The organism is Agrobacterium sp. 22-214-1 (assembly GCF_053522465.1).
Window position 1 is genome coordinate 509,095 of record NZ_JBNWCK010000003.1, and the last position, 112,364, is coordinate 621,458.

Annotated in this window: 105 protein-coding genes, 1 tRNA gene and 3 pseudogenes (2 of these 109 only partly in view); 51 read left to right on the forward strand and 58 right to left on the reverse strand. The window is 60.0% G+C overall.

What is annotated here, in order from left to right:
- A protein-coding gene (gene dps / locus ACQZ5G_RS15450) for a DNA starvation/stationary phase protection protein Dps (protein WP_003522611.1) crosses the window boundary here: on the forward strand, positions 1-30 show its final stretch. It extends 459 nt beyond the left edge of the window; only the last 30 of its 489 coding nucleotides appear in the window; its start codon lies beyond the left edge, outside the window; it ends in the stop codon at positions 28-30.
- Between the two features lie 78 nt (positions 31-108).
- Here the strand turns inward: dps and ACQZ5G_RS15455 are convergent, their stop codons facing one another.
- Entirely contained in the window at positions 109-330 is a 222-nt protein-coding gene (locus ACQZ5G_RS15455) for a hypothetical protein (protein WP_003522612.1), read from the reverse strand.
- Positions 331-716: 386 nt separating this feature from the next.
- On the opposite strand from ACQZ5G_RS15455, the gene ACQZ5G_RS15460 reads away from it, so the two are divergent.
- Positions 717-791, forward strand: a tRNA-Gly gene (locus ACQZ5G_RS15460).
- 141 nt (positions 792-932) lie between these two features.
- On the opposite strand, the gene ACQZ5G_RS15465 is transcribed toward ACQZ5G_RS15460, so the two are convergent.
- Positions 933-1,766 (reverse strand): aldo/keto reductase, encoded by an 834-nt coding sequence (locus tag ACQZ5G_RS15465; protein ID WP_003522613.1) that lies wholly within the window; start codon positions 1,764-1,766, stop codon positions 933-935.
- A 61-nt stretch (positions 1,767-1,827) separates the two neighbouring features.
- Positions 1,828-3,009, reverse strand: a complete 1,182-nt coding sequence (locus tag ACQZ5G_RS15470) for an MFS transporter (RefSeq protein ID WP_003522614.1) — start codon at positions 3,007-3,009, stop codon at positions 1,828-1,830.
- A 191-nt stretch (positions 3,010-3,200) separates the two neighbouring features.
- Here ACQZ5G_RS15470 and ACQZ5G_RS15475 point away from each other — a divergent pair, with 191 nt between their 5' ends.
- Positions 3,201-4,100 carry a LysR family transcriptional regulator gene (locus tag ACQZ5G_RS15475; RefSeq protein WP_448736438.1) on the forward strand — a complete coding sequence of 300 codons (900 nt, stop codon included), beginning with the start codon at positions 3,201-3,203 and terminating at the stop codon, positions 4,098-4,100.
- Positions 4,101-4,109: 9 nt separating this feature from the next.
- On the opposite strand, the gene ACQZ5G_RS15480 is transcribed toward ACQZ5G_RS15475, so the two are convergent.
- Positions 4,110-5,009, reverse strand: a complete 900-nt coding sequence (locus ACQZ5G_RS15480) for a LysR family transcriptional regulator (protein WP_003522616.1) — start codon at positions 5,007-5,009, stop codon at positions 4,110-4,112.
- 147 nt (positions 5,010-5,156) lie between these two features.
- On the opposite strand from ACQZ5G_RS15480, the gene ACQZ5G_RS15485 reads away from it, so the two are divergent.
- The 4 genes from ACQZ5G_RS15485 to ACQZ5G_RS15500 all read left to right on the forward strand — a co-directional run bounded on the left by ACQZ5G_RS15485 (position 5,157) and on the right by ACQZ5G_RS15500 (position 11,025).
- Positions 5,157-5,963 carry an alpha/beta hydrolase fold domain-containing protein gene (locus ACQZ5G_RS15485; protein WP_003522617.1) on the forward strand — a complete coding sequence of 269 codons (807 nt, stop codon included), beginning with the start codon at positions 5,157-5,159 and terminating at the stop codon, positions 5,961-5,963.
- Between the two features lie 57 nt (positions 5,964-6,020).
- Complete coding sequence (locus tag ACQZ5G_RS15490) at positions 6,021-7,211, forward strand: efflux RND transporter periplasmic adaptor subunit (RefSeq protein WP_003522618.1); 1,191 nt, start codon at positions 6,021-6,023, stop codon at positions 7,209-7,211.
- 133 nt (positions 7,212-7,344) lie between these two features.
- The gene (locus ACQZ5G_RS15495; protein ID WP_448736437.1) at positions 7,345-10,539 is read left to right on the forward strand and encodes an efflux RND transporter permease subunit; all 3,195 of its coding nucleotides are present in this window, start codon (positions 7,345-7,347) and stop codon (positions 10,537-10,539) included.
- Between the two features lie 291 nt (positions 10,540-10,830).
- Entirely contained in the window at positions 10,831-11,025 is a 195-nt protein-coding gene (locus ACQZ5G_RS15500) for a hypothetical protein (RefSeq protein WP_003522620.1), read from the forward strand.
- Positions 11,026-11,083: 58 nt separating this feature from the next.
- Here ACQZ5G_RS15500 and ACQZ5G_RS15505 read toward each other — a convergent pair whose 3' ends face one another.
- Together ACQZ5G_RS15505 and ACQZ5G_RS15510 are read right to left on the reverse strand one after the other, a co-directional pair.
- Entirely contained in the window at positions 11,084-11,929 is an 846-nt protein-coding gene (locus ACQZ5G_RS15505; protein WP_080850931.1) for an endonuclease/exonuclease/phosphatase family protein, read from the reverse strand.
- A 49-nt stretch (positions 11,930-11,978) separates the two neighbouring features.
- The gene (locus ACQZ5G_RS15510) at positions 11,979-13,439 is read right to left on the reverse strand and encodes a phospholipase D-like domain-containing protein (RefSeq protein ID WP_448736436.1); all 1,461 of its coding nucleotides are present in this window, start codon (positions 13,437-13,439) and stop codon (positions 11,979-11,981) included.
- Between the two features lie 225 nt (positions 13,440-13,664).
- On the opposite strand from ACQZ5G_RS15510, the gene pdxY reads away from it, so the two are divergent.
- Positions 13,665-14,540 (forward strand): pyridoxal kinase PdxY, encoded by an 876-nt coding sequence (gene pdxY / locus ACQZ5G_RS15515; protein ID WP_003522623.1) that lies wholly within the window; start codon positions 13,665-13,667, stop codon positions 14,538-14,540.
- A 175-nt stretch (positions 14,541-14,715) separates the two neighbouring features.
- Positions 14,716-15,357, forward strand: coding sequence for a carbonic anhydrase (locus ACQZ5G_RS15520; RefSeq protein ID WP_003522624.1), 642 nt, complete (start codon positions 14,716-14,718; stop codon positions 15,355-15,357).
- Between the two features lie 192 nt (positions 15,358-15,549).
- Here ACQZ5G_RS15520 and ACQZ5G_RS15525 read toward each other — a convergent pair whose 3' ends face one another.
- The gene (locus tag ACQZ5G_RS15525) at positions 15,550-16,365 is read right to left on the reverse strand and encodes a lytic murein transglycosylase (protein WP_003522625.1); all 816 of its coding nucleotides are present in this window, start codon (positions 16,363-16,365) and stop codon (positions 15,550-15,552) included.
- 215 nt (positions 16,366-16,580) lie between these two features.
- Positions 16,581-17,615, reverse strand: a complete 1,035-nt coding sequence (locus ACQZ5G_RS15530; protein ID WP_003522626.1) for an aspartate-semialdehyde dehydrogenase — start codon at positions 17,613-17,615, stop codon at positions 16,581-16,583.
- 508 nt (positions 17,616-18,123) lie between these two features.
- On the opposite strand from ACQZ5G_RS15530, the gene ACQZ5G_RS15535 reads away from it, so the two are divergent.
- The 3 genes from ACQZ5G_RS15535 (at position 18,124) to ACQZ5G_RS15545 (ending at position 23,244) form a co-directional block, all read left to right on the forward strand.
- On the forward strand, positions 18,124-20,007 hold the full coding sequence (locus ACQZ5G_RS15535) for an MFS transporter (RefSeq protein WP_003522627.1): 1,884 nt from the start codon (positions 18,124-18,126) through the stop codon (positions 20,005-20,007).
- 197 nt (positions 20,008-20,204) lie between these two features.
- Positions 20,205-21,779, forward strand: a complete 1,575-nt coding sequence (locus ACQZ5G_RS15540) for a Re/Si-specific NAD(P)(+) transhydrogenase subunit alpha (protein ID WP_448736435.1) — start codon at positions 20,205-20,207, stop codon at positions 21,777-21,779.
- A gap of 19 nt (positions 21,780-21,798) precedes the next feature.
- On the forward strand, positions 21,799-23,244 hold the full coding sequence (locus ACQZ5G_RS15545; protein WP_003522629.1) for an NAD(P)(+) transhydrogenase (Re/Si-specific) subunit beta: 1,446 nt from the start codon (positions 21,799-21,801) through the stop codon (positions 23,242-23,244).
- A 69-nt stretch (positions 23,245-23,313) separates the two neighbouring features.
- Here ACQZ5G_RS15545 and rutF read toward each other — a convergent pair whose 3' ends face one another.
- The 7 genes from rutF to ACQZ5G_RS15580 form a co-directional block, all read right to left on the reverse strand.
- Complete coding sequence (gene rutF / locus ACQZ5G_RS15550) at positions 23,314-23,838, reverse strand: NADH-dependent FMN reductase RutF (protein ID WP_448736434.1); 525 nt, start codon at positions 23,836-23,838, stop codon at positions 23,314-23,316.
- Positions 23,839-23,864: 26 nt separating this feature from the next.
- Complete coding sequence (locus tag ACQZ5G_RS15555) at positions 23,865-24,455, reverse strand: malonic semialdehyde reductase (RefSeq protein WP_020810327.1); 591 nt, start codon at positions 24,453-24,455, stop codon at positions 23,865-23,867.
- A 16-nt stretch (positions 24,456-24,471) separates the two neighbouring features.
- On the reverse strand, positions 24,472-25,263 hold the full coding sequence (rutD, locus tag ACQZ5G_RS15560) for a pyrimidine utilization protein D (RefSeq protein WP_448736433.1): 792 nt from the start codon (positions 25,261-25,263) through the stop codon (positions 24,472-24,474).
- 13 nt (positions 25,264-25,276) lie between these two features.
- Positions 25,277-25,663, reverse strand: coding sequence for a pyrimidine utilization protein C (gene rutC / locus ACQZ5G_RS15565; protein WP_003492069.1), 387 nt, complete (start codon positions 25,661-25,663; stop codon positions 25,277-25,279).
- A gap of 25 nt (positions 25,664-25,688) precedes the next feature.
- A complete protein-coding gene (gene rutB, locus ACQZ5G_RS15570; protein ID WP_003492071.1) occupies positions 25,689-26,429 on the reverse strand; it encodes a pyrimidine utilization protein B in 741 nt (246 codons plus the stop codon).
- A complete protein-coding gene (gene rutA, locus ACQZ5G_RS15575; RefSeq protein WP_448736432.1) occupies positions 26,426-27,517 on the reverse strand; it encodes a pyrimidine utilization protein A in 1,092 nt (363 codons plus the stop codon). Before rutA ends, rutB begins: the two co-directional genes overlap by 4 nt.
- 462 nt (positions 27,518-27,979) lie before the next feature.
- Positions 27,980-28,591: a biliverdin-producing heme oxygenase gene (locus ACQZ5G_RS15580; RefSeq protein ID WP_269829914.1), complete on the reverse strand. Its 612-nt coding sequence runs from the start codon at positions 28,589-28,591 to the stop codon at positions 27,980-27,982.
- A 307-nt stretch (positions 28,592-28,898) separates the two neighbouring features.
- On the opposite strand from ACQZ5G_RS15580, the gene ACQZ5G_RS15585 reads away from it, so the two are divergent.
- The 9 genes from ACQZ5G_RS15585 to ACQZ5G_RS15625 all read left to right on the forward strand — a co-directional run bounded on the left by ACQZ5G_RS15585 (position 28,899) and on the right by ACQZ5G_RS15625 (position 37,898).
- Positions 28,899-29,783, forward strand: a complete 885-nt coding sequence (locus tag ACQZ5G_RS15585; RefSeq protein WP_448736431.1) for a dihydrodipicolinate synthase family protein — start codon at positions 28,899-28,901, stop codon at positions 29,781-29,783.
- Between the two features lie 21 nt (positions 29,784-29,804).
- A complete protein-coding gene (locus ACQZ5G_RS15590) occupies positions 29,805-30,461 on the forward strand; it encodes a GntR family transcriptional regulator (RefSeq protein ID WP_448736430.1) in 657 nt (218 codons plus the stop codon).
- Between the two features lie 105 nt (positions 30,462-30,566).
- Positions 30,567-31,895 (forward strand): ABC transporter substrate-binding protein, encoded by a 1,329-nt coding sequence (locus ACQZ5G_RS15595; RefSeq protein ID WP_448736429.1) that lies wholly within the window; start codon positions 30,567-30,569, stop codon positions 31,893-31,895.
- Positions 31,895-32,833 (forward strand): carbohydrate ABC transporter permease, encoded by a 939-nt coding sequence (locus tag ACQZ5G_RS15600; protein WP_448736428.1) that lies wholly within the window; start codon positions 31,895-31,897, stop codon positions 32,831-32,833. Before ACQZ5G_RS15595 ends, ACQZ5G_RS15600 begins: the two co-directional genes overlap by 1 nt.
- Before the next feature lie 14 nt (positions 32,834-32,847).
- The gene (locus ACQZ5G_RS15605) at positions 32,848-33,669 is read left to right on the forward strand and encodes a carbohydrate ABC transporter permease (protein WP_031233854.1); all 822 of its coding nucleotides are present in this window, start codon (positions 32,848-32,850) and stop codon (positions 33,667-33,669) included.
- A gap of 101 nt (positions 33,670-33,770) precedes the next feature.
- The gene (locus ACQZ5G_RS15610) at positions 33,771-34,829 is read left to right on the forward strand and encodes an ABC transporter ATP-binding protein (protein ID WP_003524203.1); all 1,059 of its coding nucleotides are present in this window, start codon (positions 33,771-33,773) and stop codon (positions 34,827-34,829) included.
- 21 nt (positions 34,830-34,850) lie between these two features.
- Complete coding sequence (locus ACQZ5G_RS15615) at positions 34,851-35,810, forward strand: sugar kinase (RefSeq protein WP_448736427.1); 960 nt, start codon at positions 34,851-34,853, stop codon at positions 35,808-35,810.
- A gap of 142 nt (positions 35,811-35,952) precedes the next feature.
- The gene (locus ACQZ5G_RS15620; RefSeq protein ID WP_003524205.1) at positions 35,953-37,011 is read left to right on the forward strand and encodes a P1 family peptidase; all 1,059 of its coding nucleotides are present in this window, start codon (positions 35,953-35,955) and stop codon (positions 37,009-37,011) included.
- 20 nt (positions 37,012-37,031) lie between these two features.
- Positions 37,032-37,898, forward strand: coding sequence for a D-amino-acid transaminase (locus ACQZ5G_RS15625; protein ID WP_003524206.1), 867 nt, complete (start codon positions 37,032-37,034; stop codon positions 37,896-37,898).
- A 7-nt stretch (positions 37,899-37,905) separates the two neighbouring features.
- Here ACQZ5G_RS15625 and ACQZ5G_RS15630 read toward each other — a convergent pair whose 3' ends face one another.
- The 7 genes from ACQZ5G_RS15630 to ACQZ5G_RS15660 all read right to left on the reverse strand — a co-directional run bounded on the left by ACQZ5G_RS15630 (position 37,906) and on the right by ACQZ5G_RS15660 (position 45,722).
- Complete coding sequence (locus ACQZ5G_RS15630) at positions 37,906-38,802, reverse strand: LysR substrate-binding domain-containing protein (RefSeq protein ID WP_003524208.1); 897 nt, start codon at positions 38,800-38,802, stop codon at positions 37,906-37,908.
- Positions 38,803-38,886: 84 nt separating this feature from the next.
- Complete coding sequence (locus tag ACQZ5G_RS15635) at positions 38,887-40,398, reverse strand: serine hydrolase domain-containing protein (RefSeq protein WP_003524209.1); 1,512 nt, start codon at positions 40,396-40,398, stop codon at positions 38,887-38,889.
- A gap of 242 nt (positions 40,399-40,640) precedes the next feature.
- Positions 40,641-41,381: an ABC transporter ATP-binding protein gene (locus ACQZ5G_RS15640; RefSeq protein ID WP_004433198.1), complete on the reverse strand. Its 741-nt coding sequence runs from the start codon at positions 41,379-41,381 to the stop codon at positions 40,641-40,643.
- Positions 41,378-42,208 (reverse strand): ABC transporter ATP-binding protein, encoded by an 831-nt coding sequence (locus ACQZ5G_RS15645; protein WP_004433197.1) that lies wholly within the window; start codon positions 42,206-42,208, stop codon positions 41,378-41,380. Before ACQZ5G_RS15645 ends, ACQZ5G_RS15640 begins: the two co-directional genes overlap by 4 nt.
- A gap of 3 nt (positions 42,209-42,211) precedes the next feature.
- Positions 42,212-43,114: a nickel transporter permease gene (gene nikC, locus ACQZ5G_RS15650; RefSeq protein WP_004433196.1), complete on the reverse strand. Its 903-nt coding sequence runs from the start codon at positions 43,112-43,114 to the stop codon at positions 42,212-42,214.
- Positions 43,111-44,124, reverse strand: coding sequence for an ABC transporter permease (locus tag ACQZ5G_RS15655; protein ID WP_448737049.1), 1,014 nt, complete (start codon positions 44,122-44,124; stop codon positions 43,111-43,113). The genes nikC and ACQZ5G_RS15655 overlap by 4 nt, the downstream gene beginning before the upstream one ends.
- A gap of 2 nt (positions 44,125-44,126) precedes the next feature.
- Positions 44,127-45,722, reverse strand: coding sequence for an ABC transporter substrate-binding protein (locus ACQZ5G_RS15660; RefSeq protein ID WP_448736426.1), 1,596 nt, complete (start codon positions 45,720-45,722; stop codon positions 44,127-44,129).
- Between the two features lie 235 nt (positions 45,723-45,957).
- On the opposite strand from ACQZ5G_RS15660, the gene ACQZ5G_RS15665 reads away from it, so the two are divergent.
- Positions 45,958-46,998: a dipeptidase gene (locus ACQZ5G_RS15665; protein WP_448736425.1), complete on the forward strand. Its 1,041-nt coding sequence runs from the start codon at positions 45,958-45,960 to the stop codon at positions 46,996-46,998.
- Positions 46,999-47,053: 55 nt separating this feature from the next.
- Here the strand turns inward: ACQZ5G_RS15665 and ACQZ5G_RS15670 are convergent, their stop codons facing one another.
- On the reverse strand, positions 47,054-47,347 hold the full coding sequence (locus ACQZ5G_RS15670) for a hypothetical protein (RefSeq protein ID WP_448736424.1): 294 nt from the start codon (positions 47,345-47,347) through the stop codon (positions 47,054-47,056).
- Positions 47,348-47,621: 274 nt separating this feature from the next.
- On the opposite strand from ACQZ5G_RS15670, the gene mprF reads away from it, so the two are divergent.
- From mprF to telA, 3 genes are all read left to right on the forward strand, one after another.
- On the forward strand, positions 47,622-50,222 hold the full coding sequence (gene mprF / locus ACQZ5G_RS15675) for a bifunctional lysylphosphatidylglycerol flippase/synthetase MprF (RefSeq protein ID WP_448736423.1): 2,601 nt from the start codon (positions 47,622-47,624) through the stop codon (positions 50,220-50,222).
- Positions 50,219-51,604, forward strand: a complete 1,386-nt coding sequence (locus tag ACQZ5G_RS15680) for a virulence factor (protein WP_448736422.1) — start codon at positions 50,219-50,221, stop codon at positions 51,602-51,604. The genes mprF and ACQZ5G_RS15680 overlap by 4 nt, the downstream gene beginning before the upstream one ends.
- A gap of 221 nt (positions 51,605-51,825) precedes the next feature.
- Positions 51,826-53,154, forward strand: a complete 1,329-nt coding sequence (telA, locus tag ACQZ5G_RS15685; RefSeq protein WP_448736421.1) for a telomere resolvase TelA — start codon at positions 51,826-51,828, stop codon at positions 53,152-53,154.
- A 99-nt stretch (positions 53,155-53,253) separates the two neighbouring features.
- On the opposite strand, the gene ACQZ5G_RS15690 is transcribed toward telA, so the two are convergent.
- The 7 genes from ACQZ5G_RS15690 to graD form a co-directional block, all read right to left on the reverse strand.
- On the reverse strand, positions 53,254-54,540 hold the full coding sequence (locus tag ACQZ5G_RS15690) for an MFS transporter (protein WP_448736420.1): 1,287 nt from the start codon (positions 54,538-54,540) through the stop codon (positions 53,254-53,256).
- A gap of 218 nt (positions 54,541-54,758) precedes the next feature.
- On the reverse strand, positions 54,759-55,097 hold the full coding sequence (locus ACQZ5G_RS15695; protein ID WP_020011713.1) for a YciI family protein: 339 nt from the start codon (positions 55,095-55,097) through the stop codon (positions 54,759-54,761).
- On the reverse strand, positions 55,094-55,981 hold the full coding sequence (graB, locus tag ACQZ5G_RS15700) for a hydroxyquinol 1,2-dioxygenase (protein ID WP_448736419.1): 888 nt from the start codon (positions 55,979-55,981) through the stop codon (positions 55,094-55,096). The genes ACQZ5G_RS15695 and graB overlap by 4 nt, the downstream gene beginning before the upstream one ends.
- 15 nt (positions 55,982-55,996) lie before the next feature.
- Positions 55,997-57,052: a maleylacetate reductase gene (gene graC / locus ACQZ5G_RS15705; protein WP_448736418.1), complete on the reverse strand. Its 1,056-nt coding sequence runs from the start codon at positions 57,050-57,052 to the stop codon at positions 55,997-55,999.
- Positions 57,053-57,055: 3 nt separating this feature from the next.
- A complete protein-coding gene (gene tsdA / locus ACQZ5G_RS15710) occupies positions 57,056-58,039 on the reverse strand; it encodes a gamma-resorcylate decarboxylase (protein ID WP_448736417.1) in 984 nt (327 codons plus the stop codon).
- 46 nt (positions 58,040-58,085) lie between these two features.
- Positions 58,086-59,315 (reverse strand): FADH(2)-dependent resorcinol hydroxylase oxygenase component, encoded by a 1,230-nt coding sequence (graA, locus tag ACQZ5G_RS15715; RefSeq protein ID WP_004433172.1) that lies wholly within the window; start codon positions 59,313-59,315, stop codon positions 58,086-58,088.
- Between the two features lie 79 nt (positions 59,316-59,394).
- A complete protein-coding gene (graD, locus tag ACQZ5G_RS15720; protein ID WP_020810141.1) occupies positions 59,395-59,934 on the reverse strand; it encodes an FADH(2)-dependent resorcinol hydroxylase reductase component in 540 nt (179 codons plus the stop codon).
- A gap of 206 nt (positions 59,935-60,140) precedes the next feature.
- Between graD and ACQZ5G_RS15725 the strand changes: the two genes are divergently transcribed.
- A complete protein-coding gene (locus tag ACQZ5G_RS15725) occupies positions 60,141-60,572 on the forward strand; it encodes a MarR family winged helix-turn-helix transcriptional regulator (RefSeq protein WP_004433168.1) in 432 nt (143 codons plus the stop codon).
- 51 nt (positions 60,573-60,623) lie between these two features.
- Here the strand turns inward: ACQZ5G_RS15725 and ACQZ5G_RS15730 are convergent, their stop codons facing one another.
- The 4 genes and pseudogenes from ACQZ5G_RS15730 to irrA form a co-directional block, all read right to left on the reverse strand.
- A complete protein-coding gene (locus tag ACQZ5G_RS15730; protein ID WP_448736416.1) occupies positions 60,624-61,031 on the reverse strand; it encodes a pyridoxamine 5'-phosphate oxidase family protein in 408 nt (135 codons plus the stop codon).
- A gap of 40 nt (positions 61,032-61,071) precedes the next feature.
- Positions 61,072-61,644 carry a hypothetical protein gene (locus ACQZ5G_RS15735; RefSeq protein ID WP_448736415.1) on the reverse strand — a complete coding sequence of 191 codons (573 nt, stop codon included), beginning with the start codon at positions 61,642-61,644 and terminating at the stop codon, positions 61,072-61,074.
- Between the two features lie 13 nt (positions 61,645-61,657).
- A pseudogene (locus ACQZ5G_RS15740) lies at positions 61,658-62,192 on the reverse strand (peroxiredoxin).
- Positions 62,193-62,389: 197 nt separating this feature from the next.
- Entirely contained in the window at positions 62,390-62,875 is a 486-nt protein-coding gene (gene irrA / locus ACQZ5G_RS15745) for an iron response transcriptional regulator IrrA (protein ID WP_269829935.1), read from the reverse strand.
- Positions 62,876-63,365: 490 nt separating this feature from the next.
- On the opposite strand from irrA, the gene ACQZ5G_RS15750 reads away from it, so the two are divergent.
- The gene (locus tag ACQZ5G_RS15750; RefSeq protein WP_020810134.1) at positions 63,366-63,755 is read left to right on the forward strand and encodes a hypothetical protein; all 390 of its coding nucleotides are present in this window, start codon (positions 63,366-63,368) and stop codon (positions 63,753-63,755) included.
- Positions 63,756-63,887: 132 nt separating this feature from the next.
- Here ACQZ5G_RS15750 and ACQZ5G_RS15755 read toward each other — a convergent pair whose 3' ends face one another.
- From ACQZ5G_RS15755 to ACQZ5G_RS15770, 4 genes are all read right to left on the reverse strand, one after another.
- Positions 63,888-64,517: an outer membrane protein gene (locus ACQZ5G_RS15755; protein WP_004433164.1), complete on the reverse strand. Its 630-nt coding sequence runs from the start codon at positions 64,515-64,517 to the stop codon at positions 63,888-63,890.
- Between the two features lie 250 nt (positions 64,518-64,767).
- The gene (locus ACQZ5G_RS15760; protein ID WP_448736414.1) at positions 64,768-66,165 is read right to left on the reverse strand and encodes a sensor histidine kinase; all 1,398 of its coding nucleotides are present in this window, start codon (positions 66,163-66,165) and stop codon (positions 64,768-64,770) included.
- A gap of 35 nt (positions 66,166-66,200) precedes the next feature.
- Entirely contained in the window at positions 66,201-66,875 is a 675-nt protein-coding gene (locus ACQZ5G_RS15765; RefSeq protein WP_448736413.1) for a response regulator transcription factor, read from the reverse strand.
- 160 nt (positions 66,876-67,035) lie between these two features.
- Positions 67,036-67,677, reverse strand: a complete 642-nt coding sequence (locus tag ACQZ5G_RS15770) for a TetR/AcrR family transcriptional regulator (protein WP_448736412.1) — start codon at positions 67,675-67,677, stop codon at positions 67,036-67,038.
- Between the two features lie 141 nt (positions 67,678-67,818).
- On the opposite strand from ACQZ5G_RS15770, the gene ACQZ5G_RS15775 reads away from it, so the two are divergent.
- Positions 67,819-69,855: an oxidoreductase gene (locus ACQZ5G_RS15775; RefSeq protein WP_448736411.1), complete on the forward strand. Its 2,037-nt coding sequence runs from the start codon at positions 67,819-67,821 to the stop codon at positions 69,853-69,855.
- Between the two features lie 75 nt (positions 69,856-69,930).
- On the opposite strand, the gene ACQZ5G_RS15780 is transcribed toward ACQZ5G_RS15775, so the two are convergent.
- The 4 genes from ACQZ5G_RS15780 to ACQZ5G_RS15795 form a co-directional block, all read right to left on the reverse strand.
- Positions 69,931-70,992 (reverse strand): ABC transporter ATP-binding protein, encoded by a 1,062-nt coding sequence (locus ACQZ5G_RS15780; RefSeq protein ID WP_125145427.1) that lies wholly within the window; start codon positions 70,990-70,992, stop codon positions 69,931-69,933.
- On the reverse strand, positions 70,989-73,220 hold the full coding sequence (locus ACQZ5G_RS15785; protein ID WP_448736410.1) for an ABC transporter permease: 2,232 nt from the start codon (positions 73,218-73,220) through the stop codon (positions 70,989-70,991). Before ACQZ5G_RS15785 ends, ACQZ5G_RS15780 begins: the two co-directional genes overlap by 4 nt.
- 98 nt (positions 73,221-73,318) lie before the next feature.
- Positions 73,319-74,344, reverse strand: coding sequence for an ABC transporter substrate-binding protein (locus ACQZ5G_RS15790; RefSeq protein WP_448736409.1), 1,026 nt, complete (start codon positions 74,342-74,344; stop codon positions 73,319-73,321).
- Between the two features lie 114 nt (positions 74,345-74,458).
- Entirely contained in the window at positions 74,459-75,457 is a 999-nt protein-coding gene (locus ACQZ5G_RS15795) for an ABC transporter substrate-binding protein (protein ID WP_448737048.1), read from the reverse strand.
- Positions 75,458-75,695: 238 nt separating this feature from the next.
- Between ACQZ5G_RS15795 and ACQZ5G_RS15800 the strand changes: the two genes are divergently transcribed.
- Positions 75,696-76,436, forward strand: coding sequence for a response regulator transcription factor (locus tag ACQZ5G_RS15800; RefSeq protein ID WP_003503937.1), 741 nt, complete (start codon positions 75,696-75,698; stop codon positions 76,434-76,436).
- A gap of 1,346 nt (positions 76,437-77,782) precedes the next feature.
- Here ACQZ5G_RS15800 and ACQZ5G_RS15805 read toward each other — a convergent pair.
- Positions 77,783-78,082: a roadblock/LC7 domain-containing protein gene (locus ACQZ5G_RS15805; RefSeq protein ID WP_448737047.1), complete on the reverse strand. Its 300-nt coding sequence runs from the start codon at positions 78,080-78,082 to the stop codon at positions 77,783-77,785.
- 36 nt (positions 78,083-78,118) lie between these two features.
- Between ACQZ5G_RS15805 and ACQZ5G_RS15810 the strand changes: the two genes are divergently transcribed.
- Positions 78,119-78,538, forward strand: a complete 420-nt coding sequence (locus ACQZ5G_RS15810; protein ID WP_448742672.1) for a sensor histidine kinase — start codon at positions 78,119-78,121, stop codon at positions 78,536-78,538.
- On the opposite strand, the gene ACQZ5G_RS15815 is transcribed toward ACQZ5G_RS15810, so the two are convergent.
- On the reverse strand, positions 78,535-79,869 hold the full coding sequence (locus ACQZ5G_RS15815) for an aspartate aminotransferase family protein (protein WP_448736408.1): 1,335 nt from the start codon (positions 79,867-79,869) through the stop codon (positions 78,535-78,537). The genes ACQZ5G_RS15810 and ACQZ5G_RS15815 overlap by 4 nt on opposite strands.
- 103 nt (positions 79,870-79,972) lie before the next feature.
- Here ACQZ5G_RS15815 and ACQZ5G_RS15820 point away from each other — a divergent pair, with 103 nt between their 5' ends.
- The gene (locus ACQZ5G_RS15820; RefSeq protein WP_448736407.1) at positions 79,973-80,821 is read left to right on the forward strand and encodes a LysR family transcriptional regulator; all 849 of its coding nucleotides are present in this window, start codon (positions 79,973-79,975) and stop codon (positions 80,819-80,821) included.
- 143 nt (positions 80,822-80,964) lie between these two features.
- Here the strand turns inward: ACQZ5G_RS15820 and ACQZ5G_RS15825 are convergent.
- From ACQZ5G_RS15825 to ACQZ5G_RS15835, 3 genes and pseudogenes are all read right to left on the reverse strand, one after another.
- Positions 80,965-81,066, reverse strand: a pseudogene (locus tag ACQZ5G_RS15825) (L,D-transpeptidase); the annotation flags it as partial.
- 521 nt (positions 81,067-81,587) lie between these two features.
- Positions 81,588-82,613: an SAM-dependent methyltransferase gene (locus ACQZ5G_RS15830; protein WP_448736406.1), complete on the reverse strand. Its 1,026-nt coding sequence runs from the start codon at positions 82,611-82,613 to the stop codon at positions 81,588-81,590.
- Positions 82,610-83,398: a DUF1295 domain-containing protein gene (locus ACQZ5G_RS15835; RefSeq protein ID WP_448736405.1), complete on the reverse strand. Its 789-nt coding sequence runs from the start codon at positions 83,396-83,398 to the stop codon at positions 82,610-82,612. Before ACQZ5G_RS15835 ends, ACQZ5G_RS15830 begins: the two co-directional genes overlap by 4 nt.
- Positions 83,399-83,590: 192 nt before the next feature.
- On the opposite strand from ACQZ5G_RS15835, the gene ACQZ5G_RS15840 reads away from it, so the two are divergent.
- The 7 genes from ACQZ5G_RS15840 to ACQZ5G_RS15870 all read left to right on the forward strand — a co-directional run bounded on the left by ACQZ5G_RS15840 (position 83,591) and on the right by ACQZ5G_RS15870 (position 89,290).
- Positions 83,591-84,964: an NAD(P)/FAD-dependent oxidoreductase gene (locus tag ACQZ5G_RS15840; protein ID WP_448736404.1), complete on the forward strand. Its 1,374-nt coding sequence runs from the start codon at positions 83,591-83,593 to the stop codon at positions 84,962-84,964.
- Positions 84,961-85,779, forward strand: coding sequence for a DUF1365 domain-containing protein (locus ACQZ5G_RS15845; RefSeq protein ID WP_448736403.1), 819 nt, complete (start codon positions 84,961-84,963; stop codon positions 85,777-85,779). Before ACQZ5G_RS15840 ends, ACQZ5G_RS15845 begins: the two co-directional genes overlap by 4 nt.
- On the forward strand, positions 85,766-86,998 hold the full coding sequence (locus ACQZ5G_RS15850) for a class I SAM-dependent methyltransferase (RefSeq protein ID WP_448736402.1): 1,233 nt from the start codon (positions 85,766-85,768) through the stop codon (positions 86,996-86,998). Before ACQZ5G_RS15845 ends, ACQZ5G_RS15850 begins: the two co-directional genes overlap by 14 nt.
- 27 nt (positions 86,999-87,025) lie before the next feature.
- Complete coding sequence (locus ACQZ5G_RS15855; RefSeq protein ID WP_035237020.1) at positions 87,026-87,403, forward strand: DUF2147 domain-containing protein; 378 nt, start codon at positions 87,026-87,028, stop codon at positions 87,401-87,403.
- A gap of 68 nt (positions 87,404-87,471) precedes the next feature.
- Positions 87,472-87,900: a DUF2177 family protein gene (locus tag ACQZ5G_RS15860; RefSeq protein ID WP_448736401.1), complete on the forward strand. Its 429-nt coding sequence runs from the start codon at positions 87,472-87,474 to the stop codon at positions 87,898-87,900.
- 140 nt (positions 87,901-88,040) lie between these two features.
- Positions 88,041-88,583 carry a sigma-70 family RNA polymerase sigma factor gene (locus ACQZ5G_RS15865; protein ID WP_448736400.1) on the forward strand — a complete coding sequence of 181 codons (543 nt, stop codon included), beginning with the start codon at positions 88,041-88,043 and terminating at the stop codon, positions 88,581-88,583.
- Positions 88,580-89,290, forward strand: coding sequence for an anti-sigma factor (locus ACQZ5G_RS15870; protein WP_448736399.1), 711 nt, complete (start codon positions 88,580-88,582; stop codon positions 89,288-89,290). The genes ACQZ5G_RS15865 and ACQZ5G_RS15870 overlap by 4 nt, the downstream gene beginning before the upstream one ends.
- Positions 89,291-89,360: 70 nt before the next feature.
- On the opposite strand, the gene ACQZ5G_RS15875 is transcribed toward ACQZ5G_RS15870, so the two are convergent.
- From ACQZ5G_RS15875 to ACQZ5G_RS15910, 8 genes are all read right to left on the reverse strand, one after another.
- On the reverse strand, positions 89,361-90,785 hold the full coding sequence (locus tag ACQZ5G_RS15875; RefSeq protein WP_448736398.1) for an aldehyde dehydrogenase family protein: 1,425 nt from the start codon (positions 90,783-90,785) through the stop codon (positions 89,361-89,363).
- Between the two features lie 17 nt (positions 90,786-90,802).
- On the reverse strand, positions 90,803-92,497 hold the full coding sequence (locus ACQZ5G_RS15880; RefSeq protein WP_448736397.1) for a GMC family oxidoreductase: 1,695 nt from the start codon (positions 92,495-92,497) through the stop codon (positions 90,803-90,805).
- Positions 92,494-93,291 carry an ABC transporter permease gene (locus ACQZ5G_RS15885; RefSeq protein WP_196378818.1) on the reverse strand — a complete coding sequence of 266 codons (798 nt, stop codon included), beginning with the start codon at positions 93,289-93,291 and terminating at the stop codon, positions 92,494-92,496. The genes ACQZ5G_RS15880 and ACQZ5G_RS15885 overlap by 4 nt, the downstream gene beginning before the upstream one ends.
- Positions 93,292-93,294: 3 nt before the next feature.
- Positions 93,295-94,167 (reverse strand): ABC transporter permease, encoded by an 873-nt coding sequence (locus ACQZ5G_RS15890; RefSeq protein WP_035237017.1) that lies wholly within the window; start codon positions 94,165-94,167, stop codon positions 93,295-93,297.
- Positions 94,168-94,191: 24 nt separating this feature from the next.
- Complete coding sequence (locus ACQZ5G_RS15895; RefSeq protein ID WP_448736396.1) at positions 94,192-95,232, reverse strand: ABC transporter substrate-binding protein; 1,041 nt, start codon at positions 95,230-95,232, stop codon at positions 94,192-94,194.
- Between the two features lie 61 nt (positions 95,233-95,293).
- On the reverse strand, positions 95,294-96,598 hold the full coding sequence (locus tag ACQZ5G_RS15900) for an NAD(P)/FAD-dependent oxidoreductase (protein WP_448736395.1): 1,305 nt from the start codon (positions 96,596-96,598) through the stop codon (positions 95,294-95,296).
- 19 nt (positions 96,599-96,617) lie between these two features.
- Positions 96,618-97,349 carry an HAD-IA family hydrolase gene (locus ACQZ5G_RS15905; RefSeq protein WP_059755226.1) on the reverse strand — a complete coding sequence of 244 codons (732 nt, stop codon included), beginning with the start codon at positions 97,347-97,349 and terminating at the stop codon, positions 96,618-96,620.
- A gap of 37 nt (positions 97,350-97,386) precedes the next feature.
- Positions 97,387-98,478 (reverse strand): ABC transporter ATP-binding protein, encoded by a 1,092-nt coding sequence (locus ACQZ5G_RS15910; protein WP_448736394.1) that lies wholly within the window; start codon positions 98,476-98,478, stop codon positions 97,387-97,389.
- Positions 98,479-98,710: 232 nt separating this feature from the next.
- Between ACQZ5G_RS15910 and ACQZ5G_RS15915 the strand changes: the two genes are divergently transcribed.
- The 10 genes from ACQZ5G_RS15915 (at position 98,711) to ACQZ5G_RS15960 (ending at position 109,704) form a co-directional block, all read left to right on the forward strand.
- Positions 98,711-99,673: a LysR family transcriptional regulator gene (locus ACQZ5G_RS15915; protein ID WP_004433115.1), complete on the forward strand. Its 963-nt coding sequence runs from the start codon at positions 98,711-98,713 to the stop codon at positions 99,671-99,673.
- Positions 99,674-99,854: 181 nt separating this feature from the next.
- Positions 99,855-101,006: a transporter substrate-binding domain-containing protein gene (locus ACQZ5G_RS15920; RefSeq protein ID WP_020812770.1), complete on the forward strand. Its 1,152-nt coding sequence runs from the start codon at positions 99,855-99,857 to the stop codon at positions 101,004-101,006.
- 12 nt (positions 101,007-101,018) lie between these two features.
- Positions 101,019-101,627, forward strand: coding sequence for an ANTAR domain-containing response regulator (locus ACQZ5G_RS15925; protein WP_004433113.1), 609 nt, complete (start codon positions 101,019-101,021; stop codon positions 101,625-101,627).
- A 248-nt stretch (positions 101,628-101,875) separates the two neighbouring features.
- On the forward strand, positions 101,876-103,126 hold the full coding sequence (locus tag ACQZ5G_RS15930) for a transporter substrate-binding domain-containing protein (RefSeq protein WP_448736393.1): 1,251 nt from the start codon (positions 101,876-101,878) through the stop codon (positions 103,124-103,126).
- A gap of 152 nt (positions 103,127-103,278) precedes the next feature.
- Complete coding sequence (gene urtB, locus ACQZ5G_RS15935; RefSeq protein WP_448736392.1) at positions 103,279-104,172, forward strand: urea ABC transporter permease subunit UrtB; 894 nt, start codon at positions 103,279-103,281, stop codon at positions 104,170-104,172.
- A gap of 1 nt (position 104,173) precedes the next feature.
- On the forward strand, positions 104,174-105,313 hold the full coding sequence (gene urtC, locus ACQZ5G_RS15940) for an urea ABC transporter permease subunit UrtC (RefSeq protein ID WP_448736391.1): 1,140 nt from the start codon (positions 104,174-104,176) through the stop codon (positions 105,311-105,313).
- 1 nt (position 105,314) lies between these two features.
- Positions 105,315-106,064 carry an urea ABC transporter ATP-binding protein UrtD gene (gene urtD, locus ACQZ5G_RS15945; protein WP_448736390.1) on the forward strand — a complete coding sequence of 250 codons (750 nt, stop codon included), beginning with the start codon at positions 105,315-105,317 and terminating at the stop codon, positions 106,062-106,064.
- Entirely contained in the window at positions 106,064-106,759 is a 696-nt protein-coding gene (urtE, locus tag ACQZ5G_RS15950; RefSeq protein WP_004433108.1) for an urea ABC transporter ATP-binding subunit UrtE, read from the forward strand. Before urtD ends, urtE begins: the two co-directional genes overlap by 1 nt.
- 26 nt (positions 106,760-106,785) lie before the next feature.
- A complete protein-coding gene (locus ACQZ5G_RS15955) occupies positions 106,786-108,537 on the forward strand; it encodes a nitrilase-related carbon-nitrogen hydrolase (RefSeq protein WP_448736389.1) in 1,752 nt (583 codons plus the stop codon).
- A 12-nt stretch (positions 108,538-108,549) separates the two neighbouring features.
- The gene (locus ACQZ5G_RS15960) at positions 108,550-109,704 is read left to right on the forward strand and encodes an iron-containing alcohol dehydrogenase (protein WP_448736388.1); all 1,155 of its coding nucleotides are present in this window, start codon (positions 108,550-108,552) and stop codon (positions 109,702-109,704) included.
- 109 nt (positions 109,705-109,813) lie between these two features.
- Here ACQZ5G_RS15960 and ACQZ5G_RS15965 read toward each other — a convergent pair.
- Positions 109,814-110,042 (reverse strand): annotated as a pseudogene (locus ACQZ5G_RS15965) (anti-sigma factor domain-containing protein); the annotation flags it as partial.
- 235 nt (positions 110,043-110,277) lie between these two features.
- On the opposite strand from ACQZ5G_RS15965, the gene ACQZ5G_RS15970 reads away from it, so the two are divergent.
- The 3 genes from ACQZ5G_RS15970 (at position 110,278) to ACQZ5G_RS15980 (ending at position 111,706) form a co-directional block, all read left to right on the forward strand.
- Positions 110,278-110,592, forward strand: coding sequence for a plasmid stabilization protein (locus ACQZ5G_RS15970; RefSeq protein ID WP_448736387.1), 315 nt, complete (start codon positions 110,278-110,280; stop codon positions 110,590-110,592).
- Positions 110,593-110,635: 43 nt separating this feature from the next.
- On the forward strand, positions 110,636-111,082 hold the full coding sequence (locus ACQZ5G_RS15975; RefSeq protein WP_004433100.1) for a CBS domain-containing protein: 447 nt from the start codon (positions 110,636-110,638) through the stop codon (positions 111,080-111,082).
- A gap of 108 nt (positions 111,083-111,190) precedes the next feature.
- Positions 111,191-111,706, forward strand: a complete 516-nt coding sequence (locus tag ACQZ5G_RS15980; RefSeq protein WP_448736386.1) for a DUF305 domain-containing protein — start codon at positions 111,191-111,193, stop codon at positions 111,704-111,706.
- 182 nt (positions 111,707-111,888) lie between these two features.
- On the opposite strand, the gene ACQZ5G_RS15985 is transcribed toward ACQZ5G_RS15980, so the two are convergent.
- Both ACQZ5G_RS15985 and ACQZ5G_RS15990 read right to left on the reverse strand, forming a co-directional pair.
- Positions 111,889-112,179 carry a DUF3175 domain-containing protein gene (locus ACQZ5G_RS15985; protein WP_004433095.1) on the reverse strand — a complete coding sequence of 97 codons (291 nt, stop codon included), beginning with the start codon at positions 112,177-112,179 and terminating at the stop codon, positions 111,889-111,891.
- A 21-nt stretch (positions 112,180-112,200) separates the two neighbouring features.
- On the reverse strand, positions 112,201-112,364 hold the 3' portion of the coding sequence (locus tag ACQZ5G_RS15990) for a hypothetical protein (protein ID WP_080629469.1). It continues 25 nt past the right edge of the window; the window shows 164 of its 189 coding nt (coding positions 26-189); its start codon lies off the right edge, out of view; it ends in the stop codon at positions 112,201-112,203.

Consider the following 112,364-nt stretch of genomic DNA (forward strand, 5'->3'; position numbering starts at 1 on the left):
CTCGAAGCTCATGTTCAGGAAAAGAGCTGAGGCGGAAGCGGCTGCCGCCAGAACACACACGAAAGCGCCCGAGATGCTCGGGCGCTTTTTTATTGTCATATGGCGCAATCAGTGCCGACGTAAAACCGCAAGACCGATATCGCGCAACATCTCATGGTCGAGAATGCCGCGCTGGGCGCTACGGATCAAAACTGCCGCGCACTCATTGGCAACATGGCTGCTGCGGTCTTGAAAGCATTCGAAACATACGCCATCGAAAATAGTCTGCAGATCGGTGATCTGCTCCGGCGACAATTGTGCGCCAACCCGTTCAAAAGCTGCGTACGACAAGGCTCATCCTCCCGATGATGATATGCCAAGTATCGTTCCCAATATCGTTTCGATTTTTCTTGTGGACAGGGAATTTGTACACCCGAACGAATCACTTGTCGAATCAGATTTTAACCAAATGTAAATAGGTTATTTTCTGGCATTCCCGCCGACCGCCACCCCCATGGCAGGGGGATAAAAACCAGCTGAAACAATATCTTCAACGGAAATTCCCTAGTCGTCAGCCCGTGATGGCCGCCAGATTTCGGATAAATCCGCACACAGGCGGATTTCCACCGAAACCGCAAAAGAAACTGTTGCATTCCAAAAACGATTGAGCGATATAGCACCCGTCGCCGCTTCGGCGGCCCACGGTTCAGCGAACTACCCCGGACCGGTGGATTTGAGCGGGTGTAGCTCAGGGGTAGAGCACAACCTTGCCAAGGTTGGGGTCGAGGGTTCAAATCCCTTCGCCCGCTCCAAATTTCCAGAACAGGCAGATAAATCTTCACTGCACCCGATGTGAAACGCGTCGTTTCCATAGGCTGTGAGGAGCATTGCCGCGCGAGGATTTTTCACGCATGGGCAAACCGGGAAGGGCGCTCCCTCCCCGGCTCTTATTATCAGGCGGCCTTGTCCCAGACGGGTGCAAGCCCTTCCGGTGAAACGATGCGGCCATCCGGTCTGGCAAGCGCGCGGATCGCCGCCATTTCATCGGCGGAAAGCTCGAAATCGAAGATGGCGAGATTTTCATCGACGCGGGCTTCGCTGACCGTCTTCGACAGTGCGATGACACCCTGCTGCTGCACGAGCCAGCGCAGCACCACCTGCGCCACCGACTTGCCACGGCCTGCGGCGATTTCCTTCAGCACCGGATCGGTGAAGACCTTGCCATCGGCCATGCCGTAATAACCCGTCACCGACATTCCGGCAGCCTTTGCCGCGGCGATAACCACGTCCTGATCGATATAGGGGTGGTATTCGATCTGGTTGGTCACGATCGGGGCCTTGGACAGCTTCACCGCCTCGGCCATCAGCGCCGTGCTGAAATTGGAAACGCCGATATGACGCACCTTGCCCGCTTCCTTCACCGCGTTCAGCGCGCCGATCTGTTCGGCAAGCGAAACCGCGTCATTCGGCCAATGCAGCAGCAGCAGGTCGACATAATCGGTCTTCAGCTTTTTCAGGCTCTCATCCACGGAGGCGAGGAAGGCATCGTGCCTGTAGTTTTCGACCCAGACCTTGGTGGTGAGAAACACGTCGCCCCGCGCCACGCCCGAAGCAGCGATGGCTTCCCCGACCTCGGCCTCGTTACCGTAAATCTGGGCGGTATCGATATGGCGGAAACCGGCCTTCAGCGCATGGGGAACGATGCGCAGCACATCGGCACCGGGAATACGAAACGTGCCGAAACCCAGCGCCGGGATCGACGCGCCATTTGCGGTGACATCAAACATATATTTTCTCCTTCGAAGTAGCCCGGCCGACTTGGGAGCGGCCGGGAATTTTATGAAAAGTTCAGGCGGTTTTCAGCGTCAGCGCGGCGCGGCGGTCGAGCGTGCTGCTCCAGAGGGTCAGGAGCAGGGCCACGGCGACGAGGATGGCGCCGACCCACGGGGTTGCGGCAAGACCCATCGGCGATTCCACCACCAGACCGCCGAGCCATGCGCCAATGGCGATGCCGAGGTTGAAGGCGGCGATGTTGAGCGCCGAGGCGACATCGACGGCGCCGGGGCGATGTTCCTTGGCAAGCTGCACCACATAAAGCTGCAGGCCGGGAACATTGGCGAAGGACAGGAAACCGAGCGCGGCAAGCGTGATGAGCGTCAGCACCGGCGAGAAGGCGGTGAAGGAAAAGACGAGCAGCACGATGGCCTGCGCCAGGAAGAGGCCGATCAGCGCCCTAGCCGGGTTATGGTTGGCGATCCTGCCGCCGCCGATATTGCCGGCTGCAATGGCGATGCCATAAAGCACGAGGATCAGACTGACGCTCCTTTCGGAAAAGCCGGTGACATCCTGCAGGATCGGCGCAAGGAAGGTGAAGGCGACGAAGGTGCCGCCGTAACCGAGCGCGGTCATGGCGAAAACGATGAGCAGGCGACCGGAGCCGAGAACACGGACCTGATCGAAGAGGCTCGCCGGCGGAGCCTTCTTCAGCGTGTTCGGCAGAAGCGTGGCAATGCCGAAGAAGGCGATGACGCCAAGGGCGGCAACGACCCACAAGGTCGCACGCCAGCCGAAGACCTGCCCGATATAGGTGCCGAGCGGAACGCCGGTGACGATGGCGACCGTCAGCCCCATGAACATCATGGCAATGGCCGAGGCGCGACGATTTTCCGGCACGAGATCGGCGGCGATGGTAGAGCCGACCGAGAAGAAGACTCCATGGGCGAAGGCGGCGATGACGCGGGCGACAAGCAGCATCTCATAGCTGGGCGACAGGGCCGCAGCGCTGTTGCCGATGATGAACAGGGCCATCAGGCCGAGCAGCAGCGGCTTTCGTTCGATCCTGCCGGTCAGCGCCGTCAGGATCGGCGCACCGAAGGTGACGCCCAGCGCATAAACGCTGACGATGAGGCCGGCAAGCGGCAGGGTAATGTTGAGATCGGTCGCGACCGTCGGCAGAAGACCGACAATCACGAACTCCGTGGTGCCGATCGCATAGGCCGCGATCGTCAGGGCAAATATGGCCAATGGCATGACAAATACCTCTTCGCCCGGAGCGGGGTCGCGGGCGTTCTGGACAGCAACGCCGTCCGGTTGGATCATTTGGACAGCGATGCTGTCCGGTTGGATCAAATCTATGGATGCAATATGGGCGAAGGGGACTTGCATGATAATCGGCAAGGTCGGATAAATACCTTTGAATTGATTTCACAGGTGGTGCGACGATGGACAATCGGGCCGGAGAAATGGAAGTCTTCGTGGCGGCGGCGGAACTCGGCAGCTTTTCCGCCGCCGGGCGCAGGCTGAAGCTTTCACCCTCGGCGGTGAGCAAGCTCGTCACCCGTATCGAAGACCGCCTTGGCACCCGGCTGCTTGCCCGCTCCACCCGGCTTGTCACGCTCACACCGGAGGGCGAAGTCTATCTTGCGCGGGCAAGGCGCATTCTCGCCGATATAGCCGAGACCGAGCAGATCGTGGCGAGCGGCGGCAAGGTGGTGCCGCGTGGCCTTTTGCGCGTCAACGCCACGCTGGGCTTCGGCGAACGTTATCTGCTGCCGCTTGCGCCGGAATTTTTGTCGCTTTATCCGGAAATCGAGCTGGATATCTCACTGACCGACGGCGTCATCAGCCTGATAGAGGAACGCACCGATATCGCCATCCGCTCGGGCGCGATGGGAGATTCATCCCTGAAGGCGAGAAAGCTGAAGGAAGTCCGCCGCGTCATCGTCGCCTCCCCCGCCTATATCGAACGACACGGCATGCCGGAAACACCGCAGGATCTGGTGCGGCACAATTGCTTCAGCTTCAATTTCAGCCGCAGCCTCAACGAATGGCCGTTTCGCAACCCCGGCTCTGCGGAAGTCTACCGACTGCCCGTAACGGGCAATGTCTCAGTCAACAGCGGCATGGCCATGCGAAGGCTCTGCCTGACGGGCCTGGGGCTGGGAAGGGTCGGCGAATTTCATATCGAGCCGGATATCGAGGCGGGCCTGCTCGTGCCGGTTCTGGAAGACTACAATGCCGAGGAGATGGAAGTGATCCACGCGGTTTATGCCGGTCACGAACACCTGGCCGCCCGCGTGCGCGCCTTCATCGATTTTGTCGCAGCAAGGGTCGGGCGGTGACTGGCCGCCTCACACCAGGCCGTGCACCAGCTTGGCCAGCCAGTCGACAAAAACGCGGACCTTGTTGGTTACATGCCGGGTCTGGGGATAGACCACATAGATCGGCATGGCCTCGCGCCGCCATTCGGAAAGCACCGGCACCAGCTCGCCCCGCGAAAGCGCATCTTTCACCATGAAGACGGGAAGCTGCACGATGCCCATGCCGGCCAGCGCCGCATTGAGATAGGTGCGGCTGTCATTGACCGAGACGACATAATTCGGGGTCAGCTCGACGCTGCGCACGCCGTTGTCGAAGGAGGCCGGCATGATCTGGCCGGTGGTGGCATTGAGGTAGCCCACCGAATAATGCTCTTTCTCCAGATCCTCCGGTTCTTGCGGCATACCGAAATTTTCGATGTAGGATGGCGAGGCGAATGTCTCGAACCGGAGTTCGCCCACTTTACGGGCAATCAACGACTGATCGCGCAGCACGCCGACCCGCAGCGCACAGTCGACATTCTCCGCGATATAATCGACGAGACGGTCGCCTACACCGAGGTCGAGACGGATTTGCGGATAACGCTGGTAAAATTCGCAAAGATGTGGGATAACAACCAGGTCCGCGAAGACACCGGCCATTTCCACCCGCAACCGGCCGGAGGGCTGCACCTGCGCGCTGGACATGCTACCGTCAAGTTCTTCGATTTCCGATAAAATCTGTGAGGCCCGCTCATAATAGAGAGCGCCGTCCGTTGTCAGCATCACCCGGCGCGTGGTGCGGTTAAGAAGTGTGGTGTGCAAATGCGCCTCCAGCGCCTGCACCATGTTGGTAACAGTGGTTTTCGGCATGTTCAGCGCGGTGGCGGCGCGGCTGAAATTGCCGGTTTCCACGACCCGCGTAAAAACCCGCATGGCGGAGAGCTGATCCATTCACTGCCTCGGAGATATGATTATCCGTTATTTCGGAATAGTGTTTTCAAATTTGCATGCTTGATCGTTTCGATCCGAACAATAATATGGATTTCAGATTTTGCAATATGATCCGCTTATTGGTGGCGGCGCAAAGGATCTGGGTTCATGAACGCGCATTGGGAAAATATGGGTAGCGAGACGTCCGCGTCGAAGCTCTCCGTGCGCCGTTATGAAGGTTCCTGCCTCTGCAGCCATCCGCCTGTCGTGCTTTATCTGCGCGGCGGATCGTTTCTGGAACCCGGCCTTGAGCCGGGCGGCAATTGCCCGGAGCTTCCGGTGGCCCGCGCGCTTGCGGAAAGCGGCGCGGTGGTCGTGGAAGCCGACTACAGCAAGCCGTCCGGCAACGAGTTTCCGATGGTCATCGATTGCGCCTATGAGGCGCTCGATCATCTGAGCCGGGACCGCAAGCATTATGGCGGCGCGAAATCGCTGCTGTTCGTGGCCGGCGAAGAGGCTGGCGGCAATGTGGCGGCGGGGCTTGCCTTGAAGGCCCGTGACCGCATGCCGGGCAAACTCGCAGGCCAGATTCTTCTGTCGCCCATGATCGACCCGATGATGACGACGGAATCCTTCCGCGATGCGGACAGGATCGGCATGCGTCAGCGCTGGGCCGATGGCTGGAGCCATTACCTTGCCAAGGCGTGCGGGTTTTTCCACCCCTATGCCGCGCCCTGCCAGTGCACGCGGCTGAACCGGGTGGCGCCGGCGCTGATCTTTACCGCCGAGGACGACCCTCTGCGCGACGAAACGGTCGGTTATGCCGACCGCCTCATCGCCTCCGGTGTCAGCGTCCGGCAGCATGTTTTCCCCGCCGGCGTCGGCTGGACGGGGCTTTATCAAGGAGAGGGCGGCGGATGGGTCTCATCCGTCTGTTCGGAGTTCAAGACTTTCGTCGACCAGTTAAAACACTGAAAATTCGCATTTATTTATGAACGACCTGCTCCCGATCGGGGGGCCAAGGAGATACCCATGACGCTGAACACAAAGCGCCGGGCCCTGACGGGTGCCGGCATCGGACTTGCCATGTCCGTTGCAGCAGCAGCACTGTTTTTCGACCTCCCCACCAGCCGCGATGCAACGGCAGCCTCCACGCCTGCCGAAACACCGGCAATCCCGGTTACCGTCGCCAAGGTGGAAAGCCGCGACGTGATGCGCTGGGAAGAATTTTCCGGCCGTCTCGAAGCCGTTGACCGGGTGCAGATCCGCTCCCGCGTCGCCGGCCAGATCAAGGCCGTGCATTTCCGCGAAGGCGCGCTGGTGAAGGAAGGCGATCCTCTCTTCACCATCGATCCGGCCCCTTATCAGGCCGCCGTTGCGGGTGCTGAAGGCCAGGTTGCTTCCGCCGAAGCCAAGGTCAGCCTTGCCAAAACGGAACTCGACCGTGGCCGCAGGCTTTCCGACAATCGCACCATCTCCCAGAGCGATCTCGACCAGCGTCAAAGCTCGTTTGCGGATGCCGAAGCCCAGCTTCGCGCCGCCCGCGCAGCCCTGACCACGGCTCAGCTCGATCTCGGTTATACCGAAATCCTCGCCCCGGTTTCCGGCCGCGTCGGCCGCATCGAAATCACCGCCGGCAACCTCGTCGCCGCCGGCTCCACATCGCCGGCGCTGACGACACTGGTATCGGTCAACCCGATCTATGCCAGCTTCAACGCCAGCGAAGGCGTGGTGGCCAAGGCGCTTGCCGAACTGCCGCAGACGGACGGCGCCCTGCCCGCCCTCGAACAGATCCCGGTGGAAATCGGCACCCTTTCGGATGAAGGCACGCCGATCAAGGGCACGCTGCACCTGATCGACAATCAGGTGGATTCGGCAAGCGGTACCATCGGTGTCCGCGCCGTCTTCGAAAATCCGGACGGCAGGCTCATTCCGGGCCAGTTCGTGCGGGTGCGCATGGGTGAACCGAAGCCGGAAAACCGCATCGTCATCAGCGACCGGGCCATCGGCACGGATCAGGACAAGCGTTTCGTCTTCGTGGTCGATGCCGAAAACAAGGTGAGCTACCGCCAGATCAAGCCGGGCGCACCGGCCGATGGCCAGCGCATCATCGAAAGCGGCCTTGCCGCCGGTGATACGATCGTCGTCAACGGCCTGCAGCGCATTCGCCCCGGTGCGACCATTGCACCGCAGGCGGAAGACAAGGTTGCTGCCTCGCAGTAACCCACCTCTTTGATCAGCAAGCGTCCCGCACTTTCGCGAGACGCGCATTCAGACAGAACCGGCCTTCACCGGCGGCAGGATTGCCGCCGGAGCGGCCTTTGCATTCCAAAATATACCCGGAGAGGGACTGGATATGAATATTTCCAGATTTTTTGTCGACCGGCCGGTATTCGCCGGCGTCTTGTCGATCCTGATTGTGGTGGCAGGCCTTCTTGGCATGCGCGCCCTGCCGATTTCGGAATATCCCGAAGTCGTTCCGCCATCCGTCGTCGTGCGCGCCACCTATCCCGGTGCGAACCCGACCGTTATCGCCGAAACCGTTGCAACGCCGCTCGAAGAACAGATCAACGGCGTCGAGGACATGCTCTACATGGGCAGCCAGGCGACATCCGACGGCGTGCTGACGCTGACCGTCACCTTCAAGCTCGGCACCGATCCGGACAAGGCCCAGCAGCTGGTGCAGAACCGTGTGTCCCAGGCGGAACCACGCCTGCCGGCGGAAGTGCGCGCGCTCGGCATCACCACGGTCAAGAGCTCGCCCGACTTCATCATGGTCGTCAACCTCGTCTCGAAGACAGATGCCTATGACATCACCTATCTGCGCAACTATGCGACGCTGAACGTCAAGGATCGTCTCGCCCGCATCGAAGGTGTCGGCCAGGTTCAGGTCTTCGGCGCAGGTGACTACTCCATGCGCGTCTGGCTCGATCCGCAGAAGGTGGCCGAGCATGATCTCGCCGCCGCCGACGTCTCCGACGCCATCCGCCAGCAGAACGTGCAGGCCGCAGCCGGCGTCATCGGCGCTTCACCAAGCCCTAACGGTGTCGACCTGCAGCTCAACGTCAATGCCCAGGGCCGTCTGACGACGCCGGAGGAATTCGGCAACATCATCGTCAAGAGCGGTGCGAACGGCGAAATCACCCGCCTGCGCGATGTCGCCCGCATCGAACTCGGTGCAGCAGACTACACGCTGCGTTCGCTGCTTGATGGCGAGCCGGCCGTGGCTGTTGCGGTCCTTCAGGCCCCCGGCTCCAACGCCATCGAAATCGCCGATAATGTCCGCGCCACCATGGACAATCTGCAATTGGCGATGCCCGATGGCGTGAAATACGAGATCGTCTACGATACGACGAAATTCGTGCGCTCCTCCATCGAGAAGGTTGTCGATACACTCCTCGAGGCCGTTGGCCTCGTGGTGCTTGTGGTCATTCTCTTCCTTCAGACATGGCGCGCCTCGATCATTCCGCTGATCGCCGTTCCGGTCTCGATCATCGGCACCTTCGCCGTCATGTATGCCTTCGGCTTCTCCATCAACGCGTTGACCCTGTTCGGTCTCGTGCTCGCCATCGGCATCGTGGTGGATGACGCGATCGTTGTCGTCGAAAACGTCGAGCGAAACATCGAAAACGGGCTCTCACCGCGTGACGCCACCTATAAGGCGATGCGCGAAGTCTCCGGCCCGATCATCGCGATTGCGCTGGTTCTGGTTGCCGTCTTCGTGCCGCTCGCCTTCATCTCCGGCCTGTCCGGCCAGTTCTACCGGCAGTTCGCGCTGACGATTGCGATCTCCACCGTCATTTCGGCCATCAACTCGCTGACGCTGTCGCCCGCTCTTGCAGCCCTGCTGCTGAAGGAGCACGGCGCACCGAAAGACTGGTTGACCCGCTTCATGGACAAGATCTTCGGCTGGTTCTTCCGTGGCTTCAACCGTGCCTTCGGCGCGGCCTCGAACGGCTACGGCAAGACTGTGGGCGGACTGGTGACGCGCAAGAGCCTCGTCATGATCGTCTACATGGCGCTGGTGGCTGCCACCTACGGCATGTTCACGACTGTCCCAAGCGGCTTCGTCCCCGCGCAGGACAAGCAGTATCTGATCGGTTTCGCCCAGCTTCCCGATGGCGCAACGCTCGACCGCACCGAAAACGTCATCAAGCGGATGAGCGCGATCGCCATGGAAACGCCCGGCGTCAGCCACGCCATCGCTTTCCCGGGCCTGTCGATCAACGGCTTTACCATCGGCTCCAATTCCGGCATCGTCTTTGCGGTTCTCGATGACTTCGAAAAGCGCAAGACACCGGAACTCTCCGGCGGCGCCATCGCCATGCAGCTGAACCAGAAGTTCGCCGGCATTCAGGACGCCTTCATCGCCATGTTCCCGCCGCCGCCGGTCAACGGTCTCGGCCAGACAGGCGGCTTCAAGCTGCAGATCGAAGACCGCGCCGGTTACGGCTACCAAACGCTGGACGAAGCGGCGAAAGCCGTGATCGGCAAGGCCTATCAGACACCGGAGCTGGCAGGCATCTTTTCCAGCTACCAGATCAACGTGCCGCAGCTCTTTGCCGATCTCGACCGCGCCAAGGCGGAACAGCTGGGCGTCTCCGTCAGCGACGTTTTCCAGACTCTGCAGATTTATCTCGGCTCGCTCTACGTCAATGACTTCAATGCCTTTGGTCGCACATACAGCGTCCGTGTGCAGGCGGATTCGCAATTCCGCGCCCATGCGGAAGATATCGGCCGCCTGAAGGTTCGCTCCGCAACGGGTCAGATGATACCGCTGTCGACGCTGCTGAAGGTGGATGCAACGACGGGACCGGAGCGCACCAACCGTTATAACGGCTTCCTCGCAGCCGATATCAACGGTGGACCGGCACCGGGCTTCTCTTCGGGTCAGGCGCAGGCCGCGATCGAAAAGATCCTTGCCGAAACCCTGCCCGCCGGCATCGATTACGAATGGACCGATCTGACCTACCAGCAGATTCTCGCCGGCAATTCCAGCATCGTGGTCTTCCCGCTAGCACTGCTGCTCGTCTATCTCGTGCTTGCCGCGCAATATGAAAGCCTGACCCTGCCGATTGCGATCATCCTGATCGTACCGCTGGGCGTGCTTGCAGCTCTCACGGGCGTCTGGCTGACAGGAGGGGACAACAACATCTTTACGCAGATCGGCCTTGTCGTCCTTGTGGGTCTCTCGGCGAAAAACGCCATCCTGATCGTGGAATTCGCCCGGGAACTGGAATTCGAGGGACGAACGCCGGTTCAGGCCGCCATCGAGGCAAGCCGTCTTCGCCTTCGCCCGATCCTGATGACCTCACTCGCCTTCATCATGGGCGTGGTGCCGCTGGTCGTCTCGACAGGTGCCGGCGCGGAAATGCGCGCCGCCATGGGTGTCGCGGTGTTCTCCGGCATGATCGGCGTGACGTTCTTCGGCATCTTCATGACACCGGTTTTCTATGTGCTGGTGCGCAGGCTGGCGGGCAACCGCCCGCTCATCCAGCACAAGCAGGAAGAACCGGCCAATTCGGACTACAAGCTCGAAAAGGCCGGCTGAAACCTAACCTCCCATCCACCGCCACCTTCGAAGCAAGCCCGCCGCGCATCATCAGATGCGCGGCGTTTTTATGGCTGGAAATGTCTATGCGGCTCTACTGAAATAGAATCAGTTTCAAATGCTTAAGCGGGAAAATCGCCTATATTGTTCCGCATTGAACCTGTCAAAAATCAATATATCCGCACCAACTCGACGGAGCGGCAAGAAACGATGCTATTTTATGCTTTGTATTTTGTGGTAAATTCTCAAGAACAGGGTGATTCGGACTAAATGATTTAGTTCAGGGGCTGCATGATGGAGCAGGAATACGAAAACTGGGCAACGACCGTTGCCTATTCGATAGTGATGCATGAAGGTCTGGATCTGGCGCTTTCCGCGCAGAACCTGGACAGAAGCAAGACCAGAAACAACCGTGAGCGGCTGATGGAAGCCATTCGCACATCGTTGCTGGAAGCCCGTTCGCGCAGCCATCTGACGGCAGCGTAACGACTTCCCACTTGCCTGGGTCCGCTCTCCTGCTTGCGGCATCTCATCCGCAGCGGGATCAGGCCGGAAGCAGGTCGGTCCGCACCGCGGCCTTCAACGGCAGGTGATCCGAGGCGATGCGCGCCAGCGCGCTGTCATGCGCCTCCACCTGCTCGATCAGCCCTTCACGATTGGCGATGATCCTGTCGAGCGCCAGCACCGGCAGGTTGGAGGGAAAACTCGGCACCGCCGGCGGCAAAGCGCCAAAAGCATCCCGGAACGTATTGAGCGACGACCCGTTACCGAGACGCCATTCGTTCAGGTCTCCCATCAGGATGGTCGCGCATTCGTTGCGTGCTTCCAGAAGGCCGATCAATGCTTTCGCCTGCTGGGCGCGGGAATGTCTGAGAAGCCCGAAATGGGCGGCGATGACCCGCAGCGTGCCGCCGCGTTTCAGATCCAGCTCCACGACGAGCGCGCCGCGCGGCTCCAGCCCCGGCAATTTCAGCGTATGCACATCCCTGACCGCCCCTTCCTTGAACAGCACGACATTGCCGTGCCAGCCATGCGCCTTCACGCCGGCCTGCACGGGCACGGGGATAAGGCCGCTTTCCCGCTCCAGCCGCGCGAGATCGAGCAGGCCGGTACGCTCTCCGAAACGGCTGTCCGCTTCCTGAAGGGCGATGATGTCAGCGCCGATTTCCTGAATGACGCGGCTGGTGCGATCGGGATCGAACTTGCGGTCACGGCCGACGCATTTATGCACATTGTAGGAGGCGATGACGGGGAAGGAATGATCTTTCGTCGCTGGCGCGGCATTCTGGCGCTGGCGACGGTCGCGCAACGACTGCATGACGAAGGCGGACAGGCTGGTGTTTTTCGTCAAAGCCGTTTTTTCATCATCCAGCAAACCGTTCTTTTTCACGCGTCGATGCCTCCGGTCTCGCGCAGCGCCCTGTCGGACGCACCGCACTCTAAAGATAAGGCGAAGCGAGCCACAGGACACGCTCCACAAAACGGACAACGAATGGCCGCGCATTCAGTTCGCTGAGCCGGACGGGCAAGGCGGTTGCCCGTGCATCCCGGATGCGCTCGCCGATTGTCGCGGCGAATTCCTCATCCATAACTTCGAGATCGATCTCAAAGTTCAATCGCAGCGAACGCGGATCGAGATTGGAAGAGCCAATGTAGCTCCAGCGCTCGTCGATCACCAGAAGCTTGGAATGATTGAAAGCCCCCGTCGCCCGCCAGATGCGGCAGTAATTCTTCAGCATCTGGTCGAACTGCGCCGTCATCGCCCTGTCCACAAGCACCAGATTGTTGCTTTTAGGCACGATGATATCCACCACGACTCCCCGCCTTGCTGCGGTTATGAGCGCCGAAATAAGCTCCCGATCGGGGAGAAAATAGGGCGACATGATGAGAATGGAGGAACGCGCGACGGAAAACGCGCCCATCAGCATCTTGTGACTGGTCTCGATGCTCTTGTCCGGCCCGGAGGAGCAGACGCGGGCAACGATCTGCGAGCCCGGCACGCCATCGGGAATGGCGATATCCCAGACCGGCGCATCCAGAAGCTCCCTTGTCGTGAAGCGCCAATCCTCCGCCGCGATGGAGAAAAAATCCGATACAACCGGCCCGGTGATCTTGAAATGCGTGTCGTGCGACTGGCTTTCGCCGCCGAATTCCTGGGTGAAACCCTCGCGGATATTCATGCCGCCGCTGAACGCAATGCGCCCGTCCACCACGAGGATCTTGCGGTGGGTGCGCAGATTGGCATAGGGCAGCCGCAGCCCCATGATGACATTGCCGTTGAAGACATCGCAGACGATGCCCTTTTCCCTGAGCGTCGGCAGGATGCTCGGCACCGAATAACGCGCACCCACCGCATCCACCAGCACCCGCACCTCCACGCCGCGAAACTTCGCCCTTTCGAGCGCCGCGACAAAGCGGGCACCGATCCTGTCATTGTCGAAAATATATGTTTCGAGAATGATCGACCGCTTCGCCTCGTCGATGGCCTCCAGCATGGCGGCATAGGCGGCATCCCCCGTCACCAGCGGCTCTATGCCGTTGCCTGTCGTCAGCGCATGGCGCGTCACCCGGTCGCCCAGCGTCTTCATCGCCTCGAACCGGCGTCCGAAACGCATGGCTATCGTCTCGCCGCTGGCATCCAGACGCGCCACACGATCCATGATCTCGTCCTGCATGAAGGACCGCTGCTGCGTGATGTTGGACCGGCGAATGCGGTTGATGCCGGCAATGGCATAGATGAGCGCGCCGACGATGGGCGACAGCACGATGACGCCGACCCAGCCGAGCGCGGAACGAACCTCCTCCTTCGTCATCGTGGCATGCACGGCGGCCACGGTTCCCATCAAAATCGAGAGAACGGCAAGGATATGCGGCCAATAGGCAATGACGAGATCGAGCATGGTACAACTATAGAGTACTTCGGCAATCTCGCAATGACAGGCAGGTAGCGCTGGCAGAGACAACGAACCTGACCGCGCCATGCTTTTGCGGGACAGACCCTTGCGGGATTAACGGTGGAAACCGGCCTTGCGATATGTCATGAGAGCGCATCTTGATCTTTGGGCAGTGGCAAGGCGGGGTGCACTTGCGGGCTTTCTGCCTCTTTTGAAAGCAAGAAGGCCGTGATGCAGGAAAATACACAGGGCGCCGTCATCGTCATTTCCAGCCATGTCATGCGTGGCTCCGTCGGCAATCGCGCCGCAGTCTTTGCGCTGGAGACACTCGGTTATCCCGTCTGGGCGGTGCCCACCATCGTCATGCCCTGGCATCCCGGCCATGGCCCGTCCACCCGGATGCGCTTTCAGGACGACGATTTCGACAAGGCCATGACCGACCTCGAAAACGCCAAATGGATCGGCGAGGTCAAGGCTGTCCTGACCGGTTATTTCGGTAGCGCCGCGCAGGTGCGCTCTGTCGCACGGCTGATCCGCAATCTGAAGGAAAAGAACCCGGCGCTGATCTACGCCTGCGACCCCGTCATGGGCGATCTGGGCGGGCTTTACATTCCGCTCGAGACCGCAGAAGCCATCCGCGATCACCTCATCCCGCTTGCCACCGTCGCCACGCCGAACCGTTATGAACTCGCCTGGATGAGCGGAGCCGAGCTCGAGACCAACAATGCCATCATGGATGCCGCGCTTGCGCTGGGCCCGCCGAAAATGCTGGTCACCTCGGCCGTGCCGATGATGACAGGCGGCACCGGCAATCTTTATCTCAGCGGCCGCCACGCGCTGCTTGCCGAACATCGCGCCATTGAGAATGCGCCGAACGGCCTCGGCGATCTGATGTCGGCGCTGTTCCTCGCCCGCCTGCTGGAAGGCATGGATGACGAAAAGGCGCTGCAGCTCGCAACCGCCAGCGTGTTCGAAATTCTGGCCCGCACCAAAAAACGCGACATGAACGAACTGACGCTGGAGACGGACTCTTCCAGCCTCTCCACACCCATGGCCATGGTGCAGATGCGTCATCTCTTGCATCCTTCGCGCAGCAAGCGCAAATAGCGGCTAGAGCATTTCCAGGAAAAGTGGCCCTCGGTTTTCCGTCCGGAAATGCGGCAAACAAGGAGTTGGAGCGGTTTCGCGGTTCGAAGAAAAACGAAAATGCTCCAAAGGATTGGTCTTCAACGCACCGAGTTCTTCTCTTAATCTCGGTCCAACCACAACGGTACTGCGATAGATGAAAGATTTTCCGGAAACCCTTCTCAACGGCTACAAGAACTTCATGAGCGGCCGCTATGTCGACGAGCGCGAAAGATACCGCGTTCTGGCCGACACCGGACAGAAGCCGCAGACCCTGTTCATTGCCTGTTGTGACTCCCGCTCCGCGCCGGAAACCATTTTCGACTGCGGACCGGGAGAGCTTTTCGTCGTCCGCAACGTCGCCAACATGGTACCGCCCTTCGAGCCGGACGGGCAGTACCACGCCACCTCGGCGGCCATCGAATACGCCGTTCAGGTTCTGAAGGTGAAGGATATCGTCGTCATGGGCCACGGCCGCTGCGGCGGCATTCAGGCTGCACTCGACCCCAATCTCGAGCCGCTGTCTCCCGGCGATTTCATCGGCAAATGGATGAACATGGTCAAATCCGCGGCCGAGCAGATCCAGAGCAACGACGTGATGACCGCATCGGAGCGCCAGACTGCACTGGAACGGGTTTCCATCCGCACCTCCATCGCCAATCTGCGCGGCTTCCCCTTCGTCAAGGCGCAGGAAACCGCCGGCAAGGTGAAGCTGCACGGCGCATGGTTCGATATTTCGACCGGCGAATTGTGGGTGATGGACGGCAAGACGGGCGATTTTCGTCGTCCGGATCTGTGAATGAAGCGGGCTTGCACTATTGGGCACCTTTTAGGCCCCGCTCCCGTAACTCCCGTCATCCTCGGGCTTGTCCCGAGGATCTAACCACCTCGCACAAAATCGGAACGTTGCAGATCCTCGGGACAAGCCCGAGGATGACGTCGAGAATGCGGATAAGGCCTTATGATCACAAGGCCTTTCAAACCTAAGACCTTATTGGCCGTCAATCGCCTTGCCGATGAAGGCAATGGCCTGCTGGTAGACGCTTGCGGCGTTCCAGCCCTGGATGGCGGCGTAATTCGCCTGTCCCTGCTGATAACCGGCGCCGCGCTGCCAGCCGTGACCGACAAGGAAGTTGGCCGTGGAAGCCAGCGCGTCGGCGCGCGAGCCGACGAGATCGATACGACCGTCGCGGTCGAAATCCACGCCGTAACGCACGACGTTCAGCGGCAGGAACTGCGTCTGGCCGATTTCACCATGGGCCGCACCCTTGGCATTGACGTTCAGCGAACCGCTGCCGACGAGCTTGAGGGCCGCATAAAGCTGCTCGGTGAAATAATCCGAACGACGGCAATCGAAGGAGAGCGTCGCCACGGCGGAAAGCGTGTGCTGGTTACCCATGAAGCCGCCAAAGCCGGTTTCCATGCCCCAGATGGCGAGCAGCGGACCGGCCGGCACGCCATAGGCGCGCTCGATGGAAGCAAAGAGAGAAGCGTTGTTCTTCTTCATGGTCTTGCCGCGCGAGATGATCGTCTGACCGCCACGCTTCTGCATGAACTGTTCGAAGGAGAGTTTGAAGCTGTGCTGGCCGCGGTCTGCGCGGATCGTCGCCTGGTTGTAGGAGACGCCGGAGAAAGCACGGTCGAGCACCGAGGCGCTGACGCCGCGGCCCGCCGCTTCCTGCTTGAAGGCGCCGACCCAGGCATCGAAGCCCGCCGAAGTGTTGCCGCATTGCGCAGCCATAACCGGCGTCGCTGCCAGAACCGAAACCATGGCCACACCAGCCAGAATTACCTTCATTGCCCGCATCAAAATCTGCCTTCGATATCCTTTGGGGAATTTTTCCCGAGAACCAAACCGTCAATACTGTATGATTCAGGTGCCAAAACTGTCTTTTGGCGGCCTAAATTGCCTTTCGGCAGCAAGGCCTGCAAATAAACTGGCCGTGATCGTCGCCAATTATGAAACCCGCCTGCCCCACACAGAACAGACGGGTTATACTTAACGAACCTTAAAAAATGGTATCAGGCAGCCGCCTTGCGGGGCTTGATGAAACCACGATTGATCAAGAGTTCGGCGATCTGGACGGCGTTGAGAGCCGCACCCTTGCGCAGATTGTCGGAAACAACCCACAGGTTGAGGCCGTTTTCGACCGTCGCATCTTCGCGGATGCGCGAGATATAGGTCGCGTCCTCACCGGCGGATTCAACCGGGGTGATGTAGCCGCCGTTTTCGCGCTTGTCGATGACGAGGCAACCCGGCGCTTCGCGCAGGATATCGCGCGCCTGATCGGCGGTGATCTCGTTTTCGAACTCGATATTGACCGATTCCGAATGGCCGATGAAGACCGGAACGCGCACGGCCGTGCAGGTGACCTTGATCTTCGGGTCGAGCATCTTCTTGGTTTCGGCCAGAACCTTCCACTCTTCCTTGGTGTAACCGTCTTCCATGAAGACATCGATATGCGGAATGACGTTGAAGGCGATGCGTTTGGTGAACTTCTTGGCTTCGACCGGATCGGCCACGAAGACGGCGCGGGTCTGCTGGAACAGCTCGTCCATGCCTTCCTTGCCGGCGCCGGAAACCGACTGGTAGGTGGAGACGACGACGCGCTTGATCTTGGCGAAGTCATGTAGCGGCTTCAGCGCGACGACGAGCTGTGCCGTGGAGCAATTGGGGTTGGCGATGATGTTCTTCTTGGTGAAGCCCGCAACCGCATCGGCGTTCACTTCCGGAACGATCAGCGGAACGTCCTGGTCGTAGCGCCATGCGGAAGAGTTGTCGATGACGACGCAGCCCTGCTGGCCGATCTTCGGCGACCACTTCTTGGAAACATCGCCGCCGGCCGACATCAGGCAAATATCCGTGTCGGAAAAATCGTAGTTCTCGAGGTTCGAGACCTTCAGCGTGCGGTCGCCATAGGAGACTTCCGTGCCCTGCGAGCGGGCGGAAGCGAGCGGCACGACTTCATCGGCGGGGAAACCGCGTTCGGCCAGGATATTGAGCATTTCGCGACCGACGTTGCCGGTGGCGCCTGCAATTGCAACTTTGAAACCCATGATCAAGCTCTCTTTCTGTCTCTCCTCTTTTTGGTGAGGTGGGAACCCGCATCAGATCGCGGCTTCCTCGATCCCCAGCCAAACCGGGGAGAGAGCGGTGGCCAGAGACGTTAGACGGTTTTAATCGTCGTTTTGGCCGTAATTCGGGTAGAATGAGAAAGGCGCGGATCATCGCCGGCGGATTGTGCCGGTCCTTCCATGACGAACATGTCTGCAACATGCATGCGCAAGGTGATGCTCCTTCTTCGCGAGAAGCTATTAGAAGGTTTCTTGTTTGTGTCAAGAAAAAAGGCGCGTTTGGAAGCGTCTTGCGCAAGACGTCAAATCGGCCCCGCGACATTTTCGGGACGCCTTGCATTAGACTAAAGTCATAATCCGAAAGCATCGCTCTTATTGCAGTTAATTTTCTGTCACTCTGACACTCCGCGCATTGCACCCTTATGGGGAGTCCGGAGGAGAGAGATGGGCTCCGCAATGCGCCAATTGGGACATCTGTGGAGGACAGACAATGGCAGATATTGCAGCCGTGAGCGGCGCCGCCCGTCCAATGACGGGTGAAGAGAAGAAGGTGATTTTCGCCTCTTCTCTCGGAACAGTCTTCGAATGGTACGATTTTTATCTGTACGGCTCGCTCGCGATCTATATCGGCGCGAACTTCTTCAGCCAATATCCGGAAACGACACGCAACATCTTTGCGCTGCTGGCCTTCGCCGCCGGCTTCCTCGTGCGCCCCTTCGGCGCGCTGGTATTCGGCCGTCTGGGCGACATTGTCGGCCGCAAATATACCTTCCTCATCACCATCCTCATCATGGGCGTTTCGACCTTCCTCGTCGGCGTCCTGCCCGGCGCATCGCAGATCGGCATTGCCGCTCCGATCATCCTGATCGCGCTGCGCATGCTGCAGGGTCTGGCGCTCGGCGGTGAATATGGCGGTGCGGCAACTTACGTCGCCGAACATGCGCCGAACGGCCGCAGGGGCTATTACACCTCGTGGATCCAGACGACGGCGACGCTTGGCCTGTTCCTGTCGCTGGTGGTCATCCTCGGCGTGCAGTTCGCACTCGGCAAGGAAGCCTTCGCCGCCTGGGGCTGGCGCATTCCCTTCCTCGTTTCCGTTCTGCTGCTCGGCGTATCGGTCTGGATTCGTCTGAAAATGAACGAATCTCCGGCCTTCAAGAAGATGAAGGAAGAAGGAAAAACCTCGAAAGCGCCGCTCAGCGAAGCCTTCGGCCAGTGGAAAAACGCCAAGATCGCGCTCATCGCGCTTGTCGGCGCCGTCATCGGCCAGGCCGTTGTCTGGTATACGGGCCAGTTCTACGCGCTGTTCTTCCTGCAGAGCATCCTGAAGGTCGATGGCCAGTCCGCCAACATCATGGTGGCGGCGGCACTCATCCTCGGCACCAGCTTCTTCGTCATCTTCGGCTGGCTTTCCGACAAGATCGGCCGCAAGCCGATCATCATGGCCGGTCTCATCCTTGCCATGCTGACCTACTTCCCGCTGTTCAAGGCACTGACATGGGCTGGCAACCCGGCGCTTGCACAAGCCCAGTCCACCGTTCGCGCCACCGTGACCGCAGCCCCTGGCGACTGCAAGTTCCAGTTCAACCCGACCGGCACGGCGAAGTTCACGACATCCTGCGATATCGCCACCTCGTTCCTGACGCGCAACTCCGTTCCCTATGACGTGGTTGCAGGAGCAGCCGGCCAGCCGGCCAGCATCAAGATCGGCGATGCGACCATCGCCAGCTACGATGCGGCGGCCGCCGGCGCGGATGCGGCAGCCAAGGACAAGGCCTTCCAGAAGCAGGTCAACATGGCGCTTCACGATGGCGGCTACCCGCTGGTGCGCGGCGCGGCACAGGTGCCGGACGCGAAACTGGATGCCTTCATTGCCGCAAACCCGGAGCTTAACCTCAATGCGGAGGCCGTTCGCGCTGCCGACAAGAAGATGGTCGCGACCGACAAGCTGGTGGCGGACAAGCTGCTGACACCGGCAGAAGCCGCAGGTGCGGCGGAAATGGCCGTCTACACCGTAGCCGGTGGCGGCACCTTCTCCATGGTGGCCGATCCGGCCGCCGTGAACTGGGTCGTCATCATCGCGGTCCTGACCGTTCTCGTCATCTACGTGACGATGGTCTACGGCCCGATCGCAGCCCTGCTGGTCGAACTGTTCCCGACCCGCATCCGCTACTCCGGCATGTCGCTGCCATACCACATCGGCAACGGCTGGTTCGGCGGTCTTCTGCCCGCCACCGCCTTTGCGATGAGCGCGGCGAAGGGCGACATCTATTACGGCCTCTGGTACCCGATCATCTTCGCGGGCATCACGCTGGTCGTCGGCCTGCTGTTCCTGCCGGAAACCAAGGATCGCGATATCCACGCCATGGATTGAGCCATACCCTGTTTGACATTTTCGGAACCCGGCGCTGAAGCGCCGGGTTCTTTTATTGCGCGGTACGTCCGCATATCGAACAAGACTGTCGCAGCGGGCTGTCATTCCGTCGCAGGCAAGACAAAATCAATATGGAGACAAAGCCCCCCTGAATAGGTTATGACCCCCCTATATTATCAGGCAGAGGGAGAGCCATTTTGAGAATCGGGACACCTAAGGAATTATATGAGGGCGAGGCGCGCGTCGGCATGACGCCCGACAGCGCCCAGGCATTGCAGAAACTCGGATATGATTGCATTCTTGAAACCGGTGCAGGCAAGGCGGCGGGTTTTTCCGACGACGCCTATCGCGCCGCCGGTGTAACAATCGTCGACAGCGCCGATGCGCTTTACGCCGGTTCCGACATCATCGCCAAGGTTCGTCCGCCGGAAACGTCGGAGATTGATCGCCTGTCTTCGGACAAGACGCTGATCTCGTTCTTCTATCCCGCCCAGAACAAGGACCTTCTGGAGCAGGCGAAGGAAAAGGGCGCAAATGTCATCGCCATGGACATGGTGCCGCGCATTTCCCGCGCCCAGAAAATGGACGCCCTGTCCTCCATGGCCAATATCGCCGGTTATCGCGCGGTCATCGAGGCCGGCAATAATTTCGGCCGCTTCTTCACCGGTCAGGTCACCGCCGCCGGCAAGGTGCCGCCCGCCAAGGTGCTGGTCATCGGCGCAGGCGTCGCCGGTCTTGCCGCCATCGGCACGGCCACATCGCTCGGCGCCATCACTTATGCCTTCGACGTTCGCCCGGAAGTGGCCGAACAGATCGAATCCATGGGCGCGGAATTCGTCTATCTCGATTTCGCCGATCAGCAGCAGGACGGCGCCGCCACCGGCGGTTACGCCGCCCCCTCCTCGCCGGAATTCCGCGAGAAGCAGCTCGAAAAATTCCGCGAACTCGCGCCGCAGATCGATATCGTCATCACCACGGCGCTGATCCCGGGCCGCGACGCCCCGAAGCTGTGGCTTGCCGACATGGTGGCGATGATGAAGCCGGGTTCGGTCATCATCGACCTCGCCGCCGAGCGCGGCGGCAATTGCGATCTGACGGTTCCCGATCAGCGCGTCGTCTCAGAGAATGGCGTCGTCGTCATCGGCTACACGGACTTCCCGAGCCGCATGGCCACACAGGCCTCGACGCTCTATTCCACCAACATCCGCCACATGATGACCGATCTGACGCCCGCAAAGGACGGCAAGCCGGTTCACAACATGGAAGACGACGTCATCCGCGGTGCGACGGTCACCTATCAGGGTGAAATCACTTATCCCCCGCCGCCGCCGAAAATTCAGGCGATTGCCGCGCAGAAGCCGAAGGAAAGAGCAAAAGAACTTACGCCTGAGGAAAAGCACGCCAAGGAACATGCGGACTTCAAGGCGCAGACGAAAAGCCAGGTCGGCCTGCTCGCCGTCGGTACGGCGATCCTGCTTCTGGTGGGCGCTTTCGCGCCGGCAAGCTTCATGAGCCACTTCATCGTTTTCGTGCTGGCCTGCTTCGTCGGTTTCCAGGTCATCTGGAATGTCAGCCACTCGCTGCACACGCCGCTGATGGCGGTGACGAACGCGATTTCCGGCATCGTCATCATCGGCGCATTGCTGCAGATCGGTTCCGGCAACTGGCTGGTGGTGATCCTCGCCTCGCTTTCCGTCCTGATCGCGACGATCAACATCGTCGGCGGTTTCCTCGTGACACGGCGCATGCTCGCCATGTTCCAGAAGTCCTGAGCCGTGTAGGGGACATTCAATGACCATTGGTATCGTTTCCGCGGCCTATGTTGCCGCAGCCGTTCTTTTCATCCTTTCTCTTGGTGGCCTTTCCGGACAGGAAAGCGCCAAACGCGCCGTCTGGTACGGCATTGTCGGCATGGGTCTCGCCATCGTCGCCACCGTCTTCGGCCCTGAGATCAGCAAGGGCGTCGGGCAGTGGCTCGTGGTGCTGCTGATGCTGGCGGGTGGCTCCGTTCTCGGCTATTTCGTCGCAAGCCGCGTGCAGATGACCGAAATGCCGCAGCTTGTTGCAGCCCTTCACTCCTTCGTCGGCCTCGCCGCCGTCTTCATCGGCTTCAACGCCCATATCGAGGAAGCGCATGTCGCCTCGCTCGATGAGACCGCGCGTTCGCTGCTGACGGGCTTTTCCGCCATTCTCGCCCACAAGACGCCGGTTGAACTGGCGATCATGAAGGTCGAGGTCTTCCTTGGCGTCTTCATCGGTGCAGTCACCTTCACCGGCTCCGTCGTCGCCTTCGGCAAGCTCGCCGGCAAGGTGGACGGCAAGGCGAAGAAGCTGCCGGGCGGACATTTGCTCAATGCCGGCGCTGCGATCCTGTCGCTGGTGCTGCTCATCATGTATTGCAACGGCGCCGGCGCTTGGACGCTGGTGCTGATGACGCTGGCCGCCTTCTTCATCGGTTATCACCTGATCATGGGCATCGGCGGCGCCGACATGCCTGTCGTCGTTTCGATGCTGAACAGCTATTCCGGCTGGGCGGCCGCAGCAATCGGCTTCACGCTCGGCAACGATCTGCTGATCGTCACCGGTGCGCTGGTCGGCTCCTCGGGTGCGATCCTCTCCTACATCATGTGCAAGGCGATGAACCGCTCCTTCATCTCGGTCATCCTCGGCGGCTTCGGCGGCACGACGGGTCCGGCGATGGAAATCGAGGGCGAGCAGGTGGCGATCGACGCCGAAGGCGTGGCGGCCGCGCTGAATGACGCCGACAGCGTCATCATCGTTCCCGGCTACGGCATGGCGGTGGCGCAGGCGCAGGCCGCGGTCTCCGAACTGACCCGCAAGCTGCGCGCCGACGGCAAAACCGTACGCTTCGCCATCCACCCGGTGGCAGGCCGCCTTCCCGGCCACATGAACGTGCTGCTGGCCGAGGCCAAGGTGCCCTACGACATTGTGCTGGAAATGGACGAGATCAACGACGACTTCCCCAATACCGACGTCGTCATCGTCATCGGCTCCAACGACATCGTCAATCCGGCCGCTCAGGACGATCCGAACTCGCCGATTGCCGGCATGCCGGTTCTGGAAGTGTGGAAGTCCAAACTGGTCATCGTCTCCAAGCGCGGCCAGGGCACCGGTTACTCCGGTATCGAGAACCCGCTGTTCTACAAGGACAATACCCGCATGTTCTACGGCGACGCCAAGAAGTCGATCAACGATCTTCTACCGCTGATCAAGTAAATGAAAAGGGCGTTTCCGGGAGGCCGGAAACGCCCTTTCTACATTCCGACAGGGAAAACTCCCGCTGGATCAAAGCACCCGGTAACGCCGGTTGAAATACATCAGCGCCTCATCGCCTTCATTGATCTTCATATCCACAACCTCGCAGATCAGAATATCATGCGTGCCGCCGTCATGCGCCTCGCGAATGCGGCAGTCGAAAGAGACAAGCGCGTCCTGCAGAACCGGCGCGCCGGTTTCGAGCACACCCCAGCTCCCGGCGGCGAAACGCTCTTCCGCCGGCGTCTTGCCGCCGAAAAGCGTGCTCAGCACCTCGTGATGGGCAGCGAGCGTGTTGACGCAGACGACGCCATTGGCCTTCACCACCCTGTAGGCGGAAGAATTGCGGTTGAGGCAGATAAGAAGCGTGGGCGGATTGTCGGAAACGCTGCAAACCGCCGTCGCTGCAAAGCCCGCACGGCCTGCCGCCCCGTCCGTGGTGACGATATTGACCGCCGCACCGAGCCGCGCCATGGCGTTTCTATAATCGAGGCTGCGCTGCTGTGCAGTCTTCGTCTCCATTTCCGCTTCCTTTTCAAGAGACATCATCTGCATCTAACCCATCCTTCCTTAACAGGCCATCAAGCCAGCACACAGGCGTCTTCGAAGCCAAGGCGGGGCAACCGTCCGAAAAGCTTCGACGGATCGCCATAGCCGAGATTGATCAGGAAATTGGATTTCCATGTCGTGCCTGCGAAAAACGCCGTATCCACCTTGCCTTTGTCGAAACCGGACATTGCCCCGGTATCCAGGCCCAATGAGCGGGCTGCAAGGATGAGATAACCCGCCTGCAGCGTGGCATTGCGGAAGGCCGTTTCCTCGGCCACGGCCGGGCTGGAGGTGAACCACGAACGGGCATCGGCATGCGGAAACAGCATCGGCAGTTTCTCGTAAAATTCGCGGTCGATGGCGGCGATCACGGTGACGGGTGCTGCCATGGTCTTTTCAAGATTGCCCGACGAAAGCGCCGGCCGCAGTTTTTCTTTCGCTTCCTGGCTGCGTACGAACACGAAACGCCCCGGCGAGCAATTGGCCGAGGTCGGACCCATCTTCGTCAGATCGTAAAGCTCTCTCAGCGTCTCGTCGCCGACCGGCTTGTCAGCCCAGCCATTATGGGTGCGCGCCGCGGTGAAAAGTGCTGCAAGTGCCTTGTCGTCGAGTGCTGTGGTCATTGTCCTAAAAATCCCGTCAGAATGTTCGTGTTGCCGGTAGCAGAAACTGCAAAAGCCGAGCATTGAAAAGGTCAGCTTCGGTAATATTGACCGCATGCGCCCCGAAATCGAGAAGGCAGAGTTCCCCCTGCGGCAAACCCTCAGCGAGACGCACGGAGCGGGTGTAGGGCACCAGAAGATCATCTTTCGTGCCCACCACCAGAACCGGATTGCCGATCTCGCCGAGGCGACTATCGACGTCAAAGGCCCTCAGTGCCGCGATGCGCCGAAGCACATTCGCCTTGCCCTGAAAATGCGCGACGCCATGCGCATCGTCCCGCGCCAGCCGCTCCTGATGTTCCGACATCCAGGCGGCCGGATAAAGAAACAGCGGCTGGGCTTTCACGAAAGCCTCGACACCGGATTTCTCCAGAAGCTCGATCCGCACATCGAAGCAGCGCCCGGAATGCGGATCCGCCTTGCTCCAGGCATTGATCAGAACGAGCTTGTCGATGAGACCGGGCTGGCGCAGCGCGATATCGAGGCCGATCAGACCGCCAAGCGCATGACCCATGAAGTGGAATTTCTCGAGGTTCAGCGCCGAAGCGATTTCCAGCACATCATCCGCCATCGCCGATATGCCGCCATCCAGCGGCACCTCGCCGCCGGTCCTGCCGGTTCCGCGATGGTCGTAGGTGACGATCCGGAAATGATCGGAAAGGGCTTCGATCTGCGGTGCCCAATAGGCGCCCGATCCGCCCAGTCCCGATGACAGCAGGATTGTAGGCGCCTCAGGATCAATCCGGCCATGAACCTCGAAATGCATCATCTGCCGTTTCGCCCTATTTGCCGATATGGGCGACGGTGGCGATTTCCACCAGAGCGTCAGGCTTTACGAGGCCGCACTGGATGCAATAACGCGCCGGCTTGTCGCCGGGGAAATATTCGGCATAGACCGTGTTGACGGCCTGATAATTCGCCCAGTCGGTGATGAAGATATGGTTCATCGTCACGTCCTCCATCGTGCCGCCGGCGGTTTCGATGACGGACTTGATGGTTTCCAGAACATGGCGGGTCTGCGCGCTGGCATCGCCCACATGCACGACATTATTGTCCTTGTCGAATGGCAGCGTACCGGAAACGTAAACCACGCCATCGGCAAGGGTTCCCGGCGAAAAGGGAGCGATGGGTTTGCTGGTGCCGGCAGGCACGACGATCTTCTTCGGCATTTCGTTCTCCTCTTGTGGTTGGATATCAAGCGCTGACGGGTGCGGCCTGCGAGATGACGCCGCAGAAATCATTGACGGTGGCGACCCAGCCGAAAAATTTCTCGACATTGTAGACCGTCGCCTGCTGGATATAGTCCGGCCCGAGATGATGCGTGGCATCCTCCAGCATCACCCCGAAATATTCGAGATGGAAGGCGTCGCGCAGCGAGCTTTCCACGCAGACATTGGTGGCGATGCCGACAAAGACCAGATTGCGGATGCCGCGGGCGCGCAACACGCTGTCCATATTGGTATTGAAGAAACCGCTGTAACGCGTCTTCGGCACCAGAATATCGCCGGGCTGCGGCTGCAGCTCGTCGACAATGGCATAATCCCACGTGCCCTTGGCCAGCAGCTGGCCCTGTAGTTCCGGCCTTTTGCGCATGGTCTTCAGGGCGTTGGACTTGTGCCAGTTGGGCGAACCCGGCCCGCCCGCCTCGACATAATCCTTGTCCCAGCCGTTCTGGAAATAAATGACCTGAACGCCCGCCGCCCGCGCCGCATCCAGCGTCTTCTTGATGTTGGCGATGGTGCCCTTGGCCCCGGAAATATCGAAACCGGCCAGATCGACATAACCGCCCTCGGTCGAATAGGCGTTCTGCATGTCGACCACGACCACGGCGGTCTCGCTGGGTTTCAGGGTGATCGGCTCCGGCCGGGCGGGAAGCGTCACGCTTTCCGAACGGCTTTCCGGGCCCTTGTAACCCGCCACGACGGCTTCACTCATTCCGCAGCCTCCAGTGCAGCCTGAACATGCGCGCGGCTCTTCATCAGCGGCTGCACATATTTGCCGAATTTCTCGACGCCTTCGAGGAAGTCGTCGAAGGTCAGCATCACGCCGCCCGTTCCCGGCACTTCGCTCATCTCGTCCAGCATGGCCGCCACTTCCTCATAGGAGCCGATCAGCGTTCCCATGTTGATATTGACCGCCGAGACGGGATTGGACATGTGGCGGACATTGGTGTCGGAGCCGGATTTAGTATCCACAGCGCTTTGCAGGCCGAGCCACTTGATCGCATCCTCATCCGCACCCGCCTTGTAGTGCTCCCATTTCGCCCAGGCATCTTCGGATTTTTCCTCGGCAAGGATCATGGTCAGCACGACGGACTTAACCTCGCGGCCGGTCTTTTCCGTTGCCGCCAGCAGCCGCTCATTGGTGGGCGCGAAGGCCTTCGGCGTATTGACGCCGACGCCGAAGCAAAAGCTGTAATCGGCGAACTTGGCCGAAAACGCCATGCCGGAATTGGAAGAGCCGGCGCAGATGAGTTTGACGTGGCCCTGCGGCACCGGCTTCATGCGGCAATCCTCCATCTGGAAGAACTTGCCCTTGTAGTCCGACTGGCCCTCCGTCAGCAGCTCTTTCAAGATGGAGGTATATTCGCCGAGATATTCGTAGCGGTCGCCGAAATAATCGTCGCCCGGCCAAAGCCCCATCTGGCTGTATTCCGGCCGCTGCCAGCCGGTAATAAGATTGATGCCGAAACGGCCGCCTGAAATGGAATCGATGGTCGTCGCCATGCGGGCAACGATGGCCGGCGGCATGACCAGCGTAGCGGCCGTGCCGAACAGCTTGATCTTGGAGGTGACGGCGGCAAGGCCCGCCATCAGCGTGAAGGATTCCAGATTATAGTCCCAGAATTCGGTCTTGCCGCCAAAACCGCGCAGCTTGATCATCGAGAGCGCGAAGTCGAAACCATATTGCTCCGCCTTCAAGGTGATGGCCTTGTTCAGGTCGAAACTCGGTTTGTATTGCGGCGCGTTTTCTGACAGCAGCCAACCATTGTTCCCGATCGGGATAAAAACACCAACTTCCATCTTGCTGTTCCCTTTTTTGCATCAGGTGTCTCCTGACTTGGCAAAAGAGTAGCAGGTTCTGTGCCAGACCAAATAAAATAATTTTATCAAATGGATAAAATTTTGGAGGCGAATTATTTTTACCAAAAGATAAAAATTTTATCATTTGATAAAATTATTTGCCTGTTTATTCGGCAAATATCGAATGCAATCTGCGGGAAATGGGCGGCTCTTACGAGGGTCGTGGAGCGTCGTACAAAATCCGGAAGCCCCTCTCCGTCATGCCGGACTAGATCCGGCAGCCAGCCACGGCGCGTCTGCGCCGTGAGGAATGAGTCTCTTGCGATCAAGGACTTGATCACGCTGGACCCCGGATCAAGTCCGGGGTGACGCCGTGAGGGTGCTAAAACCCGGCCAAACATCCATGCACACGCAGCATTCCAAGCGCTCTCAAAGGAGCTGCCGCAAAGCTATGCCGAAATCTCAGACGAGGCGCTGCCGCGCATAAGCATGCACGGCCCGGAAAGCCGCTTCCGCACCGGCGATGACCCGCTCTTCCTCTTCGACTGTCAGCGAAATCTCATCGAGCGCGGCGGTGAAAGTGCGCCAGTGCAGGCCGCGTCCTTCCGGAGCACCGGCCAGATGGCGTGCCCCGAAGTCTTCATTCAGACCAAGCTTGGCCGCATCCTTCAGCAGGAAGGCAGCGCCCAGATTGGAGCCTTCGACCACATAAAGCCAACCCATGGCCTCGGGCAGATCGAACGGCGTTTCACCAGTGAAGCGCGGCTCGGCGGTTTCGGGAATGGCAAGACCGAGATCGGCGAGGTCCTGCTCGATCATGGAGAGACGGCGGCGGCCCTTGAGATCGGGAAGCAGGCCGTCGAGCGTCGCATTGGAAAAGAAGACATCGAGGTCACGATGGAAAAGATATTGCGTTTCCACGAATTTGCCGAAGTTCTCCCGGCTCTCGAACGGCTTCGATGCCATGATGAAGGCATCGAGATCGCCATGCGCGCCGCGCGTCGCAGCTTTCAGGCGCTTGACGCGGCTCTGCTCAATGTCTGCTACAGGCGCTGACGGCTCCGCAATGGTCATGATGATGGTCCCTTTATCCCTGATATTCAGATTGCTGATAAAAATCTTTACTTCAACAGTCAAATTTTATTTTCGCATTTATCCGTTCGCCCTGCAAAGAGCATAAGCCCGCTGTCGCCACGGTAAAGCGGCATCCCCTGCCCCTGTACAACCCTTCCATCCCAACGCCTCGCAGCGTTGCCGCTCAACGCACGACGAAGCGAATTCCTCGCTTCCCATCTTCCGAACAGTCAAACTGCAATTACCTCTTTACAACTAACATGTCAGCGCGTTATCAATGCGCAATCACCTTCGAGGAGCATCTTACTTGACCCAGAAATTTGGCCTTTCGGCAGCCCTGACCACCCCTTTCAAAAAGGACGGAACGGTCGATATCGACGCCATGATCGCCCATGCCCGACGCTGCCTCGCAAATGGCTGCGACAGCGTGACACTCTTCGGCACCACGGGCGAAGGATGCTCCGTCGGCAGCCGTGAACGGCAGGTCATTCTTTCCCGCTTCATCGAGTCAGGCGTTGCGCCTTCCCGTCTGGTCACCGGCGTTCTGGTGGATTCCATCGAGGACGCGGCCGACCAGTCGGCAGAGGCCCTGAAGGCCGGCGCCCGCAATATTCTTCTCGCTCCGCCCTCCTATTTCAAGAATGTCGGCGATGACGGCCTGTTTGCCTGGTTCTCGGCGGTGTTCGAAAAGATCGGCAAGGGCGCTCGCGACATTCTCGTCTACAACATCCCCTCCGTGACCATGGTGACATTGTCGGTCGAGCTGGTTGGACGGCTGAAAAAGGCATTCCCCGGCATCGTCACCGGCGTCAAGGATTCCTCCGGCAACTGGAGCCATACCGAGCGCCTGCTGAAAGAACATGGCGATCTCGCCATCCTGATCGGCGATGAGCGCGATCTGGCGAAGGGTGTTCGCCTCGGCGGTCAGGGCGCGATCTCCGGCGTCGCCAATTTCCTGACACAGGAAGTCCGCGCCATGGCCGTCGACGGCAAGGACGACAAGCGCATCGAAGATCTTGTTGTGGAACTTCTGAAATTTCCGGTTACGCCAGCGGTCAAGGTGCTGGTATCACACACGACAGGGGAAAATATCTGGTCGGACGTGCGCGCACCGCTCGTCGCCATTTCACCGGAGGACCGGCGGCAGATCGAAGGCGCGTTCGATGCGCTGTTTCGCAAACAGGCCGCCTGAACAGGCCTTGAAAGGTTGAGCATGGAAGATACCGGCGAACAGACATTGCGGGAACGGGCGTATGAGAGCTTTACGCATCACCTTCTCTCGCGCGACGTTCGCCCGGGACAATTCATCTCGCAACGCCGCCTCGTGGAATTGACGGGTCTGCCGCTGGGGGCGATCCGGGAGGCCATTCCGCGGCTGGAGGCGGAAGGCCTTATCAAGACCGTGCCGCAACGGGGGTTGCAGGTCGCCCATATCGATCTCAACCTCATCCGCGAGGCGTTCCAGTTCCGCATCTTTCTCGAAAAGGAGGCCGTCGCGCTCTTTACCCGCTCGGCCTCCGACGAGGCCATCACGAAGCTCTTAAAACAGCATCGCGATATTGCCGAAGCGGCTGAAAATGGCGGGGAATCGCCGGAACTGGACGAGCATGCGCAGCAGGTGGACTGGGGCATGCACGATGCCTTCATCGATGCGCTCGGCAATTCGATCATCTCGAATGCCTACCGGGTCAATTCCATCAAGATGCGCCTCATCAATCAGGAGCGCTTCCGCATCGCCGGCCATGTGAAGTCGGTGATGAAGGAACATCTCGCCATTCTCGAAGCCATCGAGAGGCGATCCGTCGAAGACGCCGTGGAACGGCTGACCGCCCATATCCGCAACGCAAGGGACAGGGCGCTGGCGGTATAGGGCAATTCCGGCAGGGACTGAAGAGGGTCCTGCGCCGGGATTGCAGGAAAATAAGCAACAAGCCGGGGTGAGGAGAATTTCCGGCTAATCTGGAGGAGAACTGACATGACGCATTCATTGCTCAACCCCACGCGTCGCGCCTTTCTGGCAGGCACGGCGGCGCTTGGCGGCGGCGCGATGCTCGGCATTCGCCCGGCATCGGCAGCGGTGAACTGGAAAAAACACGCCGGCACCACGCTTGAGGTCAATCTCGTCAAAAGCCCGCGCAGCGAAACGCTGATCAAATATCTCAGCGAATTCGAAGAGCTGACCGGCATCAAGGTCAGTGCCGAAGCAACGCCGGAACAGCAGCAGCGCCAGAAGGTCGTGATCGAGCTTTCCTCCGGCAAGCCGAGCTTCGATGTGGTGCATCTGAGCTACCACGTTCAGAAGCGCCAGTTCGAAAAGGGCAAATGGCTCGCCGATATCAGCGGCTTCCTGAAGGACCCGTCGCTGACCGATCCGTCGCTTGCGGAGAAGGATTTTGCCGAGGCCGGCATGTTGTTTGCCAAGGATAGTGACGGCGTGCTGCGCTCGTTGCCCTTCTCCGTGGATTACTGGATCGTCTACTGGAACAAGGAACTCTTCGAAGCCAAGGGCCTGAAATACCCCGAGACCTTCGAGGAACTGGTGACGGCGGCGGAAAAGATTACCGATCCCGCAACCAACACCTATGGTTTCGTGGCGCGTGGGCTGAAGAACGCCAATACCCCGGTCTGGACCTCGCTGATGCTGGGTTACGGCGCAAGGCCAATCGTGGACGGAAAGGTCAACACCGAATCCAAGGAAGCGGTGGAAGCGGCAAAACTCTATCAGCGCCTGATGACCAAGGCCGCCCCTCCCGGCGTCTCCGGCTTCAACTGGGCGGAAGCGCAGTCGGCCTTCCTGCAGGGCAAGATCGGCATGTGGTTCGATGGCGTCGGTTTTGCGCCGCCAATCGAGAACCCGGAAAAATCCCGCGTGGTCGGCAAGGTCGGTTACGGCGTCATGCCGAAGGGCCCGGCAGTTCAGGCCGCCGGCACGTTTGGCGACGGTCTCGGCGTCGTCGAAGCCAGCAGCAAGAAGGAAGCCGCTTACCTCTTCTGCCAATGGGCGATCTCGCATGAAATGGGCGCGCGTCTGTTGCAGGCCGGCGCCGGCGTTCCATTCCGCCAGTCCATCCTCGAAGACCAGAAAGTCCGCGAAGGCGTGAAGATGCCGGCCGCCTGGCTGGACGCCGTTGTCGGTTCCGGCAAGGTCTCGCAGCTTGCGCTTCCCGTCATCATTCCGGTGACGGAATTCCGCGACATCTACGGCGTCGGCCTCACCAACATGATCGGCGGCGCGGACCCGGCGGCTGAACTGAAAAAGGCGACGGAACAGTTCGCACCCGTTCTGGCACGTAGCGAGGGATAATGGCCTCCGTGAGCATCGAAAACACCAAGACAGGCGTCAGTCGTAGAGAAGGGAGCAGGCCGGCAAGGCTTGCTCCCAACTACTGGCCCTTTGTCATACCGGCACTTATCGTCATTTCGGCGGTTATCGTTTTTCCATGGGTCTTTACCCTGTGGATGAGCGCGCATCGCTGGACGCTCGGACAGGAGCAGAGCTTTATCGGTTTCGAGAACTATATCCGGCTCGCCGGCGATATCAGGTTCTGGGAATCGCTCTGGCACACGCTCATTTATACCGTGCTGTCGGTGGTCGCCCCGCTGTTCCTCGGAACATTGGCGGCGCTGGTTTTCGATGCGCAGTTTCCGCTGCGCGGTTTTCTGCGCGGCGTCTTCGTCATGCCGATGATGGCGACCCCGGTCGCCATCGCGCTCGTCTGGACCATGATGTTCCACCCGCAGCTCGGCGTCCTGAACTATCTGCTGTCGCTCATCGGCATCGGACCGCTGGAATGGATCTACAACCAGTCGACCGTCATTCCCTCGCTGGTGCTGGTGGAAACCTGGCAGTGGACGCCGCTGGTCATGCTGATCGTGCTCGGCGGGCTGGCCGCAGTACCCCGCGAACCCTATGAGAGCGCCGAAATCGACGGTGCCAACGCCTGGCAGAAGTTTCGTTATCTCACCATGCCGATGATTGCGCCCTTCCTGATGATCGCCGTCATCATCCGCTCCATCGACGCCGTCAAAAGCTTCGACATCATCTATGCGATGACTCAAGGGGGGCCCGGCACCGCGTCCGAAACCATCAACATCTATCTCTATAATACGGCGTTCGCCTACTACGACATCGGTTACGGCTCGGCCATGGCCGTCGTCTTCTTCATCATCATCGTGGCGCTCTCCTTCGTGCTTCTGATGGTGCGCCAGCGCTCGCAATGGAACGAGATGGAGGATCGCTGATGAGCCGCCAGATTCTGAAACGCAAGACACTTGATCGCATCGGCCTGTTCTTCGTGGCGCTGGTGATGATCTCGCCGGTCATCCTGTTCTTCATCTGGATGATCTCGCTCTCGCTGAAATACGAGATCGACAACGGCGCCTATCCGCCGATCCTCATTCCTGAACGTTTCGCCTGGTCGAATTATGTGAAGGTGTTCGAGGAGAATAATTTCTTCCTCTATTTCTGGAATTCGGTCCTCGTGACAGGTGCGGCCACCATTCTGGCGCTGGTGATCGGCGTGCCCGCCGGTTACGGCATCGCAAGGCTGAAGGCGGAAAAGTCGGCTGTCGTCATCATGATCGCCCGCATGACACCCGGCCTCTCCTTCCTCATTCCGCTGTTCCTGCTGTTCCAATGGCTGAACCTGCTCGGCACGCTCTGGCCGCAGATCATCATCCATCTTGTCGTGACGGTTCCGATCGTCGTCTGGATCATGATCGGTTATTTCGAGACCACGCCTAAAGAGCTGGAAGAAGCGGCAAGCATCGATGGCGCATCCTCCTGGCAGGTGTTTCGCCTCGTGGCGCTGCCGATCGCCAAGCCCGGCATCGTCGTCTCCTTCATCCTCGCGGTCATCTTCTCGTGGAACAACTTCGTCTTCGGCATCGTGCTGGCCAGCCGTGAAACCCGCACCCTGCCGGTCGCGGTCTACAACATGCTGTCCTTCGAACAGGTCAGCTGGGGTCCGCTGGCCGCTGCCGCGCTGATCGTGACGCTGCCGGTGCTGCTGCTCACCATGTTCGCACAGAAACAGATCGTGGCGGGTCTTACCGCCGGCGCCGTCAAGGGCGGCTGAACCAACGAAGGGCATTCCATGCCCTTACTCTTTTAACGCAATTCCGAACGCAAAACCGCGACGCACTTTTGCTGGAATTGCTCGTAACGGGAACCTTTACAATGGCACCGGTCAATATCCTGAACGTCCAGAAGCGCTTCGGCGCGGTCAACATCATCCACGGCATCGATATCGACATCAAGGATGGCGAATTCGTCGTGCTTGTTGGCCCCTCCGGCTGCGGCAAATCCACCCTGCTGCGCATGATCGCCGGATTGGAAGAACTGAGCGACGGCGAAATCCACATCGGCGCGCGCGAGGTCAGCAACCTGCCCGCCCGCGACCGCGATATCGCCATGGTCTTCCAGAACTACGCGCTTTATCCGCACATGACGGTGAAGGATAATATGGGCTTCGCGCTGAAGCTGAAAAAGGTGAGCGCGGAGGAAACCAAGGCCAAGGTGGACCGGGCAGCCGCCATTCTGGGGCTGGAAAAACTGCTCGACCGTTATCCGCGCCAGCTCTCCGGCGGCCAGCGCCAGCGTGTCGCCATGGGCCGCGCGCTGGTGCGCGACCCGCAGGTCTTCCTGTTCGATGAACCGCTCTCCAACCTCGATGCCAAGCTGCGCGTGCAGATGCGCGGCGAGATCAAGGCCATGCACCAGCGCATCGGCACCACCACCATCTATGTTACCCACGATCAGGTGGAAGCCATGACCATGGCCGACAAGATCGTGGTGCTGCATGATGGCGTCATTGAGCAGATCGGCGCGCCGCTGGAGCTTTACGACAATCCCGCCAACCTCTTCGTTGCCGGTTTCATCGGCTCGCCCGCCATGAATTTCATTCGCGGCCGGGTGGAGGAAGGCGTGTTCCGCACCGCCAAGGGCCTCAGCCTGCCGCTGCCCACCAATGCCGATCTCGGCACACTTGGCGGCCGCGATCTCGTTTATGGCGTGCGGCCGGAACATATCCGCGCCGCTGAGACCGGCATCGAAGGCCGGGTCGAACTGGTCGAAGGCACCGGCTCGGAAATCTACGCCAAGCTCAATTGCAAGGGCGATGACATCGCCTGCCTGTTCCGCGAGCGCCTCAATGTCCGCTTCGGCGATACGATCCACATTGCCATTGATCCGGCAACAGTGCATCTGTTCGACAAGGACAGCGGCAAGCGTATCTGACAGGTGACAGGAGTGAACAGCATGGCAGACAAACAGGGCGGCAAGCATGTGCTCTGCGTGGGTGCCGCCGTGCTGGACACCCTGTTTCGTGTGCATGACATGCCGAAGGGCGAAGGCAAGGTCCTGCCCTATGAGATGCTGCAGATCGCCGAAGGAATGGCGTCCAGTGCCGCCTATGCCGTGCATCGCATGGGCGGCCGCGCCAGCCTCTGGGGTGCGGTGGGCGATGACCAAACCGGCACCCGCATCCTGCGCGATCTCGCAGAAAGCGGCATCGATGTTGCCGGCATGACCATCGCCGCCGGGGCGCGCTCGGCACTGTCGACGATCATCATCGATGACCGGGGAGAACGGCTGATCGTGCCTTTTTACGATCATCGCCTGCATGAGAAAAAACGCTCCTGTACGCCGGAAGATATTGCCCCTTTCGACGCCGTTCTGGTTGATGTTCGCTGGCCGGAACTGGCGCTTGATGTGCTCACCGTGGCGCACGCGCTTGGCAAACCAGCCATTCTGGATGGCGATGTGGCGCCGGTGGAAACGTTAGAGAAGCTTGCGCCCGCAGCAACCCATATCGTCTTTTCCGAACCCGCCGCCGCCCGGCTGACCGGACTTGAAACGGTGAAGGACATGCTGCCGGTGCTGCATTCCCGCTACCCGCAGACCTTCATCGCCGTCACCGCCGGTCCGCAAGGCTGCTGGTGGACGGAGGCCGGCGATCCCACGGTGCATTTCCAATCAACGATGCAGGTTCAGGCAGTGGATACGCTGGCGGCGGGCGATATCTTCCACGGCACCTTTGCGCTGGCGATGGCTGAAGGCATGGAAAGCCGTGCCGCCATCCGCCTCTCCTCCGTTGCCGCCGCCCTGAAATGCACGATCTTCGGCGGTCGCATCGGCGCACCCACGCGCGATGAGTCCGAGGAAGCCATGCGGCAATGGCTGGAGCGTGAAAGCGAACCCACGCTGCGCGCCTCCTGAGCGCATCCATTGCCCGCATAAAACTATTCCATTTTTGCGATGCCGTTTCGCGGAGAACTAGGCTAACGTTCGGACAGGCAAAGCTTTTCGCAAGCCGCGCCCGCTCCAATTTCAGCCTGCATTCCGCAAAAGTGATCGCCCGATGCATCAGACGACCCGCCCGAGACTGCGCGATATCGGTTTCCGGCCCGGCCATTTCGAGACCGGCCTGCTCAACGCCATCACCGATGTCGAAGGCGTGACCATCGGCCATTCGACCGTCATCGAAGGCGACACGATCCGCACCGGCGCAACCGCGATCCTGCCGCATGGCGGCAACCTGTTTCAGGACAAGGTGCCCGCCGCCTTCGCCGTCTATAACGGCTTCGGCAAGTTTGCCGGCTCGACCCAGATCGAGGAACTCGGCGAACTCGAAACACCAATCATCCTCACCAATACGCTGGCAACGGGCCGGGCAATCGAGGCGATCAATCGCCATACGCTGTCGCAGCCGGGCAATGAAAAGGTGGTGTCGATCAACTCGGTCGTCGGCGAGACCAACGATTCCCGCCTCAACGACATCCGCGCCGGACGCCCGACCGTTGAGGAAATTTCGGCCGCGCTGAAAAACGCCGCCACAGGCCCGGTGGCCGAGGGCGGCGTGGGTGCCGGAACCGGTACGGTCGCTTTCGGCATGAAGGGCGGCATCGGCACCGCATCCCGCATCGTCACCATCGCCAGGGAGACCTATACGCTCGGCGTGCTGGTGCAATCCAATTATGGCGGCCATCTGCTGGTCTGCGGCAAGCCCTATGTCAGCCCGGAGCATAAGGACAAGGACGGCTCGATCGTCATCATTGCCGCCACCGACGCGCCACTCTTCTCCCGCAACCTGAAGCGTCTGGCGGCCAGAAGCTTCGGCGGGCTGGCGCGCACGGGCGCAGCACTCAGCAATGGCTCCGGTGATTACGCGCTGGCATTTTCCACCGATGAGCGCCTTCGCCGCACGCCTGCGCGCCGCAAGGCCGTCGCAGACTATCCGGAACTTTCCAACGATGCGATTTCGCCGCTCTTCGAAGCAGCGATTGAGGCGACGGAGGAGGCGATCCTCAACTCGCTCTGCGCCGCAACCACGACAACCGGCTTTAATGCCGGCACCGGCAAGGCCTCCACGGTCGAGGCCATTTCCATCGACGCCCTTAAGACCCTTCTTTCAGCCTGATTTTTCCAGACGGAGTTTTCATGACTAGCCCATCCGGTCGCATCGTTTACGTCAACGGCGAATTCCTGCCCGAAGCGGACGCCCGCCTTTCCATCTTCGACCGCGGTTTCCTGTTTGGCGACGGCATCTATGAAGTTACCTCCGTTCTGGAAGGCAAGCTGATCGACAGCGACCTGCACATGGCCCGGCTGGAACGCAGCGCCCGCGAAATCGACGTGCCGCTGCCGGTCACGACCAAGGAAATCGTCGAGGCCGAGCGCCGGCTGATTGCCGACAACAATCTCGTCGAAGGCATGATCTATCTGCAGCTGACGCGTGGTGCCGAAGACCGCAACTTCCTGTTTTCCACCGATCTGAAGCCGACGCTGGTCATGTTCACCCAGGCCAAGAAGCTGATCGGCACCCCGGTCGAGGAAGCTGGCATCGCCGTCAAATCCGTTCCCGATCAGCGCTGGGAACGCCGCGACATCAAGACCGTCTGCCTTTTGCCGCAGGTCATGGCCAAGCGCATCGCCAAGGCCGAAGGCTGCGACGAAGCCTGGATGATTGAGGATGGTTTCGTCACCGAAGGCGCTTCCTCGACCGCCTATATCATTACCGGCGACAAGAAGATCATCACCCGCGGCAACAGCAACAAAACCCTGCCCGGCTGCACCCGCCTTGCCGCGCTGCAATTGGCCAAGGAAGCCGGCTTCACGCTGGAAGAACGGCCTTTCACGCTGGAAGAGGCGCTGAATGCTGACGAGGCCTGCCTCACCAGCGCCTCCAACTTCGTGGTTTCGGTAACGAAGATCGACGGCAAGCCGGTTGGCAATGGCAAGCCCGGCCCGCTCGTCAGCCGCCTGCGCGCGCTCTATCTGGAAAACGCCCGCCGCACCGCGATTTAAGCAAACATCAGCCTTCGAGAACCGCCCATATACGCTCGACAACGGGCCGGCGGTTCTCCTTGGAACGATAAAGCCGGATATCGACGGCAATATCGAAACTGTCATCGGCGGCACGCACCAGCGCGCCGCTATCCAGCTCCTGCCGCATCAGGCTTTCCGGCACCCAGGCGACACCCCAGCCGGCCATCGCCATGGCTTTCAGCCCCACCGACATGCTGCCTTCATGCACCCGTTCGAATTGCGGCAGGCGCGCGCTCAGCAGATCGCGCAGCAACGGCCCGAAGAACGAAGCCTTTTCATAATCCAGATAGGCGAAGGGTTTTCGCGCATTTTCCACGAGTTCATGCAGCGGTGAACCGTCTTTCGCCGGCGCGGAAACGGGAATGATGTTTTCCGCACCCAGCACCCGGAACTCGAAGGTCTGCGCATCGAGCAGCATCGGCACTTCGGGATGGGCATAGGTCAGCAGGAAATCGCTCTGCCCATCCACCAGCGAATTGAGGTTTTCCTCCATGCTGCCGGAATCGGGCCTCAACACCGAAAACAGCGGTCCCGCCTTTTCGTTCACCCGCTTCAGCCAATCGGGAAAGAAGGTGAAGGACAGGGTATGCAACGCCGTCAGCCGCACCGTTCTGGCATCCGCCCCCTCCTCCTGAAGAAGCGTGCGCCGGGCATGATAAAGCTGCTTCAGCGTTTCCTGCGCCACCGGCACGAATTTCACACCCGCTTCGGTCAGCCGGGAAGGATAGGAGGCGCGGTCAACCAGCGTCGCGCCCACCCAGGCCTCCAGCTGCTTGATACGCCGGCTGAAAGCAGATTGCGTCACATGCCGCTCATCCGCCGCCTTCGAGAAATTGAGCGTTCCGGCCAGCGCCAGGAAATCCTCGAGCCATTTGACTTCCACGGCTCACACTCCCACCAACAATATCCTATCCGTTCATTCGGAAAGCGTCTTTATTAGGAGCAATGGGATGTGAATGAAACTCTTTTAAAGAGCCCTTGAATATTCGATCATCCGCGCCCGGCTGGAAACCAGTTCGATCCGATCATCGCCCAGACGATTGAGGCAGACGCGCTTCGTCCATGGCCCGTCAATCAGCGTGAAGAGGAAACGGTCATTGCCGAGCGCCTTTAGAGGCATGCTGCGGCGCGTCGGGCCGATGCCCATCGTCAGCGATGAGCCGCTGATCGAAAATTCGGCGCCCTCATCGGAGCGCCATGATCCTGAAAGATCATCCGGCACCGCATGATCGCGGACCAGCAGGAAGCGGCGGGCGGCGTGACCGGCCTCACCGACAATCGCACCGCCCTCAAGCCTCAGACGCATGGGCGACGATGCCGAACGCGACGATACCCAGCCATCGACATCTTCATAAAGCGTGTCGTCACCATCGATGAAGGTGGATGTGCTGCCCTTGATTTCCAGCCACCACGGCCCGCTTTCGGTCACGTAAAGGCCTTCCGGCAGGCTGGCGGCCGGCTTGGGCAAAGGCAGGCCGGTGAGGGCCACCATGTTTTCGAGCGCGATCTTGAAGCCGTTGGTATCCTCGCGGTTCGACACCACGACGAAACCCGTGCCGTTTTCCGGATCGAGGAGGAAATAAGTCTTGTAGCCCGGATGCGAACCGCCATGGCCGACGAAGCGCCTGTCGCCGAGATGCGACCAGCGCAGGCCGAGGCCATATTCGCTCATTCGCCCATCGGCCAACGAACGTTCAGCAGAAAGCCTGTCGAGAACGCCCGCGAAGCTGCCCTCGCCCCGCATCAGCCCCTGCAGCCAGCGGGTCAGCGCTTCGGCGCTGCCGGCGAGACTGCCCGAAGCGGAAATATGCAGACCGGCGGCCGAAAGCTGCCAGTTGTCTTCGGCTTTCCAGTAACCCGGCACAAGGCCATCGACCGGATCGTTCCAGACATCCGGCGCCTTCAGGAACACGCCGAAGGGGTCGGCAATCTGCGACTGCACGAAATCGTCAAAACGGAAACCCCGGCGTTCCAGCGCCGCTTCCACCAGACGATAACCGGTATTGGAATAGGACACCTCGCTGCCGGCATCGAAATTCAGCCGGGTCAGCCGCGAAAGATAATCGAGAAGCGGGCCGGCCTTCGTCTCGGTGTAAACGGAAAGGCCAAGCAGTGAGAGGCATTCCCGCGTATCCGGCAAGCCGCCACTCATATCCAGCGCCTGCCCCACCGTCACCTCGCGGAGCGGCGATTGCAACTCCGGCAGATGCTTGCCGAGTGTATCGTCAAGCCCGATCAGATCGGAATGGGCAAGCACCATCGCGCAAAAAGCGTGTTTGGTGACGGAAGCATAACGCACCACGCTCTGCGGCGTGAAAGGTGCGAATGTCGAAAGGCTCTCGACACCGCCCGCATGGGCGAAACGGATACCGTTGAGATCGAAACCAATGACGGCGCCACCCGGCTCGTTGCTCGCCCATTGCGAGACGAAGCTCTCGGCAAGCGTTGAAGCGGCGTTCCAGTCGAATTGCTGTGGCATGGTTCGGTCTCGTGTCTTTATTGCAGCGGGCGAGGACAACGGTTTTGTCACCGGCATCGCCGCTTGTTTCTTCTCCCCACCGGGGAGAAGGTGGCCCGAAGGGTCGGATGAGGGGGCAACGTTGCCGGATATCTCTACCCTTGCCCCCTCATCCCGCTGCCGCGGACTTCTCCCCCTCGGGGAGAAGAAGCGAGCGGCACCCGCTCGATCCATGTGTAACGTAAGGCTAAGGTGGCCGGCCGTCAGGCCGGCTCTTCCAGCCGGATGCTCAGGCTGCGCAGTTCTTCCGTATGCGGATGTTTCGTGCGGCCCTCACGCAGATCGTCCGCACTCAGCTGCTCCACCATGTCCCCGTTCAGCATCACGCCAACCTGCGGGCACAGATGCGCAATGACCGCGAGATTGTGGCTGACGAGAATATAGGTGAGGTTGCGCGCCGCACGCAGGTCCTGCAACAGGTTCAGGATTTCCGCCTGAACCGACACATCGAGCGCCGAGGTCGGCTCATCCAGCAGCAGCACCTGCGGGTCCGCGATCAGCGCACGGGCAATGGCCACGCGCTGGCGCTGGCCGCCGGAAAGCTGGTGCGGGAACCGGAAACGTACCGCCTGCGGCAGAGCCACATCCGAAAGCGCCTGCTGGATGCGCTTTTCGATATTGTCCATGCCGTGCACCAGCGGCAATTCGCTGAGAATGCGGTCGATGGTCTGGCGCGGATGCAGCGACCCGTAAGGATCCTGAAACACCATCTGCACCTGCCGGAAGAATTCCGGCGTGCGCTTCAGCGGTGCGTCCTTGCCGGCAAAGGCGATGCGGCCTTCCCAGCTCTCGTTGAGGCCCGCCATGGCGCGCAGGATGGTGGACTTTCCCGAGCCGCTTTCACCGACGATGCCGAAGCTGCCGCCCTTTTCGACCGAGAAGGATACGCCCTTCACCACTTCCCGGTCGCCGAACTTGATACGGAGATTATCGACGTCGATCATTGGCTGGACCACGCTGCATCACGGTTGAGAACGGGAAGACGCTCGCGCGGATGCGTCAGCGAGGGAATGCAGTTCAGAAGTCCCTTTGTATAGGGATGTTCGGCTTTCAGGAGTTCGGACGCCTTCAGCTCCTCCATCACCCGGCCGGAATACATCACGGCCACGCGGTCGCAGAAATGCGAAACGAGCGGCAGGTCGTGGCTGATGAGGATGAGGCCCATGCCGCGTTCCGACACCAGCTCCTCGATCAGCCGCAGGATTTCCGCCTGTACCGTGGCGTCGAGCGCGCTGGTCGGTTCGTCAGCGATCAGCAGTTCAGGATCAGGCGCGAGCATCATGGCGATCATCACGCGCTGGCCCATGCCGCCGGAAACCTCATGCGCATAGGACGAGGCGACCTGACGCGGATTGCGGATCTTCACCTGATCAAGCAGACCGATCGCCGCTTCCATGGCGGCACGCTTGCTGCCGCCCTTATGGGCCCGCCAGGCTTCCGCGATCTGCGCACCCATGGTCTTCACCGGGTTCAGCGAATATTTCGGGTCCTGCAGGATGAAGCCCGCCCGCTTTCCGCGGATCTGGCGCATCTGCCTTTCGCTGGCAGACAGCACGTCGATGCCGTCAAAGGCGAGCTTGTCCGCGCGGATATCCGCATTGGAGGGCAGAAGCTTCATCAGCGCACGCGCCGTCAGGCTCTTGCCGGAACCGGATTCGCCGACAATGCCGAGCTTTTCAGTGCCGAGCTTCATGGAAACACCACGCACCGCCTCGAAACGGCTGGTGCGGGTCTGGAAAGCGATCTTCAGATTTTCGATTTCGACCAGCATGGCTCAATGTCCCTTCGGGTCGAGAACGTCGCGCAAGCCATCGCCAAGGAAGTTGAAGGCGAGCGAAACGAGGAAGATGGCGATGCCGGGAATGGTGGCGACCCACCATTGTTCGAAGATGAAGCGCTTGGCGGTGGCGATCATCGCACCCCATTCCGGCGAAGGCGGCTGCGCGCCCATTCCGAGGAAGCCGAGGCTGGCGGCGGTGATGATGATCGAGCTCATGTCGAGCGTGATGCGCACGATAAGGCTCGGCACGCAAAGCGGTGCGATATGCCGGGCGATGATGCGCCAGGCGGAAGCACCGGTCAGGCGATAGGCCGCAACGAAATCGCTGCCGCGCACCGTCATGGTTTCGGCGCGGGCAAGACGCGCATAGGGCGGCCATGCGGTGAGCGCGATGGCGAGAATGGCGCTTTCGACGCCGGGCTTCAGCGCCGCGACGAAGGCGAGCGCGAGGATGAGGCGCGGGAAGGCCAGGAACACATCCGTCACCCGCATCAGCACCGTATCGACAATGCCGCCGAAATAACCGGCGATACAGCCGATGGCGAGCCCGATGGGTGCGACGAGCACGACGACGGCGATGACCATGCCGAGCGTGACGCGGCCGCCATAGAGAATGCGCGAGAGAATATCGCGACCGAGCTCATCCGTACCGAACCAGTGTTCGGCGCTCGGAAACGCCAGACGATTGCCGAGGTTCTGCGTCGCCGGATCGTAAGGGGCGAGCAGCGGCGCCAGCAGCGACAGCGCAATGAAGAGAACGATGATCGTAAGTCCGATCACCGCCAGCGGATTGGACTTGAGGTTGAGCCAGATGCGATACCGGTTTCCCCAGGCAGCCTGTGTTCGCGAATGCGGCGTCTCGTCCAGCGCCCAGTTTCTGAAATTAGCTAACATCATCGAACGCGAGGATCCATAACTCTGTAAAGCACGTCTGCGAGCAGGTTGAGGGCGACATAGATGAAGCCGATCAACAGGGTTGCGCCGACGACGGGGTTCATGTCCGCGTTCATGAGCGAGACGGTGAGATATTGGCCGAGGCCCGGCCAGCTGAACACGGTTTCCGTCACCACCGCACCTTCGAGAAGGCCGGCATAAGTGAGCGCGAGAACCGTGATGAGCTGCACGGCGACCGTCGGGAAGGCGTGCCCCCAGATCACGGTCATTGCCGAAAGCCCCTTGGCGCGGGCGGTGATGACATATTCGCCCTTCAACGCGTCGATCATGAAGGCGCGCGTCATGCGGGTGATATAGGCCATGCTGAAATAGGCGAGAATGCAGACCGGCTGCACCATATGGGCGATAGCGTCGTAAAAGGCGTCCCAGTCGCCGGCAAGCAGCGTGTCGACCGTCATCAGGCCGGTGACCTGCGTGATCATGCCGTCATAGATGATGTCCTGCCGACCCGGTCCTGGTGCGACGCCAAGCGTGGCGTAAAACACGAGCAGCGAAATCAGCGCCAGCATGAAAACAGGCACGGAGTGACCGGCAAGGCAGACGACGCGGATGACCTGATCGGTGATCTTGCCCTGCTTCACGGCAGCCCAGACACCGAGCGGAATACCGATCAGGGCTGCGAGAATAAGCGCGGCCGTGGCAAGTTCGAAGGTGGCGGGAAAAACACGCTTGATATCGATCCAGACCGGATTGCGGGTCAGGATCGAATTGCCGAAATCGCCATGCAGGACCTGCGAGACATAATGGAAGAACTGCACGACGAGCGGCTGGTCGAGGCCCATTTCGGCCCGAACCCGCACGATGACGTCTTCGGGCGCGTTATCGCCCACCGCCGCAATGACGGGATCGACGGGCATGACGCGCCCGATCATGAAGGTGATGATCATCAAACCGAACAGCGTCAAAAGGACGCTGCTCAGTATCGACGATATGCTTTTGACGCGCTTGTTCAATGTCACGCTTTCTTCGCATCGTGGTAGGAATTGCCTTCGGAGAGAACGCCGAGTTCGAAGCCGGAAACGCCCTTGCGGAAAGCGGCCGTCTTGCTCCACTGGAACATGAACACGAAGGGGCTGTTTTCCATGTGCTCGCGCTGCAGGGCTTCATAAAGCTCAACGCGCTTTGCCGGATCCTTCTCGTCACGCGCGGCTTCCGCCTTGGCGGCAAAGTCGTCGTTCTTGAAGCGCGAACGCCACAGGAAGGGCTTCGACTTGGCGTCGTCGCCATTGTCCTTGTTGATGTTGAAGACATCGGCGTTGGAATGCGGATCAAAGTAATCCGTGCCCCAGGCCGACAGCGCCATCTGGTGTTCGCGGGCGCGCATCTTGGTCAGAACCTGGCGGTTCTCGGCCGACTGCAGACGCACCTTGATGCCGATATCGGCAAGGTTCGCCTGGATGGCCTGCGCCAGATCGGGATAAGGCTGGGCGGAATAATGGTCCATGCTGATCTCGAAACCATCGGCAAGGCCGGCTTCGGCCATCAAAGCCTTGGCCTTTTCGACATCGCGCTGGAAGGGCGTGTCGTTGACAGCACCTGGAAAGCCCTTCGGCTCGAAGCTCTGGTGAATTTCGTGCGTCAGCGGCACGATGTTTTCCTGCATGCCCTTGTAGTCCAGCGCCCACTTGATCGCCTGCCAGACCTGCGGCTTCGCAAGGTTCTCATTGCCCTGGTTGAGCGAAATCAGCACCAGCGATGCGATGGACTTGCGCTCCAGCTCGATATTGGCGTCGTCCTTGACCGCACGCAGCTGCTCGGATGTCAGGTCGCGGGCAATGTCGATATCACCCTTCTGCAGCATCAGAAGCTGGGAGGACGGATCGGTGACATGGCGCAGGATGACGCGCTTGATGTTGCCCTTATAGGGACCGTTGGGATTGACTGTCAGCGCGACGCTTTCGCTGGGCTTCCAGGCTTGCAGCATGAAGTCGCCAGAACCGGCGCTGTTCTTCTGCAGCCAGCCATTGCCAAGGTCCTCACCGGAAGCATTGGCGAGAACTGCCTTCTTTTCGACGATCGCGCCGATATTGGCGGAAAGGCAATAAAGCAGGAAGGAGATGGCGGTCGGCTTTGCCGTCGTCAGCTTTACCGTCTTGTCATCAGCAGCAACAATGGTCGTCTCGGCATTGTCAGGCGTGAAGCCGAACTGGCTGATGATGAAGGCCGGGCTCTTGTTCATCTTGATGGCGCGCTGCAGCGAGAAGGCGACGTCTTCCGCCGTGACCTTGGCGCCGCTCGCGAAGGTCGCTTCGTCACCGATCGTGAAGGTGAAGACCTTGCTGTCCGCATCGGCTTCCCAGGATTTCGCGATGACCGGATCGACCTTGGTGGAATCCTCACGGTTGGCGCGCACCAGCTTCTGATACATGTTGGAGATGATTTCACCGCCGACGGCTTCGAAACCTTCATGCGGGTCAAGGCTCGTCATATTGTCCAGCTGCTGCGCAACAACCAGAATATCCTTCGGCGTCGCGGCAAAGGCCGGAATGCGCGCATAGGACAGGAACGGAACGGCAGCGCCGGCAATCAGCAGGTTGCGTCTTGAAATCATCGAAAATCCCCTTTCGGACCTTATTTTTCGGAAAACGGTATGGGTTTGCCCCAATCCAGTCATTTTTTTTATGTTTTCCCGCGATTACCACGAGCAAACGAGGCCCGACCAATTCCAAATTTGGCAGAGCCTATGCACGGATTGCATTTGCTCCCGCCTTGACCTTTCCTCTACCAATTCAGAAAACTCGTCCGCACGCGCGTCCGCGCAATCCCATTTCCGAAGGTGAATGACCATGACCGATCAAAAAACCGTACCCGTCTTCGACGGCCACAACGACGTGCTGCTGCGGTTATGGCGATCGGGCAATGCTTCCCCCGAAACGCTTCTTATCGAAGGGGATACGGTCGGCCACATCGACCTGCCGCGCGCCAAGAAGGGCGGCCTGGCCGGCGGCCTCTGCGCCGCCTATGTGCCTTCGCCCAGCATGGACAAGGACGCCAACGGCGACTACCCGACGCCGACCGAGGCGGATGCGCTGAAGGCGACGCTTGCCATGGCCGGCCTTTTGTTCCGGGCCGAGAAACAATCCGCAGGCGCGCTCAAGGTCTGCCGCACGGCCGCCGATATCCGCAACGCCATGGCAGAGGGCGCTTTCGCTTCCGTCTTCCATATCGAAGGTGCGGAAGCGATCGGCGCCGATCTGGATGCGCTTCACGTTCTCTACGAAGCGGGCCTTCGCACGCTCGGGCCGGTCTGGAGCCGCCCGAACATCTTCGCTTACGGCGTTCCCTTCCGTTTCCCCTCGACGCCGGATATCGGCCCCGGTCTCACGGATGCCGGCAAGCGACTGATAAAGACCTGCAACGAGCTGAAGATCATGGTCGACCTGTCGCACATGAACGAGCAGGGCTTCTGGGACATTGCCGGGATTTCCGACGCGCCGCTGGTGGCTTCGCACTCCAACGCCTATGCGCTGTGCAATCACAGCCGCAACCTGACGGATCGTCAACTTGACGCCATCCGCGACACGGGCGGCCTTGCCGGCATCAATTTCGGCGTTCTGTTCCTGCGTCAGGACGGCGTGAAGAACCCGGATACCGATCTCAACGAACTCGTCCGCCACGTGGACTATATCGTCAACCGCATCGGCATCGATCACGTCGCGCTCGGTTCGGATTTCGACGGAACCACCATTCCCGCCGCCATGAAGGACGCAGCCGACCTGCAATGGCTTGTCGAAGCCCTGTGCAAGGGTGGTTATGACGACGAGGCGCTTGCCAAAATCTGCCACGGCAACTGGATTCGCGTGCTCGAAAAAACCTGGGGCGCGTGAGGCATATTGCAATTTATCTCCGGCGCAAAGCGCCGGAGATGTGAGCGGCAGGCCCTTAAGCCTTTGCCGCTTTTTTCTTGCCGGTCGCCCGGAAAGCCAGAAGCCCGGCGACGACACCGATCATCGCCCATTTCATCGGCAGCACATCCGCCGTCTCGCTGCGGATCGGCAATACGGTCACGGTGCCCGGACGGGATTCATAGCCCATCTGCCCTTTCGCCTTGGCCTCCGCGATCTGTTGCGGCGAAACGACCCATTCGGCGCCGCGCATCTTATCCACCGCCATGTATCCGCCGCCCGCCACGAGGGCGACGACGAGCGAAACTATTATTCTTGTGGGCTTGTTCATTGGCATCTCCTTCAATCGAAAGGAGCGTGTAGTCGCATCAAACGGCGCCACCAAGCAACCGCAACGGTCAATTTGGCGTCATTCGGAACAATCCCGCCAATCATGCATTCCATAGTTGTATTTTCAGCGCCCAACCGGTGAAATTCACGCATGATCGGACATAAACTTCACATCGACACTTCATGCTTTTCTGCTAATCACATTTCCTCAACCGAAACGAATTAGCGACACAATCCTGTGGTTCGCCAACAGGAACTGGCGCTGGGCAAAGTAAATGGCAGACAAGAGCGAAATTACACAAACCGATGTTACGGAATCTGCGGTTGAAAGCTTTTTTGCCAGAAACCGACCCTATCTGACCGCGATCGCCATTACGCTGGTCTTCGTGATGATGACCTTCGCCATCTATCACCTGACCTCCGAAGTCCGTTATGACGACGTCATCGATGCGCTGACGCAGACCTCGGCCTCGGCGGTGCTGCTCGCCATCCTCTTCACCGCGCTCAGCTTTCTGGCGCTGATATTCTACGACGCCAATGCCATCGAATATATCGGCCGCAAGCTGCCCTTTCCGCCCATGGCGGCAACTGCGTTTGCGGCCTATGCCATCGGCAATACTGCCGGTTTCGGCCCCTTGAGCGGTGGCGCCATCCGCTTTCGCGCCTATTCCCGGCTGGGTCTGTCACCCGGCGAAATCGCCCGCGTCATCGCCTTCGTCACGCTGTCCTTCGGGCTTGGGCTGCTTTCGGTCAGCGCCATCTCCACCTTCATCGTCGCACCGCGCATCGCCGCCATCATCGGCGTCGATGCCGCTATTCTCAGGGGTGCAGCGCTTGCCATAATCGCGGTTCTCGTGGTGGCGGCCTATGTCGGGCGCAACGGGCGCGCCATCCGGCTCGGCGCATGGCGTCTTCGTCTCCCGGACAGCCGGACATCGTCGCGCCAGTTCCTCGTCTCCGCTTTCGATATCGCCGCCTCCGCCTCCGTGCTTTATGTCCTGCTGCCCGACACGCATCTCGGCTGGCCGACATTTTTCGCCATCTACGCCACCGCCGTCGGCCTCGGCGTCCTCAGCCATGTGCCCGCCGGCCTTGGCGTCTTCGAAACCGTCATGGTTGCGGGGCTGGGCAACGCCATCAGCGTCGATCAGCTGCTCGGAAGCCTCGTTCTCTACCGCGTGATCTATCACGTCCTGCCGCTGGTGGTGGCCATTCTGGTCATGCTCGTCTCGGAGATGAAGCAGTTCGCGGCAAAGCCTGTTGTGTCGGATATCAGCCAGCTTGCCGTCAGGCTCGCACCGCCGCTGCTATCGACCTTCGCGATGATCCTCGGCACCATGCTGATCTTTTCTAGCGTGACGCCGACGCCGGACAGCAATCTGGATTTCCTCTCCAATTTCGTGCCGCTTCCCATCGTCGAGGCGGCGCATTTTCTGACGAGCATTCTCGGCCTCGTCCTTGTCGTCGCCTCGCGCGGCCTCGGGCAGCGGCTTGACGGCGCCTGGTGGATTGCGCTGGTCGCCGCCTCGCTGGCGCTGGTCCTCTCGCTCCTCAAGGCCATTGCCGTGTTCGAAGCCGCCATTCTCGGCGTCTTCATCGCGGCCCTTTCCGTCAATATGCGCAGCTTCAACCGCCATGCCTCGCTGGTGAAGCAGGCGCTGGGCCCAAGCTGGCTCGCCGCCATGGCCGTCATCATTGCCGGCGCGGCGACAATCCTGCTCTTCGTCTATCGCGATACGGATTACAGCCAGACATTGTGGTGGCAGTTCGAATTTTCCGAGGAAGCGCCGCGCGGATTGCGCGCCCTTCTCGGCCTCGTGCTCGCCTCCTCCACCATCGCCATCTTCAGCCTGATGCGGCCGGTGGCCTTCAGGCCGGACGCCATCAAGGCCGACGACGTCACGAGTGCGACCGGCATCGTCATGACACAGGATGCGGCCGACGCCAATCTGGTGCGCATGGGCGACAAGCACGTGATGTTCTCCGAAAGCGGCAACGCCTTCATCATGTATGGGATTCAGGGCCGCTCATGGATCGCCTTCGCCGATCCGGTCGGCGACGAGGATGATTTTCCGGATCTGGTCTGGCAATTCGTGGAAGCCGCCCGTGGCGCCGGCGCGCGCGCCGCCTTCTATCAGATTTCGCCTTTCCTTCTCTCCCATTGCGCCGATGCGGGCCTGCGCGCCTTCAAGCTCGGCGAACTGGCATTGGTCGATCTCACCGCATTCGAACTGAAGGGCGGCAAGCTCGCCAATCTTCGCCAGTCGCTGAGCCGCGGCGCGCGCGACGGACTGACCTTCGAGGTGGTCGAGCAAGCGCAGGTGGCGGATATTCTGGATGAGCTGAAACAGGTCTCCGATGGCTGGCTCGCCCACCACAATACCCGGGAAAAGCGCTTCTCGCTTGGCGCTTTCGAGCCGGATTACATCCTGTCGCAACCCGTCGCCGTGCTGCGCAAGGATGGAAAGATCACCGCCTTCGCCAATCTGATGGTGACGGACACGAAAAAGGAAGCCACCGTCGACCTCATGCGTTTTTCGCCGGATGCGCCCCGCGGCTCGATGGATTTTCTCTTCGTCAGCATCATGCAATATCTGCGCGAGGCGGGCTATGAGAGCTTCAATCTCGGCATGGCCCCCATGTCCGGCATGTCGAAACGCGACGCCGCCCCCGTCTGGGACCGCATCGGCAGCACGCTTTTCGAGCACGGCGAACGGTTCTACAACTTCAAGGGACTTCGCGCCTTCAAGGCGAAGTTCCACCCGAAATGGGAACCGCGTTACCTTGCCGTGCAGAACGGCGCAGACGCCGCTCTGGCGCTGATGGATGCGACGGTTCTCATCAGCGGCGGCGTCAGAGGAGTGATCGGAAAATGAGAAAACCCAGCATGCTGAAAGCGGTTCTTGCCGCCTCCGCCCTGTTCGTCTCCCCCTTGTTCGTTTCTGGCGCCGTTTTCGCGCAGGACAAGCCCGCTTACGAGACCGGCATGATCCCCGCCGGGCACATCATGGTGCCGGATGGCGATATTCTCGCCAGCGTCTTCCTGATTTCCGATGCGGACGGGTGGACAGCCGCCGATGAGACCCGCGCCAAGGCGCTGGTGGAAAAGGGCGCAGCCGTGGTCGGCATCGACTTCAAGGAATATCTGAAGGCGCTCGAGGCCGATGACGACGAGTGCATCTATATGATCTCGGACATCGAGTCGCTCTCGCAGCAGATTCAGCGCACCGCCGGCACGAGCAGCTATCGCCAGCCCATCCTCACCGGCATCGGCAAGGGCGGAACGCTGGCGCTGGCGATGATTGCGCAGAGCCCCGTCTCCACCGTCCGGGAAGCCATCGCCGTCGACCCCAAGGCCGGCCTGCCGCTCGAGAAAATCCTCTGCACCCCCGCCACCAAGGACAAGGCGGATGGCGAAACGGTCTATGGCCTGACCGACGGCCCGCTGCCCGCCCCCGTCAGCGTGCTGTTCACGCCTGCCGCGGATCAGAAGGGCCGCGACCACGTCAATGCGCTCGTCAAACTGCATCCCGATATCGACGTGACGGATGTGGATGACAAGGCGGACGAGGTTCTGACCCAGACCCTGTCCGACCAGATCGACGCCGCAGGCGACACCGACAGCCCGCTTGGCCTGCCGATCAAGGTTCTGGAAACCAGCCCGGTGATGGACACCATGGCGGTGATCTATTCCGGCGACGGCGGCTGGCGCGATCTCGATGAGGAAGTGGGCGGCGCCTTCCAGAAGGAAGGCATACCCGTCATCGGCGTCGATTCGCTCCGCTATTTCTGGAAGGAAAAGAAACCGCAGGAGGTCGCCACAGATCTCGGCCGCATCATCGACACCTATCGCAAGGAATGGAAAGTGCGCAATGTGGTGTTGATCGGCTATTCCTTCGGTGCCGATATTCTTCCCGCCACCTATAATCTGCTGCCGGACCGCGACAAGTCGCATGTCGTGCAACTGACCCTGATGGGACTTTCGACCGAAGTGGATTTCGAGATTTCCGTCGAAGGCTGGCTTGGCGTTGCCGGTGAAGGCAAGGGCGGCAAGACGGTGGATGACATCGCCAAGATCGATCCGAAGCTGGTGCAATGCATCTATGGCACGGAAGAAGAAGATGAAGACCCCTGCCCCGGCCTGAAAGCCAAAGGCGTGGAAGCGGTCGGCATCGAGGGCGGCCACCATTTTGACGAGGACTACGAGGGGCTGGCCAAGCGTATCGTGACCTCGCTGAAGACCCGGCTGCCGAAATAGCCCGCATCATCACAGGCCGATATTCCGCATCTCGGATAATCTTTGACGGCGAATGCATCGCCGATGCTTCTTCGCGTCGCGGCCGTGCTTGCGGAATCGCTTAAACTATTATTCAAAAGAAACCGGCCTGCAGTGGATGTTCATCACATTTCCGCAACCGTGCTGCTGTTGATCGCCAACCATGGATTTTATATTTCCGGACGGGTTCAGGGAGCCGCCGCATGCCCGCTTCAAAGCGAAAGACGAAAACACCAGTCCTCGTGGAACGCATCGATCATTTCGTCGGCCAGGTCAAAGAGGCGATGAAGAGCGATGACACGCTGCGCAACAGAAAAATCCGTGATCTGTGGGATGCCGAGGTCCGCTACCATTTCGACAATGGCCGCACCGAAAAGACGCTCGAACTCTACATCATGAAATATCGCAATGCGCTGAAGGCCGAGTTCGGCGTCAAGAGCACACCGCTTGCCATCTGCAACATGAAGAAGCTGCGCGAGCGGCTGAACACCTATATTGCGCGCGCCGACTATACGAAAACCGGCGTGGCGACCTCCATCGTCGAAAAAATCGAACGGGCGGAGTTCAATACCGCCGGCCGCAAGCCGACCGTTCTGCTGCGCATCGCGGACTTCATTTCGGCGATGAACGGCATGGGAACGAAAGAAGAGATGCAGACCCTGTGGAACGCTGAAATCGGCACCATGAAGGGCAGAGCCCAGACAACGATCATCTCCTACATCACCAAATATCGTAACGCCATCCGCGAGGCCTTCGGCGACGACCACCCGATGCTGAAGATCGCCACCGGCGATGCCGCGATGTATGACGATGCGCGCCGGGTGAAGATGGAGAAGATCGCCAGAAAGCACGGCGCGCTGATCACTTTCGAGAATTATCGGCAGGTTCTGAAGATTTGCGCGGACTGTCTTTTGTCCGCCGATCCCCTGATGATCGGCATCGGCCTGATCGGCATGACGGGACGCCGCCCCTACGAGGTCTTTACCCAGGCCGAATTTTCACCTGCCCCCTATGGCAAGGGCGTCTCCAAATGGAGCCTCCTGTTCAACGGCCAGGCCAAGACGAAACAGGGCGAAGGAACGAAATTCGGGATTACCTATGAAATCCCGGTTCTTGCCCGTTCGGAAACCATTCTGGCCGCCTATAGGCGCCTGCGCGAAAGCGGGCAGGGAAAATTGTGGCATGGCATGTCGATCGACGATTTTTCGTCGGAAACCCGCCTGCTGCTCAGGGACACGGTTTTTAACCTGTTCGAGGATCTCTGGCCGAAGGAAGAGCTTCCCAAGCCCTATGGCCTCCGACACCTCTATGCCGAGGTGGCCTTTCACAATTTCGCGCCGCCGCATGTGACCAAGAACAGCTACTTCGCCGCCATTCTCGGACATAACAACAACGACCTCGAAACCTCGCTGTCCTATATGACCTATACGCTGCCGGAAGATCGCGACGATGCGCTGGCACGGGCCAAACGCATCAACGAACGGACGTTGCAGCAGATGGCGACAATCGCGCCGGTTTCCCGCAAGGCGTGATGCGTTAAAGTCATTTTCCGGGCGTAAAACCGCTCGGCAGCTTTGCCGGAAATGCTCCGGCCGCGGATTTCAGTTCTCCGCGGCCAGCCGTTTCATTCATCAAACCCGCGCGTCACCGGAGGTGCGGTAAAGCAGGGTCAATACCGTCAGCATCAGCCCCACAAGTGCGACCGAGCCGAAAATGTAGAAATTCCACTCGGGCGCCAGACCCCGCTGCAGCACCAAGCCGCCGATCATCGGACCGGCAATGCCGCCGAGCCGCCCGACCGCCAGCGAAAAACCGAGACCCGTGCCGCGAATATGAACGGGGTAGAGCCGTCCCACCAGAACATTGGCGAGAATCTGGGTGCCAATGGTGCCCGCACCCGCAAGGGCGACGAAGGCATAAAGAAGCGGACCCTTGTTCACCGTCAGGGCGAAGATCGAGGCGGCGCCGATGACAAACAGGATCGCCACGACCACCTTGACGTTACCCTTATCCGCAAACCGCCCGCCGATGAGGATGCCGATCGCGGCCCCGACATTGAGCATGACGGAAAAGCTGAGCGCCGAGCTGATGTCATAACCCATCTTGTTCATGATGGTGGGCAGCCAGTTGACCATGCCGAAGGTGAGAAGCAGCGAGCAGAAGTGGATGCCCCAGGCATTCAGCGTCGAGAGCAACCGGCCTTCCGAGAACAGCGCGCCGACGCCGCCCTTTTGAATTTTCGCATGCGGCACGATGCGTTGCAGACCGTAGCTGTCGCAAATGCCGTCAGCCTCCGCCTGCCGCCCCTTGCTTGCCAGCCATTCGGGCGATTCCGGCAGGAACCGCATGAAGATCGGCAGAAGAATAAGCGGCAGGCCGCCGATCAGCATCAAGGGCCGCCAGCCATAGGTCTCCAGAAGAAGGATGCCCATGACGCCGGAAATGATGCCGCCGATAAGATAACCGAGGAAAGACAGGGAATTGGCCTGCGCCCTGCGATGCGGCGGCGAAAATTCCAGCACCAGCGCGGTGACCGTCGGCAACAGCGCGCCAAGCCCGAGACCGGCGAAGAAGCGTGTGATTTCGAAGGCGAGAAAATTCGGCGTCATGGCCGAGGCGATCATCATCGCCGAAAAGCCGGCGAGGCTGAGAAGAACCACCTTGCGGCGGCCGATGCGGTCGGCCATGGTGCCGGCAAATAGCGCCCCCAGCAGCATGCCCACCAGCGTCAGCGCGGCAGCGCGCCCGACCATGGCCGGGTTGAGCGCCCATGCGCTTTCTTTCAAGAGCGCCGGTGCGACGGCACCATAAACGACCAGATCGTAGCCGTCAAACATGATCATCAGGCCGCATGTCGCAATAACGCCGGCCGGGTTCTTCGTCCGCGCTGACGCGGCGCTCAGATAATTCGTGGACATGTTCCTCCCTTTCACGCATGAACGCGCCATCCGGTATGGATAAGCGTCTCCCGTTCCTGCGATATCCTCCGTGAGTGCCCGGCGTGCTCCACACTGATATGTGCCCTGCTCCTGTCAAGCACATATCGCCAGCATCACCCGCCTTCGATTAAATGTTGCATTTGCAAAAATTGCAAATGAAATATTAACAAATGCCAGGCGCATCGCGCCGACGAAATTCAGCCGGGCCCCAGCCCGGAAATCGTCGACAGCGTCGGCGTCCAGCTCAAAATATGAATGCGGTTATAAACACCGTGAATGACGAATGGATCGGCGTCGCTGAAGGCGATGACGTCTTCGATCGAGCGCGCCTGCGCGATAATGAGAGCGGCGGATGGGCCGTCGGCAACCGCACTCATCGGACCGGACACAAGAATCTTGAACCCTTCCGCCATCGCCTCGCCATTGCGCAGATGGGCCTTGTGAGCCTCTATCTGCGCCGCCCGTTGCACGGCCGCAGCGGGATCGCTTTCGGCGAAACGCACGTAAAGCCGGGTTCGGTCGCTCCCGCCTCTCATCGGGCGAGCACGAAATCGTGGTTCACCGACCAGAACCAGTCGCCGATGAAACCCAGGTCCCGCGCCTTCTGCGCATCTTCCACCCGCTGGAAATCGGCGAGCAGACTTTCCTTCACCCCGAAGACCGCATCCGAACGGATATAGGGATCGTCGGGATCGAAAATATGGGTGACGAGCGTAGTGAAGCCTTCCGCCGAAACGATATAGTGCAGATGCGCCGGCCGGTAGGGATGCCGCCCCATGGCGCGCAACAACTGCCCAACCGGACCGTCATCCGGGATCGGATAATATTTCGGCTTGGCGGCCCGAAACCAATAGCGCCCATCCTCGCCGGTGATGAAGACGCCGCGCAGGTTGAAATCGGGCTGGATGCCCTTCTGCTGCACATCATAAAAACCTTCGTCATTGGCCTGCCAGACATCGATACGCGCACCGGCGACCGGCGCTCCCTCGGTATCGAGGATGCGGCCGGTGACCACCATATCCTCACCCTTGCCATCGAGGCAGATATTCGCACCCATCGGCATTTCCGGCGCATCCGCGACATGGAAGGGGCCGAGAACGGTCGATTCCGACGCGCCGCTCGGCTTGCGATGATTGATGGCGTCGACCAGCATGGAGACGCCGAGAATATCGGAAAACAGGATCCATTCCTGCCGCCATTCATTGCAGATCTGGCCAACCTCGGTGAGAAAATGAATGGCCTTCATCCACTCCTCCTCGGTCGGTTCGATTTCCTTCACCGCCTCGTGCAGCTTGCGCGTCACCACGGCCATGATTTCCTTCAGACGCGGATCGTCACAGTCGCGCATCCGCGCGATCACCGCTTCAGCCGAACGTTCCTCGACGAAATAGCCGTCATCATTGCTCATCTTCATATCCATCGTCTCCTCCTCCCATCACTCCGGCCGCGCGCCCTCGAAGGCGCGTTGCAAAAGGTCGCGGATCGCAGTTTTTTCGATTGGCCGCGGGCACCAGTAAGGATTGGCCGTTGCAAGCTCCGCCATGCGGTCGAGATCGTCCGCCCGGACCCCGAGAGCGGCAAGGCTCGACGGCGCGCCAAGCCGGGCGGCAAAATCGTAGAGCCCGGCCCCTGCCCTGCCGCCGACAAGAGCGGCAAGCGGCGCGAGCAGATCCGGCGCCGCCTGTTCCACATAGGCGATGGTATGCGGCAGAAGCACCGCGTGGGTTTCCGCGTGCGGCAGATCGAGACTGCCGCCCAGCGTGTGGCAAAGCTTGTGATGCAGCGACATGCCGACGGCGCCAAGCACCGTGCCGCACAACCACGCACCATAAAGCGCGGTCTCGCGCGCCTTGACATCCTTCGGCCCAGCTTTCACGCCGGGAAGCGCCTCGATCATCGCTCGCAGCCCCTCAACCGCCATCAGGCTCGCGATGGGATTGCGGTCCTGCGCGTAAAGCGCCTCCGCCGCATGCGCCATGGCGTTCAGCCCGCTCGTCATGCTGATGGCGACCGGCAATCCAAGCGTCAGTTCCGCATCGTAAATCACCACTTCCGGCAGGATTTCCGGCCCGCGCATGGTGGTCTTCACCCCGTTTTCCGTCTGGCCGAGAATGGGCGTCACCTCGGAGCCGGCATAGGTGGTCGGGATGACGATCTGCGCCGCATCGGTGCGCAGCGCAATGGCCTTGCCGAGACCGGTGGTGGAACCGCCGCCGAGCGCCACAACGCAATCCGCTCCGGTGGCGCGATAGGCTTCGACCGCGTTTTTCGTCACCTCGACCGGCGTATGCATGGCCGCATCGGAGAAGACACCCACGGCAAGCCGGCCGAGCCGGGCGGCAAGCGCCTCCGCGTCGCCCTTCTGCTGCGGCGTGGAAAGCACCAGCGCCCGCGACAGGCCGAGGCGGCGGATTTCTTCCGCCACGCCCGCCGAGCTGCCCGCGCCGAAGACGATGCGGGCGGGAGCGGCCATATAGACGAAGGGCTGCATGGTTCAGCGCCCGTCGAGCTTGAACAGGCGGCGCGCATTGGTGCGGCCGATCTTTATCCGGTCGGCCTCGGCGATGGTCGTCGCGTTGAACCAGTCGGAGGCATGGTCGATATTCTCGAAGGGCCAGTCCGTGGAAAACAGGATGCGATCCGCACCGATTTCCAGAATGGCGTCGATCAGCGTCTGGGTGCGGAAATTGCCCGAGGTGGTGATGTGGAAATTCTTGTTGAAATAGTCCACGAAACGGCGCTTGGCCGGATAACGCGGCGGCAGCTTCACCCAGGCATTACGATGGTCGATGCGCCACATCATGTAAGGCAGGCCCTCGCCCATATGGCCGAGGATGATGTTGAGGCGCGGATGCTCGTCGAACAGGCCGGACGCCATCAGACGCAATGCGTGCACCGCCGTTTCCTGCGCAAAAGCCCAGGTGGGGCCTAGCAGCCAGGGATGGCCGTCATAGATGCGCGAATCCTGCGGCAGCGGGTTGCGCGGATGCAGGTAGAAGGGCACGTCGAGCTTTTCCACCTCGCCCCAGAATGGGCGATATTGCGGCAGGTCGTAATAAAGCGGCGTCTGGCCATCGCCCTCCTGGCTGAAACCATTGACGAGCGCGCCGACGAAACCGAGATCGTTGACGCAGCGCTGAAGCTCCTGCGTCGCCGCATCAGGGTCCTGCAATGGCAGGGCTGCGAAGGCAAGGAAACGATCCGGCCGCCTGGCGCATTCTTCGGCGAGGACGTCATTTGCCCGCCGCGCGATCTCGATCGCCTTCTTCCTGTCGGGAATGGCCTGCACCGCCGGCGCGTTCAGCGACAGGATCATGGTTTCGATGCCATGCGCATCCATCAGCTTCAGGCGCGTATCCTGAATGTCGAGCAGGCGGTGCTGCAATTCCTTCCAGTAATCGCCGGGCACGAACCCGGCCGAATCCTGAAGCGTTTCCGGGATTGCGAAATGCTCCTCGAGAGCGACCTTGCCTTGCATGTGGTTTCCTCCGAATTCACTCTTTGATTTGCCGCCTGAGAGGCGATCAATATTGACCCTTGGGTTCCAGCCCGAGCATGCTCTGGCCGATCATGGTGCCCACGGCGTCCCAGTTCATGCTGATATGGCGGCCGACCGCATTCGCATCCCGCCACGCCCGCTGCACCGGGTTGGAAAGATCGAGCCCGACGCCGCCGGTGGAATCGTTGAGCGCCTGCACGGCGCGCAGGGCGAGAGACACCGCAAAGGACTGGCCGCGACGACTGAGAAGACGGTCATCCACCGTAAATTCCGCCCGGCCTTCGATCCTTGCCTGCGAGAGCGCCTGTGCGCGGGCAACATCGCGCAGCAATATTTCGCAAGCCGCATCGACGCTCGCCGCAGCTTCCGCAACGCGCAGCTGGATGGTCGGAAATTCGGCCATGCGATTATTGCCGCCCGCCACCGCACCGCGCGTCACCCGGCCGCCGACGTGATCGACATAAGCCGCAAGCGCGCCCCGGGCCGCACCGACGCCTGCCGCCGCGAGACAGGAGGGAATGCCGGTCAGAAGCGGCATGTTGAACAGGCCTTCCTCCGCATAATAGTGTCCGCCGGGCGTCTTTCCGCTGGTCGCGTCCGGAAAGGTCAGAACCCGGTGCTTGGGAACGACGACATCGTCGAGAACGAGCGTCTTGGAACCCGTGCCGGCGAGGCCCACCACGTGCCAAGTGTCTTCGACCACATATTGCCCGGCGGGAACGAGCAGGAAGGCCGGAACCGGCTTGCCTTCACCCTGCGGCGGCAGGATGGCGGCGCAGAGGGACCATTGCGCGTTTTCGCAGCCCGAGGCGAAAGCCCATTTGCCGCTCAGGCGATAACCGCCATCGGCGAGCTCCGCCATCTTTACGGGCGCATAGGAACCGCACAGCAGTGCATCGGGGTTTTCGCCCCAGACATCGGCCTGCGCCTCTTCCGGAAACATCGCCAGCAGCCATTGATGGGCCGACAGCAGGCCGGCGACCCAGCCGGTCGACGCACAGGCGGCCGAAAGCTCGATATTGGCCTCGACCAGTTCGGCGAAATCGCCGCCCTTGCCGCCGAAGGCGCGGGGTTTGACGATATCGAAATAACCGATGCCGCGTAGCGCTTCGATGTGGCTGGCGGGAACGCGCCGGGCCTCCTCCGTCTGTCTGGCGCTTGCCCGGAAAAGATCGGCTATGCCGGTAACGCGGCTTGCGAGGCGGGCACGCGGGTTCGTTTGCGCCGGCAGCGGCGCATGGCTCATATCGTTCATGATTGTCTCCTTGCGGACTTTACTGGCCGGATGTTGCTGGCCGGAGGTTATCCCGCCGGGTTTATCTGGGCGGCAATGATCAGGCGGGCAGGCTCGCGGGGCTTGCGGCGCAATATTGGGCGTTTTCGTAGAGCAGCGGCCGTGTCGTCTCGCTGACATCGGCCGAAACAACCTGTCCGATGAAGACGGTATGGGTTCCGTAAGGCATGGCCGCAACCCGACGGCAGGCGATGGCGGCATGGGCCGTGGGCAGATAGAGAACGCCATTGTCGTGGCGCTGCCATTGACCGTCGCGGAAACGCTCTTCCGGCGACACCTTGCCGCTAAAGGCATCCGACAGGGCGATCTGATCCTGCGTCAGCACATTGACGATGAAATCGGGCCGGCACAGCAACAGTTCATGCAGCAGGGTGCGATTGTTCAGGCAAACCAGCAGGGACGGCGGCTCCATTGAGACCGAAGTGACGGCCGTGACCGTCATGCCGTGATCGCGCTGATCACCGGAAGCGCAGGCCGTGATAACCGTTACAGTCGCCGGAAAACGACGCATCGTTGAACGGAAATTCTGACCGACGCCTTCAGGCGCAAGGCTGCTCAGGCCAAACAATGCTGATGTCATGAGATCCTCCCAAATCCTGCATTCTTATTTATTTGCGTTTGCAACATTTGTCAATGCAAATGTTTTTCGTCATTTTTTGTGAAAGGCAGAACGCCGCATTCCCCCGTCTTATGGGGCGAAGCTATTGAAACGGATGGATTGTGCCGGTACAGCCGATAGGCGCACATCAGCATCTGCGCAGATGGTTCTCAAACGGGGATTTGCTCGTGTCCTATCAATTCACCGATTCGGTACCCTACCTGCTCAACTGGGTGGGCGTTCGGCTTGGCGAGCGCTTTTCGGTAAGACTGGCCTCCTATGACATCACCCTGCCGATGTATCGCGTGCTGGCGACGCTGAGGCAGCAGGAGAGCAAGACGCTGACCGAGCTTTCGGACATGGTATCGGTGGAGATTTCCACGCTGTCCAGGCTCGTAGGGCTGATGGTCCGGCGTAACCTCGTCAGCCGCGAACGGCCGCTCGACAATGCGCGCATCGTGCGCATCACCCTCACCCCGAAGGGCGAGGAACTGGCCGATGAACTCATGCCCATCGCCGCCATGTTCGAAAAAACCGCGATCGAAGGCCTCGACCCGGCCGAAGTAAAACTCTTCAAAAGCATACTGCGCCATATCGGCCGCAACATTGCCGGCCTCTAAACGGCTCGCATTCGAAAAATGCGGGCCGTTATGATCGGCAGAGGTTTCCGCCTATTCGGGATTTGAGAGTTTCTTGCCCGCATCAGGGCCGGACCGCAGCGTATAAATCGCCTCCAGGTGGATAAGCACGGCGCATTTGGGTTGTTTCATTCCCGCCTTGCCGGCGAAACCCAGGGCATTCTGAAACGGAGCCCCTTCGGTGAAAATCTCCGGCCGGCCGACGAAGCGATAGCCGTCGAGCGCTTCCCGGTCTATGACCGCGACGGCGATCTTCGAGCCGTCACGGATGTTCTGCAGCGTTTGACCGCCGGTATTCTCATTGTAGATCAGCGTCCTGTCGTCATAGACCCTGAGCGAGCGCTTCGGCCCGATATCCGGCAAGCCGTCCTTGCTGACCGTCGACTGGATCGGCAGCTGTTTGGCGAGAAAGGATTTCATCGTATCGTCTAGCGTATTCACGTTGCATTATCCTAATGTGTTTGAGAGTGGGCTTTCATCGTCATGACGGAATGATCGGGCAATGCGGGCAATCGTCGCCCGCCTGCTCCGCATGGCGGGCCGCACGGAAGACGGCAAAGGCAGTGCCATATGCTTCCTGAACCGCACGGTCGATCACCCCGTCGTCACGCCCCCGCGACCGGAGATGATGTGCAAGGGCTGCGAGCGCCTGTTTGAGATGCTGAACGCAGGCGACCCGCATCGCCATCGGCGAGGAAGATGACCGGGCGGCCTCAAGAAGCCGCTCGTAAGCTCTCCGGTAAAGCCCTTCCGCCTCCAGGTAATTGCTCTCACCATTCTCCAGTTCCGCAAGATTATGGCACGAGACGTTGTAGATGACCGGCGCTGGATAGTGGCAGGGCTTTTCGAGGGCGGCGGTAAACAGCCGCTCCCCTTCCGCCAGCGCATCGCCATAGATGCCGCGCGCAAGCGAAATTTCCCCTTGCGAATAGGCCATATTGGCCCGTTCGGTCAGCCTCTTCCAATATCGGTCGCCGCCATAAATGACGACGAAGTCTCGCGAACGCGATGCGGCAAAGGCCTGCGTTCCGCCTAGGATTGAAACCTGTTTCATGCTCGACCCTCGCTTATGCGGCCTTCAGGACGTCGTCGCCCTTCTGCCAGTTGCATGGGCACAATTGGTCGGTCTGAAGCGCATCGAGCACCCGCAGCACTTCCTGCGGATTGCGCCCGACGCCGAGATCGTTGACCGTGACGAAGCGAATGATGCGGATCGATGATGAAGGTGGCGCGCAGCGCAACGCCTTCCACGGGATGCAGCACGCCAAAAGCCGCACTCAACTCGCGCTTGATGTCCGATAGCATGGGGATTGGCAATTCTTTGAGATCCGCGTGGTTCTGCCGCCAGGCGAGGTGGACAAATTCACTGTCGGTCGAGACACCGTAGACGACCGCGTCGCGATCTGCGAATTCCGGATTGAGCTTGCCGAAAGCCGCGATTTCGGTCGGGCAGACGAATGTGAAGTCCTTTGGCCAGAAGAAGATGACCTTCCACTTGCCGGCGCTGCTCGTGTCGCTGATGCGTGTAAAAGCATTGGCCGGATCAGTGGAAACAACCGCCTGGAGGTCGAATGCGGGCAGTCTTGCACCAATGGTAAGCATTTGGATTTCCTTTCATTGCCGTTTGCCGGACGAGACAAGGCGGCTCATTCCGCCTCCATCCGGAAAGGCGGGCCGCAATTTCCAAAATCTGTGACGACTTTCACAAAGCGGACGCCGACTGCGCCGCGGCTATGAGACGATGAACGGGTTTGAACGCGCGCCCGGCGCACAGGCGCGGGCGGCTCTCCAGAAGGTCGTCATTTCAGGTTTCCATCCCTCAATCCCCGGCGTTCAGGCTCATCGCGACATGCGGAACCGTACCCTCGAGGAGCCTGTTTCTCCGGCTCCAGACGCACAAGACGAAGCAGAATATCCACCTTGTCGATGACATATCCTTCCGGCGGTTCGGGCAGCATTCCCAGACTGATCCGGCCGGCGGGAATATCAATGATCCGATCCTCGGCCTCGACATAGAAATGCTGGTGATTGGCGGTATCGGTATCGAAATAGGTCCGGCCGCCCTCGATACAGACCCTGCGGACGAAACCCGCCTCGGCAAACTGGTTAAGCGTATTATAGACCGTCGCCAGCGACAGCCGCGTTCCCGTCGCAATGGTCTCACGATGCAGATCGTCGGCCGTGAAATGTCTGTGCTCTTCCCGGAAAATAAGCCCGCCAAGCACGATTCGCTGACGGGTTGGACGCAGGCCGACCCGTTTCAGCGCTGCCCGCGTTCGCAGCATCGCTTCCTCGGTGCGGAAGCGTTTGCGGGTTTCATCAGGGACAAAAAGCATCTGGACATCCGATCGAAAGGGACAAATTGCGGGAAGAAACTGCGATCCCGGCCGGATCATCCGCCTCCGCCGTGCAGATAAATCCATTCGCAGCGACACATTCGACATCGATCATCTGAATTCGCCCGGAAACCGAAGTTGCAACTCATTCGCAACAGCAGAATATGGGAAATAAACCCAGCGTCAATCCTTATTGCAAATGATTCTTAACTGCAAAAGATGAAAGATGGCTTCCTGAACGACGAAACCTCCGCTGTCCCAGGATGTCGAAATGGCCTGTCGACACATATCGGCCGCAACATCGCCGGCCTCCGATACCGGCAATTCGGGCATCGCCGCTTTCAGCGGATGCCACCCGCCTCGCCCCGCTTTTCCCGTGCAATGTACTTGCAATAACCGGTTCCTATCCCTGCGAACGTCACCGCAGAAAGGAACTTCCATGTCCAACAGATCGTCCCTTGCAGTCCCGGCAGCAATCTTCCTTATCGCCGGCGCATCGATACTGCTCACGGCCTGCGCCTCGACTGTCATGAAAAGCTATATCGGCGCGCCCATAACCAGCGTGATGCTGGACTATGGGCCGCCGGACAATATCTACAGTCTGGGTCCCGGCCAGCAGGCCTATCAATGGCGGAAAAACAAGACGCAGGCTGTCGCCGGATCGTCGAGTGGCGAAGTGCGGACAACACGGCGTGGCGAACGTTACGAAGTGTCCGAAACGCCGGCCTATATCGAGCGCATCGATTGCTTCTATACCTTCTACACCCGCAATTCCGGGGCCGAATGGTATGTTACGAGCTTCCGGCAACCTTCGCTCGAATGCGAATGACCGTTACGGGTTTCAAATTTCAGCCCGGCTCCGCATGTGCCGCGCTCCGCCCTTTTTCACCGCCGCTTCCAGACCGAAAGCGGCGGCGTTCTTTTGAGAATTCTCCCTGGAATCTGTCATGGGAAGGGCCGATCAGAAGCGATAATTCAGACCGGCCTTGATGACATGATCGCTGACATCGGTTTTCGATTTGCCGCTGGCGGTCGTCGTGGCCACATTTCCGGTGCTCACATAATTATATTCGAACTTCGCCGACAGGCCGCCACCGAAACTCTGTTCGACGCCTGCGCCGACCAGATAGCCCTGTTTCCAGCCATCGGGACCCGTCACGCCGTTTCCGTCCCTGAACTTTGTCGTGGTCAGGCCGGCGGTGCCGTAAACCAGCGTCTGGTCGAGCGCCACGCCGGCCTTCATCTTGGCCGCGCCCCGGAAACGCTCCCGCAAACGACCGTTCGGCACACGCGCCTCGTTCCCGAGATAGGACCCTTCGAGTTCCGCACCGACCACGCCCGAACCGAACTGGAAGTTATACCCGGCCTGCACACCCCCCGTCAGGCCGCGCCCGCTGGCCAATGGGTTGAATTTCGGGGAGGCAACGCCACCATGCACACCCACATAGGCCCCGCCCCAGGAGAACGCCGGCGGACTGCCGTAATCGAAGGATTGCTGCGTATTGTAATTGGTAAGATCAGCGGAATGGGCATTGCCTGCAACCGCGACGGCGATGGTCACGGCGACAAGCGATTTCTTGACGATCGACATGAATGACTCCAGACGAAACCGATGCGCCATCTTCTGGCGCAGCCAAGTTTCAGTTCGCGTTGAAGAACCGGAAACCGGCTCCCGTTAGTCTGCTGCGCCGACCGACATGACGTGCGGATGCGTTCAGCAGATAAGGGGATTTTCCCCGCGAGAATTGCGCCTGCATTGCATGGAACGAATTTTATTAGAAATTATTTATTTATTTAAATAAGTTAGGTCTATTTCCTTAACCGAATCGTAAGAAATTTCATTATCGGAGCGCGGTCGCGGCGCCTTTCGAAACTATCGATCGAATTTCGAGCCGGACACAAAAGCCGGGATTGAGGTCGAGAAACAGAACACGGCCGCAATGAAGCTCCGCCGCCTTCTGGACCAGATTTAACCCAAGGCCAGCTCCGGGCGAGTTCGTGTTGATGCGATGAAACGGCTCGAATACCTGCGCACGCTCCGGGACAGGTATGCCCGGCCCTTCATCGCAGACCTCGATGGCCCCCGCCGGATCGACCCGGATCGTAATTGCGCCCTTGCCGCCGGCATGGTCGATCGCGTTGCGCACGAGATTGACGACCGCCATTTCGATAATCGACGTCTGCACCGTAAAGACGGCTTCGCCCTCGCCGGGCTCGAAATCGAACTCGTAACCGGCATCCATCGCAATCGGGGCGAGATCGGTCGCGATGCGCTCGACGAGTTTGTTGAGATCGCGCGGCTCCGCCGGCAGTTTCACCGCACCCACCGCCTGCATTTCCAGTAGTTGATGCGCAACGCGGGTCAAGCGGTCGATATCGGCCCTGATCTGACGGCTCAGTGCGTCATCGGGCAAGAGGTCAGCTCTGGTGCGCACGATTGCGATCGGCGTCCGCAGCTCATGCGCCGCATCGGCGAGAAAGCGGTTGCGGCGATTATACCCGTCATCGAGCCTCGACAGCGCAACGTTGAAGGCATCCACCAGCGGGATGATTTCAAGGGGAACTTTCGAACGGTCGATACGCTCGGAACGGTTCTCGAAATCGATGGACTGCGCCTGCTTCACGGTTTCCATCAGCCCGCTCAGGGAACGGCCGACCGCCCGCGGAGTCACGAGCAGCGTCGCGATGCCCGTCAGGATCAGCATGGGCACAACAGCGATGAGAATGATGAAGCCCAGCGCCGGCAGCACAGTCAGCCAGCGGACGGCGCCCTCGGCATCCTTTTCCAGATCCAGCTGAACATTGATCCAGATACTCAGACCGTCATTGGGAATTCCTTCCTCCGTCCCGGCAATGAACTGAAGCCGCCCGGCGGCTGTATCGCGGTTTTCAACGGTGGCGCGTAGCGTTCCGGCCGCCTCCAGACGCGCGCGGTCAAAACTTCGGGGAAATACCGCCGACAGGGCAGGCTCCGGGACAGCGCCATATTGCAATACGATGTCATTGGCGTCGCGCACCACAAACCAGAGATTCGGATAGCGCCGTTTCAACTCCGCCAGCTCCGGCGTCGCCGACAGTTGCGGCCTGCCCTGTCCGTCCTTCGTCACGCTCTCCGCGACGATGCGGGCAGCCTCTTCATTCGCACCTTCGAGCCGCGGATCGATGATCCATATCCAGCCGATGAGAAGGATGACGAAAAGGACGAGCAGGAACGCCTGCAATGCGAAAAGGCGCTTCATCAGCCCCCATCGCAGGGATCGATTACGCTCCTGTCTCATGTCTTCAACCGGATGAGATAACCGATATTCCGCACGGCCCTTATCTCCACCGTGGCGTCAGCCTGCGCCAGCTTCTTCCTGATCCGGGAAATGTGCGCATCGAGAGCGTTGGACTCGATTTCGTCATCGAGCGTATAGACCGCCTCGATCAGGTTCGACCGCGTGACGATTCGGTTCGGACGCCGCATCAGCGCCTCCAGCACCAGATATTCCCGACGCCGCAACTCGATGATGGAGCCGGCAATGCTGACTTCATTGCTGCGCGGATCGATGCTCAGATTTCCGAAATGCGCATATTTGTCGGAAAGAGAAGGGCCGCGTCTGTGGAGAGCCCTGAGGCGGGCGAGCAGCTCCTCGATTGCAAAGGGCTTGGCAAGATAATCATCCGCTCCGGCATCGAGCCCGTCGACACGGTGATCGACACTTCCAAGCGCCGTCAGAACAAGGATCGGCACGGAATGCCTGCTCCGCCGAAGCGAAGCCACCAGGTTCAGCCCCTCGCCATCGGGAAGGCGGCGATCCAGAACCAGCACGTCGTAAGACCCGTCCCGCGCAAGGGCGTCAGCATCGCTGATGGTGCTGACATGATCGGCAAGCACATCGCGCCGGCGCAGGGCTTCAAGAAGCACGCGCGCCATTTCGGGTTCATCCTCAAGAAGCAAGATTCGCAATGACTTCCCCCGGAAATGGATTCTTGCCATCCCCACCACTGGTCGAGAAATGTTGCAGCTACATTGCAGGAGGGCGGGCAGACAATTCGACTTCTACCACCTTACAGCACATAATCCGACGGCATTGCGTGCGTTTTACGCTGACCTCACTCTGGAAATGTCACGGTTGCGCCGTTCCAGGCCTGTACCCATGCCTCGCATAAAACCGGTCAAGCTCACGCTGCTGCGGCATCTCACCGGTATAGATGGCGATATAGTCCGGAATCCTCTGCATCCGCACCGCCACATCTTCCTCGGACTGCATGGAAATGTAGCCGATCTGCACCAGATAGGTGGTCCGGGCACGCACATCCGCCGTGTTTTCATTGTGGCCGAACCGCACGAACATGCGTGCAAGCGCCGCCATTCTCATCTCGTCGGCCTTGCGAACCTCCGCAAGAATCTCGTCGGACTGAAGGGCCCAGCTTCGAACGGCGAATTCAAATCTGCTGTCGAAAAGCGCGGGATCCAGCCAGCAATCGAAAACATTTAGCATGGCTTCGGCCAGCGTCTCGGCATAGGCTTCGGATTGCCGGACGATGCTTCCGGTATTTTTTTCCCGCCAGCGGGCGACAAGCGCGGCCAGCAATTCCTCCCGGTCCTTGAAGAACCAGTAGAAGCTCGTGCGCGACAGATTTAGCTTTTTCGCCAAAGGCAGGATTTTGACGGAATCCACGCCCGATTCCAGCAAAGCCTGATAGGCGGCCTCAAGCCACCCCTCCTGCGATCCACGCCAGCCGGTGTCGTTCAATGTCGCTTCCATGACGCGTTCGTAGCAAATCGGTCTCTTCGCGACAAGCGGGATGTACACCCATGTCAAAAGAAAAGACAATTGTGTTTTGTAAATTGACACAAGTGTACATTCCCGCTTAGCCTTGAGACAGAAACCCTTTTGGAGCAGGCTATGTCGAGCGATCCCCTTCTTCAGCCCTACCAGCTAAAACACCTCACGCTGCGCAACCGCATCATCGTCACCTCACACGAACCCGCCTATCCCGAGGATGGCATGCCGAAGGGGCGTTACCGCGCCTACACGGTGGAGCGGGCGAAGGGCGGCGTTGCGCTCACGATGACGGCCGGTTCCGCCGCCGTCTCCAGGGACAGCCCGCCCGTCTTCAACAACCTGCTCGCTTACAAGGATGAGATCGTCCCGTGGATCCGGGAAATGACCGACGCCGTGCATGAACAGGGCGCGGCGATCATGATCCAGCTCACGCATCTCGGCCGCCGCACCCGCTGGGACAAGGGCGACTGGCTGCCGATCCTTGCGCCATCCCATCACCGCGAAGCGGCGCATCGGGCTTTTCCGAAGAAGATCGAGGACTGGGATATCGAGCGTATCATCAAGGACTTCGCCGACGCCGCCGAACGCATGAAGGCAGGCGGAATGGACGGGGTGGAGCTGGAAGCCTATGGCCATCTCATCGACCAGTTCGTCTCGCCGCTGACCAACGAGCTGGATGGCCCCTATGGCGGCCCGCTCGAAAACCGCATGCGCTTCTGTCTCGAGGTTTTCAAGGCGATGCGCGAACGCGTGGGCGACGATTTCATCCTCGGTGTCCGCTATACCGCCGACGAATGTCTTGAGGGCGGCACCGGGAAGGCAGAGGGCATCGAAATCGCCAGACGCCTGAAGGACAGCGGCCTGATCGATTATCTCAATGTCATCAGGGGTCATATCGACACCGATCCGGGCCTGACCGACGTCATCCCCATTCAGGGCATGGCCAATGCGCCGCATCTCGATTTCGCCGGTGAAATCCGCGCCGCGACCAGTTTCCCGACATTCCACGCCGCCAAGATCCCCGATGTCGCCACCGCCCGCCACGCCATCGCCGCCGGCAAGGTGGACATCGTGGGCATGACCCGCGCCCACATGACCGATCCGCATATCGTGCGCAAGATCATGGAAAAACGCGAGGACGATATTCGCCCCTGCGTGGGTGCCAATTATTGTCTCGACCGCATCTATCAGGGCGGTCTCGCCTTCTGCATTCACAATGCGGCAACGGGCCGTGAGGAAACCATGCCACACGAGATACCCAAGGCGGCGGAACGCCGGAAGGTGGTGATCGTCGGCGCCGGACCGGCCGGGCTCGAGGCCGCGCGCGTCTGTGCCGAACGCGGCCATGAGGTCGTCGTGTTCGAGGCCGCCAACAATCCCGGCGGCCAGATCCGGCTAACCGCGCAAAGCGAACGCCGCCGGGAGATGATCAGCATCATCGACTGGCGCATGAGCCAGTGCGAGAGGCTGGGCGTCACCTTTCATTTCAACAACTGGGCCGAAGCGGACACGGTTCTTTCGGAAAACCCTGACGTGGTCATCATCGCCACCGGCGGCTTGCCGCATACCGATGTACTTTCCAGCGGCAACGATCTCGTCGTCTCGGCATGGGATATCATTTCAGGAGACGTCAAGCCGGGAACGAATGTGCTGGTTTTCGACGATGCCGGCGATCATGCCGGTCTGCAAGCCGCCGAATTCCTTGCAAAAGCCGGGGCGAAAGTGGAGATCATGACGCCTGACCGCGCCTTCGCCCCGGAAGTCATGGCCATGAACCTCGTTCCCTATATGCGCTCGCTGCAAAAACGCGATGTGACTTTCACCGTTACCTACCGGCTGGAAGCGGCGGAAAGAAACGGCAACCAGCTCATTGCCCATGTCGGCAGCGATTATGGCGGTGTGGCGAAATCGAGAACCGTCGACCAGATCGTCGTCAACCACGGCACGATCCCGCTGGACGACCTTTATTTCGAACTCAAACCCGGTTCGAAAAACCTCGGAGAAATCTCCTACGACGCCCTGCTTGCAGGAGCCGCTCAAGCGGTCGAGCGCAACCCGGAAGGCGCCTACCGGCTCTTCCGGATCGGCGATGCGGTCGCCGCGCGCAATACCCATGCGGCGATCTACGATGCGCTTCGTCTGGCAAAGGATATTTGAGGCTGGCGTTCCCGACAGACAGAGGCAGAACAAATCTGCCTCTGTCGCGACACGAATGCGGGATCGGCAGCGGCTTCAGGCCTGAATCAAGGCAATGCCCCGGTTCTTGAACCCCAGCGTCACATCGCTCGCCGCCGGCAGGCTGGTCTCAACGGCATGGTCGACAATGAAAAGCGTACCGATATCGGTTTCCACCTCATATTCGACGTGACCGCCGAGATAGGCGCTGTGCAGCACCCGTCCGGCAAGCCCCGGCCCGCCCGGTTGTCCGATGGAAATCGAGCCGGGGCGGACCGCAAGCTCGGCGGGACCCGGCCGGGCGTTGCGGGCCGCGACCCGATGATCGATCCCGCCGACGCGGATCAGCGCATCGGCGCCCTCAACGCCAATGACCTCGCAACCGACGACATTCGCCTCACCCATGAAATCGGCGATGAAGGCGGAGGCCGGAGCCTCGTAGAGATCGCGCGGCGCACCCGACTGGGCGATCTCGCCATCCTTCATCACGATGATCCGATCGGAAACAGCCAGCGCCTCATCCTGATCATGCGTGACATAGACGGCAGTAAAGCCAAGCCGCTGCTGCAATTCGCGGATTTCGGTGCGGACCCGGCGGCGAAGGCGGGCATCGAGGTTGGAAAGCGGCTCGTCGAGCAGCAGCACCTGCGGCTCGAGCACGAGAGCGCGCGCGACCGCGACGCGCTGCTGCTGGCCGCCGGAAAGTTCGGCCGGCAGGCGATGCCCCATGCCGGCAAGGCCGACGAGCTTCAGGCCCTCTTCCGCCCTTTCCCGCGCTTCCGCCTTGCGCAGCCCGGAGGATTGCAGGCCATAGGCGACATTGTCGAGCGCCGTCATATGCGGGAAAAGCGCATAGGACTGGAAGACCATCGAGACATCGCGCTCATTGGCGGGCAGCATGGTCACATCCTTGTCGCCGATCAGGATGCGGCCCGAAGTCGGATGCTCGAGGCCCGCCAGCATGCGCAGCGTCGTCGTCTTGCCGCAGCCGGAGGGACCGAGCAAAGTGACCAGCGTGCCGGGCTCGATGGTGAGCGACAGGTCGGGAATGGCGGTGAAGGCGCCGAAGGTCTTGCGGACATTCTGAAAGGTGACGGAGCCGGGCTTTACGGAAATCATGCGGTTTTCTCCTGAGCGAGAGGAACGGAGGAAGCGGAGGGCAGGCCGGCGACGCGGTTTTCGCGCCGCAGGCGACGCTCGCCAACAATGAGCTGGAAGCCTGTGATGACGGTGATCATCACCACGATCAGCATGGAGGAATAGGCAATCGCCACCCCATATTCGCCGTTCTCGACGAGGCCGACGATATAGGAGGTCGCCATGTTGTATTCGGCGCTGACGAGGAAGATGACGGCGCTGATGGAGGTGATGGCGCGCACGAAGGAATAGACCAGTGCGGCCGTGATTGCGGGCCTCAAGAGCGGCAGGATGACCTTGCGGATGGTGCGGAAACTATTGGCCCGCAGCGTCAGCGAGGCCTCGTCGAGGCTCTTGTCCAGCTGGCTCATCGCCGCGATGCCGCCGCGCACGCCGACCGGCATGTTGCGGAACACGAAGCAGGCGATCAGGATCAGCGCCGAGCCGGTCATTTCCACCGGCGGCAGGTTGAAGGCCATGATGTAGCTGACGCCGATGACCGTGCCGGGAATGGCAAAGCTCATCATCAGCGCGAATTCGAACAGGTTCCGCCCGGCGAATTTCTGCCGCACGATGATGTAGGCGGTCAAAAGACCGACGGCAGCAGTGAGCGGCGCGGAAACCAGCGCGATCTTCATGGTCGTCCAGAACGAGTTCCAGGCCACGCCGGTCCAGGCGATCGAGCCATTGGAGAAGCTGATGGAAAAGGCGCGGACGTAGTGGTCTAGGGTCAGGGAATTGTCGAGACCCCATGTCTTCACGAAACCGCCCACAAGGATCATGCCATAAACAACGATGGTGAAGACCATCCACGGCACCACGACGGCGTGAACGCCGATGGACAGGCCGCGCGGCAGCGCGATATGCGCGCCGCTGTCGCCCTTGCCCGTCACCGTCGCAAAATTCTTGCCTGCCAGCCAGAAGCGCTGGGCAAGGAAGGCCGAAAGCGTGAAGCACAGAAGGATGATCGCCAGAACCGCAGCGCGGGACGGATCGTTCTGCGAACCGACGACGGCGAAGAAGATTTCCGTCGACAGCACGCCATGCGTGCCGCCAAGCACCAGCGGATTGCCGAAATCCGCCATGCTCTCGATGAAGCCGATGAGGAAGGCATTGGCGAGACCGGGCTTCATCAGCGGCAGCGACACCCGCCAGAAGGTGCGCCAGCGGTCGGCACGCAGCGTCTGCGAGGCTTCTTCCATCGACGGGCTGACGCCTTCGACCACGCCGATCAGCACCAGGAACGAGATGGGCGTGAAGGAAAGGACCTGCGCGATCCAGATGCCGGTCATACCATAAAGCCAGCGGCCCGGTTCGATGCCGAAGAGATAGGAAAGCCATTCGGTGACGACACCGGCGCGACCGAAAAGCAGCGTCAGGGCAAGGCCGATGACGAAAGGCGGTGTGATGATCGGCAGAACCGTCAGAAGCCGCAGGCCCTTCTTGAAGGGAAAGCGGGTGCGGGTGGCGATCAAAGCGAAGCCGAGACCGAGCACGGTCGAACCGAAGGCCGTCATCAGGGCGAGAAACAGCGTCCGCCAAGCAACGCCGCAACGCTCTTCGCCCATCACGCAGCCAAGGCTCCAGATACCGGGATCCTGAATATTGCGGATGAAGCCATCGGCATTGAAGGAGCCATCGAAATCCTGAACGGAGGCGACCAGCATGCTGCCGATCGGATAAAAGACAAAAACCGTGACGAGGAAAACCAGAACGGAAATGGCGCCGACGACGAAGGCGTCGCCTTTCATGACGCCGCGTTCGGCAAGCCCGAAGGCGAAAAGCAGCACGAAGACGAACGACATGACGACGGCACCGGCACCCATGGAGGGTTGGCCATCGGCAAGCATGCCGAAGAGGTTTTCGCTCACCGTCCAGCTCCAGCCGGTAAAGCCGATGGCCAGCCCCTGCAAGGCGAGGAAAATGAGACCGGCAGCGCCGATGACGGCAAGCAGACCGCCGCGCCGCATCGGATCACGGATGGACCGGACAAGGCATGCGGCGAAGAAAAAGACAGCGACGCCGACCAGCCATGGTTTTCCATAGGACAATATTTGCAGCACACCGGGCGCATTGCTGGCGGAAGAGAAAAATCCGGACAGCCAGCGGAAGCTGAAAAAGCCGCCTTCGATGCGATACCAGGGGAGAAGAATGAGGGCAAAAGCCCCGAGCGCCAGGACGATGTCCAGCCTGCGATTGCCACGTGTCATGGCCGACCTCGCTTGTTTCATGCCGATGAAAGAGTGGCGGACATCCCGGCTTTGAAAGCCGGGATGTCTGTCGCCGGAGTTAAGATCAGCGGTTCAGATCAGTTTGCGACCGCACCGACCTCGCGGTCCCAGCGTTCCAGCAGCGCCTTGCGCTTGGCCGGGTCGCCATAGGTCTTGAAGTCGTAGTCGATGAGCTTGATGTCCTCGAACTTCGGTGCTTCCTTCGGCACTTCCGCTGTCTTGTTGGAGGGCAGCTGGAAGGACTTGGCGTCCTTCATGCGCGACTGCACTTCCGGCTTCAGCGCCCAGTCGTACCAGGTCTTCGCATTGTCGAGGTTGCGGGCGCCCTTGATGATCGACATGGAGCCGATTTCATAACCTGTGCCTTCGCAGGGCGCGATGGACTTGACCGGGAAGCCTTCCGCCGTCTGCGCCACCGCATCATGCATGAAGACGATGCCGAGCGCCGTTTCGCCGCGCGCCGCCGCCTTGACCGGCGCCGAGCCGGACTTGGTATATTGCGAGATATTGGCGTTGAGCTTCTTCAGATAGTCGATCGCCTGATCCTCACCCATGATCTGCACCAGCGACGCAAGCGCCGTATAGGCGGTGCCGGAGGAATTCGGATTGGCGATCTGGATTTCGCCCTTCAGTTCAGTCGCCAGCAGGTCGGCCCAGCACTTCGGCTCCTTGTAACCCTTGGACTTGAAGATTTCGGTGTTGTAGCCCCAGCCCAATGCGCCGGCATAAACGCCGACAGTCCTGTAGCCGGTGCTTTCCGCCTGCTTCACGGCCCAGTCCTGCAACTGGTCCAGCATCGGCGACTTGTATTCGAGCGTCAGGTTCTCGGACGCCGCCTGCATGTGCGGATCGCCGGTGCCGGCCCACCAGATGTCGGTCTTCGGGTTGCGGGCTTCCGCGCGCACCTTGGCATAGGTCTCGCCCGAAGACAGGCGCACCATATTGACCTTGATGTCGTGTGACTTTTCAAAGTCGCCCTTCATCTGTTCGCAGATGACGACATCGGCCGAGCAGATCAGGTTGAGTTCGCCCGCCGCCCGCGCGGAAACGGCGCTCAGTGCCGTGCCGGCAAAAAGCAGGGTGGAAAGTATCGTCAGTCGCATGGTTATCCTCCTGTAGCTTGCGTCTGAATTCTTGGGCCGCGCGCAGACATGGCGCTGCCGGTCGCGGCACTTTGCGGCGCGCGCGCTGTCTTTTTGAGGGGTTGGTTTTTGGCCCTACTGGGTCTGGCTCGGGTGGATTTCGCTGTCGAAGCGGCTCAATAACCGACTTCGCTCTTCCGGCTGGCCGAAGGTGGCGAAGTCGTAATCCACCATCTTTATCATCGATATGTCAGGTGCGGTCAGCGGCAATGTCGCCCGGGCGTTGGAAGGCACCTGGTTCTGGCCGGCAGCAGCCCCGGTCGCCTGCCCTTCCGGGCTCAGCGCAAATTCCACGAAATCCTGCGCAAGGGCCGTATTGCGGTTGCCCTTGACGATGCTGACGGCCCCGATTTCATAACCGGTGCCCTCGCACGGCGCGACGATGACCAGCGGAAAACCTTCGATCTTCTGGGTCACGGCATCATGCATGAAGGAAATCCCGATCATGATCTCGCCCCGCGCCGCCGCCTTCACCGGTGCAGCACCAACCTTGGTATAGCTCACGACGTTCTGGTTGAGCTTCGCCATGAACCCGAAAGCCTCCTCCTCGCCGAATAGCTGAACGAGGGTGGCCAGCATGGTGAAGGCCGTGCCTGAATAGTTCGGATTGCCGGTCAGGATATGGCCGCGATAGACATCCTTCGCCAGATCCTTCCAGCAGGTCGGCGCCGGCAGATTGTTCTTCGCAAGCAGTTCCGAATTATAGGCGAAGCCCAGCGCGCCGGCATAAATTCCCGCAGACCGCGATCCCGACATCACCGAGAAATTCTGCGCCCAGGGCAGCAAATCCTGCTGATGGGCGGGCCGGTATTCATCCAGCAGCCCTTCAGACCCCGCCTGTAAATGGGTGTCGCCAGTACCGCCCCACCAGACATCGACAGTGGGATGCGATCGTTCGGCACGAATCTGGTCGAGAATTTCGCCGGTGCTCTTGCGCACCATCGAAATCTCGAGACCGGCCCTGGCTTCGAAAGCCCGCTGCATGGTCAAGCACCACGCTTCGTCGACGCCGCAAAGGACGTTCAACTTCGGCTCGGCCATGCCATGCCCTGCGCCGCACAGCCATAGGGCCATGCTCGCCGCAAGTGCGGTCAATGCTTTCAATTAAGCCTCCCTGCCTGGAACCTCCCCGTTCCAGTCTCCACCTACAGCATGTCACATCCTGTCCGCACCGCAATCGAAGAATGGTTACCAATCTTTCACCGCACTGCCGAACAAGATTACAGATATTACAATTATGACAGGGGAGATAACCAGCGAGCCTTTGAAGATCGCCGCCGCCATGCCTATGATGGTGGCGGGAGGAAGTGCAGTGCTTAATCAGAAGGTTCGCATTCTGATCGTCGAGGACGATCCGGATATGGCCGAGCTCATCTCGGACCTCATCGAGGCGGAGGGCTGGCTGCCCACCTGCGCGCGCTCCGCCGAGGAGGCGGACGAGATATTGGCAAAGGACAGGATGGAGCTCGTCCTCGTCGACCACAATCTGCCCGGCACATCCGGGCGCACCTTTGCCCAGCGGCTGCGCAGCCAGATCGACATCGGTATCGTCATGGTCACCGCCGCCGGCAGTGCTGCCGACCGGGTACTCGGTCTGGAAACGGCCGCCGATGATTATGTGGTCAAACCCTTCGAACCGATTGAACTCACGGCGCGGATCAAGGCCGTCCTGCGGCGAACAATCCCGTCGCTGAAACAGGACAAGGACAGCGAGCGTGACCACGGCCGCACAGCGCTGCGCCTCGGCGACTGGGCGATCGATCTCGATGCGCGCCGCGCCGTCTGCCTCGCTGACCGCAGCCGCACGCTCACCAGTGCCGAATTCGCACTTCTGGAAATTCTCGCAGAAACACCCAACCAGCCCGTCAGCCGCTCCCAGATTCTCGACAGGCTGGGTTCGGAAAGCGACCGTTATATCGACAGAAATGTCGACGTGCTGGTGCTGCGGCTCAGGCGCAAGATCGAGCGTAACCCGGATCTTCCACGTCACATCAAGACGCGACGCGGCAAGGGTTATGTCCTGCATACCGATGAGGGCGAGCTTTCCCCGTGATCAGCCGCTCCTTCCTTTCCTCCATCGCCTTTCGCCTGCCCTTTGCGATCGTCTTTACCTGCATCCTCGTCTTCAGCCTTTCCGCCATCGCCATTTACGGCCTGCAGCGCGCCCGCGATGAAATGGCAGCCTACGGCTTGCAGGCCTTTTCCCGTCTCGCCAAGGCCTCATTGGTCTCGCGGCAGGTCTCCGATCTCGTCTCCAGCGCCCCGTTTCTGATGAATGCCGCCTCGCCCTATCGCGTTTCCAGCGAAAGCCGCTCCGTGGTCCAGCAGGTCGACCTGCTGTTGCAGATGACGGGTCCAGACAGCGGCGAACGGGCCGCACGCGGTTTTGCGAGCGAGCGTATCGTTGAACTGCTCCAGCTTATCAGGGCGCAGACACTGGACCTCGCAAAGGATGCCGACGCGGCGCAGGGGCACAAGGCGGAAGCGGCAGCAGCGCTCGGCGAAATCGCCACCGGTCAGGGCATCCTCGATCCGGAACTGCGTCGAAGAATGAACGGCATCGTGCAGGCCGCATCCGCATCCGACAGCCTTTTCCAGCTTGGCGAACTGCGCCGCCGCTACGTGGCGGAAACAACGGCGCGCCAGCAGGGTTATCCGGGCGAGCGCCTGCCTGTCGCCGAACTGCGGCCCTATGAGCGGGTATTCGAGGCCCAGAGCCGTTACCTTCTGGAAATGTTCGCGATCCGCGCCTCTGTCTCCCGGCTTCACACCGTCTCGCGCGATCTTTCCCATGTGACCGAAACCCAGGGCGACGCGGTTGCGCGAAGCCTGAACGAAGACCTTATCTCGACCTCCGATGCTCTCAACCGGCTGCTGATCATTGTCGCCGTCGCCTCCCTTCTGGTTCTCATCGTGGCAATCTTCTCGATCCGCTCAGTGATGCGTGTCTCGCGCGGGATCGTGACGCTCTCCAACGGCATGAATGCCCTCGCCAAGGGGGAAAAGGACGTCGGGCCGCCCTCCTATACGGGTCCCGAGACGGAGTTGATCCGGCTGCTCGATGCATTCCGCGCCTTCCACGACAGCGTCGATCGCGTCTCGCGCCTCAGGCGCACGGCGGAAGCGGCGGCCCGCACCATCCGCTCGACCTTCCGCAACATGAATGAGGGAATAGCGCTGTTCGATCCGGCTGGCCGGCCGATCACCATGAACCGCCGCATCATCGAACTCGTCGGACGCTCCGGCTCGTCGCGAAAACTGCCGCTTCGCCGGTTTGTCGAACCCATCCCGGAAATCGACCCGGCTCTGCTGCCCTTCGATACAGAGCCGGGGGAATTGCTCGACCGCGCAGTCGTGCGCCATCGCACTGACGATCAGCGGGTGATCGAAGTCTCGATGTCACGCCAGCCGGATGGCGGCATCGTGCTGCTCGCCCGCGATGTGACCGCTCTCGACCGTCAGGAAGCGGAAGCCGTGAAGGCCCAGAGACTTGATGGCATCATGCGCATGACCCATCAGGTCAGCCATGAGGTGGGCAACATGATCGGCATCATCACCGGTAGTCTTGGACTTCTGGAGCGGGAAGCCGGTTTCAACGATCGCCAGAAGCGACACATCGCCCGCATCCGCAAGGCGGCGGATCGCGGCCGGTCTCTGGCCAGCAGCATGCTTACCATCGGCAGCCAGCAGCCGATTCATCCAAGCGTCATCAATGTCGCAAGCCTGCTGCGGGGCATGGCCGATATTCTGGAAATCGCCGTCGGCCCCAAATGCCGGATCGCGCTCGATATCGATGGCGATCTTCCCTCGATACCGCTGGACCCGGCCCTTTTCGAACAATCCATCCTCAATCTATGCCTGAACGCCGCAGCCGCCATGCCCGATGGCGGCCTGATTTCGATCGAGGCCGCCTCTGGAAAAGATACGCTGGTGATCGCCGTCACCGACGAGGGCATCGGCATGACGCCGGAGGCCGTGGACAAGGCCTTCGAGCCCTATTTCACCACGCGGGGCGACCATGGCGGTGCAGGTCTCGGCCTCGCCATGGTCTACGGTTTCGTGCGCCAGAGCGGCGGCGAAGCGCATATCAGTTCCAGACCCGGCGAAGGCGCAAGGGTTGAACTGACATTCCCGGCAAATGCCGGCTACACCTAGCGGGCAAGCTGTGCGGATTCGATCGAATCCGCCAGTATCTCCAGCCCAAGGTCGATTTCCGAATCCGATACCGTCAGCGCCGGCGCAATGCGGAAGACGCCGCCCATGCCGGGCAGCTTGACGATGTTCATGCTGAGGCCACGCAACATCGCCTCCTGCATGATGCGCGCACCGAGTTCGAAACCCGGGGCTTTCGTATGCCGGTCAGCGACGACTTCAAGTCCGAGCAAAAGCCCGCGCCCGCGCACATCTCCAACGCATTCGAACCGCTGCTGCAGCGAGAACAGCCCCTCCTTCAAACGGTTCCCGCGGGCAATCGCCTGTTCCACCAGCCCATCACGCGCCACCACATCGAGAACCGTCACGCCGACAGCCGCCGGCAGCGGATCGGAAACATGGGTCGTATAGAACAGGAAACCCCTCTCGAAGGCCTTCTGTTCGACCTCCGCGCTCGTCATCACCGCCGCAAGCGGCAGGCCGGCGCCGAGCGTCTTCGACAGCGTCATGATATCGGGCGTCACACCGTCGCGCTGGAAGGCGAACATATGCCCAGTCCGGCCAACACCGGTCTGGGCTTCATCGAGGATGAGCAGCATGCCGCGCTCCTCGCACTTTTTCTTTAGCGCAGCGAGATAACCGGCCGGCAGTTCGAGGATACCGCCGCTCGACAGGATCGGTTCGGCAATGAAGGCGGCAAGATTGCCGGTCGACTGGCGATCGATCAGTTCGAAGGCATCGTCGAGTTCGGCCTGCCAGTCATTCGATCCATCGGGATTCTTGAAACGCGGACGATAGGCATTCGGCGCGGGAATAACGAGTGAGCCGGCCGTGGCCGGGCCATACCCCCTGCGGCCGGCGCTGTAGGTAGCGGAGGCGGCAGCGCCTGTCATGCCGTGCCAGCTCTGCGCGAAAGCGACGATCTCATGCCCGCCGGTGACGAGCTTCGCCATGCGGATCGCCGCCTCGTTGGATTCAGCCCCGGTGGTCAGCAATTGCACGCGATCGAGACCCGGCGCGAGCGCCGCCAGCCGCGCCGCTAGGTCGACGACCGGGCGCGACAACATGCCGGAAAAGAGATGGGCGACCGATGCCATCTGCCGGTTGACGGTGGCGACGATATCCGGATGGGTATGCCCGAGCAAAGCGCTCATCTGGCCTGAGGTGAAATCGAGAATGGCGCGCCCATCCGCATCATAAACGAAACTTCCCTCAGCCCGTTCGACGATGATCTCCTCGAAGGCCGGTCCGTAGCGGGTCAGATGTTTATTGGCGGCCTCCCAGAAAGCCGGTTCGTCATTGAGCGAGGCGAAGTTCTTCGCAAGCTTGTCCATGGCACATTCCCCAAGAGTTTATCTTGCCGAAACATAACAACCCATTGCCACCTCAGTCCAATTGATAGTATTTTACTCCGATATCGATAATTTTGATATCGCCATGCTCGACCTTACGCTGCTGAAGAACTTTATCATTGTCGCTCGCGCCGGCTCCATCAGTGTCGCCGCCGCGCAGATCGGACGCACCCAATCCGCGCTCAGCACCCAGATGCAACGGCTGGAAGAGCTGGTCGGCCATACCCTGCTGCAGCGAACGGGTTCTGGAGTGCGCGTAACTGCGGCGGGGGAGAGACTGCTTGCCCATGCCAGCGCCCTGCTTGCCCGGCATGATGAAATCCTTGCCGATATGGGCGAGGCGACGCTGCAGGGAACCGTGAGCCTTGGCTGCCCTGAAGATTATTCCATCGCCTTCCTGCCGGAACTGCTGAGAGGCTTCTTCGGCACTTACCCGAAAGTCGATCTGCGCATGGTCTGTGCGCCCACGACGGAATTGCGTCCGCTCCTGCAGCGCCGCCAGATCGACATGGCGCTGGTTTCGCAATCCGATCCGGATCACCGCGACGTGCTCCGCAGGGAAAGCTTCGTCTGGGTGGCGGACAGGCCGGAGCCGGATCTCCTCGCCAAGGATGTGCTGCCGCTCGCACTCTCCGCGCCGGTGACGCTGGATCACCGCGCGGCATGCGACGCCATGGAAGCCGCCAATCGCCGCTACCGCGTCGCCTTCGCCAGCAACAGCCTTTCCGGCCTCATCGCAATCGCGCGCTCCGGCCACGCCATCAGCGTGCTGACAAGGACAGCCGTTCCAGCCGACCTTCATATCGTCAAAAGCGGGCTACCACCCCTGCCGACGATCGGCATTGCCATCGAGTTTGCCGACACGCAGACCTCGTCGGCAGCCAGGGCGCTAGGCAATCACATCCGCACCGTTCTTCCCGGTCTCAGCCTCTAGCGTTAGATATCTGGGCTTCGAAGCGACGGGCTGCCGTGGCTACCGGCGGCACGGGTCTCGAGGTAGCGATATTCACGACTTCCGTTTCAATCACGCAGGATACAATCGTCTGGAACTTCGCCAGGCTATCAAGCGGCTCCACGCTAACCTTGTACAACGATCCGGGCACCGGGCTTTACCCGGTTGTAAAGGTCGATGATATCCTGATTCAAGAGGCGAATGCAGCCAGCCGATACAGCATCGCCGCAGCGGTGAACAGCAACAACAGGAAAATCTCCGCGCTGCTCGATCGAAACTATCGTCAGGCATTCGCCTTCAGCTTTGTCGGCACGCCATCCTTCGTCATCGGCAAGACAATCTATCCCGGTGTTCTGGATGAGAAAGGCCTCAAGGCCGCCATTAAACAGGCCCGGTCATAATTCGCAAATCTCCCCGGAACAATGCCTCCCTTTCATCTCGATTGTCGGGGAGTTGCCCGTCGAAATCGTCCTAAGGAACCCCTTGATGCCCTACAATTATCTGATACGAAATTTCCCGATCGCTGCCTTTCTATCGAGCCTGCTGCTTGTCTCCCCTCCGTGGCGCAGGATACGGCGAAAAATGGCTCGAACGTCGGACCTCCGGAAATTCTTCGTTCTATCGAGCTTCAGGGCATTAGAATCCTCGCTTCCGGTCTGCACCCCTCTCTGAGAGAAAACGTTCGTTTTGGCAAACGTTTCGAGCGCGGTTTTTAGAACGTGCCCATGCCGATTGTGCGGCGCTAACACTAAACCCTCTTTAAAAAATAGTGCCCCACACCCCACACGTCACCTCCCTCATGACCGAAAAGCCCTGCGGTCGCCAGGAAGAACAATCGCCATCGCCTTTCCCACAGCCGGGCATCGGCGCCATAGGTTTGCTGCAGAATGGGTCGGATATGGTCAATTTTTTTGTCGAAATTTTCGAGCCAATCGAGCGCTGTTCGACGATAGTGCGACCCTGACCAGCGCCACTCCCGCTCGACGGTGAAAAGCTGATTGAAGCGATGGGGAAGGTCGAAGGCCGGCATGATGCCGCCGGTGAAGAAGTGCCGGGCGATCCAGTCGGCAGGATTGTTGTGGTCGAAACGATAGGATCGGTCGCGGTGGTTGAACACATGCAGGAAAAACCTGCCGTCCGGCTTCAGCCACGAGTGAACACGCTCGAACAACACGCGCCAATTCGACATATGTTCGAACATTTCCACCGATACGACACGGTCGAACCGATCTTCCGTCGTGAAATCATTCATATCGGCCGTCACTACAGAAAGGTTTGAAAACCCCCGTTCTCGGGCACGACCGATTATATATTCGCGCTGGGACGCAGAGTTCGAGACTGATGTGATGCGCGCATTTGGGAAGCGATCGACCATATAGAGGGATAACGAACCCCATCCGCAGCCGAGTTCCAGAATATCCATGCCGTCTTCAAGGCCGGCATGGTTGGAGGTCACGGCCAAAGCGACATTTTCAGCTTCATCCAGCGTCGTCGTGGCATCGTCATAATAGCAGCAGGAATATTTGCGCTGCTCTCCCAGAACGAGCGCGAAAAATGCGGCTGGTACTTCGTAATGCTGCTTGTTCGCATCGTCGGTATGGCTGGCGACGGGAAATTTCACCATATCCGCCGCGAAAGCCTCTTCCGCATCCGCTGGAATAGCGGCAAGCCGCCGCTTCGTCCGTGCGCAGAGCATATCTATTCCGGCGAGCGTCACGCTGTCGCTGAGCGGCGCGCGCTCGGCGGCGTTGATGGCAAATGCGAGCATGTTCATGGCCTGTCCTCGTTCTTGCGCGGCCCCGGAAAAAAGGCGTTGACGCGTCGTTGAAGGGCGCGGAATTTTTCCCCGCGCGATTGCAGCATATGGTCTTCAAGCGGCGGAATCCCGGAGACGTGGACAAGCAGCCAGTACATCATCGCCGGCGCGGCGAGCGATACCCATGACAAGGCCGGCCCCTGAATGGCCAACAGCGGAAAACTGCACCAGAAAAGCCATTCGAAAAAATAGTTGGGGTGACGGGAATAACGCCACAGGCCGGTTTCGCAGACACTGTTTTTTGCCGCTGCGGTCTTTCTGAATTTCGAGAGCTGGGCGTCGGAGAGCGCTTCGCCTGCCAGCGCGCCAAGGGCGACCACCATGGCGATAAGGTCAACCATACGCGGAAAGACATGGGTGTTGCTTGCCGCAAGATAGACCGCAAGAACGAGCACGAAAGCGGCGATTGCCTGTATCTGCAGGAAGATGAACAGCCGCAGGGCGGCAGCGCTCCCCCATTGTTCCATAAGCTTTGCATAGCGGGGATCCTCCCCGCCTCCTCGCGTGCGCATGCCGATATGGCCGGCAAGCCGCAGGGACCAGACAACGACCAGGAAAAGTGTAGCACCGCGCCGCCAGCCGTCTCCGCCGGCGAAAGCAATAGCGAAAATTCCGCCAAGCCCGACAGTCGCCGCCCAGACCGTGTCGATCCAGCCGCTTGAACCGGTTGCTCTCTGCAACGCCCAAGCGCCCGCCATCAGAAGCGAGATGAGAATGGCAAGCGCCAGGACTACAGAAAACATCACCACTTCGCTCGCCAATTTGAACTGTTTGAGGTCGGGTCTCGTGATGGCGAATACGAGCGGACCGGCAAAAGAGTTTCAGGCGCCGGACAAAATTTCAAAAAATCGATGCGCCGGTGAAACTGATCGGGCTGCCTCCTCGTACATGTCGCGGTCCCCAAGACTGGATTGACAGTGCGATAGCGAGGAAAAATGTTCGATACCGAAGCGAAAAAAGAACAAAGCCGGCGCCGCATCGCCGTGGTCGGAACGGGAATTTCCGGTTTGTCGGCGGCCTGGCTTTTGTCGCAACGGCACGATGTAACTGTTTTCGAAGCGGCTGACCGCATCGGCGGCCACACCAATACGGTGGCGTTCAGCACGGACCATGGACAAGTCCATGTCGATACCGGATTCATTGTCTATAACGAGCAGACCTATCCCAATCTCACCGCGCTTTTCCAGAAATTGGGCGTGGCGACAGCGGCGTCGAACATGTCTTTCGCCGTTTCTCTGGATAATGGCGGTTTCGAATATTCCGGCGGAACCGGCCTTGGCCTCCTGGCCCAGAAGTCCAACATCCTCAGACCACGTTTCTGGGCGATGATTGCGGACCTTCTTCGCTTTTACCGCAACGCCCCACGCGACCTGCATTTGATGGGCGATCTATCTCTCGACGAATATCTCTCCCGCAACCGGTATGGTTCAGCGTTCCGCGACGATCATCTTTACCCCATGGCTGCGGCCATCTGGTCGACGCCGGCCATGGAGGTCGGCCGTTATCCGGCGGCGCATTTCATTAAATTCTGCCGCAATCACGGCCTGCTGTTGCTGCGCAATCGGCCGGTCTGGCGCACAGTCGTCGGTGGCTCGCGCGAATATGTGAAACGCATCACCGCGCCGTTTGCCGATCGAATTTTCCTCTCAACGCCGGTGAAGCGCATCCACCGCCTGCCGGGCGGCGTCGAAATCACCACTGCGGACGGCAAAGCCGTGCGCTTCGATGACGTGGTGATCGCAACCCATGCGGATCAGGCGCTCGACATGCTCGCGGATGCAACACGCGCCGAACGGCGCATTCTTGGCGCTTTTTCCTACACCCAAAACCGTGCCGTGCTTCACACCGACAGCAGTTTCATGCCGCGCCGCCGCGCTGCCTGGTCAAGCTGGAACTATGTGGCCGACACGCGCATTGAAGCGAGCCAGCCGAGCATCACCTACTGGATGAACAGGCTTCAGCCGCTGGGCGAAATCCCGGACATTTTCGTAACGCTGAATCCGGAGCGGGAACCGGATCAAGGAAAAATCATCGCCGAGGAAACCTATCACCATCCGGTTTTTGATGCTGGCACCGAACAGGCGCGTCAGGAGCTATGGGCCTTGCAGGGTCTGAGAAACACCTGGTTCTGCGGCGCATATTTCGGATCCGGTTTTCATGAAGACGGTCTTCAGGCTGGCATTGCCGTCGCCGAAGATCTTGGCGGTATATCCCGTCCATGGAAAGTTGCCGACGACAACGGTCGGATCATTCGCCTGGATTTGGCGACGATTGCAACAGACACGGAAATCATGGAGGCGATGGCATGACGCCTCCCCTCACCTCGGCGCTTTTTCCCGGCCATGTAACGCACGCGCGCTTCAAGCCGAAAACCCATAAGCTCGCCTACCGGATTTATTCGCTGCTCCTCGACCTCGATGAGTTGAACGTGCTCGACCGGAAATTGCGGTTTTTCTCCGTAGACCGGTTCAACCTTTTCTCATTTCACAGCAGGGACCGCGGCAACCGCAGCGCCATCGGGCTGCGCCAGCAGATTGAGGCAGTCATGACGGCGGCAGGCATGACGGTGGACGGAGGGCCGATACGTCTGCTCACCATGCCGCGCGTGCTCGGCTGGGCCTTCAACCCACTCAGTGTCTTCTTCTGCTACGGGCGCGACTTGTCGCTCAAAGCTATCCTCTGGGAGGTGGACAACACGTTTGGCGAGAGACACTCATACCTGATCCCGGTGGAAGCCGGCAAATCGACCGAGATCGTCCAGCAATGCGACAAGGCCTTTTATGTCTCTCCATTCATGGACATGGATCTCCGCTATGTTTTCCGCGTCGCCCCGCCCGGCGACAGGCTGAAAATCGTCATCGATACTTTCGACGATGACGGCCTGGTCCTGACCGCACGGCATCTGGCCCGACGTGTCGAATTGACGGACGGCGCGCTTCTGAAAGCTTTCTTCGCCATTCCCCTCCTGACGCTCAAGGTAATTCTGGGCATTCATTGGGAGGCCCTGAAAATTTGGCTGAAAGGCGTGCAGCTCAGAAAACGGCCGCTGCCGCCTGCCGGTCCAGTCTCCTTCCGTCATCCTTCATCGTCGCAAATCGAGGCCAAAATTCATGACCCCGTTTGACAATCTCACGGAATTATCGGCGAAGAATACGCGCCTGAACGACCGCATCAGCCCAGGCATGTGGCTCATCAACCGGCTGTTGAGCAATATCGACAGGGGAAGATTACATATCATTCTTCCCGGCGGCGGCTTCATTGAAAAATCCGGCGCAACGAATGGCAGCGAGGCAATCCTTGTCCTGCATAGCTGGCGCGCGATCCGGCGGATGCTGCTGAACGGCGACATCGGCTTTGCCGAGGGTTTCATCGAAGGCGACTGGACCACACCAGATCTGACGGCGCTGATCCGCTTTGCGGCCCAAAATCGCGAGGCGTTCGCAAGGTCAATGCGCGGCAGCCTGCCGATGCGCCTTCTCAACCGCACTGCGCACGGGTTGAATGCCAATACCAGACGCGGCAGCCGCCGCAATATCGAAGCGCATTATGATCTCGGCAACGAGTTTTACCGGCAGTGGCTTGATCCCTCTATGCTGTATTCGTCGGCGATTTTCGATGACACGGCGTCTACGCTCGAAGCCGCCCAACTGAAAAAACTGGAACGTATCGTCGATAAACTGCAATTGAGCGGCGGCGAAAACATATTGGAGATCGGCTGCGGCTGGGGCGCACTCGCCATTCACCTTGCCACGCAGGCCAAAGCCAACGTCACCGGCATCACTCTCTCCCCGTCCCAGTTAAAATGGGCAAAAAATGCGGCGGAAAAAGCGGACAGTACAGACCGCATCGATCTGAGGCTGCAGGATTACCGCGACCTGAACGGCCAATTCGACAGGATTGTCTCCGTCGAAATGTTCGAAGCAGTCGGCGAGGCCTATTGGCCGAGCTATTTCGAAACGCTGAAAAGATGCCTGAAACCAAACGGCAGCGCGGTGCTGCAAATCATTTCGATTGAAGAAAGCCGCTTCGATACATATCGGCGTAAGGCGGATTTCATCCAGAAATACGTCTTTCCCGGCGGCTTTCTGCCCTCAAATGCCGCGCTCGAAAAAGCGGTCGGCAAAACCGGCCTGAAGCTCACCGATAAGGAACTTTTCGGCCAGTCCTACGCGCTCACGCTCGCCGAATGGCGCCAGCGTTTTCATGCGCGGTGGCAGACGATTTCCCTGCTCGGCTTCGATGACCGCTTTCGGCGGCTTTGGGATTATTACCTTTGCTATTGCGAGGCAGGCTTTGCCGAGGGGAGCATAAACGTCGGCTTCTACACGATCGAACACAGATAAGGCGGGACCAAACTGCGGAGAGAGACAATGATGATCAACGGATTGACGGTTGCTTCCGTCTTATGGCCGCTGCTGGTCGCGTCCAACGCGACCGCGGCCGATATCGACGGCAACTGGGCGCGCGGAGACGGCAAGGCGAAAGTACTGATCGCGCCCTGCGGTGAAAATATCTGTGCCACAAACACCTGGATCAAGCAGGGCACCCCGAAGGAAAAGGCCGGGGACCGGCTGATCATGGACATAAAGCAGACAGAGGCAGGCAGCTATTCCGGCACCGCTTTCGACCCCCAGCGGGATAAATCCTACAGGATAACAGTGACAATAAACGGCAACGGCATGACCACGAAAGGCTGTATCGTCGCCGGTCTGCTGTGCAAGGGCATAAACTGGACAAGGATCGACTAGCCACATCTTCACGTGGCTTCGACCCACATCGTCGCCTCCTTATCGATGCCCTGCAAAGGAAAACACCAATGAAAACTTATTTCGCAGCCTACCTTTTTACTCTCGTCGCCTTTCTGGTGATTGACTTCATCTGGTTGAGCACGATGGCGTCGCGTCTTTACCGCCCGGCCATCGGCGATCTTCTGGCAGAAAACTTCCGGCTTGCTCCGGCGGTCGTCTTTTACCTCATCTATGCCGCCGGCCTGACCTTTCTTGCGGTTCGCCCGGCCTTTCAGACGGGGGAATGGACGACCGCGCTGCTTTATGGCGCAGTGGTCGGCTTCATGGCCTATGCCACTTACGACCTGACCAATCAGGCGACGTTGAAAAGCTGGTCCACGACCCTGACCGTCGCCGATCTTCTATGGGGAACCTTCGTCTCCGCAGCAGCGGCTACAATCGGCTATTTCCTCACGGTGCGGCTGATCGGCCCGCTGGAAAATCCGACGGGCCTATGATGACGACATCCCCTCTTACCGGCCGCTTAAGTGCGACAACCCTGCGGCCCAGTCGTTGCCAGGTTCGCAGCATGAGCATGCATCTCTTGTCTTCCTGCGAAAGACGACCCTATAAAGGAGGCGCAGCAAGGAAGGTTCGAATGCAGGGCACAGAGATCGCAGGCCTTATCAACCGCGTCGGCATGGGTGATCGTTCAGCATTCGTCTCGCTTTATCAGGCAACCAGTCCGAAGCTTTTCGCGATCTGCCTGAAAATCCTGCGTGACAGAACGGAAGCCGAGGAGGCGCTGCAGGAAATCTATATCAAGGTCTGGCAGCGGGCCCGAACATTTGCCGCCAGCGCCGGCAAACCCGCCACATGGCTTGCCGCCATTGCCCGAAACCATGCAATAGACACGATCCGCGCCCGCAAGCCCATTACCGACGACATCGAGGAAGCCTACGATCTTGCCGACGAGAGCACCCGCGATCCTGAGCAGCAGATCGTTCTCGCCGATGAAGGCCGCAGGATCGAAGACTGCATGCGCGAACTTGAGACCGTGCATGCGCAGGCGGTGCGCCGGGCTTATGTCGAGGGCTTGAGTTATCTCGAACTCGCCGAAGAATTGCGCGTGCCGCTTAACACGGTCAGAACCTGGCTACGGCGCAGTCTTCTCAAACTCAGAGAGTGCATGCAGCGATGACGACGGGCGAACAGAGCGGCGGCAAGCATTCGCGCGACGACATCCTCGCCGGCGAATATGTTCTGGGCGTCGTGCCGCTAGAAAAGCGCCGTGAACTGGAACGACGCATACAGAACGACCAGGCTTTCGCACAGCTGGTGCAGCGTTGGGAGGCGGAATTTTCCGACTTCAATGCCGATTACCAGGAGCAGGCACCGAGCGCCACTGTACTTGCGCGTATCGAAGAACGCCTGTTCGGCAGCAGGACTGTCAATACCAATGGCAGCCTTTGGAATTCCGCGTCCTTCTGGCGCTGGATCTCGGTTGCCACCAGCGCAACCGCCGTTGCCGCCATCGTTTACGCCGCCTTCCCTGAAAAGTGGCAGGGCGCCACCCCACTGGTGGCCGAACTTGCAACGACCGACAGCCAGGTTAATCTCCTCGCCTCCTACGATGCGGAATCCGGACGGATGCACATTGTGCCTGTTGCAACCGGCAAAACCGACGAAAAGTCGCTGGAACTGTGGCTGGTAATGGATGGCGGCAAGACCCGCTCGCTCGGCGTCTTCCAGCCCGGCACGAATGGCGATCTTATAATCCCCGCAGACATGCGCAACAGCATCAGCGAAGGCACTACCTTCGCGATCAGCGTCGAACCTTTCGGCGGCTCGCCGACTGGTCAGGCAACCGGCCCTGTTATCGCCGTCGGCACGGCGCGATGGGGATGAAGGTCTAACGCTTCCCGATTTCGAGGCGAGTCCCGATGAACGCGTCACGATACGAGATGGGTCGTAACGGTCAGTCTCCGAAGCCGACGATGCCCTTGATTTCGGTGAACTCGTGCAGACCGAACTTGCCATATTCCCGACCGTTGCCCGACTGCTTGTAGCCGCCGAACGGGGCAGCGCCATCCCAGGCGGAGCTGTTGAGGCGCACTATGCCGGTTCTGAGCCGTCGTGCGAAGGCACGCGCCTCCTCGGGTGCGCCCTGAATATAGGATGCCAGCCCATAGGGCGTGTCGTTGGCGATATCCGCCGCCTCGTCCTCGCTGCCATAACCGAGAATGGCAAGCACAGGCCCGAAAATCTCTTCACGCGCGATCGTCATGTCGTTCGTAACGCGCGCAAAAACTGTCGGCCGTACATAATAGCCGCTGTTCAGATGCGCTGGCCGGTCGAGCCCGCCGGCAACGAGCTCCGCCCCTTCCTCCATTCCCTTGCGGATGAGGCTCTGGATCTTGTCGAATTGCGTTTTGCTGGCAACCGGCCCGATATCCGTTTCGGCATCGCCGGGTGTACCGACACGGACCGATTCCGCCGCCGCACGGGCGATGCCAATCACCCGGTCCATTTGCTCCGCAGGGACGAGAAGACGGGTCGGCGCATTGCAGGACTGGCCGGAATTGGCAAAGCACCTGATCACCCCGGCGCGCACGGCGGCGTTAAGATCAGCGCTTCGGAGCACTATATTGGGCGATTTGCCGCCCAGCTCCTGATGCACGCGCTTCACCGTCGGGGCCGCTGCCTGCGCGACCGAAATGCCGGCGCGTGTCGAGCCGGTGAAGGAAACCATGTCGATATCGGGATGGCTCGCCAGTACCGCGCCCACGGTTGGGCCGTCGCCGTTGACGAGGTTGAACACGCCCTTGGGAACAACGGCTTCGTGCAGGATTTCGGCGAAAAGTATGGCGTTGAGCGGCGCGATTTCCGAGGGTTTCAGCACCATTGTGCAGCCGGTGGCGAGCGCCGGGGCGACCTTGCAGGCGATCTGGTTGATCGGCCAGTTCCACGGCGTGATCATGCCGACGACACCGATCGGTTCATGGACGATACGGGTCGTGCCCTGCATGTATTCGAACGAAAAATCACGCATGGCGCGGATAGTCTGCTCGAAATGCGCCACGCCGATACCCGCCTGCTCATCCCGCGACATTTTTCGAGGAGCGCCCATCTCATGAGAGATCACGTCGCCTATCTCGTTCTGCCGACGTTTCAATATCTCAAGAATGCGCTCAAGCAGGCCGAGGCGCTCTTCCCGCGTCGTCTGCGAAAAGGTAGCAAAGGCGCGACGCGCGGCGGCGATGGCGCGCTCGGCATCCGCCGCCGATCCCATGGCTATCTCCGCGAAAGGCTCTTCGGTGGCGGGGTCGACGACGGATAGACGCTGTCCGCCTAGCGGATCGACCCAGGCGCCGTCGATGTAGAATTTGAGATAGTTGTCCATATCCGTCTCCAATGATCTCAGCGGCCGGCCAGGATAAAGTCGGCGATCCGCTCCGCGATCATGATTGTGGGAATGTTGGTATTGGCGCAGGGGATCGACGGCATCAGCGATGCGTCGCAGACCCTCAATCCTTCCACGCCGTGCACGCGGCCCGTGGACGACGCCACCGCCATGGGATCGTCAGCCGATCCCATGCGGCACGTTCCCGACGGATGCCATGTGCCGCCCACATGGCGGCGGACGAATTCCGTCAACGCATCGTCGTCCTCAAGCAGCCCCCGCATGGTCGTGCCGAGTGTTATCGCCGAATGCACCAATGCCGGGCGCAGCGGACCCGCCACATCCAGAAGACCCGAGAAAAGACCCCGCTGCAACGCGTTCCATGTCCCTGGTACAGCGACCTTCGCCACCCGGGGCGAATAGCTCGATGGAAAAACAGTGCCGCTGTGCCCCGCCATAAAAGGATCGGACAGAGCCTCCGCTCCCAGCCGCAGCGCAAGCTTGAGCCGCCTCAGATCACGCTCGTCGCTCAGCATCCTGAAATCGACCTCCGGCTCCACATGGGGGTCAAGCGAAGCAAGCTTCACGAAGCCGCGCGAATAGGACTTGTTGACCCAGAAGAACAGGCTGCCCAACCGCAAACCGATGGAATGCCAGCCGGATCGCGACAGGATCGCGGCATGCATGTCACCCTGCGGCGCGCCGTCGAGACCGGAGGAGAAACGCCAGATCGCCTGTTCGTGGTGTTCTCCCCTGTCACGCACTCGCATATGCGGCGGCAGATAAGCGGCGACGGCGATCGAAGGATGCTCCATCAGATTGCGACCGACGCCGCTGCGGCCGGCCACGACATTGCCCCCCACGGCGGCGATGTCACCGACGGGGCCGATACCGGAGCGCATCAGCAATGCGGGCGTGTGAATGGCGCCGGCCGAGACGATCACTTCCGCCGCATGGATCGTCTCCGCTGTCGCACCCGCCAATCTCGCACCCGTGGCCAGACGACCATCGAACAGGATGCGGTCGGCGACGCTTTCGGTGATGATCCTGAGATTCGAACGTTTGCGCACGTCCGGCGTCAGATAAGCAAGCGAGGTCGGCAAGCGCTCCCCGCTATCGCTGACGGCGATGGCGCCGCGAAAGACGCCGTCTTCCCAGGGTCCGTTCTGGTCCGGCCTTGTCGGATATCCGCGGCGGTCGAGCGTTTTCATGACTCGGTCGACGAAGGGTGAAATCCTGTCGTCGGATATGCGCCGGATCGTCAGCGGCCCGGTCGTGCCGTGAAGCGGACCGAAGAAATCCCTGTCGGCTTCGATCTTCAGAAAATAGGGCAGGCAATCGTCCCAGCCCCAGCCGTCCGCCCCAAGCGCCTGCCACTCGGCATAGTCGGCCGGCGCACCCCGATTGGCCATCAGCGCATTGATCGCCGAGCCTCCGCCCAGAAGCCGCGCCTGCTCGTAGCGACGCGGTGGACGGGGCGCCGCGTTGGAACGGGCATGGCCCATCAACGCCGTGAGCTGCGACCAGATATTGCGCGTATCGAGATAGGCACGGCCGGGATAACGGCTGCGCACCTCATCCGGGATATCCTCCACCGAAATATTGCGCCCGGCCTCGACCAGAACGACCGTCCGCTGCGGATCTGCGGAAAGGCGTGCGGCCAGCACGCAGCCCGCCGATCCACCGCCGAGGATCAGGTGATCGACGATCATGTCGCCCGTCCCTGCGAGTATTCGGTGTTGCGGGCGTTGATCGCCGCCAGCATCAGCAGGATGAACGAGATCGCCGTCAGCAGGGAGCTGATCGAGGCGATGGTCGGATCGATCTCGTCGCGCAGCGCTGTGAACATGCGCTTCGTAAGCGTCTGATATTCGCCGCCGGAAATGAAAAGCGAAACCACGGTTTCATCGATGGCGGAGATGAAGGCGAAGAGCAGACCGGAAATGACGCTCGGGCGGATTTGCGGCAGGGTGACGATGAAGAAGGTCCGCCAACGGTTCATGCCGAGGCTACGCGACACCATCTCCTGCGTGTGGTCAAACTTGCGCAGCCCGACCAGAACCGAGGTGACGACATAGGGCAGGCCCAGCATGACATTGGCGAGGATCAGCCCGGTCAGCGAGGCAAGAAGCCCGATCTGTGCGTAAACCAGGAAGACACCGACGGCGGTGATGACGATCGGCACGATCAGCGGCAGAAGCAGCAGCGCCTGCAGGCTGCGCACCAGCCGCGATTGCGTGAGGTTGAGCGCATAGGCCGCCGCAGTCCCGAGAATGGTGGCGATGACGGCGCTGGAGACGGCGACGATCAGGCTTACACGCGTTGCCTGCATCCAGGCGGCGCTGCCAAGATAAGCCTCATACCAGCGCAGCGACCAGGATGGCGGCGGGAAAGCAAGGAAGCGTGCGCCGGAAAAGGACATTGGCAGGATGATCAGGATGGGGATCATCAGCCAGGCGAGAACGAGGGCTACAAAGCCGTAGAGAAGGATTTTCGACAGGCTCATGCGTCACCTCGTTCCCATGATGCGTTCGAACGGAATGATGAGGCTCGCCAGCCGGAAAACCAGAAAAACGCAGACAAGCAGGACGACGCTGATCGACGAGGCCGCGCCCCATTCGTTATAAACCTCGATGTTGCGCGAAACGAGCATGGAGACCATGTAGGTGCGCCCGCCGCCCAGCAGTTCCGGCGTGATATAAAAACCAAGGGTGAGCACGAAGACCAGCACCATGCCGGCGATCATACCCGGCAGCGACAGCGGCAGGAAAACCCGCCAGAATACATGCATGGGTGAGCCGCCGAGGCTGGCGCCGGCCATGGTCAGTTCGGTGGGGATTTTCTTCATGGTCGCATAAAGCGGCAGCACCATGAAGGGCAGCAGGATGTGGATCGTCGCCATGACCGTGCCGAATTCGTTGTTGACCAGCCGGAGCGGCGCATCGATCAGGCCCGATCCCGTCAGCGCCGAATTGATAATGCCGTTGCGCTGCAGCAGGATGAGCCAGGCATAGGCGCGCACCAGAACGGATGTCCAGAAAGGCAGCAGCACCATGGCGAGAACAAGCACGCTCCAGCGCTGGGGCAGGCCCGCCGCCACATAGGCGACGGGATAGCCGAGGAGGACGGTCATCAGCGTGACGACCGCCGCAATGCGGAAGGTCTGGAGGAAGGTCATCCAGTAGACGGAATCCGTCAGGAACCGCTGATAGTGAACGAGCGTAAAGCCGCCATCCTGCCGGATCGACTGCCAGCCCAGCCACAGAAGCGGCAGGACCAGCAGAACGACGACGACCGCAAGGGCTGGCGCCAGCAGCATCAGCATGAGCCGTTGCTCACGCTGCTCATGCATCGCAGACGGATTTCGTTTCGACTGTGCCATCAGTGACCCTCCACAGGCCGATGATTATTTCTGGATGAACTGCGCCCAGCGTTTTTGCGCCTCCTCACCGGCCGGGGAACTCCACCACTCATCCGACACCAGAACCTGAAGCGCGGCATTGTTCGGCGAACTCGGCATTTCGGCAGCGCGTTCCGGCGAAATCTTGCCGGTCTTGTACGCTTCAGGATTGCCTGGACCGTAATCGATATAGGCCGGGAAATTCGCCTGGATTTCAGGGGTCAGCGCCGCATTGACGAACTTGACAGCCGTTTCGAGGTTCGGCGCGCCCTTGAGAATGCAGAGCGACGTATACTGAAGGAAACCTTCATTGAACGAATAACCGATCGGCGCGCCTTCCTTCACCACCGCAGCAACGCGGCCGTTCCACGCCATCTCCATGTCGACTTCACCATCGGCCAGAAGCTGCGCCGACTGGGCGCCGGAGGTCCACCACACCGTGACATAGGGTTTGATCTCTTCGAGCTTCTTGAAAGCCCGGTCGACATCGAGCGGATAAAGTTTGTCCGCTGGCACGCCATCTGCGAGCAAAGCGGCCTCGAGTGTCGCCAGGGGATGGTTACGAAGCGCCCGCGTGCCCGGAAATTTCTTCACATCCCAGAAATCCGCCCAGCTCTTGGGCGGGTTGCCGCCGAACTTGTCCTTGTTGTAGGCGAGCACGCTCGAGTAGAATTCATAGGCGACAGAATAGGGGCTCTTGTATTCGGCCGGCATCTTTTCCGCATTGGGTATTTTGGAAAAATCGAGTTTCTCGATCATTCCCTGTTCCCCGCCGCGTATGCAATCCTTCGCTGGCGTGTCGATGACGTCCCAGACGATCTTGCCGGATGCGGACTGCGTCTTGATCACCGGCCAGGCATCCGGCGCGCTGTCCTGATTGACAGTGATGCCAAGCAGCTTGGCGACGGGGTCGAGGATCGCCTTGGTCTGCGCCTCCTGGTAGGCGCCACCCTGTGAGACGAAGGTGATCTGTTCCGCGGATGCCAAGCCAGCCGAAAAAACGGCGGCGGATGCGGAAAGCACGAGCATGGAAAATCTGTATTTCATTCGTCGTTCTCCTCTTTATGGCGAGGCGCTGTCGCCCCTGTTGGCATGCGACTGTCGGGTCTTAGCGCCCGATTGCATCGAGGAACTGATACCAGCCGGCGACGAGCCGGACGGCTGGCTCCCTGATGGGATAAAAAGGCACGGGTTTGAGCGGCTCCGCGGTCAAGAGCCCGAGATCGGGGCTTTGCCCGGCAACCATGGCCGCAACGTAGCGGCCCATGTTGGAGGCCATGGCCACCCCGGTTCCATTATAACCGACTGCATAGACGACCCGGTCGTCCAGCCGGCCCAGATGCGGAATGCTGTCCATCGTCATGGCCACGAGGCCGGACCAGCGATGGGTGACAGATACCGCTGCGAGTTCTGGAAACTGCCGCACCATGGCCTTGTGCAGCGCCGCAAACGCGCTTTCGGAATCCGCCTTGCCGAAGGCGCCGCGCCCGCCATACATTACGCGGTCTCCGGCCTTGCGGAACCAGCGCATCATGCGCCGCGTCTCGGTATAGCTGCGTCCCTGCGACAGGAGGGAAGCACCCGGTCTGCCGGTCAGCGGCTCGGTCGCAATCATCGCGGAGCGGAAGGGAATGATGGATTTGCGGACCGTCGACGTGGCCGGCGTCAGATCGGAATAGGAATTGGTGGCGATTACCACCTGCCGGGCCGAAACGACACCGTCAGGCGTTTCAAGAACGATGCCGGCGCCATCTCGCCTGAATGCCGCCACCGGCGTCTTCTCGTGGATCGCGATGCCTGCGGCACTCAATCCGGCCGCCATGCCCAAAACGAAATTCAAGGGGTGGATGACGCCGCCATGGGTATTGAGCATGCCGCCGACGAAATCGCGTGAGCCCGTCTCCGCCTCCATTTCCTCCGGTGAGAGAATGGTGCAGGCATGGTCGCCAAGCGATCCACGCAGCCACTCGACTTCTTTTTTCAGGCCATCGAGTGACAGCTGATTGTGGGCACAACGCAGCGAACCGGTTGGGCGATAATCGGCAGCGGCGATTGCATAATCTTCCACCAGTTCGCCGACATGATCGATGGCCTCGATACCGAGATCATGCATGCGCCGCGCCGTCTCCAGCCCGTAGCGGGCGGCGATGTCGGAGAAGGAAAGCCGGAACTTGCCCGACACCACGCCACCATTGCGGCCGCTCGCGCCCCAGCCGATCCGGCTTGCCTCCAGCACCACCGGAGACAGGCCGCGGCGGGCCAGATAGCGCGCCGCGGAAAGGCCCGTATAGCCGCCACCGATGATCGCGACATCGAACCGACGATCACCCGAGAGCCGGTCGAAGGTAGGACGGCTCGAAGCCGTCTCCTGCCAGAGGGAGTGGATATCGGGAAAAGGGGGACGTGCGGCCATCGGTACGGCTCTCTCGCTTTCAGGCTGCCGTTGCCGTCTTGACGCCGGCAGCAAGTTCCGCGTCCACCGCATCGGCCAGTTGCTTGAGCGAGGAGAAGTGGAAGTCGGGCCTGGTCACCACCTTCGGAGCCGGCGTGCCGCCGAACCCCTGCTGGCCCTGGCGACGCTCGATCCAGCAGGTCGTGTAGCCAAGTTCGCGGGCCACGCCGATATCGTGATGCTGGCTCTGGGCGACATGCAGGATTTCCGACTGCTTGAAACCGAAAGCCGACTGACGCCCCTTGTTGAAGGCGAAAAACTGCGGATTGGGCTTGGCACACCCGGCCTCATCGCAGGTGACGCTGTCGTGAAACGGATTGCCAAGCGTATCGGAATAGGCGGAAAATGCCGTACGGTCGGCATTCGTCATGGCGACAAGACGGAAGTTCTTGCGCAGGCGGGCGAGCGCTTCCACGGAATCTGCAAAGGCTGGCCAGCGCAGCACGGCAAGCTGGAAGGCTTCCGCCGTGGCGTCGTCATTGTTGAAACCGAGTTCGTTGGCGAGAGAAAGATAGACGTCTTTCATGGCGAAAGAAGACCGTCCATAGAACTTGTCGCGGCCACGCTTGTAGGGTTCGAAAATCTCGTCGTCGGTGGCCCTCGCCGCCTTTTCGCCGCCGAGCGCACGCACCGCATTGAGCACACCCGTTTCGAAATCGATCAAAGTGCCGACCACATCGAAGGTCATGACCTTGAATTGCGTAAGCTGCATCGTCTTTATCCTTGTTGACTGCATGGAATGGAATGTCTCAACCTGCTTCGGGAACGATCACCGTGTCTTCGGGGTGGAGTGAAAGCGCGATCGCCTCACCCGGTGATTTCATCAGCGCGCGGCCGGCATGGTTGCTGGGAAGCCGGAAACTCAGATCGTCGCCGCTGTCCAGCCGCACGAAAACCCGAATGCTTTCGCCCTGATAAAGCGTATCCGTGACGATGCCTGTCAGCCTGTTGCCGCCATCGGCTTGAGCGCCATCCGCCACCACGAGTTTTTCCGAATGAACCACGAGATGCAGGTTTTCGCCTTCCGGCACGCGATGCGCCGTGTGCAGCAGCCGGTCTCCCAGCCGCACCGCCGTTTCGCTCTCGCGCCGAACCGCAAGCAGGGTCGCCTCGCCGATGAAGCGAGCGACAAAGGCGTTGACGGGACGGTCATGCAGGCGCTCCGGCGTATCGACCTGCACCAGACGTCCCCTGTGCATGATCGCCACACGGTCGCTCATCGTCAGCGCCTCGCGCTGATCATGCGTGACATAGACGATCGTGGCGCCGAGCCGCTTATGCAGCCGTTTGAGTTCGATCTGCATGGTCTCGCGCAGCTGCTTGTCGAGCGCCGAAAGCGGCTCGTCCATGAGAATGAGGCCCGGCTCGAAGATCATGGCACGTGCCAGCGCCACGCGCTGACGTTGGCCGCCCGACAATTCGTGGATACGCCTGTTCTCATAGCCGGTGAGTTCGACCATCTCGAGCGCGGCCTTGAGTTTCGCCGGCCAGCTCGCCTTCGGCAGCCGCCGCGCCCTTAGCGGAAAGGTGATGTTTTCGCCCACACTCATATGCGGAAACAACGCGTAGTTCTGAAAGACGATACCGATATCCCGCTTATGCGGCGGCTCAAATGTAATATCCCGATCGCCTAACCAAATTGACCCCGATGTCGGCTGGACAAAGCCGCCGAGAATTCCCAGCAACGTGGTCTTGCCTGACCCCGAAGGCCCGAGAATGGAAACGAATTCGCCGGGAGCGACATCGAGATTGACATCGTCCAGCGCACGAAACGTTCCGTAGCACTTGACCGCCTCTTTGATGGAAACGCCTACCCGCTCTGTATTTGGCTGCTCAATCATATGATTCCACTAAAAAATCCCAGTACGTTCGGTGGTGCTCCGACGTATGGCAGCGCGTTTTTGCGGAACGAAGAGCAGATTTTCAGCCTGTGACGCCCAGCGCCGGCCTGAAACCAATCTGTCGCGTTCCCCTCAATTCATGGAAGGTCTCTCGCCTTCGTTGACAGCCAAGAGACCAAACAAAAGGCGGATAGGCAATTGAAAAAAAATCTATGCGATGTTACAAAATGTAATGACGTTCCTTCGCCGCTCCCTGCCCTCCATGAATGGCCTCTTTACTTTCGAGGCCGCTGCGCGCTGCGGCAGTTTTTCGAGGGCTGCAGACGAATTGAACGTGACGCCGGCGGCTGTGAGCCGCATGATGTCCCGGCTGGAGGAACATCTTGATACGACATTGTTTCTTCGACAGCCCGGTGGCGTGATGCTGACGGAACCCGGCCAGCTGCTGTTCGATGCGATCGCCAGAGGCTTCGCCGGAATAGAAAGCGCCCTGCGGGAAATCGAGGATCGCCGAACCGGTATCGAAACCGTGTCCCTTTCCGTCTCGACCGGTTTCACCACGCACTGGATGATGCCGAGAATGGCCGAATTCAAAAGGGAGTTTCCCAATGTCGATCTTCGGTTTCAGCTCATGATGGGCGCCCTGTCGGGGCCGGTCAACGACGTCGATCTTGGGATGCGCTTCGTCGATGGACCGGACAGGCATCACGAGGCAGCTTTCGTCATGCCCGAAATCCTGCTGCCGATCTGCAGTCCGGGTTACAGGGAAAGCCATGCCATTTCCGGCAACGATATTGATCGTGTGCCGGATACGACCATCAATTTAAGCGATGCGCAGCCCAACTGGTCGACGCTGTTCACACCGGCCAGCGGTAGCGACCCGCAGAATTCGATGATCTTCTCCGACTACGCCATCGTCGTGCAGGCTGCTCTCCTGGGCCAGGGCGTGGCGCTTGGCTGGCTCAACGTCGTCGCCCATTGGCTACGGACGCGGACACTGGTTCCAGCAAGCGAACATTTGATGGTCACCGGCCGGCGCTGCCATCTTATCCGGCTGCGAACCAAACCCGCCCGACCTATCGTCACGCAGGTCAAGGAATGGATGATCCGTGAATTGAAGGCGGATGTCGATGCGGTGAGCGCGCTTTATCCATCCCTGAACATCGGCTGCGTGGGAAGCGACACCATCAATTAAAAACTGAAATTTTGAACACGCTCGAACCGACATAGTCATAACGACCCTTCGTTCCGCTATTGTCACCAGATAAAGAAACTGACATCATGGACTAACAGGCTCAAAATGAGCCGCTGATATTCCATGAGCAGGGTAGCTCTCGACCGGAAACGGGCGGGAGCTTTTTATTTTTTGGTGGGCGATGATGCATTCAGAAAGCTGGCGGGTCGGTGTGCTGTTCTCCGAAACGGGAGTGACCGGAGCCGTGGAAACAACCCAGAGAGCTGCTACCTTGCTGGCGATCGATGAAATCAACGCAGCCGGTGGCGTGCTCGGCCGAGAGATAGAGCCGGTGGCCTACGATCCGCAATCAACTCCCAGTCTCTATAAGGAGCTCGCAGTCAAACTTTGCGACGAAGATCGGGTCCGTGTCGTTTTCGGCTGCCACATGTCGAGCACCCGCAAAGCCGCTCTTCCGGTCATCGAGGCCCGTGATGCTTTGCTGTTTTACCCGACTTTGTACGAGGGGTTCGAATACTCCCGGCATTGCATCTACACAGGGGCAGCTCCCAATCAGAACTCCGTCCAATTGGTCGATTTCCTCACCAAGCACTATGGAAAGCGGGTTTTTCTTGTGGGGTCGAATTACGTCTATCCTTACGAATCGAACCGGACGATCAGCGACCTTTTTCTTCAGGTGGGGGGACAGGTCCTGGACGAGATATATGTTCCGCTGAACCTCAAAGACGAGGACGTCGCCAAGATCATCCGACACATTCGCGCAGCGCAGCCGGACGTTATTTATTCAACGATCGTTGGCAACGGTATCATTCCTTTCTACACGGCGTTCAAAGAAGCGGGCTTCAATGCGCAGAAGATGCCGATCGCCAGTCAATCGACAAGCGAGGCCGACGTGATACGCATGCGCCCGGAGGTGGCGGAAGGGCACATAACCGCTGCTCCCTTTTTCGCTTCTCTCGACACACCCCGCGCCCGCGCCTTCGTTTCGGCCTATCAACAGCGGTACGGCCAGCAGATGCTGCCCACTGCGCCAGCCGAAGCGGCTTATTTTCAGGTATATCTCTATGCGGCGGCTTTAAAGCTTGCCGGCGGCGACGGGCTTGAGCAGCTTCTGCCGGCACTCTATGAGGTCGAATACGATGCCCCACAGGGCGCGGTGAAGATAGACCGGCTGACAAACCACACGCATCTGTGGCCAAGAGTGGCAAAGGTGAATGCGCAGGGCGGCTACGATATTGTCTATGATCCGTCACTGCGGGTGGCGCCAGATCCGTTCATGCGCGAATATCGCCCGGATCTGACGCAAACTTTCCCGCATCGCGTCCGGGTCTGAGAAGGAGCGACGATGTCATTCGCCCTTCTCAGAGATTTGCGGGATCTAAAGGTCCTGGTCATTCATCCCCGGACATCGGAGGGAGAGTTCCTCGTCGATCACCTGCGCCGTATCGGCTGCACGGTCAGTTGCCTCTGGCCGGTGCCTGCCGAATTGCCGCACGGCACAGACGTCGTCTTTCTTGCCATGGAAGACGAGGCGCGACCGGAAATCGAACGTCTGCTGAAGTGTTTTCCAAACCCCGCTCCGACCATGCTTGCCATCGTCGGTTACGAAAATCCCTCGACGTTGCAGATCGTTCTGGAAAGCGGAGCGCTCGCCATTGTCGAGAGGCCGATCAAGCCGTTCGGTCTGCTGACCAATCTCGCCATCGCCCGCAGCCTGTGGCTGGAGCGCCAAAAGCTCGTGAAAGAAGCACGCAAATATAAACGCAAGGTATTGGGAGACCAGAAGCTTGCCCGCGCCAAGGCGATTTTGATGGCCAATCGCGGCACCAGCGAAAACGAGGCGTACCGCGAAATGCGCGAGCAAGCGATGGCACGACGCGTGCCGATCGATGAAATCGCCAATTCGATTATCAACGCTGAACAGCTCTTGCGCCCTTCCCAAAAACATGATTAGTTTTTGATGTGTTCCAGATGAACACCTCCGGCACATCCCTTCTTTTATCGAAGCCATGTGTCGCTGTTGCACGCGGCGCAGCCGTGATGCGGTGATGGCAAGGGTGCCCGCAGGCTTTGACAAGCCTCGCGGGTTTTTTGTTGTCTGCTGACAGTGACGTCAGCCTTCCTACACTTTTTTCGGCATGAAGCCTCGCCATGGAGCCGGGCAGTGCCACCGCGTGCGCCAATCAAAAAAGGGGAACCAAGATGGTGTTCAACAGACGTGAATTTCTCAAAACCGCAGCCACCGCTTCCGCCGCACTTGCCCTGCCCGCGCTGGGCGGTCGGGCCTTCGCAGCCGATGCGATCAAGGTCGGTGCACTCTATTCCCAGACGGGTGGGCTTTCCGTCGCCGAAAAGCTTCTGGCCAACGGTGTCATGATGGCCGTTTCCGAAATCAACGCCGCCGGCGGCGTTCTGGGTCGCCCGGTCGAAGTCGTCGTGGAAGATGGAGCCTCCGACCCGAAAACCTTCAGCGAAAAAGCGTCGAAACTGATCCTCAAGGACAAGATTTCCACCGTCTTCGGTTGCCACACTTCTGCCAGCCGCAAGGCCGTGCTGCCGATCTTTGAACGACGCGGCGCGATGCTGTTCTATCAGACGCACTATGAAGGCTTCGAATGCTCACGCAACGTCGTCTATTCCGGCGCTGTTCCAAACCAGCAACTCTCCAATTACATTCCATGGATCGTCGAAAAGCTGGGCAAGAAGAAGTTCTTCATCGTCGGCTCGAACTACGTCTACCCGCGTGAAATGGCCAAGGTTTCCAAGAAACTGATTGAAGCGGCCGGCGCAGAATGGGTGGCGGACGAATATCTGGAACTTGGCCACTCGGAATGGGCGGTCATGGTCAGCAAGATCAAGGAATCCGGTGCAGATGTCGTTCTTTCCAACGTGGTCGGCGACTCGATCATCGCCTTCTACCGCGAATTCAAGAACCAGGGTCTGTCGCAGGAGGTTATCCCGATCTGCGCGACGGTGACGTCCGAGATCGAGATTGCAGCCATGGGCGCCGAATATGCGGCAGGCAGCTATACCTCCTTCCCTTATTTCATGTCGATCGAAACGCCCGCAAACAAGAGCTTCATTGAACGCTTCAGGACCTTCGTCAACGATCCGAAAGCCGTCACATACCATTCGCTCGAGGCGGCCTATTTCCAGGTGTTCCTGTGGAAGCAGGCAGTCGAAAAATCCGGCGATCTGTCTGCCGACGCGATCCGGGCCGGCATTCGCGGCCAGACCTATGAAGCACCTGGTGGCAAGGTGACGACCGACCCAGACAACCTGCATTGCTGGCTGACGCCACGCATCGGACAGTGGCAGCCGGACGGCCAGAGCAAGGTGGTCAACGCCTATCCGGCACCGATCAAGCCGCTTCCCTATTCGGCCTATGGTGAGACGGAAAGCAATTTGTTCTGCACCAGCAACGGTCTCGACGCAGCAAAGCTCAAGGGCTGACCCCTGCCCGCTTTGTCCCGCCAACCTTGTTGGCGGGACCATGTCTCGGCAAGGCGGATCTGCGTTTTTTCTTTGCTCATTGCCAATCCGCGTTCAGCATTGGCAAGGGACAGAAGAGAGTCTGATCCGCCCTTCTTACGAACGGTGGCGTTATGCTCGATATTCTCTTCATCGGCCTCAGTCTGGGCTCGATCCTTCTTTTGGTGGCGCTCGGTCTCGCCATAACCTACGGCGCCATGGGCGTCATCAATATGGCCCACGGCGAAATGGTCATGATCGGCGCCTATGTCGCCGTGCTCTCAGGCATCTGGCTGAAAACAAGCCTGCTACTCGCAATACCGTTGGCTTTCGTCGTAACCGCAGTGCTTGGCCTGGTCATCGAACGGGTGGTCGTGCGTCGGCTCTACGGCCGTCTGCTCGACACGCTTCTCGCCACCTGGGGCATTGCCATCCTTTTGCAGCAAGCCGTAAGGCTCGAATTCGGCCTCACATTTTTCGGCATTCACATCGAAGGCCTTGGCGCCGGATTGCAAAATGTGGCGGTGCCTTCCTATCTTCAAGGCACGTTCAGGCTCGCCGGGGCCGATATAAACGCCTACCGCACCTTCATCATCGCGGTGACAGCCGCGCTGACGCTGGCGACATGGTTCATTCTCTACCGTACGGCAGCAGGCATGCAGGTACGGGCCATCATCCGCAATCCAAAAATGGCTGCCGCTTGCGGCATCGATGTGAAACGCATCAATGCCCTGACCTTCGCCTTCGGTTCCGGTCTTGCCGGCGTCGCCGGCGTGATGATGTCCGGCTTCAAGACCGTTTTCCCCGACATGGGGACGACGATGGTCGTCGACGGTTTCATGGTCGTGGTGACCGGCGGCGTCGGTAGCCTTTTCGGCACGGCCCTGTCTTCGGGCCTTCTGGGTGAAATCAACGCGCTGGTCGCCATCGGCACGAACGACATTCTGGCACGCGCCGTCGTGTTCGGGGTCGTCATTGTCGTCATTCTCGTCAAGCCCAGCGGGCTGTTCTCGTTCAAGGGGCGCTGATATGAGCATCGAACGAAAATTCCAGATCGCCGCCTACGCCATTTTTATCGCGCTGATCTTTGCAGCGCCCGTTTTCGGCGACGAATTCTGGCTGAACCGTATTTCTAAATATCTGGTCTACGGCATGCTCGGCGTCGCCATTGCGCTGACATGGGGATATGCGGGCATTCTCAATCTTGGCCAGGGACTGTTCTTTGGTCTTGGCGCCTATATGCTCGCCATGTCCCTGAAGCTGTCGAGCATGACCAGCCTGCAACAGGGCTCCGACAAGCCGGTCCCGGATTTCATGCTCTGGAATGCCGAACCCGGCGCGCCAACGGAACTCTGCTGCATCAACAAGGGCTCCTTCCTCTGGCTTCCCTTTCAAAGCCAATCGGTCGGTCTCGTGCTCGGCATCCTGCTTCCCGTGTTGATAGCCGGCGCACTCGGCATGCTCGTTTTTCGCAAACGGATTTCCGGTGTCTTCGTCTCGATCATTACATTGGCGCTGGTCCTGCTCGTGCGTCTGGTGATGGTTGATGCACAACCGGTGACGAACGGCTTCAACGGCCTGACGGATCTCGGCTGGCTGACGATCGGCGGCATTGAATTCGACCCTTACAGCCGGGCAACCTATTATCTGTGTGCCATATGCCTGTCGCTAACGCTCATCGGTGCGCGTCTTGTCGTGGAAACCCGTGCCGGCATGATCCTACAGGCGATCCGCGACGATCAGGTTCGCGCCCGCTATCTCGGTTTCGATGTCTCGCTCTACCAGGTGTTCTTCTTTGCCATTTCAGCCGGAATAGCCGGCGTTGCCGGTATGCTATACGTCGTCGTCGCGGAGTTCGCCTCGCCGACCTTCATGGATCTTTCCTTCTCCGTGACGATGGTGGTTTGGGCTGCCGTTGGCGGCCGCTCCTCCCTGCTCGGTGCCTGCATCGGCGCGATCCTCATCAACATGATCGAGGCTGAGGTCAGCGAAACCGAAGCACTGGTCGAGGCGTGGAAAGCGATCATCGGCCTCATCTTCGTTCTCGTCGTCCTGTTCATGCCGCGTGGCCTTGGTGGCGTGGCGCATGATGTGCTGCGGCAGTTCATCCGCCGGGTCAAACCGGGTGTGGCATCTTCATCGTTGCAGCAACAGAGCGAGGCATTGTGATATGAGTGCAATCGCATTGACCATCGACGGTCTCAGCGTCGATTTCGGCGGTTTCAGAGCCGTCAACAATGTCAGCATCACCGTCGGCGATGGTGAGTTGCGGGTTTTGCTCGGCGCAAATGGCGCCGGCAAGACGACCCTGATGGATCTGATCAGCGGCAAGACGCGCAGTACCCAGGGTAAGGTCTTCGTCTACGACACGGACATCACAAACTGGCCGGAACACAAAATCGCCCGTGCAGGGATTGGCCGAAAATTCCAGATTCCCAGCATTTTTCGCGATCTTACCGTGCGACAGAATCTGGAGGTGGCGAATTGCCGAAATCCCTCCGTTTTTGCCAACCTCCGGTTTGGATTTTCGCGTGCGGAAGCAGAGCGCGTCGATGAGGTGCTCGCCCTCACAGGCCTTGAAGCAGAAAAGGACATGACGGCCGCGTATCTCAGCCATGGCCAGACGCAATGGCTGGAACTCGGCATGCTCATCGTCCAGGATCCAAAGGTCGTTCTGCTGGACGAACCGACAGCCGGCATGACCCAGGCCGAGACCCGCAAGACGGCGCAGATCATCAAAAACCTCAAAGGCCGCCACACCATCCTCGTCGTCGAGCACGACATGGGGTTCGTGCGTGAAATTGCCGAGCGTATCACCGTTCTCCATCTGGGAGAGGTGCTGGCAGAAGGAAGCGTCGGGGATATCGAGAACAATCCGAAAGTCCGCGAAGCCTATCTCGGTTCGAAAGGAATATCCTGATGCTGACATTGAAAAACGTGGACAGCTATTATGGCCGCAGCCACATCCTGCACGGCGTCACGCTCGATGTTCCAACCGGCAAGGTGACGAGCATTCTCGGCCGCAACGGCACTGGCAAAACGACCCTGTTGAAAACGCTGATGGCGCTGACCGACCGCATGACGGGCGAAATGCACCTGCAGGGAAAAGACATCGCCTCCTCCCCGACGCACAAGAGAGCGCGGGCCGGTATCGCCTATGTCCCCCAGGGCAGGGAAATCATTCCCGATTTCACCATTCGCGAGAACATCCTGATGGGCGCATTCGCGCGGGCCGATGGCAAACGCGAAATTCCAGCACTGGTGCCGGAGCTCTTTCCGTATCTCATGGCCAATCTTGATAGACCGGGCGGCGTGCTTTCGGGCGGCCAGCAACAGCAGCTCGCCATCGCCCGGGCTCTCGCCGCGGATCCGAAGGTTCTGCTTCTCGATGAACCCAACGAAGGCATCCAGCCCTCGATCGTCGAGGAAATCGAAAAGATCATCATCCGGCTCAATCGCGAGATCGGCATGACGATCATCCTCGTTGAGCAGAACGTCGCATTCGCACGGCACGCATCTCACCACTTCGCCATGCTGGAGAAGGGAAGCGTGGTTGCGGCCGGCGCCATCGACATGCTCTCCGACGCGCTCGTTCATCGGCATATGGCTGTCTGAAAAAGACAAATCCTTCAATAAAGACAATGGGAATAATCATGACATCGATAAAGAGCTACACCGCCGCCGCCATCCAGTTCGAACCGACAATGTTTGAAAAAGAACGCAATATCACCCGGCTGAAAGCCCTTTGCGAAGAAGCGGCGGAGGCGGGCGCACGCCTGATCGTCACGCCAGAGATGGGCACGACCGGTTATTGCTGGTTCGACAGGGCGGAAGTCAAACCGTTCGTTGAAACGATCCCCGGACCGACCACTGATGTTTTTCAGGCCATTGCCCGCAAGCATCGCTGCTACATCGTCGTCGGCATGCCGGAAGTCGATCCAGCGAGCGACCTCTATTACAACACGGCCGTTCTGATCGGTCCGGACGGCGTCGTCGGCCGGCACCGCAAGTCGCATCCCTATATTGCCGAGCCGAAATGGGCTGCGAACGGCGATATCGTGCACGAGGTGTTCGAAACGGAGATCGGCCGTATTTCCATGCTGGTCTGCATGGATCTGCATTTCTTCGAGACGGCGCGGCTGGAGGCCTTGGCCGGCGCCGACATCATCTGCCATATCTCCAATTGGCTGCAGGAGCGCACCCCGGCGCCTTACTGGATCAACCGCGCCTTCGAAAACGCCTGCTATGTCATCGAAAGCAACCGGTGGGGACTGGAACGGACCGTGCAGTTCTCCGGCGGAAGCTGCGTGATCGAGCCGGATGGGACGGTCGCCGCATCGATCGATACGGGCGATGGAATAGCCTATGGGGCAATCGATCTTGCCCGCGCGCGCCGCCGTGAGGTCCTCAGTGAACCGGTTTTCAAGTCGCGCCGGCCCGAGCTTTACATGAACATGATGACCAACAGTTTCACCTGGAACCCCGGTGACTACTTCCGCCTCTACGGCTATCAGCCAATCCCGCGCGGACGCACCTCCCGTGCCGCCGTTGCCCAGTTCGCCCCTACGTCCGTCATTGCCGACAATATTGCCCAGATCACACGGCTGGCGACCGAGGCGAAGGCGACGGCAGCGCCGGACATTCTAGTGTTTCCGGAACTGTCGCTGACCGGGCTGGAGTCCCCCCAAACCCGGGCGGAACCTCTTTCAGGCCCAACGGTATCGACCTTCGTTCGTCTGGCCATGAAACTCGGCTTCTATCTCGTCGCAGGGTTTGCCGAAGCGGACGGAGACAGGGTCTACAACAGCGTGGTCCTTGCCGGACCCGAGGGGCTGGTGGGCAGCTATCGCAAGACGCATCTCGGCGTCGCCGACAGCTGGGCGACGGCGGGCGACGAATGGAAAATCTACGATCTCGCCATCGGCCGGTTGGGTCTCGCGATCGGGCACGACGCGCTTTATCCGGAAGCCATCCGTTCGCTGTCGCTGATGGGCTGCGATCTGGTGGCCTGCCCTTCGGCAATTGCCGGCACTTTCACCGGCAGCCACGCGGGAACGAAAATCCCGCACAACTATCCCATCCCGAAGGGAGCAGACCCCTTTCACTGGCACGCTCTGCGGGTTCGCGGCGGCGAGAACAACGTCTATTTCGCCTTCGCCAATGTACTTGATGAGCCACGGGGATATCTTGGCAAGAGCGCGGTCTTCGGGCCGGATTCCTTTGCCTTTCCGCGTCAGGAATCGGCCATTCTCGATGAGGAGGGCATTGCCGATGCCGCCGTCGATACCACCAATCTCGACACGCCCTATCCAACGAACATCGTCAGACGAAAGGACCTTGTCGTCATGCGCCAGCCGCATCATTATCAGCCTCTCGTCAAATGGCATCAGTGAAAGGTCGGCAGGATGTCCGCATTCACGTTCGCAACCGTCCCGCAGATCATTGCGGGACCGGGCTGTATCGCAAGGCTTTCGGAGCTGAGGAGCATGCTCGGTCCGCGCGTTCTGGTGATTTCGGACGATGGGGTCGTCAAGGCGGGGCTCGTTCAGCCGGCGCTTGCCAGCCTTACAGAAGCCGGCGCCGAAACATCAATCTTCACCGGCGTTGTCGCTGATCCGCCGGAAGCCATCATCCATACGGCTGCCGCACAGGCGGTGACGTTTGGCGCAACCGGTGTGCTGGGCATCGGCGGCGGCTCGTCGCTCGATGTCGCAAAGCTTGTGGCGCTCATTGCCAAAAGCGGCGAAGCGCTCGACACTATCTACGGCGTTGGCAAGGTGACGGGGGAGCGTCTGCCGCTGGTGCTCGTGCCGACAACGGCCGGTACCGGATCGGAAGTCACGCCGATTTCGATCATCACCACGGGCGAACACCAGAAAAAGGGCGTAGTATCACCCGTACTTCTGCCAGACGTGGCGCTTCTCGACGCGAACCTGACCATCGGACTTCCTCCCGCCGTGACCGCGGCGACGGGAATTGACGCAATGGTCCACGCCATCGAGGCCTTCACGTCCGCCAGTGCAAACAACAATCCCGTTTCCCGTGCCCTTGCCAAAGAAGCCCTGCGGCTTCTCGGAGCGAATATCGCGGTCGCCGTCGAGGATGGAACCGACCTTGCCGCCAGACAGTCGATGCTGCTGGGTGCAATGCTGGCGGGGCAGGCCTTTGCTAATTCGCCTGTCGCTGCCGTTCATGCTCTCGCCTATCCGATCGGAGGCCGCTACGGCGTTGCCCACGGTCTTTCCAACAGTCTGGTACTGCCGCACGTCTTGCGCTTCAACGCGACGGTGTGTGGTGATGCCTACGCGGAACTGGCACCGTGTCTCTTTCCTCACCTTGAGTCTGCCGATCAGAACGGGCGTCTCTCCGGTTTCATCGACGGACTGACGATGCTGCCAGTACGCCTTAATCTTCCCGTAAGACTGAGGCATGTCGGAATTCCAAAGGAGGGAATTCCTCTGCTCGCGGAAAGTGCGATGGAACAGACCCGCCTGCTGGTCAACAACCCGCGTACCATGTCGCTATCGGATGCTGCCAGTATCTACGAGGTTGCCTGGTAAGCATGGCAGTGCACACGTCACATGAGTTATAGCCATCCTTTCCATAACTCACATCATCAAAATATTGAATTACCATACAAGCACCACACGGAGATATCTGGCGCGATTGTTATCGCAGCAACTTCGCGAGACCCTTAGCCAATATTGGTCCGGTCGGCCGCCCGGTCGGAGATCCGCCAGCGTCTTCCAGAGTGATCTCGTAGAGCTGGTCCCCCCTTTGGTGTTGGCAATTCCGGAACAGCCAGACGTGCCGAGCGCGCACCGTCGATGAGGCCGAGGGAAACTGGTCCTCTGTCTTTGGATGGCAGGGTCCAGACCTGAATCGCCTTGTCCCTGGGATGTCGAAGTCGGCCAGCTTGTTCACCTGCATGATCAATGAGGCTCGTCTCCCGAGCAGCGAAACAGCCCAGGGTGGTGACAATGGGGAGAACAGCGACGCCCTCCGTCGTTCACCGCCTTAATGTTTGCATTTACAAGCGGAGGGACGCAGAACGCGGAAAACCGATCTCACATCTTCGGGAACATCGTTTGACCACTGGAGTTAGGGGCGCTTCAACCAAGAGGAGAAGCACGATGCCCCGTGGCGACAAGTCTTCCTATACGAACAAACAGAAGCGCAAGGCCGAGCATATCGAAGAAGGATATGAGGATCGCGGCGTCGGCGAGAAAGAGGCCGAGCGGCGTGCCTGGGCCACCGTGAACAAGGAAAGCGGTGGCGGCAATAAATCGGGTTCCGGTCGCGGTCATGCCGAGAACCACGCCTCTTCCGAAAAGGGTGGCCGCAAAGGTGGCGAGGCCGCTGCTGCAAGACCGAAGGCAGAGCGATCCGCTTCCGCCAAAAAGGCAGCCGCCACCCGCAAACGCAATGAGCAGCACGCCCAGCACTAAGCGGGTCTGCAGCAAGGATTTATCGTCAGGAGGAGTTACCGCGATGAAAGTCCAGGAAGTCATGACGCATGATGTGCGCGTCGTGAATGCGGAAGAAACCATTCAGGAAGCAGCCCGCATCATGGCGGAAATCGATGCCGGTGTCCTGCCGGTCGGCAAGGAAGGAAAGTTGGTGGGAATGCTCACCGACCGCGATATCGCAATTCGCGCCGTTGCCGAAGGCAAAGGTCCGGACACCAAGGCGAGCGACATCATGTCCAGGGAAGTGAAATACTGCTTCGATGACGAGGATGTGGAAGATGTCTGCGGCAATCTCGGCGACCAGCAGATCCGCCGTATCCCCGTCCTCGACCGCAACAAGCAGCTGGTGGGAATCCTGTCCCTCGGCGATGTCGCCGTGGAAACCGACGGCACCGGCGTGGGCGAGGCATTGGCCGCGATCTCCCGTCCCGGCGGGACCCATAGCCAGTCGGGCGTGCAGCCGCATTAAACCTATGGCCCGGGGCCTGTTTTGACAGAACCCCGCCGATTAGATCATCACCGGCGAGGGCTGCACTCCTCCCCGGGGCAAGCCGCTGTGCGGCAACGGGAGCACCAGATGGACGACAATCACGGCGCCAATCATGAGGGGAAAGCCCACGCCGCCAGCCATCCCTATGCGGCTTTCGCCCTTAACATGGTCCTCAGCCTGGTGGTTATGTACCTCGTCATGTTCTCCATGATCGATGGCTGGGGCGACTTCCGGAACAATTTCAATATGGTCTACATGGCTCTAACCATGGTTGCGCCGATGGGCATCCTCATGCTCGCGACGATGGATGGGATGTATCCGAACAAGCGGCTGAACCTTTTTCTCCATGCCGGTCTCGCCCTCCTCTTCGTGGCGGCTTTCACCGGCACGCGTAACCAGACCCTGATCGGCGACCGACAATTCATTGCTTCGATGGTTCCCCATCATTCCGGCGCCATTCTCATGTGTAGAAATGCAAAGATCACCGATCCGGAACTTATGGCACTCTGTGCGGAGATTTCCCGCGGCCAGCGCGCAGAAATCGAGCAAATGAACGCAATCGACGAGCGCCTCCACGCAAAGATCGGCGGGCCTTCGAGATGATCGGCCGGCGTCTCTGGCAGCGCCTCTTGACGTCGCCGCGTCGTCATCCGGCGTCCCGCGGCATGGCGCGTCACAGGAGTTCCGGGACTTAATATCGCGTAGAAGCGATTTTTTTGCTGCACGGCCCCGCGCCCTCCTTCGGGGCTTCGCGCGATAGGGGCCAAAGGGGAGTGCACGTGCGTCTATCGCGATTTCCCGAATTCCTTGCGAAGCTCGCCCTTCGCATCTTCCAGCACTTCCTTTCGTTTTCCGGGCAACGTCCGGCCAGCACGGTTGATGTAAAACACCAGCATCGACATTGCAGACCGGAAAGGGCTGGTCTTGCGCCTGGAGGATTGTTCCGCCGAGGCTTTCAGCGAACGTGCGATCTGCGAGGGATCGTCTTTGGTGAAGACCTCCTTATCAAGATCGAGCGCATCGCTTTCCCTCGTCACCTTCTGTGACCACTTCTTTTTCTTTTTTGCCTTTTTCATCGTTCTTCTCCCGGCGGATCATTATTTTCGTTCGGGGTCATGGGTGTGGTGACTGTCACGCTCACCCCCTCCCCCGGAAACCCTGCTCTTTGAACGTTTGTCGTTGTCTGCCGCAGGTTTCTTGATCTCCGGCGGGGCCTTTGCGTTTTCATGGGAAGAGCCCGGCCCGCCCTGCCGAATGCTTG

Excerpts from the sequence above, each read along its gene's own strand:
- ACQZ5G_RS15660 (WP_448736426.1), bottom strand. The coding sequence starts at position 45,722 with ATGATTTCAAGACGCAACCTGCTGATTGCCGGCGCTGCCGTTCCGTTC.
- ACQZ5G_RS15495 (WP_448736437.1), top strand. The coding sequence starts at position 7,345 with ATGAATATTTCCAGATTTTTTGTCGACCGGCCGGTATTCGCCGGCGTC.
- ACQZ5G_RS15735 (WP_448736415.1), bottom strand. The coding sequence starts at position 61,644 with ATGAAACAGGTTTCAATCCTAGGCGGAACGCAGGCCTTTGCCGCATCG.
- ACQZ5G_RS15905 (WP_059755226.1), bottom strand. The coding sequence starts at position 97,349 with ATGCAGCTTACGCAATTCAAGGTCATGACCTTCGATGTGGTCGGCACT.
- ACQZ5G_RS15830 (WP_448736406.1), bottom strand. The coding sequence starts at position 82,613 with ATGAACATGCTCGCATTTGCCATCAACGCCGCCGAGCGCGCGCCGCTC.
- ACQZ5G_RS15795 (WP_448737048.1), bottom strand. The coding sequence starts at position 75,457 with ATGGCCCTATGGCTGTGCGGCGCAGGGCATGGCATGGCCGAGCCGAAG.
- ACQZ5G_RS15555 (WP_020810327.1), bottom strand. The coding sequence starts at position 24,455 with ATGACCACAGCACTCGACGACAAGGCACTTGCAGCACTTTTCACCGCG.
- ACQZ5G_RS15580 (WP_269829914.1), bottom strand. The coding sequence starts at position 28,591 with ATGACCATTGCGGAGCCGTCAGCGCCTGTAGCAGACATTGAGCAGAGC.
- ACQZ5G_RS15535 (WP_003522627.1), top strand. The coding sequence starts at position 18,124 with ATGGCAGATATTGCAGCCGTGAGCGGCGCCGCCCGTCCAATGACGGGT.
- ACQZ5G_RS15820 (WP_448736407.1), top strand. The coding sequence starts at position 79,973 with ATGCTCGACCTTACGCTGCTGAAGAACTTTATCATTGTCGCTCGCGCC.
- ACQZ5G_RS15955 (WP_448736389.1), top strand. The coding sequence starts at position 106,786 with ATGGGAATAATCATGACATCGATAAAGAGCTACACCGCCGCCGCCATC.
- ACQZ5G_RS15835 (WP_448736405.1), bottom strand. The coding sequence starts at position 83,398 with ATGTTTTCTGTAGTCCTGGCGCTTGCCATTCTCATCTCGCTTCTGATG.
- rutF (WP_448736434.1), bottom strand. The coding sequence starts at position 23,838 with ATGCAGATGATGTCTCTTGAAAAGGAAGCGGAAATGGAGACGAAGACT.
- ACQZ5G_RS15615 (WP_448736427.1), top strand. The coding sequence starts at position 34,851 with ATGGCAGACAAACAGGGCGGCAAGCATGTGCTCTGCGTGGGTGCCGCC.
- ACQZ5G_RS15850 (WP_448736402.1), top strand. The coding sequence starts at position 85,766 with ATGACCCCGTTTGACAATCTCACGGAATTATCGGCGAAGAATACGCGC.
- ACQZ5G_RS15780 (WP_125145427.1), bottom strand. The coding sequence starts at position 70,992 with ATGATTTCCGTAAAGCCCGGCTCCGTCACCTTTCAGAATGTCCGCAAG.
- ACQZ5G_RS15500 (WP_003522620.1), top strand. The coding sequence starts at position 10,831 with ATGATGGAGCAGGAATACGAAAACTGGGCAACGACCGTTGCCTATTCG.
- rutB (WP_003492071.1), bottom strand. The coding sequence starts at position 26,429 with ATGAGTGAAGCCGTCGTGGCGGGTTACAAGGGCCCGGAAAGCCGTTCG.
- telA (WP_448736421.1), top strand. The coding sequence starts at position 51,826 with ATGCCCGCTTCAAAGCGAAAGACGAAAACACCAGTCCTCGTGGAACGC.
- irrA (WP_269829935.1), bottom strand. The coding sequence starts at position 62,875 with ATGCTGCGAACGCGGGCAGCGCTGAAACGGGTCGGCCTGCGTCCAACC.
- tsdA (WP_448736417.1), bottom strand. The coding sequence starts at position 58,039 with ATGCAAGGCAAGGTCGCTCTCGAGGAGCATTTCGCAATCCCGGAAACG.
- ACQZ5G_RS15875 (WP_448736398.1), bottom strand. The coding sequence starts at position 90,785 with ATGGACAACTATCTCAAATTCTACATCGACGGCGCCTGGGTCGATCCG.
- ACQZ5G_RS15635 (WP_003524209.1), bottom strand. The coding sequence starts at position 40,398 with ATGCCACAGCAATTCGACTGGAACGCCGCTTCAACGCTTGCCGAGAGC.
- ACQZ5G_RS15895 (WP_448736396.1), bottom strand. The coding sequence starts at position 95,232 with ATGAAATACAGATTTTCCATGCTCGTGCTTTCCGCATCCGCCGCCGTT.
- ACQZ5G_RS15930 (WP_448736393.1), top strand. The coding sequence starts at position 101,876 with ATGGTGTTCAACAGACGTGAATTTCTCAAAACCGCAGCCACCGCTTCC.
- urtE (WP_004433108.1), top strand. The coding sequence starts at position 106,064 with ATGCTGACATTGAAAAACGTGGACAGCTATTATGGCCGCAGCCACATC.
- ACQZ5G_RS15670 (WP_448736424.1), bottom strand. The coding sequence starts at position 47,347 with ATGAACAAGCCCACAAGAATAATAGTTTCGCTCGTCGTCGCCCTCGTG.
- graB (WP_448736419.1), bottom strand. The coding sequence starts at position 55,981 with ATGGATATGAAGATGAGCAATGATGACGGCTATTTCGTCGAGGAACGT.
- ACQZ5G_RS15520 (WP_003522624.1), top strand. The coding sequence starts at position 14,716 with ATGAAAGATTTTCCGGAAACCCTTCTCAACGGCTACAAGAACTTCATG.
- ACQZ5G_RS15815 (WP_448736408.1), bottom strand. The coding sequence starts at position 79,869 with ATGGACAAGCTTGCGAAGAACTTCGCCTCGCTCAATGACGAACCGGCT.
- ACQZ5G_RS15870 (WP_448736399.1), top strand. The coding sequence starts at position 88,580 with ATGACGACGGGCGAACAGAGCGGCGGCAAGCATTCGCGCGACGACATC.
- ACQZ5G_RS15645 (WP_004433197.1), bottom strand. The coding sequence starts at position 42,208 with ATGCTGGTCGAAATCGAAAATCTGAAGATCGCTTTCCAGACCCGCACC.
- ACQZ5G_RS15975 (WP_004433100.1), top strand. The coding sequence starts at position 110,636 with ATGAAAGTCCAGGAAGTCATGACGCATGATGTGCGCGTCGTGAATGCG.
- rutC (WP_003492069.1), bottom strand. The coding sequence starts at position 25,663 with ATGCCGAAGAAGATCGTCGTGCCTGCCGGCACCAGCAAACCCATCGCT.
- ACQZ5G_RS15600 (WP_448736428.1), top strand. The coding sequence starts at position 31,895 with ATGGCCTCCGTGAGCATCGAAAACACCAAGACAGGCGTCAGTCGTAGA.
- ACQZ5G_RS15470 (WP_003522614.1), bottom strand. The coding sequence starts at position 3,009 with ATGCCATTGGCCATATTTGCCCTGACGATCGCGGCCTATGCGATCGGC.
- ACQZ5G_RS15485 (WP_003522617.1), top strand. The coding sequence starts at position 5,157 with ATGAACGCGCATTGGGAAAATATGGGTAGCGAGACGTCCGCGTCGAAG.
- ACQZ5G_RS15885 (WP_196378818.1), bottom strand. The coding sequence starts at position 93,291 with ATGAGCCTGTCGAAAATCCTTCTCTACGGCTTTGTAGCCCTCGTTCTC.
- ACQZ5G_RS15625 (WP_003524206.1), top strand. The coding sequence starts at position 37,032 with ATGACTAGCCCATCCGGTCGCATCGTTTACGTCAACGGCGAATTCCTG.
- ACQZ5G_RS15985 (WP_004433095.1), bottom strand. The coding sequence starts at position 112,179 with ATGAAAAAGGCAAAAAAGAAAAAGAAGTGGTCACAGAAGGTGACGAGG.
- ACQZ5G_RS15920 (WP_020812770.1), top strand. The coding sequence starts at position 99,855 with ATGATGCATTCAGAAAGCTGGCGGGTCGGTGTGCTGTTCTCCGAAACG.
- urtB (WP_448736392.1), top strand. The coding sequence starts at position 103,279 with ATGCTCGATATTCTCTTCATCGGCCTCAGTCTGGGCTCGATCCTTCTT.
- ACQZ5G_RS15640 (WP_004433198.1), bottom strand. The coding sequence starts at position 41,381 with ATGATCGACGTCGATAATCTCCGTATCAAGTTCGGCGACCGGGAAGTG.
- ACQZ5G_RS15530 (WP_003522626.1), bottom strand. The coding sequence starts at position 17,615 with ATGGGTTTCAAAGTTGCAATTGCAGGCGCCACCGGCAACGTCGGTCGC.
- ACQZ5G_RS15665 (WP_448736425.1), top strand. The coding sequence starts at position 45,958 with ATGACCGATCAAAAAACCGTACCCGTCTTCGACGGCCACAACGACGTG.
- ACQZ5G_RS15695 (WP_020011713.1), bottom strand. The coding sequence starts at position 55,097 with ATGAGAGGCGGGAGCGACCGAACCCGGCTTTACGTGCGTTTCGCCGAA.
- ACQZ5G_RS15595 (WP_448736429.1), top strand. The coding sequence starts at position 30,567 with ATGACGCATTCATTGCTCAACCCCACGCGTCGCGCCTTTCTGGCAGGC.
- ACQZ5G_RS15810 (WP_448742672.1), top strand. The coding sequence starts at position 78,119 with ATGGCCGATATTCTGGAAATCGCCGTCGGCCCCAAATGCCGGATCGCG.
- mprF (WP_448736423.1), top strand. The coding sequence starts at position 47,622 with ATGGCAGACAAGAGCGAAATTACACAAACCGATGTTACGGAATCTGCG.
- ACQZ5G_RS15840 (WP_448736404.1), top strand. The coding sequence starts at position 83,591 with ATGTTCGATACCGAAGCGAAAAAAGAACAAAGCCGGCGCCGCATCGCC.
- graA (WP_004433172.1), bottom strand. The coding sequence starts at position 59,315 with ATGAACGATATGAGCCATGCGCCGCTGCCGGCGCAAACGAACCCGCGT.
- ACQZ5G_RS15465 (WP_003522613.1), bottom strand. The coding sequence starts at position 1,766 with ATGTTTGATGTCACCGCAAATGGCGCGTCGATCCCGGCGCTGGGTTTC.
- ACQZ5G_RS15770 (WP_448736412.1), bottom strand. The coding sequence starts at position 67,677 with ATGGAAGCGACATTGAACGACACCGGCTGGCGTGGATCGCAGGAGGGG.
- urtD (WP_448736390.1), top strand. The coding sequence starts at position 105,315 with ATGAGTGCAATCGCATTGACCATCGACGGTCTCAGCGTCGATTTCGGC.
- rutD (WP_448736433.1), bottom strand. The coding sequence starts at position 25,263 with ATGATGCATTTCGAGGTTCATGGCCGGATTGATCCTGAGGCGCCTACA.
- ACQZ5G_RS15475 (WP_448736438.1), top strand. The coding sequence starts at position 3,201 with ATGGACAATCGGGCCGGAGAAATGGAAGTCTTCGTGGCGGCGGCGGAA.
- pdxY (WP_003522623.1), top strand. The coding sequence starts at position 13,665 with ATGCAGGAAAATACACAGGGCGCCGTCATCGTCATTTCCAGCCATGTC.
- ACQZ5G_RS15900 (WP_448736395.1), bottom strand. The coding sequence starts at position 96,598 with ATGGCCGCACGTCCCCCTTTTCCCGATATCCACTCCCTCTGGCAGGAG.
- nikC (WP_004433196.1), bottom strand. The coding sequence starts at position 43,114 with ATGATGTTAGCTAATTTCAGAAACTGGGCGCTGGACGAGACGCCGCAT.
- ACQZ5G_RS15620 (WP_003524205.1), top strand. The coding sequence starts at position 35,953 with ATGCATCAGACGACCCGCCCGAGACTGCGCGATATCGGTTTCCGGCCC.
- ACQZ5G_RS15510 (WP_448736436.1), bottom strand. The coding sequence starts at position 13,439 with ATGCTCGATCTCGTCATTGCCTATTGGCCGCATATCCTTGCCGTTCTC.
- ACQZ5G_RS15525 (WP_003522625.1), bottom strand. The coding sequence starts at position 16,365 with ATGCGGGCAATGAAGGTAATTCTGGCTGGTGTGGCCATGGTTTCGGTT.
- ACQZ5G_RS15860 (WP_448736401.1), top strand. The coding sequence starts at position 87,472 with ATGAAAACTTATTTCGCAGCCTACCTTTTTACTCTCGTCGCCTTTCTG.
- graC (WP_448736418.1), bottom strand. The coding sequence starts at position 57,052 with ATGCAGCCCTTCGTCTATATGGCCGCTCCCGCCCGCATCGTCTTCGGC.
- rutA (WP_448736432.1), bottom strand. The coding sequence starts at position 27,517 with ATGGAAGTTGGTGTTTTTATCCCGATCGGGAACAATGGTTGGCTGCTG.
- graD (WP_020810141.1), bottom strand. The coding sequence starts at position 59,934 with ATGACATCAGCATTGTTTGGCCTGAGCAGCCTTGCGCCTGAAGGCGTC.
- ACQZ5G_RS15490 (WP_003522618.1), top strand. The coding sequence starts at position 6,021 with ATGACGCTGAACACAAAGCGCCGGGCCCTGACGGGTGCCGGCATCGGA.
- ACQZ5G_RS15970 (WP_448736387.1), top strand. The coding sequence starts at position 110,278 with ATGCCCCGTGGCGACAAGTCTTCCTATACGAACAAACAGAAGCGCAAG.
- ACQZ5G_RS15890 (WP_035237017.1), bottom strand. The coding sequence starts at position 94,167 with ATGGCACAGTCGAAACGAAATCCGTCTGCGATGCATGAGCAGCGTGAG.
- ACQZ5G_RS15755 (WP_004433164.1), bottom strand. The coding sequence starts at position 64,517 with ATGTCGATCGTCAAGAAATCGCTTGTCGCCGTGACCATCGCCGTCGCG.
- ACQZ5G_RS15845 (WP_448736403.1), top strand. The coding sequence starts at position 84,961 with ATGACGCCTCCCCTCACCTCGGCGCTTTTTCCCGGCCATGTAACGCAC.
- ACQZ5G_RS15960 (WP_448736388.1), top strand. The coding sequence starts at position 108,550 with ATGTCCGCATTCACGTTCGCAACCGTCCCGCAGATCATTGCGGGACCG.
- ACQZ5G_RS15610 (WP_003524203.1), top strand. The coding sequence starts at position 33,771 with ATGGCACCGGTCAATATCCTGAACGTCCAGAAGCGCTTCGGCGCGGTC.
- ACQZ5G_RS15775 (WP_448736411.1), top strand. The coding sequence starts at position 67,819 with ATGTCGAGCGATCCCCTTCTTCAGCCCTACCAGCTAAAACACCTCACG.
- ACQZ5G_RS15855 (WP_035237020.1), top strand. The coding sequence starts at position 87,026 with ATGATGATCAACGGATTGACGGTTGCTTCCGTCTTATGGCCGCTGCTG.
- ACQZ5G_RS15590 (WP_448736430.1), top strand. The coding sequence starts at position 29,805 with ATGGAAGATACCGGCGAACAGACATTGCGGGAACGGGCGTATGAGAGC.
- ACQZ5G_RS15880 (WP_448736397.1), bottom strand. The coding sequence starts at position 92,497 with ATGATCGTCGATCACCTGATCCTCGGCGGTGGATCGGCGGGCTGCGTG.
- ACQZ5G_RS15925 (WP_004433113.1), top strand. The coding sequence starts at position 101,019 with ATGTCATTCGCCCTTCTCAGAGATTTGCGGGATCTAAAGGTCCTGGTC.
- ACQZ5G_RS15910 (WP_448736394.1), bottom strand. The coding sequence starts at position 98,478 with ATGATTGAGCAGCCAAATACAGAGCGGGTAGGCGTTTCCATCAAAGAG.
- ACQZ5G_RS15790 (WP_448736409.1), bottom strand. The coding sequence starts at position 74,344 with ATGCGACTGACGATACTTTCCACCCTGCTTTTTGCCGGCACGGCACTG.
- ACQZ5G_RS15785 (WP_448736410.1), bottom strand. The coding sequence starts at position 73,220 with ATGACACGTGGCAATCGCAGGCTGGACATCGTCCTGGCGCTCGGGGCT.
- ACQZ5G_RS15760 (WP_448736414.1), bottom strand. The coding sequence starts at position 66,165 with ATGAAGCGCCTTTTCGCATTGCAGGCGTTCCTGCTCGTCCTTTTCGTC.
- ACQZ5G_RS15680 (WP_448736422.1), top strand. The coding sequence starts at position 50,219 with ATGAGAAAACCCAGCATGCTGAAAGCGGTTCTTGCCGCCTCCGCCCTG.
- ACQZ5G_RS15480 (WP_003522616.1), bottom strand. The coding sequence starts at position 5,009 with ATGGATCAGCTCTCCGCCATGCGGGTTTTTACGCGGGTCGTGGAAACC.
- ACQZ5G_RS15980 (WP_448736386.1), top strand. The coding sequence starts at position 111,191 with ATGGACGACAATCACGGCGCCAATCATGAGGGGAAAGCCCACGCCGCC.
- ACQZ5G_RS15915 (WP_004433115.1), top strand. The coding sequence starts at position 98,711 with ATGACGTTCCTTCGCCGCTCCCTGCCCTCCATGAATGGCCTCTTTACT.
- ACQZ5G_RS15750 (WP_020810134.1), top strand. The coding sequence starts at position 63,366 with ATGTCCAACAGATCGTCCCTTGCAGTCCCGGCAGCAATCTTCCTTATC.
- ACQZ5G_RS15865 (WP_448736400.1), top strand. The coding sequence starts at position 88,041 with ATGCAGGGCACAGAGATCGCAGGCCTTATCAACCGCGTCGGCATGGGT.
- ACQZ5G_RS15545 (WP_003522629.1), top strand. The coding sequence starts at position 21,799 with ATGACCATTGGTATCGTTTCCGCGGCCTATGTTGCCGCAGCCGTTCTT.
- urtC (WP_448736391.1), top strand. The coding sequence starts at position 104,174 with ATGAGCATCGAACGAAAATTCCAGATCGCCGCCTACGCCATTTTTATC.
- ACQZ5G_RS15805 (WP_448737047.1), bottom strand. The coding sequence starts at position 78,082 with ATGAATCGGCTGCTGGCTGCCGATGGTAAGCATGCTGCTGGCCAGAGA.
- ACQZ5G_RS15690 (WP_448736420.1), bottom strand. The coding sequence starts at position 54,540 with ATGTCCACGAATTATCTGAGCGCCGCGTCAGCGCGGACGAAGAACCCG.